This window comes from Novosphingobium sp. Sphag1I, from assembly GCF_056279125.1.
On record NZ_JBWBQS010000011.1, the window covers coordinates 1 to 115,343 of the forward strand.

The window sequence follows — 115,343 nt, forward strand, 5'->3', positions numbered from 1 at the left end:
CGCTTAAAATCTTCACTATGCTTCATCATCTCGTCGGTCTCCTGTTGCGAGCATAAAACGCTCAGGTGACCGGCACAAATCCGTTACAAGTCCAAGGGGGAAATTTGCCTCCGGCGGGCAAAGGGACTTGTCCCTTTGCAATCCCATTATGCGATGGCGTCACGCGGCCACCATGCGCCTTCCACGAAACGGTTTATAAAGCCTGCGGCGCGGCGGCCTTGCGCCCAAAGGTGATGTGGCGCGCAACCTCTACAGTATCTGGATTGTTAAGGGCCCCCGCCCTTAACCCGCCGGAGGCACCTTCAACCTTACCCCCCAAACTCAAACCCCCAATTGCCAGAGGATAAACGCAAATTCCTCCGCCGTTTCGGTCAGCGATTCAAAACGCCCCGATTTACCGCCATGCCCCGCCCCCATATTAGTTTTCAGGATCAACTCATTGCTGTCGGTTTTCAATTCCCGCAGCCGCGCAACCCATTTGGCCGGCTCCCAATAGGTCACGCGCGGATCGTTCAACCCCGCCGTCACCATCAGCGGCGGGTAATCCTGCGCCTTCACCTGATCATAGGGGCTGTACGAGTGGATCAGTTCGAACGCCGCCTTGTCCTCGATCGGGTTGCCCCATTCGGGCCATTCGCCCGGCGTCAGGGGCAGGCTTTCATCCAGCATGGTCGCCAGCACGTCGACAAAGGGAACATGCGCCACCACCGCGCCCCACAGGTCGGGGTCGGAATTGATGACCGCGCCCATCAGTTCGCCGCCCGCCGATCCGCCCGAAATGCTGATCCGCCCCGGCGCGGTATAGCCCAGATCGATCAATCCCCGCGCCACATCGACGAAATCATTGAACGTGTTGGTGCGCGCCTCGCGCTTGCCCGCTTTGTACCATGCGCGGCCCATGTCATCGCCGCCGCGTATATGGGCGATGGCATAGGCAAAACCGCGATCAACCAGCGAGAGGCGCGTGGTGGAAAAACCGGGGCTGATGGCGATGCCATAGGCGCCATAGCCATAGAGGTGGAGCGGTCCTGCTCCGGCGCGATCCTTACGATAGAGGATCGACACCGGCACCATCGTCCCGTCGCGCGCGGCAATCTCCAACCGCTTCGTTTCATAAAGCGAAGCGTCATAACCGCTGGGGATTTCCTGCACCTTGAGCAGTTCAAGGCTCTTGTTCGCCACGGTGTAGTCATAGACGCTGGCCGGGCTGACCATGCTTTCATAGGACACGCGCAGTTTTTCGACGGCCCATTCCGGATTGTCGGCCAATCCGGCCTCATAGGAATCCTCTGGGAACTCGATAGGCTCGATCCGGGCGGGGTCGTCGTAATAGCGAACCTCGATCCGGTCCAAACCGCGCACGCGCCCTTCGATCACATAGAAATCGCGGAACAGATCAAAGCCGGTGAGGTAAAACTCGTCCGTCCCGGTGATCAGCGTGGTCCAATTGCCCGGATCGGCCAGCGAGGCCGTAGCCAGCCGAAAATTCTCATGCGTGTCGTTGGCGTGGATGTACAAAATGCCATCGCGCTCATCGACATCATATTCCACGCCTTCGACCCGCGGGCGCACCAGAATGGGCGCGGCCAGCGGATCATTGGCCGGGATCAGCCGGACTTCGCTGGTCTCATGATCGCTGGTGGAAATGATCAGCCATTGCTCATTGGCCGAGAGCGACGACCCGACGCGGAATCCGTCATCATCCTCGTGATACAGCTCCACATCCTCGGACACCGGGCGGCCCAGCCAGTGCAGGCGGGCATTATCGGTGCGCCAATTGTCATTGGCCAGCGAATAGACCAGCCCCTTGTCCCCCGCGACCCAGACCAGCGAGGACAAAGTCCCCTCGATCACATCGGGCAGAACCTCGCCTGTCTCGATCACGCGGATGCGGGCGGTGAAACGCTCCGAACCATTGTCATCGACACTCCACGCCAGCAATTTGCCGTCCGCCGAGAGCGAAATCGCGCCGAGGCGGAAATATTCCTTACCCTGCGCCAGAGCCACTTCGTCGAGCAGCAATTCATCTTCGCCGCCCGCAACGGGCCTGCGCCACCACTTCTTATATTCGGCGCCTTCTTCATATTCGATCCAATAGAGGTAATCGCCGTCCTTTTGCGGCACGCTCTTGTCGGCTTCCTTGATGCGGGCGCGCATTTCGGTGAAGAGCGCGTCGATGCGGTCCTTTTGTCCGGCCATCCGGCTTTCAAACCACGCATTTTCCGCGTTCAGATGGGCCAAAATCGCCTCATCCTTTACATCGGGATAGTCCGCATCGCGCAGCCAGGCGTAATCATCGGTGACGGTGATGCCGTGGTGGGTAAAGCTATGTGCCTGTTTGGCGGCCACAGGGGGGCGGGGCTGGCTGGAAATGCTCATAGCTTGCATCTATGTTGGCAAGCCCCCCTCCGCAAGCGACAGTGGTGCGGGAATTGAAGGAAAGCGCGTCCCAATGCCGAACAATATCCATGCCACCCCGTTTTCAGGCCGCCTTTCTGCCCTGCGCGCCGAATTGGCCGCTCAGGGGCTGGACGGTTTTGTCATCCCGATTTCCGATGAACATATGAGCGAATATGTCGGCGCCTATGCCCAGCGGCTCGAATGGCTGACGGGTTTTGGCGGATCGGCGGGGACGGCGGTGGTGCTCACGCAAAGCGCGGCGATCTTTGTCGATGGGCGCTATACGCTTCAGGTGCGCGATCAGGTCGATGGCGCGCTGTATGAATATCAGAACGTGCCCGCCACCAGCCCCGCCGCATGGCTGGGCACACACGCGCCCGCCGGGGCAAAGATCGGCTATGACGCATGGCTGCATGGCCGCCCATGGGCGCGCGGGGTGGAAAAGGCGCTTGCCCCCCTTGGCGGCGAACTGGTGCCCGTGTCGCGCAACCCGGTCGATGCGGTGTGGGATGATCAGCCGGAGCGCAGTCTTGCCGTCGCTTTCCCCCATCCCACCGAATTGGCGGGCGTCCCGTCCGAGGCCAAGCGGGCGCAGGTGGCCGAATGGCTGACCGAGCGCGGCGCCGATGCGGCGGTGATTGCCGCGCTCGATTCGGTGGCATGGCTGCTCAATATGCGGGGCACGGACGTGTCGCGCACGCCGGTGGCGCTGTCCTTTGTGGTGGCCCATGCCGATGGCACGGCGGATCTGTTCATTGCGCCCGAAAAGGTGACGCCCGAACTGCGCGCCCATCTGGGCAATGCGGTGCGTATCCTGCCGCGTGAGGATTTCGTCCCCTCGCTGACCGCGCTGTCGGGCAAGAAGGTGGTGGTTGACCCCGAACGCAGCGTGGCGGCGATTTTCGAGGCGCTGTCGGGCGCGCAGATCATCGAGGAACGCGACCCCTGCGTCCTGCCCAAGGCGATCAAGAACCCGGTCGAACAGGCCGGCCACCGCGCCGCACAGGCCCGCGACGGGGCGGCGGTCACGCGTTTCCTCCACTGGCTGTCGGTCGAAGGCCCCAAGGGCACCGTCACCGAAATGAGCGCCGCCGAGGCGCTGCACCAGTTCCGCCGGGAATGCGGCGACCTGCGCGACCTGTCGTTTGACACGATCAGCGGAGCGGGGCCGAACGGGGCCATCGTCCATTACCGGGTCAGCGAGGAAACCAACCGGGCGATTGATCCCTCCAGCGTCTATCTGGTCGATTCGGGCGGGCAATATCCCGATGGCACCACCGACATCACCCGCACCGTCTGGGTCGGCCCCGATGCGCCATCGGATGAAGTGCGCGACCGTTTCACCCGCGTTTTAAAAGGCCATATAGCCATTGCCCGCGCCGTCTTTCCGGCGGGCACCAATGGATCGCAGCTTGACACGCTGGCGCGGCAACATCTGTGGGCGGCGGGTCTGGATTATGCCCATGGCACCGGGCATGGCGTGGGCAGCTTCCTGTCCGTCCATGAAGGCCCGCAACGCATCGCCAAATCCAGCGGCGGACAGGCGGGCACCGGGCAGGAATTGCTGGCGGGCATGTTCCTGTCGAACGAGCCGGGCTATTACAAGACCGGGGCCTATGGCATTCGCATCGAAAATCTTGTGCTGGTCGAGGAGCGCGATATCGAGGGCGCCGAGGGCACCTATTTCGGCTTTGAAACCTTGACCCATGTGCCGATCGAGCGGGCGCTGGTCGATGATCGCCTGCTGACCCGCGACGAGGTTTCGTGGTGGAACGCCTATCACGCCCGCGTCGAAAGCATCATTGCCCCGCAATTGTCCGGCGAGGCGCTGGACTGGCTCAAAGCCCAATGCGCCCCCTTGGGGTGAGACTTGCCAAGATTGTCGTGTTCACACATTGTTCCCATGCGCGGCGACTCGGCCGCCATGGAGAGCAGGCATGATTGGCTATGTCACACTGGGCACGCGGGATCTGGCGCGGGCGGCCGAATTCTATGACGCGATTGGCGCGGAAATGGGCGTGACGCGCATGGGGGGCGATGAACGCTATATCGCATGGGGCGTGCCGGGTGGCGGCGCGGGCATTGGCATAACGCTGCCCTTTGATGGCGAACCGGCCACGGTCGGCAATGGCGTGATGGTCGCGTTGGAGGCCAAGGACCAGCAGCAGGTCGACCGCCTCCACGCGCTGGCCCTGTCGCTGGGCGGCACGTGTGAGGGCGCGCCGGGCGAGCGTTTCCCCGGCTTTTACGCCGCCTATTTCCGCGACCGGGATGGCAACAAGCTCAACGCCTATGTCTTTGCGCCCGGTGCCGGTGAAGGCCATGGCGCATAGTCTCGCACCCCATCTGGACCTTGGCGATGAAGACGCGTGCGTGGCCCATCGCAACATTGCGTAAAACAAGAGCGACAATTGGCGACAAAAATCGCCCGTTCCGGCATAATGCCGCGACAGTCAGAGCCTAATAAGATCTACGAAAGCTGCAGTCGCCCCTGCCTCCTCCCCTCCCCCTTCACGGCAAGGGCAACGGCTGCGGCTTTCATCCCAACTCTCTTTTGCCCCCAAGAAGAGTTCACGTAAGGATCGCTAGGATGAGGAAACTTTCAATCGGGCTTTCCGCCATTGCCCTCATGGCGGTATCGGTTGCCCATGCGCAGAGCCCGGCAACGCCCCCCGCCCCGCCCATGAAGGACATGACCCGCGCCGAGGCAAAGGCCCATGCCGAAAAGATGTTCGACGCCATGGATGTCAACCATGACGGCAAACTGGACAAGGCCGATGGCGAAGCCCGCCGCGCCAAGCATTTCGACATGATGGACACCAACCATGATGGCCAGTTGAGCCGTCAGGAATTCGAAGCCGCCCATGAAAAAATGCGTGGCCCCGGAAAGGGCATGGACATGCCGCCGTCCGGTGGTCCCATGGCCGGTGGTCCCATGGCCGGTGGTCCCGATGACAAGGGGCGCCGTGGCCCCGGTATGAAAATGGGCATGCGCATGGGTATGCGTATGGGCATGATGGAACAGGCCGATCCCAACCACACCGGCACGGTGACCAAGGACGCATTTGTCGGCGCCGCGCTCAAGATGTTTGACAGCGCCGATGCCAATCACGATGGCAAGGTAACCCCGGAAGAGCGCCGCGCCGCGATGAAGGCCCATATGGGCGATCGCGGCCCGCGTTGGGGTGGCAATGGCCCGCGTGGCGGTCATCATCAGGGCCCCGGCCCCGATGGTCACGGCGGCCATGATATGCCACCGCCGCCTCCGGGAGAGTAAAAGGTAGGACGACGTGAATAGCGACAGCGACAATTCTTTGCTGCAAATCCTGCTGGTCGATGACGAGCCGGATCTGCGCGAACCTTTGGCCTCCTATCTGGAACGTCAGGGGTTCGGCGTCCGTCAGGCGGCCAGCGCCGCCGAAGCGCGCAGCATCATCGCCCATGATGTGCCCGATCTGGTTCTGCTCGACATCATGATGCCGGGCGAGGATGGGCTGTCGCTATGCCGTCATCTGACCGAGGCGCGTTCGATCCCGACGATCTTCCTGACCGCACGGGGCGAGGCGACCGATCGGATCGTGGGGCTGGAAATCGGGGCCGACGATTATGTCGTCAAACCTTTCGAGCCACGCGAACTGGTCGCCCGCATCCGTTCGGTCCTGCGCCGGGCAGCACGCGGCGCTCTGCCCGATTTGCAATCCAATGAGGATTTCCAGTTCGATGGCTGGCGGCTTGACCCGCTCAAGCGCCGCCTGATTGCCCCCGATAATGCGATTGTGGCGATCTCCTCGGTGGAATTCCGGCTGCTGATGGCCTTCCTTGAACATCCCCGGCAAGTGCTGGACCGCGACCGCCTGCTCGACATGGTTCAGGGGCGCGAGGCGCATCTGTTTGACCGCGCCGTTGATAATCAGGTCAGCCGCCTGCGCCGCAAGATCGAGGTGGACAGCCGCAATCCGCAACTGATCCAGACCGTGTGGGGCGGGGGCTATATGCTGGCCGCCGATGTTCGCCGCGTTCCGGCCTCGGATCTTTGAACGGATCATCGGTGAGCAAATTTGACCCCAAACGCCTGATCCCGCGCAGCCTGACCGGACAGGTCATGCTGGCGCTGGCGGGCGCGCTGTTGCTGGCCCAGACGATCGGCGCGATCCTGTTGTACAAGGCGCAGGCCGGTTATCGCGAACAGCAGGTGACGCAGGAACTGGCCATGCGCACGGCCATTGCGCTGCGCCATCGCGATGATGTCGATCCGTCCGATGGTCCGCTGCCCCCGCCGCCCCCGCCCATGCCGGGTGAGGGTGAGCGTCAGAAACATCACCGCGACAATCCGCCCATGATGATCGGCCGCCCCGGCCCCGACGACATGCCGCGTGGGCCGCGTCCGGTGCGGGTGAAGGACTTTCAGCCCAATCCGGGTGACGAGGCCAAGCCCGAAATCAGCCAGCGCCTCAACGAATTGCTGGGTTCGCAGGATCTCAAACCGCTGCGTTTGATGGTGGTCGAACGTGATCTGGTGGATGACCCGTTCTGGCAAAAGCGCGTCAACAAGCGTTACGCGATGATGGGCGACCATGCCCCGCCAAAGCCCAAGCATCTGTTGGTGGCCGCCGCCCAGATTCAGCCCGGCGGCGAATGGATGGTGGTGCGGTCGAGCATTCCGGCCCGCGATCCATGGCTGCTGGTGACGCTGATTGCGCAGACGTTGTTTATTTACGCCGTGCTGGTGGGCGCGATTGCGTTGATCCTGCGGCGGATTGCGCGGCCTCTGGCGGCGCTGACCAGCCGGGTCGATCAATTTGCCCGCACCCGCGAATCCACCAATCAGATCGAGCCGGAAGGCCCCGCCGACGTGCGCCATCTGATCGAGGCGCATAATGCGATGGAGCAGCGGATCACCACGCTGATCAATGAAAAGGACGTGATGCTGGGCGCAATCGGGCATGATCTGAAAACGCCTCTGGCCGCGCTGCGCGTGCGGATCGAGAGCGTCGAGGATGATGCCGAACGCGACAAGATGGCCAAGACCATCGAGGATATCACCCGCTCGCTGGACGATATCCTGTCGCTGGCCCGCGTGGGCCGTCCCAGCGATCCGGTGGAGCCGACCGAACTGGCCGCCCTTGTCGCCTCGATTGTCGAGGAATATGAGGATATGGGCGATGATGTCGAATTCGACCATGCGCCGCGCCTGGTCATGCCGGCGCGGGCGACATGGTTGCGCCGGGCCTTGCGCAATCTGATCGGCAACGCGCTGCGCTATGCCGGCAGCGCGCAGGTGACGATGATGCGCGAAGAGGCTGAGGGCAAGCCATGGGCCGTGATCCGCGTTGTGGACAGCGGTCGGGGCATTGGCGGCGACATTGAAAAGATGTTCGAACCCTTCACCCGCGGCGAGCCTTCGCGCAACACCGCCACCGGGGGCGCAGGGCTTGGCTTGACGCTGGCCCGCGCGATTGCGGACCAGCATGGCGGGCGGCTGACGCTGAACAACCGCACCGATGAGAAAGGCGTGGTTGTGGGGTTGATGGCGACGCTCTGGCTGCCGCTTCCGGCCTGAAGGGCGCGGGTTATTTCACCCGCGCCATCAAGGTCGAGACTTCCGCCCCGCGCGCATCCTTCAGCACGCCGCAACTGCGCACCCGCTCGATCACGCGGGCCAGTTCCAGTTCGCCGGTCTTGCCCGCCAGCCGCGCGCCGAAATCCTTGGCAATCGCGTCGGATTTTTCGACCGAACAGAATGTGCCGAACACCTGCGGCAGGCGCGAGGCAAGGAAGATGCCCGAGCTGCCCGAGAGCAATTCATCGGCATGGGCGCGCAGCCAGTCATAGCCCATATCGCGGGTTTTGGTGTTGACCGCCACGCCCATCACCAATTGCACACGCTCGGACAGGCGCAGGCGCTGATCCTTGGCATCGTCCAGCAGCCATTGGGCAATATCGGCCTTGCCCGTCCCCGCCAACGCGCCCAGCGCCGAGGGGCGGAACAAGGGATCTTGCGAAGCCAGCGCCTTTTCAAACAGAGACTTGGCCGCGGCCAGCCCGGTCCCGGCCTTGCCCTGCGCCTCCAGCCATGCGCCAAAGCCCACGCCGTACCACGCCGGGTCCAGCGCCGCCTTGTTCCCGCCCAGCCATGCCGAAGCGGCCTGCGTCAACGTGGCCAGCAGCGCCGGATCATGCGCCACGCCCGCCATTTTGCGCACCAGTTGCACGCGGCGCTGCGAGCTTTCCGCATCCTCGCCCGAATAGGCGCCCTGTGCCGGATTGAACCCGGCCTTGGCCAGCATCGGGGCGTAGAGGCGGGTGAAGAACGCGCGATAGGCCGCTTCGGCATCGGCATCATAGAAACCGGCCCGTTCCAGCGTCTGCAACGGCGAGGTTGCCGCCTCGCTGGCATAGGAATCGGGGTTGTTCACCATGGTCCGCGCCATTTTGACCAGCAATTCCGGCCCCGAACGCCCCGCCTGAAAACTGGCGAACAGGCTGTCGGCCAAGGCCAGACCTTCGCCGCCGGGCAGCGTGTTCGAAATGGCGATCAGGCGGTCCCATTCGGGCTTGGGCAATTCAAAACGGTAATAGCCCGTGCCGCCCGCATTGGGCATCAACGGCCCCTTGACGATGACATCGATCTTGGCCGCTTCGCCATCCAGCAATTGACACTGGCGCTCCTTGTCCACGCGGACGCAGAAGGGGATGCTCCAGCGCTCGGCCGGTTCTTTGGTGCCCAACCGGGCATAGCGGCTCTGCACCGCGTAATAATCGCCCTTGCTGCCGCTGAAGGTCAGCAAGGGGATGCCCTGCTGATCGGTAAAGCTCTGCATCGCGGGCAGGATGCGCGGATCGCCCGCCGCCTTGGCCAGCGAGGCGAAGAAGTCGGCGCTGGTCGCATTACCGTAACGATGGGCGGCCATATATTCGCGCACGCCCGCCTTGAATTTATCATCCCCCATAAAGGCCGCGATCATCGCAACAACATGGCCGCCCTTGCCATAGGTGATCGAATCGAAGGCCGCGTCGATCTGGGCGTTGGTGTCGATCTTTTGATGGATCGGCCGCCCTGCCAACAGGGCGTCGGTGCCCATCGCGGCAAAGCCTTCCTCCAGCGCGCCCGCACCGATGTTCAGGTCTGGCCGCCATTCATTGCCGATGCGATAGCCCATCCAATTGGCAAAGCTTTCATTCAGCCAGATGTCGTCCCACCACGCGGGCGTGACCAGATCGCCAAACCATTGGTGCGCCAATTCATGCGCCACCACCATGCCAAAGGCGCGCTTTTGCGCCGTGGTGGCATGATCATCCAGAATCAGCAGATTGTCCTGATACAAATCCGCCCCGGCATTTTCCATTGCACCGGGCATGATGGGCGCGGTGATCTGGTCCAGTTTCGGATAGGGGAAAGCGGTGCCGAAATAATTTTCCAGATGGGCAATGATGCTTTTGGAATTTTCCAGCGCGAAGGAGAGCTTGTCCTTGTTCTGCTGGGTCGAGATAATACGCAGCGGCAGCGGCTTTTCGCGCTGCGGCGTGGCGGGCACCTCGCCCTTGGCAACGGCAAAATTGCCCACCATCATCGCCACCAGATAGGTGGGCAGCGGCGCGGTCTGTTCAAAGCGGTGGACGGTCATCGCGCCGTCGTCGGTGGTGTCCACCTCGGGCGCGTTGGACACGGCCATCATGCCCTTGGGCGTGCGCAGGGTCACGGTGAAGGGTTGCTTATACCCCGGCTGATCAAACGAGGGGAAGGCAGCACGCGCGTCGATCGATTCAAACTGGGTCCAGCTGTACCACTGATCGCCCACCTTCACCCGGAACATGCCCTGCGGCCCGTCCTGAAACGCCGCGTCATAGTCAAAGGCAAAGGTCGCCTGTCCGGCGGGAATTTCTTCATCAAAGCTGAGCAGCGCGACGCCGGTGTCGTCCACCTGTTTCCAATGGGCGGCAAATTTGCGCCCGTTCACATTGACCGATGCCTTGGTAACATTGAGATCGCGGCCATGGAGATAGACATAGCGGCTTGATCCATGCAGCAGCGCGTCAATTTCGACATGGCCGGAAAAGCGTTCCTTGGCCGGATCGACGGTCATGTCCAGACGATAGAAAGCGGGCGTAATCGCGCCTTCCAGCCGCCCCTTGGGCGCGGGCGGCGGGGGCGGTGCGGGCGGGGCCGGGGTGGCGACAACGGGGGCGACGGGCACCTTGGGGGGCGTCTTGGGCGCAACCTTTGGCGCGGGATGGCGCGGGCGCGGCGCGGCCATGGCGCCATGCGGCAGGATCAATGCGGCGGATAGCAAAGTGCCGGCCAGCAGACGAAAACGCATGATCGCTCTCCGTATCAGGCGCCGGACGCATCGGGGCGGCACCATGTTGATCCATCGAAAACGAACCGACCCGGTTCGAAACCCCCGATATAAGAGCAACATAATGACAGTATCACAACAATTATATGACTTTCCCGGCGCTTTGCGAAGCCGGGGGCCTTTGTGCCTCAATGGGCTTTTGCAACCTTGGCGCGACATCGCTAGAAGCCGCGCACTATGGGCGAATCCATAACTTTCGATAGGGTGCGTGATGCGCCCTTTGTGCTGCTCGACGATGCGCGCGTCGGGATGGAGGGCTGTGCGAGGCTTTATACCGCCCCGCGTGAGATCGTCATCGCCCGCCGCCCGGACGAGGTCGCCCCCGCTCTGGCCCGGATCGAGGCGCTGTTGTCGCAGGGTTATGCGATGGCGGGCCATATCGGTTATGAAGCAGGGCTGGCGCTCGAACCTCGTCTCGCGCCTCTGGCCGATGCGCGCAGCGGGGCCGATGGGCCGCTGATCTGGATGGGCGCGTTCGATGGCTGGCGCGATATGAGCAGCGCGCAGGTGGCCGCATGGCTGGATGAATGCGCCAAGCCAAATCCCGCCCCCCGGATCGGCCCGATGGTGCCCGCCATTGGCGCAGGCGCCTATGCGCAAGCCTTTGACCATATTGCCGAAGCCATCCGTGCGGGCGACATCTATCAGGCCAATTTCACCTTTCCCCTGACCGGGCCATGGTCGGGTGATCCCATCAGCCTCTATGCCCAATTGCGCGCCAGCGGCGGGGGCGGCCATGGCGGCATCCTGTTCGACGGGCAATATTGGCTGCTCAGCCTGTCGCCCGAATTGTTTTTCGAGGCGCAGGGCCGCCAATTGCGCGCCAAACCCATGAAAGGCACCCGCCCGCGCGGCAGCACCCCCGAAAGCGACGCCGCATTGGCCCGCGAATTGTTTGAAAGCGTCAAGGACAGGTCGGAAAACCTGATGATCCTTGACCTGATGCGCAACGATATTGCCCGCGTATCGGATGCGGGCAGCGTGCGCGTCGATGCGCCCTTTGCCATCGAATCCTATCCCACCGTGCATCAAATGGTCTCGACCGTGAATGCGACGCTGGAGGATGGGCGCAGTCTGGTCGATGTGATCCGCGCGCTGTTTCCCTGCGGATCGGTGACGGGCGCGCCCAAGATCCGCGCGATGGAATTGATCCATGCCCATGAACGCGACCCGCGCGGGATCTATTGCGGGTCATTGGGCCATATTGACCCGGCCAATGCCACCAATTCTGCTGGAAGCGCCTCATTCAATGTGGCAATTCGTTCGCTTCGCCTTGCGCCTGATGGGAAAGCGGTGCTGGGCGTGGGGTCGGCGGTGGTGGCGGATTCGGTCGCCATCGACGAATGGCGGGAATGTCTGGTCAAAGGGGGTTTCGTGCATCAGCCAGCGCCGGACAAAATGATCGCGGGTTTCGATCTGATCGAGACCATGGCGTTTGACCCCGAACTGGGCGTGCCCATGATCGAGGCGCATCTGGAACGGATGAAGGAGAGCGCCGGGCTGCTGGGCTTTTCCTTTGACCGCCATGGCGCGCGCAATGCGATCCATGCCCTGTGTTTTGAGGTCGAAAAGCCTTCACGCCTGCGCCTTGTTCTGGGGCGCAGCGGGGCGATCAGCCTTGAGGTCGGCCCCTTGCCCGCGCCGATGGATGGGGATGCGCCGGTGCCCGTCATCGCCTTGCCGATCCCTCTGGATACGGGCGACTGGCGTTTGCGGCACAAGACCACGGACCGATGGTTTTATGACGCCGGGTTAAAGGCCGCACGGGCCGAGGGCGCGCGTGAGGCGATTTTTGTCCGCGACGATGGCTTGGTCACCGAGGGCTGCTTCACCAGCATCTTTGTCGAGCGCGACGGCATCCTGCTGACCCCGCCATTGGCGCTGGGCCTGTTGCCGGGGGTGTTGCGCCGAACCTTGATCGAGGAAGGCCGCGCGCGTGAGGCGGAACTGGAGCTGGAGGATCTGGAGGACGGATTCTTTATCGGCAATGCCCTGCGCGGCTTGATGCGGGCACGGCTTTGCGTTTAACGCGCATGCCATGACCATTTCGCCCACCTCCATTTCGCACGCTCTTGATCGCATCCAGCCCTCGCGCACCAATGCCATGACCGACCGCGCCATCGCCCTGCGCGATGAAGGGCGCGACATCATCAGCCTGTCGGTGGGCGAGCCGGATTTTCCCACCCCGCCCCATGTGGTCGATGCGATGAAGGCCGCGCTGGACGCGGGCGACACGCGCTATACGGCGGTGGCGGGCACGATGGCGCTGCGCCGCGCATCGGCGCTGCATTTCGAACGCGATCTGGGGTTAAAGGTCGATCCGGCGCGCATTCTGGTGTCGTCGGGGGGCAAACAGTCGATCTTCCTCGCGCTGATGGCCACGCTCAATCCGGGCGATGAGGTGCTGATCCCCGCGCCGTGGTGGGTGTCCTATCCCGAAATAGTGCGCTTTTCCGGGGCCAGTGTGGTGCCCGTCGCGACCTATGCCGCCGACGGGTTCCGCATGTCGGCCGATGCTCTGGCGGGGGCGATCACCAAGAACACCCGCTGGCTGCTGCTCAACAGCCCCGGCAATCCGACCGGCGCGACCTATAGCGCGGCCGACCTGCAGGCGCTGGGCGAGGTGCTGCGCAAACACCCCCATATCCTTGTGCTGAGCGATGATATCTATGCCCCGCTGCGTTACAATGGCGGGGTTCATGCGACGCTGGCGGTGGAATGCCCCGATCTGGCCGACCGGGTGCTGACCATTTCGGGCGTGTCGAAAAGCCATGCGATGACCGGCCTGCGCATTGGCGTGGCGGCGGGTCCGGCATGGCTGATCGCCGCCATGGGGCGGCTCCAGAGCCATGTGTCGGGCAATGCCTGTTCCATTTCACAGGCGGGCGCGGTGGCGGCGTTTGAAGGGCCGCAGGAATTCCTGCTCGACTGGCGCGAGAAATTCCGGGCGCGGCGCGATCTGTGCGTGGGCGCGATCAATGCCATCCCCGGCCTGTCGACGCCCATTCCCGATGGCGCGTTTTATTGCATGATCGACGCCGCCCCGTTGATGCCCCGCTTTGGCAATGACGAGGCTTTGGCCATGCACCTGCTCGAAAATGGCGTGGCGATTGTGGCCGCCAGCGCCTTTGGCGGCGAGCATTGCGGCTTTGCCGGTTTCCGCATTTCCTTTGCCGCCGATGATGCAAAGCTGACGCAGGCCTTCGCCCGGATTGCTTCGGCCCTCAAATGATCTATGGGGTGGGAATGAACATTCCCATCCTGTTTGAAGACGGCGAAGCGCTGATCGTCAACAAGCCTGCGGGCCTCCCCCTGGACCGTCCGCGCAAGGGCGGCGTGGCTCTGGAAGATTTCCTTCCCGATCTGCGCCTTGGCTTTGCGCGTGAGCCTCTGCCCGTCCACCGCCTTGATCAGGACACGTCGGGCTGCCTGCTGCTGGCGCGCAATCCCAAGGCGCATAAACGATTCTGTGCCGCGTTCGAGGCCCGCGTCGTGTCCAAACGTTACCTTGGCATCGTCAACGGGCCGGTGCGCAAGGAATCGGGCACGATCTCGCTCAACCTGCTCAAGACATCGAGCAAATATGGCGGTTGGCGCATGGTCGCCTCGCATGAGGGCAAGCCCGCCGTCACCCATTGGCGCAAGATCGCCGAGATCGACGGCATGACGCTGGTCGAATTCCGCCCCGAAACCGGGCGCACCCACCAGATCCGCGTCCATGCGCAAAAGGGTCTGGGCGCCGCGCTGGTCGGCGATCCGATCTATGGCGATGGCACGGGCGGGGCGCGCACGATGCTCCACGCCGCTGAACTGACCGTCCTGCGCGAAGGCAAGCCGCCGATCCATGCCGTCGCCCCCCTGCCCGAGGATTTCGTCGAATTGGGTTTTGAGGAAGGTATCGAAGGGCTGAATGGCCGGGTGGAGCCCGAGGTTGAAATCGAGGTTCCGGCTGAGGTTGCCATTGAAGTTGAGAAGGACGAAGGCCGGGAATGAGGATGATGCGAGGGTCTAGACCCTCGCGCTCCCGTTACTGTCCGCGTTGCGCATCGGGTTCGGCGTCTTGTGTCGAACGCGACGTTGATATTTGAAAGCCTGCGGCGCCAAATGGCGCTAGCTCACCGCGCCGCAGGCTATTAAAACCCAAAACACCCCCGCGATCCCACCCCAAAAATGGGATTGTTAAGGGCCCCCGCCCTTAACCCGCCGGAGGCAAAAACCTTTACTCCTTCCACTTCCCCCGCCCCGCCTTCACCGAGGAACGCCGCGCTTTCCCATCCATGCGCCGCGTCTGCGATGCCTTGGTGGGCTTGGTCGCCTTGCGCGCCTTGGGCACGAATGTCGCCTCGACGATCATCGCGATCAGGCGGGCGCGGACCTCTTGCCGGTTGATCAATTGCGACCGCGACCCTTCGGAACGCAGCACCAGCACGCCTTCGGATGTCATGCGCGAACCGGCAATCCGCGCCAGACGGTATTTCACCGCATCGGGCAGAGAAGGCGAGGCCGCCACATCGAATTTCAGGATCACCGCGCTGTCGGTCGTGTTGACATGCTGTCCGCCCGGCCCGGACGAACGGGTCGTGCTTTCGTCAAGTTCGCTTTCATCGATGCTGATCGATCGGGTGACGGGGATGCGCGGCATGGCGCATCAATAGGCAAGGCCGAGGTCGGCGTCCAGCGCCCGCGGGAGGCGTATCCAAAACCACGCTGCGGCAAAATATTTCGCGCATACCACATTCATGGGATGCGGCGGAAACTATGGATTACTAGCATTCCCTTTGCGACCCGATGGGCTTGTGGGTTTCCACATAACGCCATCGAACTGGCCCGGATCAAGGCATCCCCCTTGTCCGGGCCTTTTTTCCTCAAGGCTTCTTGGCGGGCGATGCGCTGGGCGTCGGGCTGATGTCGGCACCGGCGGCGGCGGCTGCGGCGGCCACATCGGCGGCGGCTTGGCCCGCGGCGGCGGCGACGCCTTCGGTGGTGGTGGGCGCGGCCGAGGCGGCCGAATCTGCGGCCGGTGCGGCCTCAACCGGGGCGAGGGCCGATTCGGCGGGCATTTCCACGTTTTCGGGCGTCACCGCATCGGCCGCCTTGTCCGAACTGCCGCATGCGGCCACGGCCAGCGAGGCGACGACAGCAAGAGCAAGGGCGCGTTGGCGTTGCGAAATCATGGGAATCCTCACGTTTTGGGGCTAAATACAGGATTTGAAACTAGGCCCGCGCGCCCAAAAGGCAAGGGGCAAAGGCAATTCCCACAGGCGGCCATCAAGCCTTCTCTAATCCTATCGTGGTAGTGGTTGTAATCATATAAAGATATCTTTATATGTGATGCCAGCCATGACAAAGAACCTGCTCATTGACCCCTTGTTGCGCGCGTTGGCCGATCCCACGCGCCTGCGCATCATGCGCCTTTTGGCGGCGATGGAGCTGGCCGTGGGCGAATTGGCGCAGGTTCTGGGCCAGAGCCAGCCGCGCGTTTCGCGCCATGTCAAAATCCTGTGCGATGCTGGCCTTGCCGAAAGACGCAAGGAGGGAAGCTGGGTCTTCCTGAAAATCGCGCCCTTTGCCCTCGACGGCCCATCGCTGCGCGCCGCCAGCGCCCGCCTTCTGGCCGCCGCCGAGGATGAGGACGCCGATTTCGCCGCGCAATGCGCCGAAGACCGCCGCCGTCTGGCCGCGATCCGTGCCGCGCGCGAAGCCGCCTCGATCCAATATTTCGCCCGTCATGCCGAGGAATGGGACCAGATCCGCTCGCTGCTCAGCCCCGATGAGCCGGTGGAGGAAGCCCTGCTGCGCCTGTTGCCCGACGCGCTGGGCCAATTGCTGGATATTGGCACCGGTACGGGCCGGATGGCGCAATGCTTTGCCCCGCGCGCCGCGCATGTCACGGCGCTGGACAAAAGCCCCGACATGCTGCGCATCGCCCGCACCCGGCTTCAGGATCTGCCATCGGGCAAGGTCGATTTGGTGCAGGGCGATTTTACCGCTCTGCCCTTTGCCGATGCTTCGTTCGACACGCTGCTGATGCATCAGGTGCTGCACTATGCTCAGGCGCCGGAGGCCGTTCTGGCCGAAGCCGCGCGTGTGGCGCGGCCCGGTGCGCATCTGGCCATCGTCGATCTGGCCGCCCATGCCCATGAAGAATTGCGCGAACGCCATGCTCACGCCCGCCTCGGCTTTTCCGACGAGCAGATGGCGCAATGGTTTGCCGCCGCAGGATTTTCCGCCGATGCGCCCATCGCGCTGCATGGCGGCCAATTGACCGTCAAAATCTGGACCGGGCGCCGCCTTGGCGCGCCCCACACTTTCCAAAAGGTATTTGCTGATGAACGCCAGCTATGAAGCGCTGAACGAGGCCCGCAAGGCGCTGGATGCACCTCTGTTTGCCGGATTGCCGGGCGATATCAGCGTATCGTTCGAATTCTTTCCGCCCAAAAGCGACGGAATGATGGCCCAGCTTTGGGAAGTGGTGAAGACGCTCGCCCCGCTTGATCCGGCCTTCGTCTCGGTCACCTATGGCGCGGGCGGCACGACGCGTGACCGCACCCATGGCACGGTGGCCCGCATCATTTCCGAAGCGCGCCTGCCCGCCGCCGCACACCTGACCTGTGTGGACGCCAGCAAGGCCGAGGTGAACGCCGTGGCCGAAGCCTACTGGGAGGCTGGGGTTCGCCATATTGTCGCTCTGCGCGGCGATATGGGCCAGCCGGGCGCGCCTTTCGTGCCGCATCCCGATGGCTATCAGAATGCCGCCGATCTGGTGGCGGGGCTGAAGCGCGTCGCCCCGTTTGAAATCTCGGTCGCCGCCTATCCCGAAAGCCACCCCGATTCGCCCAGCGTCGAGGCAGACATCGACAATCTCAAGCGCAAGATGGACGCGGGCGCCACCCGCGCGATAAGCCAGTTCTTCTTCGAGCCGGAAACCTTCTTCCGCTATCGCGACCGTCTGGCCGCGGCGGGGATTGATGCGCCGGTGCTGCCCGGCATCCTGCCGGTGTCCAATTTCGCCCAGACCCAGAAATTCGCCGCCGCATGCGGGGCGGAAATTCCGGCGTGGATGGCGGGCCTGTTCGAAGGGCTGGACACCCACCCGCCCGCACGCGCTCTGGTCGCGGCGACGATTGCGGCCGAATTCTGCCGCAAGCTTTATGCGGGCGGGGTGCGTGATTTCCACTTCTACACGCTCAACCGCGCTGAACTCTCCTATGCGATCTGTCATCTGCTGGGGGTGCGCCCCAACCCCGCGCGGATCATTGCCCAAGAAAAGGCTGCCTGAAATGTCCCTGATCCCCTCCGCCCTTGCACCTTCTGCAGCCCGCAAGGCTTTGCTTGAGCAGTCCACGCAGCGCATCCTGATCACCGATGGCGCGTTCGGCACCGAGATCCAGAATTACGGCCTGTCCGAGGCCGATTATGCCGGCAATCTGGGCCTTGGCCACGATCAGAAGGGCAATAATGACATTCTGGCGCTGACCAAGCCGGAGGTGCCCGAGGCGATCCACCGCGCCTATTTCGCCGCCGGGGCCGATCTGGCCGAGACGAACACCTTTTCCGCCAACCGTATTTCGCAGGCCGATTATGGCGCGGAACATCTGGTGCGCGACATCAACATCGAAAGCGCCAAACTGGCCCGCCGCGTGGCCGATGAGTTCACCGCCAAGGATGGGCGCCCCCGCTTTGTGGCAGGCGCCATCGGGCCGACGAACAAGACGCTTTCCCTTTCCCCCGACGTGAACGACCCCGGCTTCCGCGAGATCGACTGGGACCATCTGGTCGATGTCTATGCCGAACAGGTCGAAGCGCTGGTCGAAGGGGGCGCGGACTTTATCCTGATCGAGACGGTGTTCGACACATTGAACGCCAAGGCGGGCATCATGGCCGTGCGCCATGTCGAGCAGAAACTGGGCCGCGAAATCCCGATCATGCTCTCGATGACGCTGACCGACCTGTCGGGACGCAATCTGTCTGGCCATACGGTCGAGGCTTTCTGGTGGGCGGTGCGCCATGCGCGGCCTGTCACGATTGGCCTCAACTGTTCGTTTGGCGCAACGCAATTGCGCCCGCATGTGAAGGCCCTGTCCGAAATCGCCGATACGCTGATCATGGTCTATCCCAATGCGGGCCTGCCCAATGAATTGGGTGCCTATGACGAATTGCCCGAAACCACGGCGGGTCTGGTCAAGGAATGGGCGGATGCCGGACAGGTCAACGTGCTGGGCGGATGCTGCGGTTCAACGCCCGCGCATATTGCGGCCATGGCGCGTGCGGTTTCCGGCCTGCCCTCGCGGCAATTGCCCGGATTGACGCCGGTGACGCGCCTTGCCGGTCTTGAACCCTTTATTTTCGCCTGATCGCTGGAATTACTGATGACCACTCAAAGTTCGGCTCGTTTCGTCAATGTGGGCGAGCGCACCAATGTCACCGGATCGGCGGCGTTCAAGAAGCTCATTCTGGCCGGTGATTATGCCAAGGCCATCGAGGTTGCCCGCCAGCAGGTGGAAAATGGCGCCCAGATCATCGACGTCAACATGGACGAGGGCCTGCTCGACGCCCATGCGGCGATGACGACCTATTTGAAACTGATTGCCTCGGAACCCGACATCGCCCGCGTGCCGATCATGATCGACAGTTCCAAATGGGACGTGATCGAGGCGGGTCTGAAATGCGTGTCGGGCAAGCCGATCGTCAATTCGATCAGCATGAAGGAGGGCGAGGAGGCTTTCCTTGAACATGCCCGCAAATGCATGGATTACGGTGCGGCCGTGGTGGTCATGGCGTTCGACGAAAAGGGTCAGGCCGACACGCGCGAACGCAAGGTCGAAATCTGCTGCCGCGCCTACAAGCTTTTGACAGGCATCGGTTTCCCGCCCGAAGATATCATCTTTGACCCCAATGTCTTTGCGGTCGCCACCGGCATTGAAGAGCACGACCGTTACGCCCTCGACTTCATCGAAGCGTGCCGCGACATCAAGGCGTCCTGTCCCCATGTCCATATCAGCGGCGGCCTGTCGAACCTGTCTTTCAGCTTTCGCGGCAATGAGATCGTGCGCCGGGCGATGCACAGCGTGTTCCTCTATCACGCCATTCCGGCAGGCATGGACATGGCCATCGTCAATGCGGGGCAAATCGACATCTATGACCAGATCGACCCCGTGCTGCGCGATGCGGTCGAGGATGTGATCCTGATGCGCCCTGTAGAGGGCGAACAGACCGCCACCGAACGCCTGATCACTCTGGCCGAAAGCTATAAGGGACAGGACAAAGCCGCCGAAAAGGCCGCCGAGGAATGGCGCTCCTATGACGTGGTGAAACGCCTTGAGCATGCGCTGGTCAAGGGCATCGACGCCTATATCGTCGAGGACACCGAAGAAGCCCGCCTCCTCCACGCCCGCCCGATCGAGGTGATCGAGGGGCCGCTGATGGCAGGCATGAACCGCGTGGGCGACCTGTTCGGATCGGGCCAGATGTTCCTGCCCCAGGTGGTGAAATCGGCCCGCGTGATGAAAAAGGCCGTGGCCCATCTCATCCCCTTTATCGAGGCGGCCAAGGAAGAAGGCGCCAAGGCCAAGGGCCGGATCATCATGGCCACCGTCAAGGGCGACGTCCACGACATCGGCAAGAACATCGTGGGCGTGGTCCTGCAATGCAACGGCTATGAGGTGATCGACCTTGGCGTGATGGTGCCGTGGAGCAAGATCATCGAGACGGCGCAAAAGGAAGAGGTCGATATCATCGGCCTGTCGGGCCTGATTACGCCTTCTCTGGACGAAATGGTGACAGTGGCCGAGGAAATGCAGCGGGCCGGGATGACGATTCCCCTGCTGATCGGCGGGGCGACCACGTCCAAGGTCCACACCGCGCTGCGCATCGATCCGGCCTATGACGGGCCGGTGGTGCATGTGCTGGACGCCAGCCGCGCGGTGGGCGTGGCCAGCCAGTTGCTGTCCGACACGCAGGCCGAGGGTTTCATTGCGGCCACGGCGGATGAATATGAAGCGGTGCGGATTGCGCGCGCGGGCAAGGGCGGATCGAAATTGCTCTCCATCGCGGACGCGCGCGCCAATGCTTTCGTGATCGACCCTGCGCAAAAGGCCCCGGCGCCTGCCCGGCCCGGCCTGCATCGCTATGACGACTGGAGCCTGACGGATCTGGTCGATTATATCGACTGGACGCCTTTCTTCCGCGCATGGGAATTGGCGGGCACCTATCCGGCGATTCTGGACGACGAGATCGTGGGCGAATCGGCGCGCAGCCTCTTTGCCGATGCGCAGAAAATGCTGGCGCGGATCATCGAGGAAAAGTGGCTGACCGCGCGCGGCGTCTGCGCTTTCTGGCCCGCGCATCGCCAGGGCGATGACATCCTGCTCGACGACGGCACCCGCCTGCCCATGCTGCGCCAGCAATTCATCAAGAGCCGGGGCCGCGCCAATTTCTGCCTGTCCGACTTCATCGACACGGCCGACGACTGGCTGGGCGGTTTTGCCGTGGGCATCCATGGGATCGAGCCGCATCTGGAACGTTTCAAGGCGGACCATGACGATTACAGCGACATTCTCTTGAAGGCTTTGGCCGACCGCTTTGCCGAAGCCTTTGCGGAAGCGCTGCACGCCCATGTCCGCCGTGATCTGTGGGGCTATGCCGCGGGCGAGCAATTGACCAACGAGGCGCTGATCCGCGAGCAATATCGCGGCATCCGCCCCGCCCCCGGCTATCCGGCCTGCCCGGACCATACGTTAAAGCCGATACTGTTCGATCTGCTCAAAGCCACCGAGAATGCCGGGCTGGTGCTGACCGAATCGCAGGCCATGCTGCCGACCGCAGCGGTCAGCGGATTTTACTTCGCGCACCCGGAAAGCCAGTATTTCGGCGTCGCCACCATCGGCGAGGACCAATTGGCCGATTATGCCGAGCGGCGCGGACAGACCATCGAGGACACCCGCCGCTGGCTGCGGCCCAATCTGGATTGATGATGGGGGCGGGGCGTCAAAACCCCGCCTCTATTGTTTGGGCGCGAAATCGGCCAGGTCCGACAGGCGCACAATCGGATCACGCAGGCGCGGATCGGCCATCACCGCCAGAAAATCCGCATGCTCTGGATGCTGGGGCAGGAAAACCGCCCGCGCGGCATATTCGTTCGAACTGAACGTGCCCCAATTCGTCAGGCGCAGGAAATCCATATTGTCCGCCCCAAGCCCCCGCGCCAGATCGACGCAATCGCCCATCTCGCGGTAATTATCCACCTGCACGACAAAGCTGAGGTCGAGGCTCTTGACCTGTCCGGCCGCACGCAAACGCCCGGCAAATTCCAGATTCCGCTCCATCACATCCCATTTCGCGCCGCGCCGCAGCTTTTCATGCGTGGGGCCGGTGGCGGCATCGATGCTGATCCGCAAATGGGCGGTGCGCTCGTGCAGGGCGGGAAAGTTGTCCCATTCCCGCTCGGTCAGCAGCATGGCGTTGGTCATCACCTGAAAGCGCAGATCGGGGAATTCATCGGCCGTCATCCGCTCGATCAACTGGCGGAAATTCTTGCTGGCGAACGGGTCGCCCGATCCGGTCACAATGGCCAGACGCGCATCTTTCAGCATGGGCAGGATCTTTTCCTCCTGCATCCGGGCAAAAGTCTCGCGCTTGGCGCTGTCCGAGGCGATCTTGTGCGAGCGGCAACTCTCGCAATAAAGGTTACAGGTCTGGTCATAGGACAGGTTCACCCGCCCCGGCCCGCGCGCCATTTCGGTCAAGCGCCCTTCGACCACATCGCTCCAAAAGCTGTTCTTCGCCGCCATATCGCCGCGCGTGGGCAAGGTTCCCGATGCGATGCGCGGGCATGCGGTCTTGTTGCAATATCGGTATGAACCGTCCTGAATGCTTTCGCGAATGGCCATGGATGCGGGCGAGTTCCAAACGTCCTGCCACGGCTTTTCGGACAGGTTGCCCGAACTCTGCGTGATCCAGCTGGCGCAGCACAGATGCGTACCGCCATCCAGCACGTCGATCTGTTCAAAGGGCGTGGGGCAGAAACGGTCGGTCAGATCATATTTCGGATTCTCCGGGTCCAACCGCGATTCGATAAAAAACACCGCCCCCTGCACCAGTGCCGACAGACTGTGGCGGGTGGCCAGCCGACTGATCGCATCGCGCGCAGATGGCGGATCGTTGAACACCAAAGCCACCGCCCGCAGCACATCCAGCGCCAGCCGCCCCTTCACATTATTGGCTTGCGAATGATCGAGCCTGTGCCGAAGGCCGGGAAAATGCGTCAGGAATATCGACAGGTCTTCCCAGATTTCGGGATGGTCCAGCCCATCGCACAACCGCCCGACCATCAGATGCAGCACCTCCTCCTCGGTCAGGGGCGCGGGTTCCTGAGCCTCTTCACATTCGATCCGGGTCATGGTGGTCATGGTTGGCCTGCTTTGCTGCTGCCTGCCTGTTCTTGCGGAAATATGGTGAATTTCGGCGAAAGTCCCGGCCCCGCACTATTGCCTAATCCACTTGACCGGCGGGCGCCCCCCGGCAATCCTGCGTCCATGCCTTTATCCGCGCTCCTGCTGGCCGCCGCCATCTCCGCTTCTGGCCCCGCCTCTGGCCCCACCCCTGTGCCCGCAACCGTGGCGGTGCAATTCGACCGCCGCCAAACCCGCGTGGTTCTGGCCGAAGGGGCCGCCGATCGCGTCACGGGCCGCCCCGCAGACGCCCAATCGCCGGTGCGCATCGCCTCGATTTCCAAACTGGTGGTGGCGCTGGGGGTGATGCGGCTGGTGGATTACGGGACGCTCGATCTGGATCGGGACGTGTCGGATTATCTGGGCTGGCCCTTGCGCAATCCGGCCTTTCCCGACGTGCCGATCACGCTGCGCCTGCTGCTCTCGCACCGATCCAGCCTCACTGATGATGCCGGTTATGTCATCCCGCTGGGCGAGAGCCTGCGTGCCCGCCTTGCCGATCCGCGCGCATGGGACAAGGTGCATGGTCCGGGCAGCGATTGGTTCCATTACACCAACCTCAACTTTCCCGTCGTGGCCAGCGTGATGGAAAAGGCAACGGGCGAGCGGTTCGATCATTTGATGCACCGGCTTGTCCTTGCGCCGCTGGGGCTTTCGGCCTGCTACAACTGGTCGCCCTGTTCGGCGCAGGAGGCCGGGCAGGCGGTCGTCCTCTATCGCGCCAATGGCGATGTGGCCAAGGATGACCTGCATGGCGCCTTGCCCGCCTGTCCGGTCGAGGTGACGCCGGGGCACAATTGCGACCTGTCCGCCTATCGGCCGGGCGAGAATGGCGCGCTGTTTTCCCCGCAAGGGGGGCTGCGGATCAACATGATGGATCTGGCGCGGATCGGGCAAATGATGGCGCGGGGCGGCAAGGGTTTCATCAGCGCCCCGGCCTTTGCCGAGATGATCCGCCCGCAATGGCGCTTTGACGGCACCAACGGCCTTGGCGAAAATGGCGAGGGGGACGGGTTCTTCTGCGCCTATGGGCTGGCGGTGCAGACTTTGGCAGAAGGCGGCAAGGGGTGCCGCGATGATTTGTTTGGCGATGGGGTAAAGCGGATCGGCCATGCGGGCGATGCCTATGGGTTGAAATCGGGCCTCTGGATCGATCCGGTGCGGGGCCGGGGCATGGCCTTTTTCACCACAGCGGTCGCCGATGACGCGCCAAAGGGCCGCAGCGCCTTTACCGCGCGCGAAGAAGAAGTGGTCGCACGCGCTTCCGCTTCCCGCCCCGCTCTGCCATAGCGGGGGCGTGAACACGCAAACGCTCAATCCGCTCGACACGCTCCACCGCATTTTCGGTTTTTCCGGGTTTCGCGGGGTGCAACAGGATGTGGTCGAACGCGTTCTGGGGGGCCAATCGACACTGGCCGTGATGCCGACGGGTGCGGGCAAATCGCTGACCTATCAATTGCCTGCGGTGATGATGCCCGGCGTCTGCGTGGTGATTTCGCCGCTGATCGCGCTGATGCACGACCAATTGCGGTCGGCCAGCGCCAATGGCATCCGCGCGGCCAGCCTGACCAGCGCCGACATGGACCGGGGCGCGACGATGGCGGCGCTGCGTGATGGGGCGCTCGACCTGCTCTATGTCGCGCCCGAACGCGCCAGCCAGCCGCATTTCCGGGAATTGCTCGAACAATCGAACATCGGCCTGTTCGCCATTGATGAGGCGCATTGCGTGTCGCAATGGGGCCATGATTTCCGGCCCGATTACCGGCTGCTGCGCCCGTTGATGGATGCTTTTCCCGATGTGCCGCGACTGGCGCTGACGGCGACGGCGGATGCGCATACGCGCGGCGATATTCTGGACCAATTGGGCATTCCGGCCGATGGCCTGATCGTGTCGGGCTTTGACCGGCCCAATATTCAATACCGCATCGCCCCGCGTGACAATCCCCTCTCGCAGATCAAAACACTGATGGCCGAAGTCCCCGGCCCCGGCATCGTCTATGCCGGAACCCGCGCCGGGGTGGAAAAACTGGCCGAGCAATTGGGCGCGACCGGGCGCCGGGTATTGCCCTATCACGCGGGCCTGCCACCGGAAATGCGCGCCGCCAATCAGGCCGCCTTTGTCGCCAGCGAAGACATGGTGATGGTGGCCACCATCGCCTTTGGCATGGGCATCGACAAGCCGGACGTACGCTTTGTCGCCCATGCGGGCCTGCCCAAAAGCATCGAGGCCTATTATCAGGAAACCGGCCGTGCGGGGCGCGATGGCGACCCTTCGGTGGCGCTGATGCTGTGGGGGGCCGAGGATTTCGTCCGCGCCCGCCAGCGCATTGGCGAGGTTGAGCCCGAACGCCAGTCAGGCGAACGCACCCGTCTGGACAGCATGGCCGCCTTGGTCGAAACCGCAGGATGCCGCCGCGCCCTGCTGCGCCGCCATTTCGGCGAGGACGCGCCACCCCATTGCGGCAATTGCGACAATTGCCTGTCCCCGCCCAAGGTGATCGAGGTAACGCAACTGGCGCAAAAGCTGCTCTCGGGCGTCTATCGCACGGGGCAACGTTTCGGGCTGGGCTATGTCAGCCAGGTTCTGACCGGGGCGGACGACGATCTGATCCGCCAACGCGGCCATGATACGCTCTCGGTCCATGGCATTGTTTCGGGCGAAGATGCCGCGCTGCTGCGCCCCCTCGCCCGCGCTTTGCAGGCGCGCGGGTGCCTTGAGGCGACTGAACATGGCGGGCTGCAACTGGCCGGGGATGCGCGCGCGATGTTGCGCGGAGAGATGGCGATGGTCATGGCCCAGCCGCCTGCACGCACCAAATCCGTGCGCCGCGACCGTGGCACCACCCCCAACCCCAGCGGCGATCCCTTGTTCGAGGCCCTGCGCGCTCTACGCCGCGATCTGGCGACCGAGGCGAAGGTTCCGCCCTATGTCATCTTCAACGACGCCACCCTGCGCCAGATGGCCAGCGAGCGGCCCACATCGATGCAGGAAATGGCCCAGATTTCGGGCGTCGGCGCAAAAAAGCTGGATGCCTATGGCGACGCTTTCCTGCGGGTCGTGCGCGAATATGGATGAATTGGCATGGATGAATTAACGGGCGCGCTGCACGAGCATTTCGGCCATAATGATTTCCGCCCCACCCAACGCGCCATTATCGAGCGCATCATGGGGGGCAAGCATACTCTGGCCGTCATGCCCACCGGGGGCGGCAAATCGCTGACCTATCAATTGCCCGCGCTGCTGCTGCCCGGCACGGTCATCGTCATCAGCCCGCTGATCGCCTTGATGCAGGACCAAATGCGCGCCGCCCGCGCCCATGGCCTGCGCGCCGCCACTTTGACCAGCGCGGACGAGGATCAGGGCCGCACCATCGACCTGCTGCGCCGGGGGGCGCTCGACCTGCTCTATGTCGCGCCAGAACGCGCCGCGCGTGAGGACTTCGCCGCGCTGCTGGCCGACATACCCATCGCCCTCTTCGCCGTGGACGAGGCGCATTGCGTGTCCGAATGGGGCCATGATTTCCGCCCCGACTACCGCGCCCTGCTGCCCCTGCTTGACGCCCATCCCGCCCCGCGCCTGTGCCTGACCGCCACGGCGGATGCACATACCGCCGCCGACATTACCACCCATTTCGCCATTCCCGAGGATGGCCGGATCATCGGCGGCTATGACCGGCCCAACATCCATTATGCCGCTGTCCGTCGCAGGGCGACTCTGGGCGACACGCTGGCCCAATTGCGCAAGGTTTTGGCGCAGAACCCCGGCCCCGGCATCATCTATGCCCGCACCCGCGCCGAGGTGGAGCAGACCGCAGATGCGCTGTCGGGCACAGGCCGCCGCGTGCTGCCCTATCACGCGGGCATGCGCCCCGAACAACGCCGCGCCCATCAGCAACGCTTTTTCGACAGCCCCAGCGCGGTGATGGTGGCGACCATCGCCTTTGGCATGGGGGTGGACAAGCCCGACGTGCGCTTCATCGTCCACCTCTCGCCGCCCTTGTCGGTGGAGGCCTATTATCAGGAAACGGGCCGTGCGGGCCGCGATGGAGCGCCCGCGCTGGCCTTGCTGTTGTGGGCGGACAAGGATCTGAAAGGCGGCCTCCACCGCGCCATCGCCAGCGGGAATGAGCGCGGACAGGAAGGACGCTGGCGGGCTATGGAGCGTTTCATCCGCACATGGGGGTGCCGCCGCGCGGTGCTGCTGCGCCATTTCGGGGGGCATCCGCCCCGCACCTGTGGTCATTGCGACCGCTGCGTGCGCTGGCCTTTGCGGATGATGCGTGCCGTTGGGCGGATCTTAACGCGCAGCGCTTAAAGCAGGCGTCCATGAAGCGCCCTCTCCTCCTGCTCGCCGCGCTATGCGCTCCTGCTCTGGCTCATGCTCAGGCTGCCTATCAGCAGACCAGCCCCTATACGGTGGTGGAGACGGGCCAGAAGTTCAACCGGCTTCAGGATGCGCTTTTCGCCATTGGCGACAAGACCGGCACGATCCGCATCGATGCAGGCCGCTGGCGCGATTGCGCGGCCCAGATCGCGGGTGATGTCAAATTCGTCGCCGCCGTGCCGGGCAAGACCATCTTCGACGGACGCCTGTGCGAAGACAAGGCGGCGCTGGTGCTGCGCGGACGTTCGTCGCGCGTCGAGGGGCTGATCTTTGCCAATATGCGCCATCAGGACGGCAATGGTTCGGGCATCCGCCTTGAACATGGCAATCTGACCGTGACGCAAAGCTGGTTTCGCGACAGTGACGAGGGCATCCTTGCCAACAATGACCCGCGCGGCACGATTGCCATTGACCATTCGACCTTCACCCATCTGGGGCGGTGCGACCGGGGCCTGTCCTGCGCGCATTCGGTCTATCTGAATTTCTACGACCGTGTGACAATCACCGGATCGCGGTTCGAAATGGGCGACGGCGGCCATTACATCAAGATCCGCGCCCGCGTGGTCGATATCCGCGACAATGTCATCGACGACACCGGCGGGCGCAATTCAAACTATCTGATCGACCTGCCTGCGGGCAGCACGGGGCGGATTTCCGGCAATTGGATGGTACAGGGGCCGCGAAAGGAAAACCCCGGTACGATCATCGCCCTGTCCGCCGAGAGCCGCGACCACCCCACCGACGGGCTGGTGATCGAGGGCAATACGCTGAAAATGGCGCCCGGCGCGCCGCGTGGCCCGGCCTTTGTACGCGATTGGTCCGGCGGGCGGATTGTGATCGGGGCAAACCAGATCGATCCGGGCGTGGTCCGCTACGCCCGCCCTTAAAGCACCCGCGCCAGAATCAGCACAAAGCCCAAGCCCACCACCGAGATCGCGCTTTCCAGCATCGACCATGTGCGGAACGTGTCGCGCGTGCTGGTGCCCAGATAGGCTTTGACCAGCCAGAAGCCCGGATCATTGACGTGGGAAAAAAACACCGACCCCGCGCCAATCGCCAGAACCAGCAGGCTGGGGTCAACCTGTTGCTGGCCCATCACCCCCGCCATGATGGCCGAGGCGGTGATCGTCGCCACCGTGGCCGAACCCGTCGCCACGCGGATCGCGGCGGCCACCAGCCATGCCATCACCACCGGCCCGACGAAATTGGCCTGTGCCATACGTCCGAACATCGCGGGCAGGCCAATATCAACCAGCACCTGTTTCAGCGCCCCGCCCGCGCCAATGCCCAGCAGAATGCCACCCGCCGGCAACATCGCCTCGCGCCAGATCATATCCTGTAGCCCGCGATCGACCATGCGCGGGCCCAGCAACAGCAACAGCCCCGCCGCATTGGCGATCAACAGCGCGACGACCGGATCGGAAAGCAAGGCGACAACGGGCGAAACCTCGCCCCCGCCCATCCGCATCAAGGCCCCCGCCGCGATCAGCACCACCGGCAGCAGCAGGACGATCAGCGCCCGCCATGCCGGTGTCGCCAACCCGTCATCCGGTTCGATCAGAGGCAGGTTTTCCGTCACCACCCCGCGTGTGGTCAACCGCGCCAGCAGAGGCCCGGCGATCAGCGCCGTGGGAATAGCGGCCAACAGGCCCATCAACATCGTGCGCGCCGGATCGGCGCCAAGCTCTCGCACCGCGATCAGCGGCCCCGGATGCGGCGGCATCAGCGCATGCAGAACCGACAGGCCCGCCAAGGTCGAGAGCATGACCTTAAGCCGAAGCGACCCGCTTTGCGCCTTGTCCGCCATGCCCGCAGCAATAATCGGCAGCAGCAGCACCGTGCCGGTTTCGAAAAACAACGGCATGCCGATCAACAGCGCCGCCACCATCCCGCCCAGGCTGGCATAGCGATCCCCGGTGCGGTCCAGCACCGATTTGGCCAGCGCCCGCGCCCCGCCCGAAATCTGCAACATCGCGCCAAGGCCCAGCCCCAGCGCGACCACCATGCCGGTGCCGCGCAGGATATCGCCAAAGCCCTTTTCAATCGTCTGGGCCAATTTTTCGGGCGGCAATTGCGCGGCAAGGCCCGTGACAAAGGCCCCCGTCAACAAGCCGATAAACGGATGCAGCCCCAGCCGCGCAATCAGCAGGATCGCCAGAGCGATCCCGCCGATGCTGATCCCCAGCAGCCAGATGTCAGCCGCGAGCATCGCCGGGATTAAAGACCGGCGCCCATCTTGAACAGCGGCTTTTCGCTGTCATTGGGCACGGCCGGGTCCTGCTTTTCCACCGCCGCCATGCTGGAGGGCAGTTCGAAAGGCAGATGGCCCTTGGCCTTGGCACGGCCCAGCACGACGTCGAGGACGGCGGCATCGCTGGCGCCGAAATTGGCGAGGATCGCGTCGGCCTTGTCCACGACATTGCTCAGGATCGCGGGACGGTCGAGGAAGATCGCAAAGACCACCGGCTTGCCCGCCGCCTTGACGGATTTCAGCGCGTCATAGGCCGCATCGCCGTCGCGGAAGTCCAGACTGCCTTCCTTTTGACGCCCGCCAAAGAAATGGTTGGGATGGAGCATTTCGGACGGACTTTCGGCGCGGACCACGGCGAAATCGGCCTGCGCCGGATCGGACACCACGGTCAGGCCAGCCGCCTGCGCCGCCTTGGGTTCGACGCCGAACAGCCAGACCTTCTTGCCCGCGGGCGCCACCGGCAACAGACCCTTGTTGGTGAGCAGCACCTGCGCCTCGCGCTGGGTCTGTTCGGCAAGGGCGTGGTTGGCGGGATTGGCAATCATGCGCGCGGCGGCTGCCGGATCGACATAGGGATCGTCAAACAGGCCCTGCTTGAACTTGGCCACCAGAATGCGGCGCACCGATTCATCGAGGCGGGCGGTGGTGATCATCCCCTTCTTCAGCGCGGAGAGCAGCGGGGCCACATCCTGCGTGCCGCCGAACTGGTCAATGCCCGCCTTGATGCCCAAGGCATAGCGCTGTTCGACGGTCAGGTCATTGACGCCCCATGCGGTGGAGATGTCCTGCGGGCGCTGGGGGTTTTCGGCGGTCGGGTTGCTGCAGCGTTCATTGCAATCCACCGTGATCGCCCAGTCGGACAGGATGATGCCCTTGTAACCCAATTTGTTGCGCAGCAGATCGGTCAGCAAAACCTTGCTGTACCCCGCACCATAGGGTTCCAGATCCTTGCCCAAAGGCTTGGGTCCGGTGATGATCGGATAGGTCGGCATGATACCCGCCGAACCCGCCGCCAGCGCGCCCTTGAAGGCGGCAATATGCATGTCGAGCTGCGCGGTGGTCAGCTTGGCGATGCGGCCATAATAATTGTGGCTGTCAAACCCTTCCGGCAATGCGCCATAGCCGACCCAGTGCTTGACCACGGTCATCACACCATTACGGGCCAGACCGTTGGGGGCGCCCTGAAAGCCTTGCACATAGGCCCCGCCCAGCACGCTGGACAATTGCGGATCGGCGCCGAACGTGCCGGTGATGCGGCTCCAGCGCGGCTCGCTGGCCAGATCGACCTGCGGGCTCAAGGCTTCCTGAATGCCGACGGCGCGATATTCCATGCGGGCGATTTCGCCAAAACGCTTGACGCGGGCCACATCGCCCAGCGCGCCAAGGCCCAGCAGTTCGGGCCATTGCGTCACGCCGGTCGCGCTTTCACCCGCGCCCAGAACGTGGTGGAAATGGTTGCGCGGGTCCGCGCTGATGGTGACGGGAATGCCAAGGCGGGTGCTCTCGGCCAGCGCCTGCACCGCGTTCGATTGTTCGGCCATCGCGGCCGGGGCCAGCGGCAGGCGGGTGATGAAACTGGAAATATGCTTTTCGCGCAGCATGGGCGCGGCGGCCTCAAGGTCATAGCCCTTATCCGACCGCCCGATCGCACCGCCGAGCCCGGGCAAAGTGCCATGCAGCATCTGGCCCGCCTTTTCCTCAACGCTCATGCGGCGCAGCAAATCGGCCGCGCGCAATTCGGGGGACAGGCGCCAGTCTTCGTAAGGGGTCAGTTTGCCGTCGCCATCAAGATCGCGGAAACGCAGGCCCTTGACGGTGATGATCGCTTTGCTGCGGCTTTCAACCACAGGCTGTTTGGTGGCAGGCCCCTTGGGCGCGGCCGACAGGGCCGCCATGGGAACCGCCAGCGCAAGGAGAGATGACATCATGAGGGTTTTGCGCAGCATAAGACATTCTCTCCTTATCGTTCAGACATAAAGGTGGCCGAACCGCCATAAAGGCAGCCCGGCCACAGGTCAGGGTTAGGTTACTATCAGAACTTGAAGCCGGCGCGAACGCCGTACATCAGAGGGTCCGAAACCTGGAGCGTACCGTTCACGCCCGCGCCAACGGCGGTGACGAGCAGGTTGTTTTCCAGGTTCTTGCCATAGGCCTGAACGTAATAGGTCTTGTTCGGCGAATTATAGGTCACGTTGACTTCGGTCTGCGTATAGGACGGCTGAACGAAGCGGCTGTAGATCGAGAGCGCCAGCATGTTATAGCTGCTCGAATACTTCGAACGCACACCGGCGATGATTTCGCCGCCATTGGCCAACGGCACCGTGTGGGTATAGCCAACCGTCAGCGTGGTGGTGGGCGAACGGTCCAGACGGGTGTTGGCCAGGTTCAGCGTCGGATAGGTTGCGGCATTGGGATAGAACGTGCCGTAACGCGCATCGAGCAGCGAGAGCTGAACGTCGAGCTTGCCGTTCTTGACGATGTTATAGACAGCCTCAGCTTCGATACCATCCACCTTGGCCGAAGCGGCGTTGGTGGTCTGGGTGCACTGGGTGCCGCCGGCGCAGAACGGACCGACCTGGGTCAGCTGCAGGTTGTTGTAGTTATAGTGGAAGGCCGAGAAGTTCAGGCGCAGCTTGTTGTCGAACAGACGAGCCTTTGCACCGATTTCATAGGCGGTCAGCGTTTCGGGCTGATAGTACAGCGTGCTGGCGGGCAAGGTACAACCAACCGCCGTGCCGGCTTCGCAACCGTCGTTGAAACCACCAGCCTTGTAACCGGTCGAAACCGTACCGAACAGCATGGTGGCCGCGTTCAGGTTGTAATCCACGCCGACCTTCCAGGTGGCCTTTTCATACTGACGCTTGGCAATGTTGGGGGTGACGATGTCGCCCGTGGTGTTGCAGGCCGAGGTATAGGCGCACTGAACAGTGGCGCCGGTACGGGCCTTTTCATCCTTGGTGTAACGCGCGCCAGCCGTGATGTGCAGCTTTTCGGTGGGCGAGTAGGTCACCTGACCAAAACCGGCCACCGACGAGGACATCACATAGTGCTGGGGGAAGCCGAACACAAAGCCGGTCTGGTTGGGCGTGAAGCGCAGGCCGGTCGCACCATTGGTACGGTCATAGATGAACAGCTGAATGTCAGCGCGTTCCTTGAAGTAGTAAATACCGGCCTGAGCGCGCACCGGACCCGTGCCATTGGTCGACAGGCGCAGTTCCTGGCTGTTCTGCCAGTACCAGCCGTCGAACTTGTTGGGGGCCATGCCGCCAATGTTGACCGCATTCACCGGGCCATAATAGCTGTAATTGCCTTCGTGGCGCTTGAATTCGCGATACGAACCCAGATAGTTCAGGGTCACCGCACCAAAGTCATACTTGAAGTCCACATCAAGGCCATAGGCGGCATTGTTGCGGCGCAGGTCGTTGGCCGCGCTGACTTTGGGCAGACCATCGGCGGTCGGCGCGTTGAGCGTCAGCAGCTGGGCGTTCGACTTGCCGTTGGCGGTATAGACCGGCATGACGGTGTTGGTGGTGTAGCCCGAATAGAAGTTGCTGGTGGGCAAAGCGTTCGAGGTGATGCCGCGCATTTCATTATAGTCACCGCGAACCAGCAGTTCACCACCATCAAACTTCAACAGCGCCTGCAGGCGGCCCGAGATATTGTCCTTGAAGGGCGAGAGGTTCAGACCCGACAGGTTCGCACCAGCCTTCAGGAAGCTGTCGCGGTGGTCAAAGTTGAACGCGCCGCGCACGGCCAGGTTTTCGGTGACCGGAACGTTGATCGCGCCGCCGACCTGGGTGTTGTTATAGTTACCATAGGCAACGTCAAGGTTGCCCTTGATCTTGTCAAAGGTCGGGCGGTTGGTGATCAGGTTGACCGCGCCGGCCGTCGTATTGCGGCCATAGAGCGTGCCCTGCGGACCACGCAGAACTTCGACGCGGCTGATGTCGTAGAAGCTGGTTTCCTGGGCCTGCTGGCGGGCGATATAGACGCCATCCATCATGAAGGCGGCCGAGGGATCACCCTTTTCGGTGCCGTCCGAGCTGGTCACGCCGCGGATGGTGATCTGCAGACCGTTGTTACGGTTGATCATCACGCTGGGGACCTGGTCGCCCAGATTGGTCGGGTTGGTGATGCCCGCGGTGCGCAGCGCGTCGCCCGAAACCGCGGTCAGCGCGATCGGGGTCTTGGACGCGAGCGTTTCAAAACGCGTGGCGGTCACGATGATGTCGCCATCGGGGCTGACGCGGGTTTCCTGCGCCATGGCGGGGCTGGCAACGGCCATAGCTAGCACCGAGGCGCCCAGAATACGTGAAAACTTCATATTGCCTATCCCTCTCCTGTTTAAGCAATTTACATAGCTGCCCCGCCGCAGATCATGCGGCGCGGGGGTCAGCGGCCATCGAATGAAAACGTTATCAGATTGGCAACAGCTTACTGGGTATTGCCCCTTACCGCTCGACCGGAATCAATGCAGGCAAGGCTTGGTATCGTTTTCAAAATTTCGGGAAATAAATGCGGCAAAAAGCCGCAAACCCCTTTCAATCCTCTCCATTCATGCCGGGCCAGTTTCGGTGGCTCCACGCTTCTTGTGCATTACCGTTTAGCGGCAACATCTATTAGGTGCAAGTCAGTCCTGTGCACCCGATGAGCGACGAATGATCAACTGATGCGGCAATACAACACTTTGCTCTGTAAGGGGCTTGTTGTGCAGCATGGAATCGATCATCCGCATCGCCGTTTCACCCAGCCCGCTGGTCGGCTGACGAATAGTGGTCAAGGGCGGCGAGGCAAAAGCGCCAAAGCGCAGGTCGTCAAAACCAACGATGGCAATATCTTGCGGCACGTTCAGGCCCGCTTCGTGAATCGCCTGCTGCGCACCAATGGCCATTTCGTCATTGGCACAAAACACCGCATCGGGCCGTGATTCCAATGCCAACAGACGCAGCATGGCCGCATGACCCGATTCGATGGAAAAATCACCATCCACAATCCAGCCCGGCTCCGGACTGAACCCGGCCTCAACCATCGCGGCATGATAACCGCGCAGTCGATCCGCGCTGAGCGTATTGATCATCGGCCCGGTGATGGTGGCAATCTTCCTGCGCCCCACTTCGATCAAATGCTGCACCGCCAGATGGGCCGCCGCGACATTGTCGATCACCACATGCGGACAATTCAACCCCGCATAGCTTTCACACGCCAGCACCAGCGGCATCGGCAAAGGCTTGCCCGCCTTGACCGTGGCGCGCACCACCGAAGGCAGCAGCGAGCCGAGCAAAATCAGCCCGTCCGCCACCCGCGACGTGACCATTTCGGCATAATAATCAAGACGCTCCTGCTTGCCCTGTGTCTCGCCGATCAAGACCCGGTATCCCAGCTCATGCGCAACATTCTCGATGCTTTGCACGATTTCGGAAAAGAACGGGTTGGCGATTGCGGGCACGATCACAATGATCGCCTCGTGCCGTGGCCGACGCAATTGCTGGGCAATTGCGTTGGGCACGTATTTCATTTCCTCGATGGCCTGATTGACCGCATCGCGCTTGGCCGGACGCACTGTTTCCGGCTCTCGCAACGTGCGCGAAACCGTGGCCACCGAGACGCCTGCACGCTTGGCAATATCGCGAATGGTGACCACGCTTTGCTTTAACTCCCCCGTCAGATCGTGCCCGCTTTCAGGAATTCCGAAGCATGATAGGCCGCCCGCGCCGACATGGCCATATAGGTCAGCGAGGGGTTCTGGCAACCGCTGGAGGTCATGGCCGCGCCGTCCGTGATGAACAGGTTGGGCACGTCATGGGTCTGGTTATACTTGTTCAGCACGCTGGTCTTGGGATCATGCCCCATGCGCGCGGTGCCCATTTCGTGAATGCCAAGGCCCGGAGGGTGCAGCTTGCTGCTTTCGCGGATGATGCGACCACCCGCGGCCGTGACCATCGCCTTGGCATCTTCCAGCATGACGCGGCCCAGTTCCTTGTCATTGGCGCCATGTTCGCAATGGATGTTGAGCAGCGGCAGGCCCCATTCATCCTTCTTGGTCGCATGCAGCGTGACGCGGTTTTCCGGGTTGGGCAACATTTCGCCAAAGCCCGACAGGCCCACCATCCATTCGCCGGGATGACGGATGCGGTTCTTCAGTTCCACACCTACGCCCGGTGCGCTCATGGCGACGCCGTGCCATCCCTGACGCATCACGCGGCCCTGGAAACCATAACCGCGCAGGTAAGGCTCACTCTGGCCGTCCAGATTGCGATAGCGCGGGATGTAGATGCCGTTGGGACGGCGGCCACGGTGGAAGGTTTCCGGGCCGGACATCAAGGCCATCACCGCGGGACCGTAAACATGGTCCATCAGATTGCGGCCGACCTGATCCGAACTGTTGGCCAGACCGCGCGGGTTGGCCTCATTGCCCGATTGCAGCAGGATCTGCGCGCTGCCGATGGTCGAGGCGCACAGGAAGATGACCTTGGCTTCGTAGGTCGTCGCCTTTTTGGTGTTCTGATCGATCACGCGGACGCCCGTGGCCTTGCCGGTCTTGGGGTCGGTGATGATCGAATGCACGATGGCGTCGGTCACCAGCGTCATATTGCCGGTCCGCTGGGCCGCGGGCAACGACGAGGACAGGCTGGAATGATAGGCGCCAAACGAGCAGCCGCGTTCGCACAGCGAGCGATACTGGCAAGGGTTACGGCCCAGTTCGATGTGGTGCGGCTGGGGCTGGGTCAGGTGGGCGCAGCGGCCCATGATGACCTTGCGGCCCGCGAAATTCTTCTCAACCGCCGCCTTGAACAGCTTTTCACCATCCGTCATCGGCGTGACGGGCAGGAACTTGCCGTCGGGCAGTTGAGGCAGGCCTTCGTTTTCGCCCGAAACGCCGATGAAGGTTTCCACCTTGTCATACCACGGCGCAAGGTCGGCATAACGGATCGGCCAGTCGACGCCATGCCCGTCGCGGGCATTCTGGCTCAGGTCCATTTCCGAATAGCGATAGGTCTGACGCCCCCACATGATCGAGCGGCCACCCAGATGATAGCCGCGAATCCAGCTGAAGGGCTTGTTTTCGGGGGTTTCATAGGGGTGCTGGCTGTCCTTGACCCAATATTGCTGGGTCGCGGTGTTGACGGCATAGCACTGACGCTGGATCGGATAATCCTTGGCCAGAACTTCCTCGGGCACGCCGCCGCCATTGGGCAGATCCCACGGCTGCATCCAGTCATTGTAGGACGCGCCGTGTTCAATCTTGCGGCCACGCTCCAGAACCAGCGTTTTGAGGCCCCGTTCGCACAATTCCTTGGCGGCAATCCCGCCGCTCATACCAGAGCCGATTACAATGGCGTCGAACATCTTACTCTCCCAGAATCTCTTATCAGCCGACGTTATGCCCGGCCCATGCGCGCGTATCCTTGGTCAGCGGGATCGAAGGCTCCCACGCGCCGGGGATATGTTCATAGCGCAATTCCTGCGTCGCGCCCGGTTCGCTCATGTAATAGGCGGTGACCAGCAGGTCCTTGAGCTTGTAATAGTCGGGGTTGCCGGCAAAATTTTCCGCATCATAAGCCGACAGGAACGTCTTGCGCGCAGCAGGCGTCAGCAATGCGAAAGGCTTGCCCGTCTTGGCGCGGGCGGCGGTGTCGATGGCTTTGAGCGCAGCAAGATGCGCGGCGCGATGCGCAGGGTTGGCCCAGTCGCGCAGCAAGGCGTCAATCGTGGCGGGCACCTTGACCTGAACCGCGCCGGGCGTGTCGGTGCGCGGGATCAGCGTGTCGCAAACCGCGACCAGCAGAGCCGTGGTGGGAGCATCCAGAAGAGGAGGCTTTTTTGCTGCAGCAGCAAGAGCTTCGCCGGACAGCGCGCTCAATCCGATGAGCGCAGCAAGACCTTCAAGCATGTGGCGGCGATCGAGTTCGATCATCCTCATCTTCTCCTCTTCCCGAAATTTGATTCTTGACCGATGCCGCTTCGTTCTGGCAACGTTTACAAAAATATGGGACAGAGGACGAGGCCTTGTCAACAACCACTTCATCGCAGACCCGAAAAATAAGCCTTTTCATCATGATGGCCTTGCAATTGGCCATCTGGGGGGCTTGGGCGCCGAAATTGTTCCCTTACATGGGCATGCTCGGTTTTTCCGCAGGACAACAGGCACTTGTCGGCTCGTGCTGGGGCATTGCCTCGGTCGTGGGCATCTTCTTTTCGAATCAGTTTGCCGACCGCAACTTCTCGGCTGAACGCTTTTTGGCGGCCAGCCACCTGATCGGCGGCCTGTGCATGATGGGCGCAGCATTCTCGACCCAGTTCCTGCCCTTCTTCGCCTTTTATCTGGCCTACAGCCTGCTTTACGTCCCCACCCTGTCGGTGACCAACACGATCGCCTTTGCCAACCTGAAGGAAGGCAAGGATTTCGGCACGGTCCGCGCGGGCGGCACCGTAGGCTGGGTGATGGCGTCATGGCCCTTCGTGTTCATTCTGGGCGCGCATTCGGGGCCGGAAGAAGTGCGCTCGATCTTCATCGTTTCGGGCGTGATCTCACTGGTGCTGGCGGCCTTTTCGCTCACCCTGCCCCACACGCCGCCGAAAAAGGGCGGGGATGATGTCGATGCTCTGGCATGGCGCCGCGCCATCGGCCTGCTGAAAAAGCCGTTTGTGGCGGTGCTGTTCTTCGTCACCTTCATCGATTCGGTCGTGCATAATGGCTATTTCGTGATGGCGGACTCGTTCCTAACCAATCGCGTCGGGATTGCGGGCAACCTGTCGATGGTCGTCCTCTCACTGGGCCAGATCGCCGAAGTACTGACCATGCTGGTGCTGGGCACGGTGCTGGGCAAGCTGGGCTGGCGCAAGACGATGATCGTGGGCATTTTGGGCCATGCGGCGCGTTTCCTCGCCTTCTCTTTCCTGTCGGACAGCATTCCGGCCATTGTTGCGGTGCAATTGCTGCACGGCATCTGCTACGCCTTCTTCTTCGCCACGGTTTACATCTTCGTGGACGAAGCCTTTCCCAAAGACGTGCGTTCCAGCGCACAGGGCCTGTTCAACCTGCTGATCCTTGGCATCGGCAATATGGTGGCCAGCTATTTCTTCCCCAACCTTGTCGCCAAGCTGACGGGGGCCGATGGCGTGGTGGATTACCGCACGCTGTTCCTTGTTCCTGCCGGTCTTGCCACGCTTGGCGCGCTTGTACTGGCCTTTGCTTTTCACCCGCCCACGGCCGCACCGGTCGGAGCTTCGGAGGACGCCTGATGACCATCAATATCAATCGCCGTGGCCTGTTGGCCGCCATGGGCGCGAGTGGCCTTGCCGCTGCCGTACCCGCCTTTGGCGCACCGCGCACGCCGCTCTTCAAGCGTATCAACAAGCCGCTTGGCGTTCAGCTCTATGCTCTGGGTGAAGCCGCGCAAAAGGACATGGCGGGCACGCTCAAGCGTCTGGCGGCCATTGGCTATACCGATTTCGAACTCCCCGGCCTCTATGGCCGCAACCCCAAGGATCTGCGCGCCGACGCCGATGCGGCGGGTGTGCGCTTTGGCTGCATCCACATGGGCATGCCCCAGCGTCTTCCCCCCGGCTCGCTGACGCTGATGAGCAGCCCGCAGCAAATCGCGGACGCTCTGGGTACGCTGGGCATTCACAAGGCGGTGCTGCCCATGCCGCTGCTGCCCGATGATTTCGTGATGCCCACCAACGGCAATGTCCGCGAAGCCCTGGTCAAGGCGGTCGATGCAGGCGGTCTGGACATGTGGAAGCGTCTGGCCGGTGTGCTCAATGAACGCGCCGCCGCGCTCAAGCCCTATGGCATCGAGATGGGCTATCACAACCACAACATGGAATTCCGTCCGCAGGGCGGCACCACGGGCTGGAACGTCCTGCTGGGCGAACTGGACCCCAAGCTGGTGTTCCTCGAACTCGATCTGGGTTGGGCCGCGGCCGGCGGTCTGGACCCGGCGGCTGAAATCCGCCGGTTGAAGGGCCGGATCAAGATGGTCCACCTCAAAGACATCAAGTCCTCGACCAAGACCAATTATGCCTTGGCGCAGGATCCGGCCGAAGTGGGCCTTGGCATGCTCAACTGGCACAAGATCCTGCCGGCCTGCGTCGATTCGGGCGTTGAACATTTCTATGTCGAACAGGAAGCGCCCTTCACGCGCGACCGCTTTGAATCGATGAAGATCAGCCACGATTATCTGGCCAAATTCGTGGCGTAATGGGTTGGGCCATCGCCGGGCCTGATGGCTGGCCCGGCGATGGCTACGCTTGACAGTTTTATAAGGTCATGGATAAATCAGAACGTAAATTCTGATTTATGACAGGGCATAGCCCCTGTCTCCAAGGGAGAGTGAAATGCGCCGCTTGCGGATGGGAATGATTGGCGGTGGTCCGGGGGCATTTATCGGTCCGGTGCATCGTATTGCGGCGGAAATGGACCGCGAGATTGAACTGGTGGCGGGGGCCTTCAGTTCCAGCGCGGAAAAGTCGCGGGCGGCGGGGGAAGCGTACCGGATCGACCCGGCCCGCGCCTATGCCGACATCGCCACCATGCTGGCCGAGGAAGCCAAGCGTTCGGACCCGATTGATTTTGTGGCGATCACCACGCCCAACCACATGCACCTGCCCGCGGCCAAGGCCGCGCTGGAGGCTGGCTTTGCCGTGATCTGCGACAAGCCCGCGACAACCACGCTGGCGCAGGCGCATGAACTGGCCGAGATCGTTGAAAAGGCGGGCAAGCCCTTTGCCCTGACCTATACCTATTCGGGCTATCCTTTGGTGCGTGAAGCCCGCGCGCGCATTGCCGCCGGCGTGCTTGGCCCGATCCGCAAGGTGGTGGTCGAATATCCGCAGGGCTGGCTGGCCAAACCCGACACCGGCAAGCAGGCCGAATGGCGTGGCGATCCGGCACGGTCCGGCGTTGGTGGTTGCGTTGCCGATATTGGCGTCCATGCCTTCCATCTGGCCGAATTCGTGACGGGTTTGCAGGTGACCGAAATCCTTGCCGATCTGGGCACGGTGGTTCCGGGCCGCCGCGTCGATGACGATTGCCAGATCCTGCTGCGTTTCGCCAATGGCGCACGCGGCGCCTTGCTGGCCAGCCAGATTTCGGTGGGCGAACGCAACGGCCTTTGCCTGCGCATCTATGGCGAAAAGGCGGGCCTGCGCTGGCGTCAGGAAGATCCCAACATGCTCTGGATCTTTCACGATGACGGCCACAGCGAAGTGGTACAGGCAGGTGATCCCAGCCTCGGCCCTGATGCGCTGCGCGCCACGCGCACGCCCGGCGGCCATCCGGAAGGCTATCTCGAAGCCTTCGCCAATCTTTATCGCGATTTCGCACGCCAGATCCGCGGCGAGGAAGGCTCGCTGGTCCCCGGCATCGCCGATGGCCTGCGCGGCATGGCGCTGATCGAACAGGCCGTTGCGCTGTCCAAGGCGGGCGCGGGCTGGACCCCATTCACGGTTTAAGGAACCGACACATGAAGACCATCAAAGGCCCCGGCATCTTCCTCGCGCAATTCGCGAGCGATGCCGCGCCGTTCAACTCGCTGCCCGCGATCGCCGATTACATGGCGGGGCTGGGTTACAAGGGCATCCAGATTCCGTCATGGGACAGACGCCTGTTCGATCTGGCCAAGGCGGCGGAAAGCCAGACCTATTGCGACGATATCAAGGGGATGCTGGCCGACAAGGGGCTGGAAATCACCGAGTTGTCGACCCATCTTCAGGGGCAATTGGTTGCGGTGCATCCGGCCTATGACGCGCAATTCGACGGCTTTGCCGCGCCGCATGTGCGCGGCAATCCCGCCGCGCGTCAGGCGTGGGCGGTCGAACAATTGCATTTTGCCGCCAAGGCTTCGCAGCGTCTGGGCCTGACCACGCACGCCTCGTTCCCCGGCGCGCTGGCATGGCCCTATGTCTACCCCTGGCCCCAGCGTCCTGCAGGGCTTGTCGAGGATGCGTTCGACGAACTGGCCCGCCGGTGGAAACCGATTTTGGACGTGTTTGATGAAAACGGCGTCGATATCGGCTTTGAACTGCATCCGGGCGAAGACCTGCACGATGGCGTGACGTTTGAGATGTTCCTTGAACGCGTGGACAACCACCCGCGCGCCAACATCCTGTACGACCCGTCGCATTTCGTGCTGCAATGTCTGGATTATGTTCAGTTCATCGACATTTACCACGAACGCATCAAGTGCTTCCACGTAAAGGACGCCGAATTCCGCCCGTCGGGCCGCAGCGGCGTCTATGGCGGCTATCAGAGCTGGGTCAACCGTCCGGGCCGTTTCCGCAGCCTTGGCGATGGTCAGGTCGATTTCGGCCAGATCTTCAGCAAGATGGCCCAGTATGACTATGCCGGCTGGGCCGTGCTGGAATGGGAATGTGCGCTCAAACACCCCGAAGTGGGCGCGGCCGAAGGCGCCCCCTTCATCGCCAAGCATATCATTCCGGTCACCGAGCATGCTTTTGATGACTTCGCCGATTCGGGTTCGGATCGCGCATTGAACAAGAAGATCATGGGGTTCTGATACCCCATTCCAAGGCGGCATGCGGGAAAGGTTCCCTCACCTTTCATGAACATATTTCATAACCGTATGCCGCCCTTTCACGCTAATCTTCATAAGCCCGATGGGGTAAAAGCCCGTCATACCCCCAGCAGGAGTGACCGGCTTATGAATATCCGCCAGCTTGGCCAGAATGGCCCCAAGGTTTCCGCCATCGGCTATGGCTGTATGGGGCTGGATTTTGGCTATGCCCACACCGTCTCGCGCGCCGACGGGATCAGTTTGATCCGCGCCGCGGTTGAACGCGGCGTGACATTTTTTGACACCGCCGAAGTCTATGGCCCATGGACCAACGAGGAAACCGTGGGCGAGGCGCTCGAACCTTTTAAGGGACAGGTGGTGATCGCCACGAAATTCGGTTTCGACATTGATCCGGAAACCCGCGCCATGCGCGGCGTGTGCAGCCGCCCCGAACGCATCCGCGCCGTGGCCGAGGCCTCGCTCAAGCGCCTGCGCGTCGATGCGCTGGACGTGTTTTACCAGCACCGCGTCGATCCCAATGTGCCGATTGAGGATGTCGCGGGAACCGTGCGCGACCTGATTGCGCAGGGCAAGGTCAAGCATTTCGGCATGAGCGAACCTTCTGCGGCCACCTTGCGCCGCGCCCATGCGGTTCAACCGGTCGCGATGTTGCAGAACGAATATTCGCTCTGGACGCGGCAGGTTGAAACCAATGGCATTCTCGACGCCTGCGATGAACTGGGCATCGGCCTTGTCCCCTATTCGCCGCTGGGCAAAGGCTTTCTGACCGGCGCGATTGCCAGCACCGCCGACGTGTCGCAGGGCGATTTCCGCGCCACCCTGCCCCGTTTTCAGGCCGATGCTCTGGCGGCCAATCTGGCGCTGGTCGATGGGTTAAAGGCGATTGCTGCGCAACATGACGCCACCCCGGCCCAGATTGCTCTGGCATGGCTGCTGGCCCAACGATCCTATATGGTCCCCATCCCCGGCACGACCAAGCTGCACCGGATGGAGGAGAATCTGGGCGCGGCCAATGTAGTGCTGACGCCGGGCGACCTTGAACAGATCGCGCAATGGCTGACCCGGATCGAAGTGCAGGGCGCGCGTTACACACCGGCCGCCGAAGCCATGACGGGCCTGTGAGCGCCCCTGCCACCCAATCAGCCTCGACAGGCGCAGCGGAGTCCAATCCGCTGCGCCTGATGGCCGTTTTATGCGCGCTGATGGGCTTTGCCTCGATCTCGACCGATTTTTACCTGCCCGCGATGCCGACCATGGCCCATGCCTTTGGCGTTGGCCCCGGCACGATGGAATTGACCATCGCGGCCTATCTGGTGGGCCTGTCGGGCGGGCAATTGTTCTGGGGGCCGGTGGGTGACCGTTATGGGCGCAAGAGGCCGATCGCCATTGGGCTGGTGCTGTTCGTGATCGGATCGGCCGGTTGCGCCATGGCGGGGTCGGCCCATGCCGTCATCGCATGGCGCGTGGTTCAGGCGCTGGGCGCGTGTGCGGGTGTGGTCCTGTCGCGGGCGATGGTGCGCGACCTCTATGGCGCGGAACGGTCGGGTCAGATGCTTTCCACCCTGATCACCGTCATGGCGATTGCCCCGCTGATCGGGCCTTTGCTGGGCGGACAGATTCTGGTCTGGGCCGGGTGGCGGGCGATCTTCTGGCTGTTGGTCGGGATCGGCATAGTCACCGGCCTGGGATTGGCCACAGTGCCCGAAACCTTGCCGGTGGAGCGGCGTTCGCAGGTCGGCTTGATGGAGGCCTTTGGCCAATATCGGCGGCTGGTGATGGACCCGCGCGTGATGTCCTGCGCATTGATCGGGGGGTTCTATTACGTGGGCGTCTATGCCTATGTCGCAGGCAGCCCCTTTGCCTTTATCACCTATCACCATGTCCCGGTGCAGGCCTTTGGCGTGGTCTTTGGCATTGGCATCATCGGGATCATGGCGGCCAATATGGCCAATGTGCGCCTTCTGCCTCGGTTCGGCGGATGGGCGCTGATGCGTTGGGGCGTGATCGCAACCGCCGTGTCGGGCGTGGCCATGGCCATCGTCGTGACGACGGGATGGGGCGGGATGGTTACGCTGGCGCTGATCTGCTTTGTCTATGTCGCGGCATCGGGTTTGATCGTCGCCAATTCCATGGCCCGCGCCATGGCCGAGCATCCCCAACAGGCCGGCGCCGTTTCGGCAATGATGGGCGCGGCGCAATATGGGTCGGGCATGATCGGTTCGGCCCTTATCAGCCTTTGCGCCGATGGCACGCCGCGCCCGATGGCCTATACAATCGCCTTTGGCGGGCTGGCCGCTTACGCCAGCCTGGCCCTGACCATACGCAGCATGAGGAAGCCCCGCGCGTGAGCGTTGATCGCAGCGATCTGGCCGATCTGGCGGCCTTTCTGGTGGTGTCGGAGGAGCGCAGCTTTACCCGCGCCGCGGCCAAGCTGGACGTTTCCCAATCCGCGCTCAGCCACATGATGCGGCGGTTGGAGGCCAAGATGGGCGTGCGGCTGCTGACCCGCACCACGCGCTCGGTTTCGCCGACCGAGGCGGGGGAAAAGCTGGTCGCCACGATCGGCCCGGCGCTCGATCAGATCAACGCCGGGATCGGCGAGATAACCCAGATGCGCGAACGCCCGGCGGGCAATATCCGCATCACGGCATCCGAACATGCCGCCCGCACGCTGCTGTGGCCCGCTTTACAGCGGGTGTTGCCGCAATATCCCGACATCCATGTCGAGGTCAGCATCAACAACGGCTTTGTCGATATTGTCGAGGAACGGTTCGACGCCGGTATCCGCCTTGGCGAGGCGATTGCGCGCGACATGATCGCGGTGCGCATCGGGCCTGCGCTGTGCATGGCCTGTGTCGGATCGCCAGAATATTTCGACAAATACCCCATGCCCCAAACGCCGCAGGATCTGGCCCAGCACAATTGCGTCAACCTGCGCCTGCCCAGTTCGGGCGGCCTTTACGCATGGGAATTTGAAAAAGACGGGCGGGTGATGAATGTCCGCGTCGAAGGCCAATTGACCTTTGGCGGATCGGGCATGCTGGTTCAGGCGGCCGAGGCGGGCATGGGGTTGGTCATGACCATCGATGACGTGGTGCGTGACGGCATTGCCGCAGGCCGCCTGATCCGCGTGCTGGAGGATTGGACCCCGCCCTTTGCCGGATACCACCTCTATTACCCCAGCCGCCGCCAGGCCTCGCCAGCCTTTGCCCTGCTGGTCGAGGCCCTGCGCTATCGCGGGGATTAATCCAGAAGCGCGCGCAGCTTGGTGATCATCGCGCCGATGCGTTCGGCCGCTTCGGTAAAGGTCTTCACGTCTTCGCGGTTGTTGTTGCCGCGTGCTTCCTTGGCCGATTCCAGATAGCCTTCCATGTCCGCTTCCAGCGCGTCCACGATCATTTCGGCTTCGTCTTCGGTCAGCGACAGTTTGATGGCCTTGGTCACGCGATTGGGTCCTTGTGAATCGGCGACCATGGAATGACCGCCCGGAAGATGTATGGCCGCGCCCATAATCCCCCCGCCGCGATTGTCAAAGCGCGCATCGCGGAAATGGACAATGGCAATGGCCGCAAGGCATAGACCCTGCGGCCTTCCCCAAATCAGGCCAGCATCGCCTTTACATATTCCGGGCGCAGCGGGATGCGGCGCGCAGGCCGCCCGGTTGCGTCAAGGAACGCCCCGGCAATCGCGGGCGCGGCCAGAGCATTGGCGCTTTCCGAACCCTGACCATAGACCTCCGCCCCGGCATAGGGCGCGATCACCACCTTCAGGTCCGGCATTTCCGCCGCCGTCAGGATCGGATAGGTCGACCAGTCGAGGCTGGTGACAGCGCCGGTGTCAAAGCTGACCTCTTCGTGCAGCGCCTCGGAAATACCCATCAGGCACCCGGCCTGCGCCTGCCGCTTTAGTTGCAGCGGGTTGACCACAATGCCTGGATCGGACACCAGAACCATGCGCTCAACCTTGACCTCGCCGGTCGAGGGGGTGACCGCGACAAAGGCCGCGCAGGCCCAATAGCCATTGTCGCGCAGCATCATCGACACGCCGCGCCCACGCACAACCTTGGCGCCCCTGGCGCTGGCCCCCTTGGCGGGCGAGGAGCGATTGTCCCATGCCGATTCGGTGCGCAACCGTTCCAGAACGGCTTTTACGCGCGGGTCCTGCGTATGGTCGATGCGGAATTGCAGCGCATCCTTGCCCGCCAGCATCGCCGCCTCGCTCATCGCCACCTCGCGGGGGAAATTCTGCTGGAACTGGATCGGGGTGCGCATTGAATGGTCGCGCAGGCCGACCTTGAGCGGCGATTCGCGTTCACCGATCTGATAGGTGCCCCGCCCCGTTTCGGCGACATGGGGCACCGCATCATAGATCCAGCGATCGGCAATGGCGATCCGCGCCGTGTGAATGGGCGACGGGTTGGCGGGCGTGGGCGGCGAAATCACCGGCAACCCGGCCAGCAGCGCGCCAATCGGGCGGTCATCCTGCATCGGCGGGCCGGAATGGGTCGCCTCATAGGTCACAATGCGACCATCGGGACCAAGGCCGATCTTGATATCGGCCACCATGCACGAACTTTGCGTCGACCATCCCATGTCATCGTGGCGCATCCATTGCACCCGCACCGGCACGCCCAGCGCGCGCGACAGCAGGACGGCCTCATCCTCCGACCCCGCATTGCCGCCGTTCGAACGGCCAAAATGGCCCGGCCCCGGATAGGTGCGTACCACGACCTTATCCTCGCCCACGGCCAGCATTTTCGCGATGGCGGCGCGCAGGAATTGCGGATTTTGCGAATGGGTATGGACAGTTACCGAACCATCTCCCTTCACATCCGCCAGCGACACCGTCGGCCCGATAGGGGCATGTTTGAGATAGGGCATGAAATAAGCGCCGCTATGCTTCTTGGCCGCAGCGGTTGATATGTCGCCCCTGGTCACGCCCTTGGTGGCGGGCACCTCGCTCCAGTCCACCTTGGCGCGCAGATGTTCGGCCAGCTTTTCCGAGGTGGGCAACGCTTTCCAGTCGCTCCATTTCGTATCGGCGGCAACAGCCTGCGCCGCCATCACCGCCTGCCATTCATCGGGCGAGACGACAGCCAGCAGGTTGCCGACCTGCACCAGTTTCGCGCCGGGATATTGCGCCGCGTCCAGCCGCCCCGGCGTGATCAGCGTCGAACCCAAAGTCGCCGGATGGATCACGCGGGCGTGCAGCATGTCGGGCAATTTGACGTCACCCACCCATTGCGTTTTACCCGAAACCTTGGGCGCGATGATTGGGTTGGTGACGGGCTTGCCCACCTCGGTATAATCCGCGAGTTTTTTGAGCGGCGGATTGCCGGTGACCACCAGCCCGCGAAAATCGGTGAGCGAGCCTTCGGTGGGTATGATCAGGCGCAAGGTCTGGCCCGCAATGATTTCGCCATAGGTCGCGCTCTTGCCGCCGCCGGTGATCACGCCCTTGGCCACCGAAACCGCGCTGCGTGGCACGCCAAAGCGCTGGGCGGCCAGTTCCAGCACCGCTTCGCGCGTATAGGCGGCGGCCTTGCGCATATTGGTGCCCGCGTTGCGCAGCAGGCCGAAGGTGCCGCCGCCATCGGGGGTGCGGTCGGTATCGCCCGCCACCACCGTGGTGATCGCCTCGACGCTCATGCCCAATTCCTCGGCCACGATCTGACGATAGGCGGTGTAGATCGAGCTTTGCCCGAAATCGCATTTGCCCGTGCGCATGGTCACAGTGGAATCGGCGTGGATCTCGATCCAACTGGCCGGTTTTGCCGCATCAAGCGAATTGGTCTGCGCCGATGCCCGGCCCGCAGGCAAGCCCAGCATGACGAGCATCACGCCGCCCGCGCCCAGAAAGCCGCGCCGCGAAAGTGCCGCACCGTGAATGTCGAACTGGTCGGGGGTTTCCATCACTTGAGTCATGACTACGCCTCCCCTGCCATCAATTTGGCGGCGCGATGCGCCCCGTCCAGAATCGCCGCATAGGATGCACAGCGGCAAAGATGCGGCGACGGCCCCGATGTGGTCAGCGCCGCCTTGATGTCGGCATCCGTCGGTTTTGGGTTATGTTCGAGCAATTCGGTGACCTTGATCATCATGCCGAATTGGCAAATGCCGCATTGGGGCACCTGTTCATCGACCCATGCCTGCTGCACCGGATGCAAGCGGTCGGGGTCGGGCGTCAGGCCCTTCTGCTTGGCCCAGCGCGCGGGCAGGCCATCGACCGTGGTGACTTCCTTGCCATCGAGCGACCCGATGGGCGTGATGCAGGCGCGGATTTCTTCGCCGTCGACCAGCACCGAACAGGCGCCGCATTGCGCAAGGCCGCAGCCGAACTTGGGCGTCATCACGTCCAACTCGCCGCGCAGCACATAGAGCAAGGGCGTATCGGGTGAGGCCTTCACCTCGCGGCTTTGGCCGTTCACGGTGAGCTTGGGCATGGATGTTCTCCCGACAAATGATTGCCGGGAACCATACTCCATTCAACCGCGCAGGATAATCAGGTGAAAATGATAGAGCCTATGACGCCAATTCATCAAACCGGGATGGCGGCGTTAAAGGAAATGCCCCGAACGATCCCGTTTCGTCGCCAGATAGCGCGCATTATGCGGATTGGCGGGCAAGGCATGGGCAACGCGCTCGATAACCTTGACGCCCACCGACTTTAACGTTTCGACCTTGGCCGGATTGTTGGTCATGAGCCTAATGCCATGCACGCCCAAGAGTTCGAGCATCCGCGCCGCCACCGGAAAATCGCGCGCCTCATTCGGCAGGCCCAGACGCTGGTTGGCGTCCACCGTGTCAAAGCCCTGATCCTGAAGCTGATACGCGCGCAGCTTGTTGACCAGACCGATGCCGCGCCCTTCCTGACGCAGGTAGAGCAGCACGCCCCAGCCGCCATTATTCGCCTCGTCCGCCATCGCGGCCAATGCCGCGTCCAATTGCGGCCCGCAATCGCATTTCAGGCTGCCCAGCACATCGCCCGTCAGGCATTCGGAATGGAGCCGCACCAAGGGCACCCGGTCCGCGCTCTGCCGCCCCAGAACCAGCGCCACATGTTCGCGCAGATCATCCAGAGCACGAAATGCCACAATTTCGGCGCTTTCACACACCGACACCGGCAGGCGGGCGCGAGAGGCGATGCTCAGATGGCGCGGGTCTTTCCAGTCCTCCAGATCGGCGGCGGAAACTTCCTGCGCTTCCTCCACCCCGCTGGGGTCGACAAGAAACGCGGGCAGGACACCGGCCAGACGCGCCAGCTCCATAGCCGCCACCGCGCTGGCATGATCGTCGATCGGCTGGGCCAGAAACGGGCCTTTGAGCGGATTGGCCAAATCGAGCGCCGGATCGCCCATGGCGCGGGCCAGCGAGAGGTCAAACCCATCGGCCCCGCGAATCATCACCGGGCTTTCGGGTTCGGCGGCATCGCGCTGATTGGCCAGTTTGAGCGTGGTGGCGCGGGCGGCGGAAATCAGCATCCGGGTCGAGGCCACACCGGCCCCGAAACCCGTTTCGGCGGGCAACAGCACCCATGGGCCAACCCGCACCGCCCAGCCATGGCGCAACGCATCCAGCGCGCGCGCAACCCGCCGCGTCGCGCTCATTACAAATCAAACTCCGTGATGATCGGCACATGGTCCGAACATTTTTCCCAATTGCGCGCGTCCTCCAAAACGCTGTGTCCGCGGGCCTGCGCCGCGACGCTGGCCGAACCCCAGATGTGGTCCAGACGGCGCCCCTTGTCATTCACACGCCAGTCCTTGGCGCGGTACGACCACCATGAATAATAGCGTTCGGGCGCGCCAATCATCTGGCGGCCGATATCGACGAAATCATGCGCCGCCTGAAAACGCGCCAACGTCTCGACCTCGATCGGCGTGTGGCTGACCACCTTGAGCAGCGCCTTGTGGCTCCACACGTCGCTTTCCAGCGGGGCGATGTTAAAGTCGCCCATGATCAGCGTGGGTTCCTTCAGCCCTTCGGCCCATTGCGTCATGCGCTCAAGGAAATCGAGCTTCTGGCCAAACTTGGGGTTGATGGTGCGGTCGGGCTCATCGCCGCCCGCCGGAATATAGACGTTTTCCACCAGAACGCCGCAGCCATCCAGCCGCACGCCGACATGGCGCGCCTCGCCATTGGCCTGCCAGTCATTGCGCGACACTTCGGTAAAGGGAATGCGGGCGACCGTGGCCACGCCGTGATACCCCTTTTGCCCATGCACCGCCTGATAGGTGTAACCCAGATCGGCAAAGGCCTGCGCCGGGAACAACTCTGCTACCGTCTTGATTTCCTGAAGGCACAGCACATCGGGCGCATGTTCCGCCAGATAGCGTTCGACCAGCGGCATACGCAGCCGCACCGAGTTGATGTTCCAGGTGGCAATAGAGATCATGGCGCTGCCCTTAATGCATCGCGGGCAAAGTGGCACCGCCTTTTTCGATGACCGGATAAAGAAAACCCTCGCTTCCCGGGGGCATGGGAAGCGAGGGTTCGTGTAGCGTTCGTCACGCTGACAGACGGATCTCGTTAGAGGGGGTGGGCAACAGGGGGGAAAACCCACCAGCTCGTCCGTCTTGTCGAGAACCTCTATACGGCTGCTTGCCTTGCTCTCTTATGAACGAGATCGCCAGCATTGTCGCAGTTTGTCACAGCAATGAAATTTAAGCGTATCATTTGCCGAAACGGCCGCGAATATCGAGATATTTGAACAAATCATCACCCAAGCCCAGCCCATATTGATGTCCGGTAAGGATAATCGTCGTGCGGCGATTCTGTGCGTCCACCGTCTGCCAGCCCACCAGCTCCAGCCCGCCCGGCGCACTGGCCTTGCGGGCAAAGGTCAGCGACATCACCCCATATTCGGGATGCATACGGTCCGCGACTCGGATGTTGACGACATTGGGGTCAAGACTGGGCAGCAGCGTGCCATATTGCGCGACATCGCGCGTCGGGTTCAACAGCGCGCCCATCGGGCTTTTGCCGATCGGCCAGCGCTGGGTCTGCTTCACTTCCGAATCGACAACGGTCAGCGCCTTGCCGTCCGAAATGATCAGGACGGGATAGCCGGCCTGATATTGAAAACGAATCTTGCCCGGACGCTTCAGGCTCAGCACGCCGGTCACTTGTTGGCCGGTGGCATCGGAACGCTGGACGAAATTGGCGCGCATCGTCTCGATGCCGCGCAGCGCGGCGACGGCCTGATTGATCGTGGCGGCCGGATTCGCGGCCGGCGCGGCCAAGGCGGGGCTTGAGGCAACAAGCGAAAGGGCCGCCGGTCCCGCAACCAGCAGCCCCATGGCCAGGCGCAGCATTCTAAAACGCGGCGCCGGATGATTCGGTAAGTTCTGAGCGTTTTTCATGCCCGCGCTTATACAGACGCAGGCTTGAACCGCTCGTGAATCTTACTTGATCTTGGCTTCCTTGAATTCCACGTGCTTGCGGGCAACGGGATCATACTTGCGGAAGCTGAACTTTTCCGTGGTGTTGCGCGGGTTCTTCTTGGTCACATAGAAGAAGCCGGTGTTGGCGCTGGAAACCAGACGGATCTTGACGGTTGCGGGCTTTGCCATGACACTTTCCTAATTGTTCCAGACCCGGTCCTTGCATCGCTGAAACAGCGGCGCGCCAACCAGGGCAAAATTCACATGAGCCAAGCGGCACCTTGCGCGCCGCCCAACAAGAGGGTGGCCCCATGCTTTAGCCGGGGCGCAGAGTCAAGCGCGATTGCCTATCGGCGCTTGTAATATTTGGCATGAACGGGCCGAAGCAGCGCCGACGCGACATGAACCAGCAGCACAAGCCCGGCCGCCCCCGCCGCCGCAAAGGCCGCGTAATGACGATCCAGCCCCTGTATCAGCGCGCCAGACCCCATGGCGCCCACCACAAAGGCCCCCACCAGCCCAAAGCCGATATCGGCCAGTCTGGAAATGATGCCAACGCGCCGCAGCACCGCCCCGGTCAACAATCCGACAAGGGCACCGATCAGCAAAAGGGCAAGCAGGGTCATCGCGCGATTCCTTTCAAGCGCAGCTTACTACAAGCCGGGTGAAAGATTTATGCGTCTTTTGGGCATGAAATGCGCCATCCCGTGCCCGCCATCGGGCCAATGCGATGCCGTGACACCCATGCGCCACGGCAAAGCCCGTCAGCCGACATGGCTCAACGCATAGATCGCCACCGCGCCCGCGATGATGCGATAGATCGCAAAAGGCGTGAAACCGCGACGGCTGATATAGGTGACAAAGCCCTTGATCACGGCCAGCGCCACGACAAAGGACACGACAAAGCCCACCGCAATTTCGCTCATACCGACCGCCGACGTGCCCGCGGTCAACTCATCACGATGGCTGGCCAATTGCAGCACCGTCGCGCCCAGCATGGTGGGGATGGCCAGGAAGAAGCTGAATTCCGCCGCCGTCGAACGGTTGATGCCCATGCACAGCGCGCCCATGATCGTCGCGCCCGAACGCGACACGCCCGGCACCATGGCCAGACATTGCACAAGGCCCACGCCAAGGCATTTGGTCACCGGCAATTGGCCGATGCCGACATAATCGCCGCCCTTGGCAAAACGTTCGATGGCGATGATCGCAACGCCCCCAACCACCAGCGCCCATGCCACGACCAGCGGGCTTTCGAGCAGAATGTCGATCTTCTTTTTAAAGATCAGCCCCAGCACCACCGCCGGGATAAAGGCCACCAGCAGGTTGATGATGAACTGGATCGCGGTTTTTTCCCCGCGAATCAGGCCCAGACCCACCGCCCAGAACGTGCGCCAATAGAGCACCACCACAGCCAGAATCGCGCCCAGCTGGATCACGATATTGAACACCGACCATTGCGCATCGTCATAGCCGAACAGCTTGGCCGCAAGGATCAGGTGCCCCGTCGAGGACACCGGCAGAAATTCCGTCAGACCTTCGACAATGCCGAGCAGGATGGCGGTCACAAGCAAGGGCATGAATTGTCCTTAATTTTGGCGAGAGAGGAGAGGCTCAAGCATCGCCTGCAAAGGCCCGTTCGTCAAATTGCAAACTGGCAAGGCGGGCATAAAGGCCGCCCGCCTGGGTCAATTCATCGTGACGGCCGACCTCGACGATGCGCCCGCCTTCCATCACGACGATGCGGTCGGCCTGACGCACGGTGGCCAGACGGTGCGCGATGACCAGCGTGGTGCGCCCCTTCATCAGGCGCTCCAGCGCATCCTGCACCAGACGTTCGCTTTCCGCGTCCAGCGCGGATGTGGCTTCGTCCAGCAGCAGGATCGGCGCATCACGCAGGATCGCGCGGGCAATCGCCATGCGCTGACGCTGACCGCCCGACAGGCGCGCGCCGTTTTCGCCAAGGAAAGTGTCCAAGCCTTCAGGCAATTCGCGCAGGAAGTTTTCAGCATTGGCCGCGCGGGCCGCCTCCCAGATCGCCTCGTCCGACGCGCCCCAATTGCCATAGCGCAGATTGTCGCGGGCGCTGGCGGCAAACAGCACGCCTTCCTGCGGGACCAGAGCCATGCGCTGGCGAATTTCCGCCGGATCGGCCCCGGTCAAGGGCACGCCGTCCAGCTTGATCGCCCCGCCCTGCGGATCATAGAAACGTTCGGCCAGTTGGAAGATCGTCGATTTGCCCGCACCCGAAGGCCCGACAATCGCCACCGTCTCGCCCGGCTCGACTTTCAGGTCGAAACTGGACAGTGCCGCCACTTCGGGCCGGGTGGGATAGCGGAAGGTGACATTTTCAAAGCTGATCTGGCCGCGCGCCGGGCTGGGCAAGGCAATCGGCTTGGCCGGCGGCGCAATCGCGGGGCGTTCGTTGAGCAATTCGGACAAACGACTCGCCGCGCCAGCCGCGCGCACCAGATCGCCATACACCTCGGTCAGCGAGCCAAAGGCCCCCGCCACCAAAGCGCCGGTCAGCACGAATTGCGCGATGATGCCGCCCGAAATCTCGCCCGACGCCACGCCCTGCGCCCCGCGCCACATCAGCAGCACCAGCGAGCCGAGAACCAGCAGCGTCACCACGCTGGTCATGGTCGAGCGGATCTTGATCCGGCGCAGCGCCGTGCCAAAGCTGCGCTCGACAGCGGCGGCGAAACGGTCGCTTTCACGCGTTTCCTGATTAAACGCCTGAACAATGCGCGCCGCGCCCAGAACCTCGGTCACCATCGCGCCAATGTCGGCGATGCGGTCCTGGCTGGATCGCGATTCGCGGCGCAACCGGCGCCCGAACCACACGATCGGCCCCACCACCACCGGAATGGCGATCACCAACATGCCCGTCAATTTCGGCGCGAGGAAGAACAGGATGCCGATGCCGACAATCGCCGTGATCGCATTGCGCAGCGCCACCGAAACCGTCGTGCCCACCACCTGTTCGATCAGAGCGGTGTCTGCGGTCATGCGGCTGGAAATTTCCTTGGGGCTGTTTTCCTCAAAGAAGCTGGGCGGTTGGCGCAACAGGTTGCGCTGTACGGCCAGCCGGATGTCGGCCACCACACGCTCGCCCAACCACGATACGTTAAAGAAACGCACCGCCGTGCCAATGGCCAGCACCGCCACCATCGCCAGCAAGGTTTCAAACCAGCGGTCAATCGTGGCCGGGTCGCTGCCACGGGCAAAGCCCTTGTCCACCACTTGCCGGAAACCCCATGGTACGCTGGCCGTGGTGGCGGATGTGACGATCAGCGCCGCCCCTGCCGCCGCCAGCCGCCCCGGATAGGCCACCGCCGCGCGCCACACCATGCGCAGAGGCCCCAGATCCTTCGACGGCTTTTGGGTTGCGGCAACCTCTCCAGAAGCGCCATCGGGCACGCCAGATGCCACAGGGGCGGGGGAAACGGGGGCTTCAGCTTGGCTCGCAGACATGGGCCAGCGCCCTATAGGATTTTTACAAGGTTTGGAACCGCCGATGATGGCCATGGTTACCAACTTTAAGGCCCTTACCTGCTCTCTCTACGGACAGTTGAGCCTTCGTCGGATTGCAAGATTGAAGGAATATCGCGATATGTATGACAACAAGACCGTGGCGTATTCCCCCATCACGACGCCGCGCAGAGGATAAGTTGATGTTATACAACGCTTATGAAATGCAACGCAGCCTTCTTTCAGGTGCCAGCGCATGGGCATCGGTGATGGCCGAAACGTTGACGAATCCGGCCAATCCGATGGCCGCGCTGGGTCTGGGACAGGTTATGGCCTCGGCTCTGGATGTTTTTTCGCATGCTGCAATGCCTCGTGGTAAACCCAGTTTCGACATCGAAACGGTGACGGTCGATGGCGCATCGCACAATGTCACCGAGGCAATCGTGCTGCACCGCCCCTTCGGCAATCTGCTCCGCTTCAGCCATGATGGCCTGCCCGCCGACGCGCCCAAGCTTTTGATCGTCGCGCCGATGAGCGGGCACTACGCCACGCTGCTGCGCGGGACGGTGGCGCGGATGCTGGAACGCAGCGTCGTTTACATCACCGATTGGGCCGATGCGAAGATGGTGCCGATGGAAGCGAGCCGCTTCGATCTGGACGATTATATCGACTATCTGATCGGCTATCTCGAACATATCGGGCCGAACACGCATATGCTGGCCGTGTGCCAGCCTTCGGTGCCCGCCTATGCCGCCACGGCCATCATGGGCGCGGGCAAGCACCCCTGCCGCCCGCTGACGCTGACCTTGATGGGTGGCCCGGTGGACACGCGTGAGGCGCCCACCAGCGTCAATGACGTGGCTGTCACCCGCCCCCTCAGCTGGTTTGAACATAATGTGGTGGCCACCGTGCCGCTGCATTACCCCGGCGCGGGCCGCAAGGTTTACCCCGGCTTTCTGCAACTGGCCGGCTTCATCAGCATGAACCTGCATTCGCACATGATGAGCCATTGGCAGATGTTCAAACATCTGGTCGAAGGCGATGGCGACAGCGCGGATTCGACCAAAGGCTTCTATGAGGAATATCGCAGCGTCTGCGACATGACCGCGGATTTCTATCTTCAGACCATCGAACATGTGTTCCAGAAGCACTCGCTGCCCAAGGGCGAGTTTGTTCATCGCGGCAAGCCGATTGATCTGGGCGCGATCACCGACACCGCGCTTCTGGCGGTCGAGGGTGAGCGCGACGATATTTCCGGCATCGGCCAGACGCGCGCCGCTTTGACGCTGGCGCATAATCTGCCCGAGGAGAACAAGCGCTATCTTCTGGCCGAAAGCGTGGGCCATTATGGCATTTTCAACGGCAGCAAGTGGCGCGGCCGCATTGCCCCGGTGGTCGAAGAATGGATGGCCAAGCACCCCAGCCGTTGATTCAAAACACGAAAAAACCGCAACTATTGGACGTTTTTCTCTATTTGTCGCGAATCGGCACAAGAGAAAAACGTCATGGTTAACAAGACTCCACCAGTAGTTTTGCCCATGATAGCCACGTTACCACCGAAAGACAGGAGGGTGACGTGGCTGTTACATTGGCATGGGGCGGCGCCAATATTGCCGCAAAGGAAATAAGACCAAATCCGGGCCTTGTGCTCAAGGCGATTGCCAGCGTGCCTTGGGGCGAACGCACGTTGCTGCGCTTTTACAAGCGGGTCTATAATCGGTTTTTCCCGCGCAGCCGCGCCACCACCGTCTTTGGCGCCAGTTTCGATTGCGAAGCCCATGATCTGATCCAGGCCAGCATCCTGCATTTCGGATTGTGGGAGCCGCATATGACGGCGCTGATGAAACATCTGATCGAACCGGACACGGTGATCGTCGATATTGGCGCGAACATCGGCTATTATTCCCTGATGTTCAGTCAGTTGGCCGGACATGACGGCAAGGTGATCGCAATCGAGGCTCTGCCGCGTCTGGCCGAATATGTGCGGGAAAACAGTGCCCGCAACGGGGCCACCAACATCGATGTGCGCAGTTGCGCCGTGGCCCGCGAAGTAGGCGAATTGACCATCTATGAAGGGCCGCAGACCAATATCGGCATGACCAGCCTGCTGCCCGGCGACCATCGCACCGGCGGCGCCAAGGTCAAGGCGATGCCTCTGCACCATGTGTTGAGCGCGGCGGAATGCGCGGATTGCTCCTTCATCAAGATCGACATCGAAGGCGCAGAAGTGCCGGTCCTGCACCAGTTCCTTGACCAGCTTGACCGCTTCACCCGCCGCCCGACGTTAAGCGTCGAGGCAACGCCGGCCGATGATGGCGAATGGACCGCGTTGTTCGACCGGTTTGTTGCCTGCGGCTATGTGCCGATCCGCATGTTCAACAGCTATGACTGGCTCGATTCGCTGCATTACAAGGACAAGCCGCTGGAGATCATCCACAGCCTGCCGCGTGAACAGAGCGATCTGTTGATGGTGCATCCCGACAATGCGCGGGCCTTTGCCACGGCGATGGATCTGGTGCTGAGCAAAAAGCCCGAGTGATCAGGCCGTGACGCGATGGATGGACCGGCGCAGCAGCCATTGCTGGGCCGGTCTTTCCACCAGATAGTAAAGCGCCACCGAGGCCGCCAGCACCATCAGCAGGAACAGGCCCAATTTGCCCCAGCCGATCTGCATCGACTGATCGACAAAGACCAGTTTGAACAGCACAAATAACAGGAAATGCGAGAGATAGGTCGAGTAACTGATCTCTCCCAGCCAGTGCAGCGGGCCAGAGCGCAGCAGACGCGCGAGCAGCCGATCCTCCAGCGAGAGCGCCAGAATCAGCGCCGCCAGAGAGGCCGGGACATAGGATGCTTCGGGCAGATGCAGCACCACCCCGCCTTCGAGCAGCACAACCATCGCCGCCCATGTTGCGGTGCAGATCTGTGGCACATCGCGCCACCTCTCCCACAACAGGCGCAGCACATTGCCGGTCCAGAATTCGCACAGACAACGCATCAACCCGGTATGCGTGATGTCATGGCCCATGTAATCGGCCCCGCCCGCTATCTCGAAAATGGCCCATAGCGCGATCAGAAAGCCGCAGCCCAGTGCCACCAGCGCCCCGGTTGACCATTGCCGCCACGGGGCCATCATCACCGTAAAGGGAAAAAGCAGATAGGCCGCCCACTCGCAGGAAATCGACCATGCCGGTTCGTTCCAGTTCAGCCCGGAGGTCATGCCCCAGTTTTGCAGCAGCAGCACATGAAGCGGCAATTCACCCCAGCGATAGAAGGACGTATCGCGCCCGGTGATCGCCAGCAGCCCGACAAACCCCACAAACCCGCCCAAGATCACCAGATGCAAAGGCCAGATCCGCGCGATCCGCCGCCACCAGAAGCGCATCATCCCCCCCGCCCCGCGATAGGCCGGATTTTCCGCGCAGGAATGCCACAGCACAAAGCCCGACAGGATAAAGAACAGATCCACCGCCAGATAACCCTGGCTCAGTATCGCGGTGCCCAGAGGGCCGATCGTCTCGCGCAATGTGACGCGGACATGGAACAGCACGACAAACCATGCCGCCAATCCGCGCAGCCCCGTCAGCGCGTCAAGCTGGGGCGCCAGCGCCCGTTGTCCGGGCAGGCTGGCTGAAGCGCTTTGTGCTGTCCGATCAAAGGCTGTCGTGGCCACCCATCCCCCCCGGGCTGTGCGATCAGTTGGCGCCGGCCGGTTTTCCGGTGGCCATGGGCGCCTTGTTGCCGGGAACCTGCATCTTGCGCTGGGCCACGGTCACGGGCGTCGTCTTGCGCCGCACCTGTTGCACCAACGCGATTTGCAGCGCGATCAGCATGTAAACAAACGGCTGGAAAGCAATGCCGACAAAGCCCGCGCCCAACAGATAGACAAAGTGCCCCTGCTGTAACGCCAGCGCCAGATCGGCATAGCGCCGGTCGGAGGGCGCCTCGCTCTTGCGCAACCGGCGACGCACGCCTTCAAGCTGGATCAGCCCGCTGATCTGCAAGGTCAGCCACATGGCCAGACCGGGCCAGCCCTGTTCGCCCAGCATTTCGAAATAGGCCGAGTGATAGGCGCGGCCTTCATCGATGATCTTGGTCGAATTGCTGCCGAAACCATCGTCATTGCTGGTCACGATTTCCAGCTTGTTGCCGCGGAACGCGTCAAACCCGCCGCCAAAGGGATGTTCGGCCACATAGCCCAGCGTCCATTTCCACACCGCAAGGCGGGTGGCGGCCGACTGGTCGGATTTGTTGTTTTCAATCGTGCCCATGCGGTTGGAAAAACTGTTGGGCAGCAAGGGCTGAACCAACAGCGCAGCCAGTGCCAAAGCCCCGGCATAGAGCCAGCGATACTTGACCGCCCGCATCATCAGCACCGCCAAAAGCCCGGCGCAGACCAGACCCGTGCGCGCCTCGGTCCCGATGGGGATCAGCAAGGCGGCAAAGATCAGCGCATAGGCAAAGATGCGTGTCTTGCTGTTGGCGGGAAAGATCGTCCCGTCCTTGGCCAGCCACAGCACCAGCGGAATGATGGCAATGGCAACGCAGGAAATGGTCGAACCTTCGTATAGGCCGTTATTGTCATTGATGAACAGTTTGAGCGCGCCATAGCCGCCCCCGCCCGCCATCGTCTTGAGCCCGCCATCGATAATCAGCGCGCCCGCCGACAGCACCATCACCAGAGCCGCGGCCTCGATACGCAATTGCGTGCGCAGCGCCAGCGGCAGGAAAATGGCCCAGACCAGCGATTTCCACACCCACGACCATTTATCCGCCGCCTCGACCGGGAAATCGGCCGATTGGGTGGAGAAATAGCAATAGACCAGCAGCAGCACCATCAGCACCTGACGGCCGCTGACCCTTGCGCCCTGCTTGTTGTCAAAGAACAGCCAGCCGACCACCGCCAGCATGAACACCACCAGCGAAAGCTGAACATTGGTCAGCAGCGCATAGGAGATCTTCTGCGGCGCGACGATGTCGACATAGAGATAGGCCAGCACCCAGACAAAGGGACGCCGCAAACCCATCAACAGGATCAGTCCCACAAATCCGGTCAGGAATAGATCAAGCACGGCGGACCCTCCACTTGGCCTTCTTTTCCGCCTCGGCCTCCAACGGCACTTCCTCTTCGGGCGCGGGGTCGCGGTCCAGATCGTTGCGCGTCAACAGGCGCAGACAGGCCAGCGCCAGCAGGCCATGGGTCAAGGCGATCGCGAAATAGTCAATCATCGAAGAGGTGCCCTCTTTGCCATCCGATCACCCACCCCGAAACAGGATCGGGAATCGGCAAAGGACCAGCCACGCAACAGGCAATAGCAAGCAGCGGTTGACGGGACGTTAAGCCTTTATCGCCTAGGAAATCCGCCATGACACGCATCCTCCACCTGCTCGACCACTCGTTGCCGCTGCACAGTGGCTATACGTTCCGCACCCGCGCCATTCTTAAGGCGCAGGAAGGTCTGGGGCTGGAGGTTCGCGGGGTGACGGGGTTACGCCACTATGCCGATGGGCCGGATTGCGAGGAGGCCGAGGGCCTGACCTTTTACCGCACCCGCGGCGAGGCGAAAGGTCCGGCGGGCCTGCGCGAATGGCGCGAAATCGGCGCCTTTGCCAAATCGATCGAGGATGTGTGCCGCCAGTGGCGCCCCGATGTGCTGCACGCCCATTCGCCCGCGCTGTGCGGGATGGCGGGGCTGCGCGTCGCGCGAAAACTGGGCATTCCGCTGGTCTATGAAATCCGCGCCTTTTGGGAAGATGCCTCCGTCGGCAATGGCACCGGGCGACAGGGCGACATCAAGTATATGTTGACCCGCACCCTGGAAAACCACGTAGTGAGCGGTGCGGATGCGGTCGTCACCATCTGTCAGGGTTTGAAGGATGACCTCATCGCGCGGGGCAATGATCCGGCGCGAATCACCATCATGCCCAATGGCGTCGATCTGGCCCTGTTCGGTAACCCGACCCAGCGCGAACCGGCGCTGGCCGAGGAATTGGGGCTGGGTGACGGCCCGGTCATCGGCTTTATCGGCAGCTTTTACGATTACGAAGGCATCGACGATCTGATCGACGCCATGCCCGGCCTGATCGCGGTGCATCCCGATGCGCGATTGCTGCTGGTGGGCGGCGGACCGATGGAATCGGCGCTGCGGGAACGGGCGGCGGCTTCGAGCGCAGCCCATGCGATTCGCTTTATGGGCCGCGTGCCCCATTCCCAGGTCGAGCGTTACTATGCGCTTTGCGACATCATGGCCTATCCGCGTAAAAAGAGCCGCCTGACCGATCTGGTCACGCCGTTAAAGCCCTTGGAAGCCATGGCGCAGGGTAAATTGGTGGCGGCCAGCGACGTGGGCGGCCACCGCGAATTGATGACCGATGGGGTCACGGGCACCTTGTTTACCCCGGATAATCCCGATGCCTGTGCAAAGGCTCTTGCCGAATTGCTCTCGGATAGATCAAACTGGGGCCAACGTCTGGCGGCGGGGCGCGATCATGTCGAAAGCGCACATGATTGGGCCACCAATGCCAAGCGTTATCTCAATGTTTACCAAATGCTGGCACCCGTTAATGTAATTCTTCGGAGTAGCGAAGCGGCATGACACACCGATTCGCCCGGAAAAGCGCAGAAAACCGAGCGAGCAGGACGTAAGGGCGGGACCTTGGCAACGAAGCATTCACCTTCTGCAGGGCAAGGCTGGCAGGCCATCACCCAACATCCGTTGTTTGGCACGGTTGTTCCGGTGTGGCTGGCGGCCACTTTCGCGCTTTCGACGCTGGCCGTGCGCGGAGAACTGCTTGAACGCATCGTTCTGTCCTTACAGCTGGACCTGATCCTGCCGATGGCGACGCCCCCGCTGGGCACCACGGCGCGGTTGATGCTGGCGGTGGCCTTTGGCCTGCTGGGCGCGCTGCTGGGCTGGGTTGCGGTGCGCAAACTGGCCCCGCGCGAAACCTATGCGCAAAAGGCGTGGCAGGAAGCCCAGCGCGAAGCCAATCCCCTGCGCCGCCGCAGCGCGGACGCCCATCCCGATTTTCCCGCTCGCCAGCCGATTCAGGCCCATGCCGAATTGGGCGAGCATGGCTTTGACAACCACCCGGTTGAAAAGCCCGCCTATGAACCGGCCCCGCAGGTCAATCAGCAAAGCACCGCGCCCAGCTATTCGCCGCCCCCGCCGGTGGCCGAAACGTGGCAGGTTTTGCACGATGTGCCCGCCCCGCCCCCGCCGGCCGAAGAACCCTCTTGGGATTGGAAGCCGCAGCCGGTGGTGGTTCAGGCCCCCGTTGAGGTGGTGGCGCAGCGCCCCGTGCTGACCGAATCGGTGCTGGCGGAACTAACCCCGGCCCAATCGGCCAACGCCGAACCGATCAGCCAGCCCTTCCGCTTTTTCCAGATCGACCCGGCCCCGGCCGCACCGGTCATCCCGTCATCCAGCCTTATGCCGGAAACGGTCATCGAACCGGTGGCCGAAATTGTGCCCGAAATTGTGGCCCAGACCAAAATCGAACCCGTCATCGAACAACCCGCCCCGACGCCCAAGTCGGTGGCCGGTTTCCCTTCAATCACGCTGGATGGGCCAAGCGTTGCGGAACATGTCGCGACGGCTTCGCTCGAATCGCTCAGCCATGTCGAATTGCTCGAAAGGCTGGCCCAAGCTCTGCATCGGCATCAAAGCGCACCGCAGAGCAGCCCCAAATCCGTGGCGCCCGAACCCGCTCTGGCCCCGGCACCCGATGGCACGGGTGATGCGCTGCGCGCGGCTCTGGCCTCGCTGCGCGACGTTAAATAGTTGCCGCAAAACCCCTCTCAACGCATCAATACACTGACAAAAGGCGCGCAAACGGCAAATCCTTTCGCCTGAAACGCGCCAAATACGCCAAATTGGGCCATTGCCGGTTGCAAAAGCTGCGTTCTGACGTCATGGGGCAAGTTGCGTATTCCTCCCGCGTTCGCGCGGGCGGGGGATTCGCGTTCCAAAGACACGGGTTCAGGTTGCGCCCTGCCATAGAGACGGCAGAGGGCGCGAAATGTGGGATAGACAATCGATGGGATTTCCAGAGCCCCAGGGCCTCTATGATTCGCGTAACGAGCACGATGCGTGCGGTGTGGGTTTTGTCGCGCATATCAAAGGCGAAAAAAGCCATGCCATTATTACGCAGGCACTGGAAATTCTGAAAAACATCGACCACCGCGGCGCGGTGGGCGCCGACCCTCTGTTGGGCGACGGTGCGGGCATCCTGATCCAGATCCCCGATGCGCTGCTGCGCGACTGGGCCAAGGGCGCGGGCGTGACCCTGCCTCAGCCGGGCGATTATGCGGTGGCCATGTGCTTCCTGCCGCGTGATGAAGCCAGCCGCAATTTCGTGGTTGAATTCTTTGAAAAGTTCATCGCCAAGGAAGGTCAGACCCTGATCGGCTGGCGCGATGTGCCGGTGAACACCGATGGTCTGGGCAAGGCCGTAATGGAATCAATGCCGGTGATTCGCCAGTGCATCATCGGACGCGGTGAACATTGCGCCGACCAGAACGCCTTTGAACGCAAGCTGCTGGCCATCCGCAAGCAGACGCAGAACCCGCTGGCCGCTCTGGCCGAAAAGCATGGTCTGCCGGGCCTGACCGAACTGTATATGCCCAGCATCTCGACCCGTACCATCGTGTACAAGGGTCTGCTGCTGGCCACGCAGGTCGGCAGCTTCTATCCGGACCTGTCGAACCCGCTCTGCGTTTCGGCGCTGGGTCTGGTTCACCAGCGCTTTTCGACCAACACCTTCCCCAGCTGGAAGCTGGCGCATCCGTTCCGCTTCATCGCGCATAACGGCGAAATCAACACGGTTCGCGGCAATGTGAACTGGATCAACGCGCGCCGCCGCTCGATGCAGTCGGAACTGCTTGGTCCCGACCTCGACAAGATGTGGCCGATCATTCCGCATGGTCAGTCCGACACGGCCAGCCTCGACAATGCGCTCGAACTGCTGGTGGCGGGTGGCTATCCGCTGGTCCATGCGATGATGATGCTCATCCCCGAAGCGTGGGCGGGCAACCCGCTGATGGATGCCAAGCGCCGCGCGTTCTATGAATATCACGCCGCGCTGATGGAGCCGTGGGACGGTCCGGCCGCCGTGGCCTTTACCGATGGCCGCCAGATCGGCGCGACGCTGGACCGCAACGGTCTGCGCCCGGCCCGCTTCCTTGTGACCGACGATGACATCGTGGTGATGGCTTCGGAAAGCGGCGTTCTGCCGATTCCGGAAGAGAAGATCGTGCGAAAGTGGCGCCTGCAGCCGGGCCGCATGCTGCTGATCGACTTTGAACAGGGCCGCATCATTGAGGACGAGGAAATCAAGGCCAGCCTCGCCAATGCCGAGCCTTATGAAGAATGGCTGGAATCGGCCCAGTACAACATCAAGGATCTTGATGTCGTCGAACCCGAACTGGCCCAGCTGCCGGTGGAAACCACCACGCTGCTCGATCGTCAGCAGGCCTTTGGCTATACGCAGGAAGACATTTCCAAGTTCCTCGAACCGATGGGCCGCAATGGCGATGACCCGATCGGATCGATGGGCACCGATACGCCGATTGCCGTGCTCTCGCGCAAGTCGCGTCTGCTCTACGATTACTTCAAGCAGAACTTTGCGCAGGTGACCAACCCGCCGATCGACCCGATCCGCGAGGAACTGGTCATGTCGCTGGTGTCGATGATCGGTCCGCGCCCCAACCTGCTGGGCAAGGAAGCGGGCACGCATAAGCGTCTGGAAATCGACCAGCCGATCCTGACCAACGAAGACGTGGCCAAGATCCGCAGCGTTGAAGCCGCGCTTGACGGCGCGTTCCGCACCGCCACGGTCGACACCACCTGGGACGCCAAGGCAGGCGCAGAAGGTCTGGAACAGGCGATCAAGGAAATGTGCTGGGCGGCCACCGAAGCGGTGCTGGCCGATCACAACATCCTGATCCTGTCCGACCGTGCGCAGGGCCCCGATCGCATCCCGATGCCCGCTCTGCTGGCGACGGCCGCGATCCATCACCATCTGGTGCGTCAGGGTCTGCGTATGCAGGCGGGCCTTGTGGTGGAAACGGGCGAAGCGCGCGAAGTGCATCACTTCTGCGTTCTGGCCGGTTTCGGCGCCGAAGCGATCAACCCCTATGTGGCCTTTGAAACGCTGGAAGATATCCGCGTGAAGAAGGAGATCCCGCTCGACGCCAAGGCGGTGAAGAAGAACTACATCAAGGCGGTGGGCAAAGGCATCCTGAAGGTCATGTCCAAGATGGGCATCTCGACCTATCAGTCCTATTGCGGCGCGCAGATCTTTGACGCCATCGGTCTGTCGAGCAGCTTCATCAACGCCTATTTCACCGGCACGGCCACAACCATCGAGGGCGCTGGTCTCAAGGAGATCGCGGAAGAAACCGTACGTCGCCACGCGGCGGCCTATGGCGACAACCCGATCTACAAGAACATGCTCGATGTGGGCGGCATCTATGGCTATCGTATCCGCGGCGAAGAACACGCCTGGACGCCGGCCAACATCGCCAGCCTGCAGCATGCGGTCCGCGGCAATGTTCCTGAAAAGTACAAGGAATTTGCCGAGACGATCAACGATCAGTCGCAGCGCAACCTGACGATCCGTGGCCTGCTGGACTTCCGCAAGGCCGACAAGCCGCTGGACATCAGCGAGGTTGAACCGGCGAGCGAAATCGTCAAGCGTTTCGCCACCGGCGCGATGAGCTATGGCTCGATCAGCTGGGAAGCGCACACCACGCTGGCCATCGCCATGAACCGTATCGGCGGCAAGTCGAACACGGGCGAAGGCGGCGAGGATCCGGTTCGTTTCAAGCCGCTGCCCAATGGCGACTCGCTGCGTTCCTCGATCAAGCAGGTGGCATCGGGCCGTTTCGGCGTGACCAGCGAATATCTGGTCAATGCCGATGACATCCAGATCAAGATGGCCCAGGGCGCCAAGCCCGGCGAAGGCGGCCAGCTGCCCGGCGACAAGGTCGACAAGACCATCGGCAAGACCCGTCACTCGACCCCGGGTGTGGGCCTGATCTCGCCGCCGCCGCACCATGACATCTATTCGATCGAAGACTTGGCGCAGCTCATTCACGACCTGAAAAACGTGAACACCGGCGCGCGCATCTCGGTCAAGCTGGTGTCGGAAGTGGGCGTGGGCACGGTGGCCGCGGGCGTTTCCAAGGCGCGTGCAGACCATGTCACGATCTCGGGCTATGAAGGCGGGACGGGCGCTTCGCCGTTGACCTCGCTGACGCATGCCGGTTCGCCGTGGGAAATCGGTCTGGCCGAAACGCAGCAGACGCTGATGCTCAACAACCTGCGTTCGCGCATCTGTGTTCAGGCCGACGGCGGCCTGCGCACGGGCCGCGACGTGGCGGTGGCCGCGCTGCTGGGCGCTGACGAGTTCGGTTTCGCAACCGCGCCGCTGATCGCTGCGGGCTGCATCATGATGCGCAAGTGCCACCTCAACACCTGCCCCGTTGGCGTGGCAACGCAGGATCCCGTTCTGCGCGCCCGCTTCACGGGTCAGCCTGAGCATGTCATCAACTACTTCTTCTTTGTGGCCGAAGAACTGCGCGCCATCATGGCGGAGATGGGCTTCAAGACCATCGCCGAAATGGTCGGCCGCGTGGACCGTCTGGAACCCAAGCGCGCCATCGCGCACTGGAAGGCCGAAGGCATCGACCTCTCGCGCCTGCTGCACAAGGTTCCCGATGGCATCTCGCCCAGCCTGAACTGGAGCGAGACGCAGGACCACGGTCTGGGCGGCGCGCTGGACAATGATCTGATCGTTGCGGCCAGCGACGCTCTGATCGAGGGCAAGGCTGTGCGCATCGAGCGCAAGGTCATCAACGTCAACCGCACGGTCGGCGCGATGCTCTCGGGCGAGGTGGCGAAGCGTTATGGTCATGCGGGCCTGCCCGACAACACGATCCATATCGCCTTGACCGGCACCGCGGGTCAGTCGTTTGGCGCCTTCCTCGCGCATGGCGTGACGCTGGAGCTGACGGGCGACGGCAATGACTATGTGGGCAAGGGTCTGTCTGGCGGTCGCGTGATCGTCAAGCAGCCCGATTTCGTGAAGCGCGAGCCGACCGAAAACATCATCGTGGGCAACACGGTGCTGTATGGCGCGATCAGCGGTGAAGCCTTCTTTGCCGGTGTTGCGGGTGAACGTTTCGCGGTGCGCAATTCGGGCGCAATCGCCGTTGTCGAAGGCACCGGCGATCATGGCTGCGAATATATGACCGGCGGTGTGGTGGTCGTTCTGGGCAAGACCGGGCGCAACTTTGCGGCCGGTATGTCGGGCGGCGTGGCCTATGTCTATGACGAGGCTGGCAACTTTGCCGATCTGGTCAATCCGGCACAGGTCGACATCCTGCCGATCAGCGCGGCGCGTGATGAAGAGGACGGCGCAGGCCGTCCGCAGCAGCGCACCGTCTCGGTTCAGGATCTGGGCATGGGCGACATGCTGCGTCACGATGCCGAACGTCTGCGCATTCTGCTCGAACGTCACAAGCTCCACAGCGGCAGCAAGCGCGCCGCCGATCTGCTGGAAGATTGGGACAACGCGCTGACCAAGTTCGTCAAGGTCATGCCGCGTGATTATGCCAAGGCGCTGCGCAGCTTTGAAGCTGAGCGTCTGGCCGCCGAAACCGTGGCCGCAGAATAAGTTCGAGAAGGAAGGAATTACACATGGGCAAGGAAACCGGCTTTCTCGAGCTTGACCGTCAGGACCGCACCTATGCGGACCCGAAGGAGCGCGTGAAGCATTACAAGGAATTCGTGATCCCGCATGCCGAGCCTGCGCTGAAAAGCCAGGCCTCGCGCTGCATGAATTGCGGCATTCCCTATTGTCACAACGGCTGTCCGGTGAACAACATCATCCCGGACTGGAACCATCTGGTCTATGAAGGCGACTGGCAGAATGCGCTCGAAGTGCTGCATTCGACCAACAACTTCCCGGAATTCACGGGGCGCATCTGCCCCGCTCCGTGCGAAGCGGCCTGTACGCTGAACATCATTGACCAGCCGGTGACGATCAAGTCGATCGAATGTGCGATCGTCGACAAGGGCTGGGACAATGGCTGGATCACCGCGCAGGTGCCCGCCAAGAAGACCGGCAAGTCGGTGGCCGTGGTGGGTTCGGGCCCGGCCGGTATGGCCGCGGCCCAGCAGTTGGCGCGTGCCGGTCATTCGGTGACGGTGTTTGAAAAGAACGACCGCATCGGCGGGCTGCTGCGTTACGGCATCCCCGACTTCAAGATGGAAAAGCACCTCATCAACCGCCGCATGGTGCAGATGGAAGCCGAAGGCGTGGCATTCCGCACCTCGGTCGAGGTGGGCGTGCATGTTTCGGTGGAATCGCTGAAGGAAAACTTTGACGCCATCGTGCTGGCGGGCGGTGCGGAAGATCCGCGTCCGCTCAACATTCCGGGTTATGAACTGCCCGGCGTGCGCTTTGCGATGGAATTCCTGACGCAGCAGAACAAGCGCGTTGCGGGCGACGATGAAATCCGCGCCGCGCCGCGTGGCAGCCTGACCGCCACGGGCAAGCATGTCGTGGTGATCGGCGGGGGCGATACGGGCAGCGACTGTGTTGGCACGTCCAACCGTCAGGGCGCGCTGTCGGTGACGCAGCTGGAAATCATGCCCGAACCGCCGGTGAAGGAAAACAAGGCGATGAGCTGGCCCAACTGGCCGCTCAAGCTGCGTACGTCGAGCAGCCATGAAGAAGGTGTGGCCCGTGAATTTGCCGTGCTGACCAAGCGCTGCGTGGGCGAAAACGGGGTCGTCACCGGCCTCGAATGCGTCCGCGTCGAATGGGAAGGCGGCAAGATGGTCGAAGTGCCGGGCAGCGAATTCACGCTCAAGGCCGACCTCATCCTGCTGGCCATGGGCTTTGTCGGCCCGCGCAAGCAGGGTCTGCTCGATCAGGCCGGCGTGACGCTGGACGCGCGCGGCAATGTGAAGGCCGACACCAACACCTATCGCACCAGCGACGACAAGATCTTTGCCTGCGGCGACATGCGCCGTGGTCAGTCCTTGGTCGTGTGGGCCATCCGTGAGGGCCGTCAGGCCGCCCGCGCGGTGGACGAAGCGCTGATGGGCGTGACCGAACTGCCGCGCTGATCAAGCGCGATTAGTGCAAGAATTAAGCGCTGACGGGGCCGACCTGTCAGCGCTTTTTCTTTTGCCTGTCGCTTGGCTGGCCGGGATGTTGGCGTAGAATGGGCAAAACTCACCGGAGTCGATGCCCATGTTCCTCGACACAAGCGATCCCTGGCCGCCTCACGAACCTTGGAGCCCGGCCCCACGGCGCGAAAAACCGCAACTGAGCCGTCCGAGGGAGAAAATGGTCATTTCACTTGTCGGGCTTAATCTCTTGCTGCTTTTCGTGGCGCCCATCGCGGGTATGACATTTTTCGACATTGCCGTGGCCATCTGGCATAGGCTTTAAGAACCCGCCGCCTGCTTCATCGCTGCAGCCAGTTTGTTGTGATAGTCGAATTGCTCGTACTTGGGGCCGTTATAGGCTCTGGCAAAGGCGCGGCAGGTTTCCGCATTGGTGGACAGCGCCGCCATCTCGTCCTGCAAATTGTTGGCTTCGACGTAATAGGCCAGCAATTGGTAATGCCCGGCCTCTGATGCGACGGTTGATAGCGCCATTTCGAAGGGGGAGGCGAAGTGAAAATCGTCCCAATACTCGCCCAGAACCTGAAATTTTCCCCATGAGCAGGCCATGAAGGCAGCATCGACCTGTCCGGTCACGACAGCATCCAGCAACTTTTCCCAGCTGTTTTCATTGTAGCCGCCCGACTGCGGGTTGCTGAAGCTGCTGATCGAATATTTGCCGCCGGTGTATTTGTGGAATTTGTGGCGTTCAAACAGGATTTTAGGGCGCTTGTCTTTGTCAAAGCCGCTGCCGGCGGCCTCGACCTTGCCGACGGCGGACAATTGCTTGGCGCTGACTCCCAAGCGTTTGGCGATCAGGCTGGCCTGATCGGCACTCAACGCTGCCGTATTGCTGCTGGTGAAAGTGTGGAGCAAGGCTTTGCGAGAGAGGTTGCACCACAGGCCATCCGGGTGAACGCCAATGGCTTTTTGCAGTTCTGTGATGGTCATAAATCCCCTTTCGTTAAAAAAGGGAACCTATGTTTACCATTTTGGCAATTTAGGAAACATCATATTCACCAAAAATCATTGCGCAGCCCAATCCACCGGATCGCGCGCCACAGAAACGAGAAATTCATTCGCCTTTGAAAAATGACCGCTGCCAAACCACCCATTATAGGCCGACAGCGGGCTGGGATGGGGTGCGTTCAGCACTAGATGACGCCCGTCCAGCAAGCCCGGCACGCGCGCGGCCTTTTTCTGCGCATGGCTACCCCACAGCATGAAGACGCAGGGTTGCCGCCCCCCCGCCACCGCCGCGACGCAGGCATCGGTGATCGCCTCCCAGCCTTTTTTCTGATGCGATCCGGCCTTGCCCTGCTCAACGCTCAAGGCATTGTTGAGCAGCAGCACCCCTTGCCGCGCCCAGCCGGACAGATCCCCATGGGCGGGCGGGACAAAACCGACGTCTGCCTTCAACTCTTTGTAAATATTGGCAAGGCTGGGCGGGATCCGCACGCCACGTGGCACCGAAAAGCTCAGCCCATGGGCCTGACCGGGGCCGTGATAGGGGTCCTGCCCCAGAATCACCACCTTGACCGCATCCAGCGGGGTCAATTCCAGCGCAGCAAAACGCTGATCGCGCGGGGGATAGATCACCTTGCCCGCCGCCTCTTCGGATTGCAGGAAATCGAACAGCGATCCGGCCTGCGGCGTCGAGAGCACAGGCGCCAGCGCATCACGCCAACTTGTGGGAACTGCGTCACTGGCCGTCATAATCTGCCTTCCTGCCTTATTCAGGGCTTTTCACAAAGCTCGCTTCGTCCTAAGCATTTTGGCACAATGGCTGTCTATCTCCACGAAGAAGATCTCCCCGAAGGCGTGCTGGCTCCCGGCCCGATTGCGGTGGATACCGAAACCATGGGCCTTATCACGGCCCGCGACCGGCTGTGCGTCGTCCAGATTGCCGATGGCAAGGGCGATGAACATCTCGTCCGCTTCAAACCGGGCAGCGATTATGCCGCGCCCAATCTGAAGGCGGTGCTGGCCGATCCGGAGCGGGTCAAGATCTATCACTTTGCCCGTTTCGACATTGCCGCGATCCAGCACTATCTGGGCGTGGTGGCGGCCCCGGTGTTCTGCACCAAGATCGCCAGCAAGCTGGTACGCACCTATACCGATCGCCATGGCCTGAAGGATCTGGTCCGCGAATTGCTTGGCAAGGAATTGAGCAAGCAGCAGCAGTCGAGCGATTGGGGCGGCGCGGAACTGTCCGATGCCCAGCGCGAATATGCGGCCAGCGACGTGCGCTATCTGCACGCGGCCCATGCCATTCTGGTCACGCGTTTGGAACGTGAAGGGCGCACCGCTCTGGCGCAGGCTTGCTTTGACTTCCTGCCCGCACGGGCGGAACTCGATCTGGCCGGGTGGCCCGACCACGACATCTTCAGCCACATGTCGGCTTGAGTTAGCACCTTGACCATCGGTGCCGATCTTCTGCGCAACCGCCGCCGCGCCAAAGCCGCGCCCGGCGGAGCGCATGATCGCATGATCCGTTTCCTGTTTTCGGCATTGCCCATCGGCGTGGGCATGATCACCGCCGTCATGGTGGTCAGCCCGATCTTTCCCCATGGCGAAGTTTCGTTCCTGCTTGACCGCAACAAAGTGGCGATTGCCAAGGAGCGGCTTGCCGTCACGGCGGCCAGCTATCGCGGGACCGATGACAAGGGGCGCGCCTTTGAATTGAACGCAGGGCAGGCGGTGCAGCATTCGGCGCAGGTTCCGATTGTCGAAATGCGCCAATTGAACGCCAGCCTGGGCATGGCCGATGGCCCCGCAATCGTCGAGGCCCCATCGGCGCGCTATGATCTGAACCGCGAGGTGATGCAGGTTGCCGGTCCCGTGCGCCTTTCCGAAGGCGATGGCTATCGGATGCAAACCAGCGATGTCGCCATCAACCTCAAAAATCGTCGGGCAACCGCCACCGGCGGCGTAACGGGAACGGTGCCGGCCGGCACATTTTCCGCAGAACGCATGTCAGCCGATATTTCGGAGCGAAAGATCGTTCTGGAAGGGCGGGCAAGATTGCGCATGACGCCCAGCAAGATGAAGATTCCCCAATAAGGGATTAGCACTAATTTCCAATTTCACGAAGCCGCGGCGCAAACGTGGCTTCACCCAGGGCCAGCCTTGGGCTAAGAGCCAGGTCATGCCTAATATGTCAAAGCTTGCCCCTTACCACCGCCTCCTTGCCTTGAGCGCGCTTTGCGTTGCGCTGGGCGGACCTGCAAGCACTTCGCTCGCCCAAAGCGCGGCCCGGTACGACAGCGACAAGCCCGTTGATTATGCCGCCGACCGGATCGAGGTGCAGGATAAGGCCAAGCGCGTGCTGCTGACAGGCAATGTCGATATTACGCAGCAAGATCTGCGCATGCGCTCTGCGCGCACGACGGTGGCCTATGACAGCCAGGGTGCCGACAAAAATGATATAAAAATTCAGCGGATCGATGCCACCGGCAACGTCGAAATCACACAAGGCGACGATCGCGTTTGGGGCGATCTGGCAACCTATGATTTTTCCCGGCGCGTGATCACGGTGGTGGGCAATGTGCGGCTTCAAAATGCGCGCGGTAATGGCAAGGGTGAGAGATTGGTCATCGACCTTGATCGGCACATTTCCAATTTCGTGGGCGCGTCTTCGGGGTCGGGCGACAAGAGTAGCGGCGGCCGCGTGACGGGCAGCTTTACGGTCGCCAAACGAAACGCGACAACACCATAAGCATCCCTGTGGCACCGGGCGAACACCGATATTTTGGTTCGCAATATTTCACGCTTTTCCCAGATAGGGTCAAATTGGCGTCCGCCAAGCGCATGGCGGAACGGGCCTATCGACGCCAGATTTTGTACTGAGCCCGGAATATTGCAAAGCGCGCGCGCCAACCAAAATGGCCCTTTGCAAATAGAGATGCCATGCCTTTTTGGCTTTTCGGCAATCATTTGGACTGAGTCGTCGATGCCAACATCAACAAGCGCGGCCTGCCGAGAGATCGGAAAAAGCGGCGAAATATCAACACCAATCCATCAGGTACAATTTTGGCACAGAATAAGTATGTTTACTTAAGCAATCGCCGAAGAATGTAGCTTGCAAAAATCACGGCTCCGGTTAGATATGTTGCATCTGCGAATAAAATTGAGGCGATAGATACAATGACAAGCCCCACCCTAGAAGGCGCTTCGCACGAAGGAAAAGTTGCACTGATCACTGGTGTAACTGGCCAGGATGGAGCCTATCTGGCACGCCTCCTTTTGGAAAAGGGCTATGAAGTTCACGGCCTTAAGCGCCGATCGTCCTCTTTTAACACGGGCCGCGTAGAAGACATCTATGAAGACCCCCATGTCGAGAACGCCCGTTTCCATCTCCATTATGGCGATTTGACGGATTCCACGAACCTCATTCGCATTGTTCAGCAGGTTCAGCCGGACGAAATCTACAATCTGGCGGCACAGAGCCACGTGCAGGTCAGCTTTGACACGCCCGAATATACGGCCAATGCCGACGCCATCGGCACGCTGCGCCTGCTCGAAGCTATCCGTATTCTGGGGCTGGAAAAGAAGACGCGCTTCTACCAGGCCTCAACCTCGGAACTTTACGGCCTGGTGCAGGAAGTGCCTCAGCGCGAAACGACGCCCTTCTACCCGCGCTCGCCCTATGGCGTGGCCAAGCTTTATGGCTACTGGATCGTGGTGAACTATCGCGAGGCCTATGGCATTCATGCCAGCAACGGCATCCTGTTCAACCACGAAAGCCCGCTGCGCGGCGAAACTTTTGTCACGCGCAAGATCACCCGTGCGGCCGCGGCGATCTCGTTGGGTCGTCAGGAAAAGCTGTATCTGGGCAATCTGGACGCCAAGCGCGACTGGGGCCACGCACGCGAATATGTCGAAGGCATGTGGCGCATGTTGCAGCAGGACGAAGGCGACGATTACGTTTTGGCCACGGGCGAAACAACCGAGGTGCGCGAATTTGTGCGCTGGGCGTTTGAAGATGTGGGCATTGATCTGGAATTCACCGGCGATGGCGTCGAGGAAAAGGGCATCTGCAAGAAGACCGGCAAGGTCATCATTGAAATCGACCCGCGCTATTTCCGCCCGACCGAGGTGGACCTGCTGATCGGTGACCCGGCCAAGGCCAAGGAAAAGCTGGGCTGGACGCATAAGACCACCGTTCGCGAACTGGCGCGCGAAATGGTTCAGGCCGATCTTGAAGTCATGCGCGACGCGCCCATCGCCAAGTTCCAGTAAGGAAGCGCAATGTTTGATCTTTCGGGCAAGCGCGTTTTCGTTGCCGGCCATCGCGGCATGGTCGGCAGCGCCGTGGTGCGGCGGCTTGCCGGCGAAAATTGCGAAGTCATCACCGCAGGACGCGCCGATCTGGACCTGATGGATCAGGCCGCCGTGCGTGGCTGGATGGCGAAGGAAAAGCCCGATGTGGTCGTGGTTGCCGCCGCCAAGGTGGGCGGCATTATGGCCAACAACACCTATCCGGCTGACTTCCTTTATAATAACCTGATGATCGAGGCGAACCTGATCGAGGCATCGCATCGGGTTGATGTGGGCAAACTGCTGTTTCTTGGCTCTTCCTGCATTTACCCCAAATTTGCGACCCAGCCGATTACCGAGGATGCGCTGCTGACCGGCCCGTTGGAACCGACCAACGAGTGGTATGCGATCGCCAAAATTGCCGGGATCAAGCTGTGCGAATCCTATCGGGTCCAGCACGGCGCCGATTATATCAGCGGCATGCCCACCAACCTGTACGGTCCGGGCGACAATTACAACCTTGAAACCAGCCATGTGATGCCGGCCTTGATCCGCAAGGTTCACAATGCCAAGCAAAGCGGCGGTACGGTCGAGGTATGGGGCACCGGCACGCCGCGGCGTGAATTCCTGCATGCCGATGATTGCGCCGATGCCTGCATCCATCTGCTCAAGAATTATTCGGCGCAGGAACACGTCAACATTGGCTTCGGCTCGGATGTTTCGATCCTCGAACTGACGCAACTGGTGATGGAAGTCATCGGTTATGAAGGCGAGATTGTCCATGATCTGTCCAAGCCTGACGGCACACCGCGCAAGCTGATGGATTCCACCCGTCTGCACGATTTGGGCTGGAAGCCCAAGATCGGGCTGAAAGAGGGTATTGCGGACGCCTATAGCCACTTTCTGCAAGAGATTGCCTGATGGCTGAGGCGCTTCGGCTCGCCATCGTCGGGCTGAATTATGCGCCCGAGGAAATTGGCATCGCCCGTTACACCGCCGACATGGCCCGTGCGTTGACCGCGCGCGGACATTCGGTTTCGGTAATTTCGGGCAAGCCCTATTATCCGGCATGGCATGTTCCGCAGGAATGGCGCGGAGGCTGGCGCAAGTCGGTCGAGGACGGGGTGTCGATCACCCGTTGCCCCCTCTATGTCCCGGCCCAACCCACCGGACTGAAGCGTATCATCCATCTGGCCAGCTACGCTTTGAGCGCGCTTGGCCCTGCCATCCGTCTGGCCCGCAAGAATCGCCCTCAGGTGGTGTTCTGCATCGCCCCTGCCCTTCTCAGCGTGCCGGTGGCTTGGATCGCGGCCCGTATGTCGGGGGCGAAATTGTGGGTGCATATTCAGGATTTCGAGGTCGAGGCTGCCTTTGCCACCGGTTTGGTGCAGGAAAAGAGCGGCTTGGCCAAATGGGGCGCCAAGGCCGAAGCCTTGCTGCTGGGGCTGGCCGATATTGTATCCTCGATCAGCCCACAGATGGTTGCCAAACTTCATGAAAAAGGCATCCCTGCTGCGCGCACCATCGAAATCCGCAACTGGGCCGACAGCACGATCCAGCCCGATCCCAGCCATGGCGGCGCCTATCGCGCCGAGTGGGGGCTGGAGGGTAAAAAAGTCTGCCTCTATTCGGGCAATATCGCCAACAAACAGGGCATCGACATCCTGATCGAGGCCAGCCGCAAGTTGCAGGACCGCGATGACATTGCCTTTGTCATCTGTGGCGACGGGCCCAACCGCGCAAGATTGCAGGAATTGGCCCAAGGCTTGCGCAATATCCAGTTTCACGGGCTGCAACCCTCGGCGCGCATGGGGGAATTGCTGGGTCTGGCCACCATTCATCTCCTGCCCCAAATTCCGGGCGCGGCGGATCTGGTTTTGCCATCAAAGCTGACCAATATGCTGGCGTCCGGGCGCCCGGTTGTCGCCACGACCGAACAGGGCACAGGTCTGTATGACGAAGTGGATGGTTGCGGACTTTGCACCAAGCCCGGCGATGCCGCCGCCTTGGCACAGGCCATCGTCACTTTGGCCGATGATCCGGAAACCTGCGCCGCCATGGCTGCCGTCGGCCGCGAACGGTCGGTGGAGCGATGGTCGATGCAATCCATCATCGGCCGCCTAGAAGCACGCGCCACCCAATTGGTGGGCGGAGGCCAAAGGTGACAACCCCCGCCATGCCCTCTGGCGAGGCATCAAGCGTTTCACCACATGGCGCGGCGCCAAAACCGGGAAAGTTGCGCAAGGCGCTGTTTTCACGGCTGGGGCGCGGCACATTGGCCGGCATTTACGCCCAATTCATCCAATTGGCCATCCAACTGATTTCCGTGCCGGTTTTGACCAGCCATTGGGGGCTGGCCGGATATGGCGCATGGGTGCTGCTGTTCACGGTTCCGCAAATGCTGGCCATGGCTGACCTGGGCCTGACGGCGGCAGGCGCCAATGCCATGACGTCGGCAACGGCGCAGGGCCATTTCGAAAAAGCTGCTCGCATTCACACCAGCCTGCGCTGGACATCCTTGTTGATGGCGCTGACGGTGGGGTCGATTATCGGCATCTATGTGCTGGGTTTGCGCCCGCAGACGCTCGACTTTGCCCAGCCATTTACCCATGGCCGCGCCTGGGTGACGGTATTGGCTATGCTGGCTTATACCGTTCTGGCGATGCAAAATGCCGTGACCGCCGCCGGATTTCGCGCCGCAGACGCTTTTGCCACCTGGCAGACGGTCTATGACACCTGCCTTTTGACCGAAACGCTTGCCGCTCTGACGGTGGCGGCGATTGGATATGGGCCTGAAGAAGTGGCCTTGACCTATTTGGCCTGCCGCGCGCTTTTTTCTGGCTTGCTGGGCCTGTTCCTTCGCAGAATCGCGCCCTGGAGCGCATTGGCCGGCTGGCGCTTTGACAGCGAAGAAATCAGGCGTTTGATCAAACCTGCCGTGGCCGCTTTCATGTTGCCCGCGGCCCAAGGCGTAACCTTGCAAGGGTCGGTCATGGTCATTGGCGCCATGGCCGGTCCGGCGGCTGTTCCCGCCTTTTCGACATTGCGCACCATCAGCCGCACAGCGTTGCAATTCACCTATCGCTTCAACTTTGCGTCTATGCCGCGCTACACGGTGCATCACGCAACCGGCAATGAAGCGGGCAAAACGATGCTGGTGCTGGCCAATCTGGCCGTTGCAGCCTTGTTGCTGTTGCCCGCGGCGCCTGTGCTGTTCCTTTTGGGAAAACCGATCATCGCGATCTGGACCCATGGCGTTGTCCATCCCTCGACCGCGCTGCTGGGGTTGATGCTTGCGGCCATGGTTCTGAACGGATTATGGGTGCCCATGTCCAATCTGATCTGTGCGATCAATGAACATGCGCGGTTCACCTATTTCTATCTGTTTTGCAGCCTTGTGTCGGTGGCCCTGGGCGCTTTGGCCGTTCGCCATAATGGCGTAGAAGGCATGGGCATGGCCATGGTCGCGCAGGAAATCGTGATGGCGGCGTGGGTGTGGCGCATGGCCATCAGACGCGGCATGATCCGGTGGGACATGGTCAAACCCGCCGTCCGTAATGCAACTGAACGCCTGCATGGCAAGGGAAAGAAGTGAGCGTGAGCGACGGGCTCAAAATTGGGGGGCCTTTGGCCGGGCGGCGCATCGGGTTGATGATCGTATCGGCATCGCGCAATGCAGGCGGCGTGTTTGAAGCCGTCGTGGCCCATGCCGAAATGATCCGCGCGCTGGGCGGAGAGGCGGTGGTCTTTGCCATTGCCGATGAACATACCGAGCAGGACAGCGCTCGCTTTGGCCCGACAAAGGTCATCGCCTGTACGGGCAAAGGTCCGCGTCAGATTGGCTATGCGCCCGAACTGGTCAAGGCGCTTTTGGCCGAAAACCTTGATTGCCTGCACCTGCACGGCATATGGATGTATCCATCGCGCGCCGGGGCCGTTTGGGCGGCGATCACCCAAAAGCCCTATTTCGTTTCCCCCCATGGCATGCTGGACCCATGGATCTTTCAACGCAGCCCCTGGAAAAAGCGATTGGCCCGTTGGGCATGGGAAAAGGACAGTTGGCAACGCGCCAGCGCGATCCACGCTTTGACCGCGCGTGAGGCACGCGACATCGCCAACCGCACAGGTCGCAGCGACAGTCTGATTATTCCCAACCCCGGCCCGGATCCAGTGTCGGCCATTTCCCCAACCGCGCGCGCGCCGGTCATGCTGTATATCGGTCGAATCCATACCAAGAAAAACCTGCTTCCCTTGGTGCAGGCATGGCACGGAATGGAACATCCCCAAGGCGCGGTGCTGAAAATCGCAGGATGGGGCGATGATCAGGATGTGGCCGCGCTGCAATCCGCCATTGCCGCGGGTGGCGGCCGAGTCGAGTTCCTTGGCCCGGTGTTTGGCCCCGATAAACAGGCCTTGCTCGACGAGGCTCGCTTTATGGTGCTGCCCTCATTATCCGAAGGGCTGCCCATGGCGATATTGGAGGCCTGGGCCGCGGGCATGCCGACGATTATGACCCGTGAATGTAATCTGGACATGGGCTTTTCATCGGGGGCAGCGCTGGAATGCGGCTTTGACGCGCCTTCTATTGCCGCATCCTTGGCACAAGCATGGTCGATGGACCATGACGATTGGCATTCGCGCGCCGACGCAGGGCGACAGCTGGCGGCATCGGTGTTTTCAGCCACGGCTGTTACCGCGCAATGGGGGCAGGCCTATGAGGCCGCCATCGCCAAGACGGAGGGACATCGATGAGCGCGTCCGTCACAACGATCATCCTCACCTTTAACGAGGAAATCCATATTGCCCGCTCAATCGCCAGCGCCAAGGCGTTTAGCAGCGATATTCTGGTGGTGGATTCCTTTTCAACCGACCGGACCGTGGAAATCGCCAAGGCCGCCGGCGCGCGCGTAATGCAGAACAAGTTCGTCAATCAGGCCCGACAGTTCAATTGGGCGCTGGACCATGGCGAAGTGGCAACCGACTGGATCTTGCGGTTGGACGCCGACGAAATCATTGGTGCCGATCTGGCCAAACGCATCAACGGTGATCTGGCGGGCTTGCCGGGCGATGTGACCGGCGTCACATTTGACCGGCGCCACATTTTTATGGGGCGGTGGGTCCGCCATGGAGGTCGTTACCCGCTGCGCCTGTTGCGCCTGTGGCGCAACGGCAAGGGCGCGGTCGAGGACCGTTGGATGGACGAACATGTGGTCATCCACGAAGGCCGGATCATCCATATGCCCGGACAATTCGATGATGCTTCGTTGATGGATCTGACATTTTTTACCGCCAAGCATAATGCCTATGCCACGCGAGAGGCGATTGAGGTTCTCAACGCCCGCTATGGCCTGTTTGCCGATGCTGCGCATGATACGGCCCATAACATGGGGCGCCAGGCACGCGTCAAACGCTTCGTCAAAGAGCGCATCTTTAACAATATGCCCTTTGGCACCGGGCCGCTGGCCTATTTCCTGTACCGCTATGTCATCCAATTGGGCTTTTTGGACGGAAAGACGGGCCTGATCTATCATTTCCTGCAAGGTTTCTGGTATCGCTTTCTGGTCAACGCCAAGATTGTGGAGCTGGAACGAGTCATGCAGGATGCCCATTCCCGCGAAGATCGCATCGCAGCCTTGGCTGCGGCTACGGGATTGCGGCTATGAGGGATCATTCTCCGCATGTTCTGCAAGCGGGTGAAAGCGGATCGCGCCAGGGGGGCGCCAGCTTTTCCTTGCGCATCCGGCTGGAGCGTTTGGCCTTTATGGTCGGATGGTTGCTGCTGGCCCGCTGGACACCACCACAGATGCGGGCGTGGCGGCGGGTAGTCCTGCGTATGTTTGGCGCCAAAATCGCTCCCGGCGCCAATATCTATTCCAGCGCGCGCATCTGGTATCCCCCTTTTCTTGAAATGGGTGAAGGCGCAACATTGGGGCCGCGCGTGCGTTGCTATAATCAAGCGCCCATTCGCATCGGGGCCTACAGCATCATCTCGCAGGACGCATCGCTTTGCGCAGGATCGCATTTGTATGACGATCCCGATTTTCAGTTGGTGACGCGGCCCATTTCCATCGGAGAGCATGTCTGGATCGCTGCGGAAGCCTTTGTCGGCCCGGGCGTCAAGATTGCGGATTATGCGGTTCTGGGCGCGCGTGGTGTGGCGATGCGTGAATTAACCCGTGGCGGCGTCTATTCCGGCAACCCTGCGGTTAGGCTGAAACAGCGCAAGATGGCCGGTTAGGCAGATAGAGAGAAGCTGAATGCTGATAATAGCCGTTCTGATCCAGCTGCTGGTTCTGGCCGAGATGCGGTACAGGATGCGCGGATTCACGCCCCAAGAAGCGTTCGGATGGTTTTTGTGGCTTTCGCAGGTTGTGTATTTGAACGGCGACTGGATCTATGGGCCGCAATATAACCCCAGCGGCTGGGAAACCTATAGCTATCTGCACCATCCAGAAGGCCAGATTATCTATTATGGATCGATCATACTGATCCTTTGGATTTCGACGATCGGGGTTGGCCGCCTGACCGGCACGACGGCCGGAATCAGCGATTCCCTGAACGCATTGCGCAATCAGGCGCGGAAATATGATACGATTTTCAAAGTACTGGTCGGCTCTATTATTGGCGCACAATGGATATTTCTTAATTGGTCCATTGCCTGGCACAATAACCAATATCTGGCGATGACGGGGCAAGACAGCATGTGGATCGAAGGCCCTGCCGTTGTTGCCATTCAAAGTCTTGCCGGGATGACAGGGTTTATCTCCGCCTTCTATTTGGCGAACAATCTTTCGCAAAGCGGTGGTCCAAAACCATTCGTGTGGACGATCCTGTTTGCGTGGAATATCTGCTTTTCCTTGGCCGCCTGCTCTCGTGCATCCTTTGCCATCTTGATGGTCTTCACGCTGCTTATGCATCTGATCAGCGACAAAAAGAGCAATGTTCGCACGCTCATTCTGACTGCCACGGCCATCTATCTGCTCTTCTGCGCGCTTGCCGGACGAGGGATTGGTGAATTCGGCCTCGGGTCCATCCCAACCATTTTGAGCGCGCCATTCGAAGGCGAGAGCAACGGCGCGGTTGAAGTGGTAGGCAGCATTTTTCAGGGCGTTTTCATTACCGGAGACGGCAATGAATTCCGCGCGGATTTCCCCGCGATTTACAAGATCCTCTCATTTTCGCCCTTCCCCAGCGCGATCGACAATTTCCAAACTTATAGAGAACAATATGCGATGCCGCTTTCGGCTTTCGTTCCAATGAGTGGCTATACAGAAGTTATTGCGTTTGGCCCTGCATACTTCATATTTCTATGGGGCTTTGTGGCAATTTTGATGCGCAAGATATTATTGAGCCAAAAGAAAATTGGACTTTTGTATTTTATACTGAGCGCTACCGTACTTTTCTTTCTTATACAAGGCGGAACATACCCATTAAGAAACTTCTTTAGACCGCTTTTATTTTCCTATATAATTGCATTGTATTTATCAAACCGCAAGAAAACTTCTACATTAAAAAACATCTAGTCCATTTTATGCTGTCTCCCCCATGATCGCCTGCAAAAAGCCTGTTCAAGCCAATCAATACTTGAATTTTACGCGCCTTGTTAAATCGTGATCGTCGTGTGTGGCCATATCAGTATGTCATTTTACATCGATTACAGCCAGGTTTCTCATTCCGCAGCCGCAACCGCCGCTTATGCATCATCCGCATTGGACAATCCGGTCGTCATGGCCGCCGCCCGCGCCAAGTCTGAAGGCACATGGTACACCGTTCTGGCACTTGGCCTTGCGGCCACCTTTGCCATTTTCGCTTTTGGCGAGGACCAAAACAAGCCTTCTTGGGCGCTGGACAAATTATCGTACGCTTCGGAATGCACCTACTCGCTCTATGCAATCCACATGCCCATCGTCGTAATTTTGACAGCGATGCTCGTCCCGAGCCACCTTGGCAGATTCGAGTTAATGTCTTGGAATGCCGTGATATTGGCAGGGATAGTCGCCATACTTTACGCCATTGCGTGGATATTTGCGCGATTGACGGAACAGAACACAAATCAAGTTCGGCGCTGGCTTTCAAACGAATTTCTTCCGAAATGATTGACCAATTTCGATACTGGATAAGCGCGTAATAGGTGTTGTCCCTAGGGCCTGAATAGAATACTTCTCGCAGTCGCGGAATGCATGCGTTCCGCCCGCCTGACATCAAATTTAAGGACCGTGATCGGCTTATGCGTACCGCTTTGGTTGGCTTTACCGGCTTTGTAGGTAGCACCCTGACCCGTGCGCGCGAATTTGATGACATGTACAATTCGCGCAACATCGGCGATATCGCGGGAAAATCCTATGACACGGTGGTTTGCGCGGCTGCGCCCGCCACAATGTGGGCCGCTAACCAGAACCCCGCCGCCGACAAGGCCAATCTTGATGGTTTGTTTGCCGCATTGCGTCAGGCCAAAACGGAACATTTCGTTCTGATCTCGACCATTGCCGTACTCGACAATGCCGCTGCCGGTTATACCGAAACCAATGCCGCCTTCGAAGCTGAAAAAGCCTATGGCCTCCACCGGCGCGAGCTGGAAGAGCGGGTCGCAGGCCATTTCGCCAACAGCCATATCATGCGCCTTCCCGCGCTGTTCGGTCCGGGCATCAAAAAGAACTTTGTGTTCGACCTGATGAACCCCGCCCCGTCCTTCATCAAGCCGGACGTCTGGGAAAAGACGCTTGCGGGCCTTGCCGGCGCCGAGGCTGCCCTGCTCTCGCGCTATTATGCGCTGGATGAGAAGCTGGGGATGTGGGGGCTGGACCGTGCCACGCTCAACGTTTCGCAAGATCGTGAGAATGTGAATGCGATTTTCCACCAGATCAATTTCGTCGCTCGCAATTTCACCAACAGTGAAACGCGTTTCCAATATTACAATATGGAGCGCCTGGCCGACAATATTGATACCGTGATTGCCACCGGTATCGATACGCTGAACGTTTGCTCCGAACCGCTTTCGGCAGCCGAGGTTTGTCAGGAATTGACAGGCGATACATTCGTCAATTCCGCGCCCCCGCTTTGGATCGAGGACATGCGCAGCATTCACGCAGACAAATTTGGCGGCACCGGCCCTTATCTGTTTGATCGAGCCAGCGTGCTTGCCGATCTCAAGGCGTTTTTCGCCACGGAATCCGGCCGATGAAGCTTGCAATCTCGAACATTGCATGGGCGCCTCAGGATGCGCGCAGCGTCTATGCCATGATGCAGGCTCATGGTTTTACCGGACTGGAAATCGCCCCCGGCCTCGCCTTTGCCGGCCAAGAGGACGCCTTTGTCCCATCGGCCGGCGCAGAGGCGGCATTCCGGGCGGATCTGGCCGAATTTGGCCTTTCCTGCGTGTCCATGCAATCTTTGCTGTTCGGTGTTGTGGGCGCAAAACTCTTCGGCTCGGCTGAGGAACTTGCAGCCCTTGAGCGCGGATTGGAACGCGCGATTACACTGGCGGGTCGTCTGGGTATTGGCAATCTGGTCTTCGGGTCACCCGGCAATCGGGTTATCCCCGAAACCATGGCCCATGCTGATGCACAGGCCCATGCCGTGGATGTTTTCCGCCGCCTTGGCGACAAAGCGCAGGCCGCAGGCACGCTTTTGGCGCTTGAGCCAAATCCGGCGGCCTATGGCACCAATTTCATGACCACCGTGGCCGCAGCGGCCGATTTCACGCTGTTGGTCGATCATCCTGCCGTCACGCTCAATTACGACATGGGCGCGCTGTACATGAATGAAGAACAGAACCAGGCAGGCGCGCTTTATCGCCGCGCCGCCGGCAAGGTCAGCCATGTGCATATCAGCGAACCGCAATTGGCCCCCGCGCCTGCCGATACGGCCAGTTTGCAGGCCATTGCCACCGACCTGATCGGGCAAGGCTATGACAAGTGGTTCTCAATCGAAATGCGTGCGCCGGGCGAGAACGGACTGGCCATTATCGATCAATGCCTGGCCGCCACAGCCGGTGCGATTTCTTCGGCAAGGATTGCAGCCCATGCGCAGTGATATGCTGGTTTCCGTCGCGGTCGTCGATGAAGAGGGGCCGCACATCACCATCCCGCGCCTTGCCGCTGTGGCGCGTGCGCTGGAACAGAATTTTCGCTATTTCGAACTGATCTATCTGCTGCGCGAAAGCCAGCGGCCGCAACTCGATCGTTTCGCGGCGGAAATTGCCGGATTGGCCAATTTGCGCATCATTCTGACCGGAGAGGGCACGCGCTTCTATCGCCAGCGCCTCATTGCGACGATGGAAGCGATCGGCGATGTGGTGGCCCTGTATGATCCCGATGATATGCCGATTGAGGATCTGGTCACCCAAATCGGTCATGCCAAGGATCGGGACGAAATCCTGATTGGCTGGCGCCCATCGCGTCCGCCCAGCGGGTGGAGCTATCGTCTGCTCTCTTTGGCGTCGAACAACGTGATTTCGGCGCGGGCCGCGCGCACAATCATCTTGCCGCGCGAACCGCTCAACGCGATTGCCGCGCGTAAAAGCGCATCCATCGATCTGCGTTTCGAAGCCCGCAACGCACCGACACATTACAACCGTTTCGACATCACCACCCCCGTCCGCGCCAAGGCCGGCTTTAGTCAGCGCTATGAATTGCTGATGGAAATTCTGCTGGCAGGGGCGCCGCGCTTTCTAAAGCTTTATGCTGCTTTGGGCTTTCTGGTGGTGGCGGGCTCCACGCTTTACAGCTTCTATGCCATTGCCGTCATCCTGCTGCGCGATCATGTTCAGGAAGGCTGGTTTTCCACCGCCATCATCCAGTCCGGCTCTACCGCGTTCATCGCGGGGGGCATGTCGATTTTGGCGATTGCGCTGGTGGCTGTGCTTGAAGTGTTGAGCGGCGGCAGCGCAAGGATGATCGTGGACGAAATCTCGAACACCAATTTCTTCGACAAGGTGGAAGACCTGAACGTCGAAATGTCGGGCGATACGCCCCCCCTCGGACAAAACGGCATCGGAGAACAACATGTCGCCTGAAGCCTATGCCCAAACCGTTGCCGAGCGTGGCTGGCAAGTGCCAGCATTCCGCGCCGAGCCATTGTTTGAAAAGCGTTCGCGCCACGTCATCATCATCCCCGTCATCAACGAAGGCGAGCGTATCCAGCGCCAGCTTCGCGACATGGCCCAACTGGGCATCACCGCGAAAATTGATACGGTGGTGGTTGACGGCGGCTCGACCGATGGCTCGCTGGAACCGGATTTTCTGAACAGCGTTGGCGTGCGCGCTTTGGTGACCAAGACCGGCAAGGGCAAGTTGTCGGCGCAATTGCGCTGCGGCTATGCTTGGGCGCTGATTGAGGGCTATGACGGCATCATCACCATCGATGGCAATGGCAAGGATGGCGTCGACACGCTGCCCCTGTTCAGTCAGGCGCTGGACGAAGGCTTTGGCTATGTTCAGGCCTCACGCTTTATCAAGGGCGGCCATGCGGAAAACACGCCGCTTTCGCGCTGGCTGGCAATCCGGCTGATCCATTCCCCGGTGCTGAGCATGGCAGCGGGCTATTGGTTCACCGACACCACGCAGGGCTATCGCGCCTATTCCAGCGCCTATCTGCTGGACGAACGGACCCAGCCCTTCCGCGATATTTTCACGCGTTATGAACTGCTCGCTTATCTGACTGTGCGCGCCAGCCAGATCGGATACAAGGTCAAGGAAATCGCGACCAGCCGCATCTATCCGGCCAATGAAGCGATCCCGACCAAGATTTCCGGCATGTCGGCCTTGTGGGATTTGCTGATGGTGCTCAAAGCGACGCTGTTGGGCGAATATCACCCCAAGGCAAAGGTTTAAGCCATGAATGCCAAGCCACAGCCCGATTTTGATGTCGTCATTATTGGCGGCGGTTTTTTCGGCTGCGCGCTGGCGCTGTTTCTGCGCACGATCTTTGATCGCATTCTGGTGCTCGAAGAACGCGATGCGCTGCTCACCCGCGCCTCGCGCGTCAATCAGGCGCGGGTGCATACCGGCTTTCATTATCCACGCAGCTTTGTCACCGCCCTGCGTTCGCGTGAATTGAGCCACCGCTTTTCACGTGATTTCAGCAAGGCCGTGGTCGATGATTTCCAGATGCTTTATGCGATCGCCAGCCGCCGCAGCAAAGTGTCCAAGGCGCGTTTTCTGCGCATGTTCGAAGATATGGGCGCCCCTATCGCCCCGGCCAGCGTGTCGGACGCCGCTCTGTTCGATCCCGAATTGATCGAGGGCGTGTTTGCCTGCACCGAATTTGCCTTTGACTGGTCTGTTCTGCGCGACCATCTGGCCGAGCGTATGGAAAGGCACGGTATCACGCTGCGCCATGGCCAAACCGCCGAAAAAGTGGAATTCCGCGAGGATGCCTGTCTGGTCCATCTCGCATCTGGCGAAGTGGTGAGCGCGCCGCATGTGTTCAACGTCACCTATGGCGGGTTGAACCGTGTGCTGATGAACAGCGGGATTGAGCCGCTGCCGCTGAAATATGAATGGGCCGAATTGGCGCTGGTGGCCCCGCCGCCAGAGATGAAGGGCAAAGCCGTGACCGTGATGGACGGTCCATTCTTTTCAATGATGCCTTATCCGTCGGAAAATCTCTATTCGCTTACCCATGTGCGCTACACGCCGCATATGAGCTGGGTGGACCGCCAGGGAGGACGCTCGGCCTATGCGGTCGGCGATGGGCTGTCCACCAACACGCGCTGGCGTCACATGATGATGGACACCCGCCGCTATATGCCCTGCGCGGGCGATCTGGAGTATGTGAAGTCGGTGTTCGACGTGAAGACGGTGCTGACCCGCAACGAACGCGATGATGGCCGCCCGATCCTTTTGCACCGCCACCATCGGGGGCCGAATTTCTACTCGGTGATGGGCGGCAAGATCGACAACATCTACGACCTTTTTGACGTTATGCCCGCGCTCGATCCCGCCTTTGCCAAGGCCGACATGCGCTATCTTCTGGGCGAGGCATGAGCATTTCCGCACCCGCCGACCAGAGACGCGAAGCCTTGATGGAGCTTGTGCGTTATACCGCCGTGGCTGTGCTGGGGCTGGGGGTCGATGTTGGCATCGGCTATGCCTCACGCCGCCTGCTGGGGGTCCCGCTTGTCGCTGGGGCCGCGCTGGGTTTTCTGGTGGGTGTTGCGTTCAATTATGTCCTGTTTGAATTCTGGGTGTTTCGCCATGGCCGCCTCACATGGCTGCGGCTGGGCAAGGCCTATGCCGCATCGCAAGGCGCCATTATCGTCCGCTTGGGCTGTGTATGGCTGCTGGGACGCCTTCTGGCGGGTATGGCGCAGGCGGATCTGATCGTGCTGGTGGGCGCGGCGGGTATTTCCTTTGTCGTCAATTTCTTGCTGACACGTTTGTTTCTCCGACAAAAATCAACCTAAAAGGGGCCGTGGCGTGACAAAGGCTCATTCTGTTTCTGACCGTATGGCGCCTGTCCTTGTGGCCATGCTGGGCTTTGCTGTCCTGCTGCTGCTTTATGCGCGTTTCACCGCGGTTGACGCGGTGGTAGCGCCCTTTTTGCAAAAGGCCGCTGATCCCTCACTTTATGGGCTGGACGATTACGTCACCCATTCCATGGTTTCGGGATCGACACCATTGCTGGCGCTGCTGGGATGGTTGCATCTTGATGTTACCCAACCGGGGATTTTGGTCACAATCTATCTGGCTACGGGCGCCTTGGCAGGGACGGCGATCTGGCGCGTGCTGGGCAACAGTTTTGGCGTCACCGATCCGTTAATGCGCCTGACCTTGTTGGTGGCTTTGGCGTTTATCGATTTCAAACTGATCCAGTTCAACAAGGCCTCTTGGCTTCAAGAACATAATTTCTCCTTCACCTTCATCGCGCTGGCGCTTCGGGCTTGGTTTGTCTGTTTTCTGATCGAGCGGCGGGTGGTGGCCATGACCGCCCTGCTCATCCCGATCAATCTGCTTTCGCTCAAGGTCGGCTGGCCGCTGGTCGGCTTTGCCGGACTGGCCCTGTTGGCGATGCGCTCGACATCTCCGGCCGCATGGGGGCTGTTATTGCTGTCCATGGCCGGTCCCGGGTGGAGCGCGTTGCACAATATCCAGCCGATGACGCCGGATGAAAAGATGATGATGACGCGGGTGTTGCTTCAGGCTTACCCGCTGGAAGACAATCCTTTTGCCGGCCCCATTTTGCAAACCGCGCTGTTTTTGGGCGCCATGCTTTTCTCCTTTTTGGAATGGCGCAAACTGTCCCCGGCGTTGAAGGCTCCCATTGGCGCCATCCTTCTGGGCAGCATGCTGATCTGGCTGGCGGGCGGCCTCTATCTGACCTGGGGCTGGAAAATCGCGCCCATCCCGGTCGCCGTCCTGCTCAGCCCTGCCCGGGGGCTGGAAACGGCAAGTTTGATTTTCTTCGTTCTGGCGCTCATCCGCCTGAAGGACACACAATGGCTCAATGGACTGGAACGCGCGATGCTGCTGGTCGCGCTGATCGTCCTGAAAGTCACCAGTGATGGCAAGTGGATCAAGCTGGCTCTGGTGATTGCGGTGGCCATGCTTGTGCTGCGCGCCCTGCGCTCCTTGGCGCAAAGGCGCGGGGTCAAGATTTTTGCTCTGGGCGACTTTTTAAGCCTGCCGCTTGCCATGTCCGGTCTGGGTGTGGGGCTGGGCCTGTTTCTGGCGGCCAACCTGTCGGGCGACCGCACGGTCTATCGGCTCGACAGCAAATTGGGCTTTGTCGATCAATCCATTCCTGCCGATGCGTTGGGGCTGCTCTCGACAATTCGCGGCGACCGGGTGGATCGCAGGTTGTTGATCGTGTCGCCCAAAATGAATTGGGTCTTGGCGCCGTGGAATACGATCGCACGCAAAAGCGGCCTTGATGGCAATGTCTATTACCTGTCCTCGCCCGATGCCATCCGCCGTCAGCAGGAGCGGAATGCGACAATAGGCAATGTTCTGAATGGTTTGCGGCATGGTCTGATTGACGCAGACACACAGGCAAAGCTGGCGGCCTGGCATGTCAACCTGATGCTGCCGCGCGAGGCGGCTATGGCCTTGCCCGGATGGCGCATACAGCAGGCCAACGGAAGCTGGGTCGAGTTGAGCGCGCCAACAGATATGGTGCAAAGCAATGGCTGATATTGGAATTATCAGGCGCGTGATGGATGCGCGATGGGCGTTCGGACTGTTCCTGTGCCTGACCTTGCCGATCGTTTTGTCGGGCAATGCCGGACATGATGGGTTGGCCTATGATGCTGTCACATTCCATCTGCCCCAGATCAACTATTTCCTGAACCACCCCGGCGATCTGCTGACCTATCCTGCAACGGCAACCACATTGCCTTTGTACCACGCGCTTATGGGCGTGATCGGACATCTTGCGGGGCTGGCCACGGTGGACAATTCCTCCCTTGTGGTACGGCTGGCCCATTTCATCATCAGCGCTGCGGGTCCGCTTTTGCTGATCCGTCATTTGCGCCGTCATGCCGACCCCGCCATGGCTCTGCTGCTGGCGTTGCCTTTGACGGCCTGTTGGTATGTCATTTCCGGGGCGGTCTATTTCGGGACTGATGGTCCGGCACTGACGCTGGTGCTCATCGCCTTGTTGGGGTGGGAAAGGTCGGGGTTGATCGCCCAAGCGGCGCAACTCCTGCTGATTGCGGGCACGCGGCACCTTTTATTACCGTTTGTCGGACTGTTATATGGCATTCGGGCCTTGGCCACACGTTCTGTGACCAAGATTCTCGCCGTCGGTATCGCGGCGCTGCCCGCCGTGCTGATGCTGGCGGTTTACATCCGGCAATGGGGTGGACTGACGCCGCCGGGCATGGTGGCGGCTTTAAACCCAAAAGGGTTGTTCCCTTATGCCCTGCTCGGTCATCTGGGCGTTGCGGGCATGTGGGGCGTTGGATTTGGTGCGTTACGCTTTCAACAATGGATCACCCTCGGCCGCGAGCGCAGGAATCAAGTCCTGTTCATCGCACTCAATCTCTTGGTTTTGGCCCTGTGGTCGGTCGTACCAACCGACCCGATCCCAGAGGCCGGGCGGTTTGGCTCGATCACATGGAGCCTCGCGCGCATCGGCCTGGTCGGACATCATTCCGTGGCAGTGTTGATCATGGCCATGGCTGGGGCGACGACTCTGCTGCTGATGGCACTGGATTTGAAAGCTGCGGGCCAATTGCCGTCCGAAATCTTGGCCTTGGCGGGCTTTCTTTGCGCACTCATGCTGACGTATGCCGCCTATCAACGCTATAGCGAGCCCATGATATTGGCCGCATTCACGATCGCAGCCAGCAAGACATGTGGCCGCAGCAACATCTCATTGGCGCATGCCTTGCCCTTGCTGGGCCTGTGTCTGATGTCGATTGCGGTGACATTGCACCATCTTCTGCCGATGAAGGGCTGAATCAGGTCTATTACCCAATTGTTGGGAAATCGTTGGAAGGCAATGGCTCTGTGGCTTCAGCCTAAGCGCGCAAAGCGTTGCACCTGTTCAGCGCTGTCGACATGATTGATTGTGTCCACGAGGGGATTGTGGGCAGTGAGGTGCTATGCCCAAGACGCCAGGATGGCGATCGACGACAATCTTCTCGAACGCGACATCAGGATCTTTGCAACAGCCAGGAAATCCTGGCTCTTCCGCGATATTCCGGACGGAGCATCAGCCCGCGCGCATTCGAAGCCAAGGTGGCATAGTGAGATAAGTGACCGGCACAGTCGGAAGTCCCGCCTCACACTCCTTGATCATCCCGATAATCCGCGCCTCGGTGAAACGGCTCTTCCTCATGCGTCTGCTCCTTACAGTGGCAGACTCTACGTCAGATTGAGGGAACTTTCGGGGGGCAAGTCAGAAGCACAATAAAAAAGCCCCTCCTGAAAATAGGAGGGGCTTTCTAAGCTGTAGGCTTAAAGCAACAAATCAGCGCGAAGAAATCACGACTGTCGTATTGCCGTTATTGTCATTGATCACTTCGGTTACGATGAACGAACCAGCCATCGCACCAACCATCGGCAAGGCGAAATTGGACATTGCGTTCCAAGCGCCCAGACTGATGGCCTGAGTGGCCTGAGCTTCGACGCAACGCGTCGCTGCATTCTTACCAGCAACCCGCTTTGCCGAGACAAGGCACGATGCACCCAGGTTACGCTTGGGAGCAGCGTTAACCAACTGGCTCTTTGCAGCAGCCGGAATGGCAGCCGACGAGCGAACCTGCGTGTTTTGAGAGGGCGTGCCGGCCACCAAACCGGCAGCGGCGAGTACCACAAGCATGTTAGTAGCCATCTGAGCTTTCTCCTAGTTAGGTGTAAACCAGTAGCACACTGTGGAGGGCAGAGTCGAGGTTTGATTTCGCACTGCAACAAAACTCTATGCAAAATATATATTTTTGTGCGGGGAAAGTTTGAAAAGTCGATCCAGAGATTTGAATGAAATGGAATTTTTCTATATTTCGGCGCCGATGGCCCATGAACGAATTGGACGCTCAATGCCAAACGCAGGCGTATTTGGACAAAAATTAAGGTGAACTTTCTCCATTACCCCTGCTTGTCGAAATAGGCGTCAGAATACCAAATATAGCCGCTCTTATAGACAACCCGCACGACATACTTATTTTGCTCGCCAGATCGGGTGCCATTATCGTTGGAATTGCGACCGAATGAGAGCCTGCGATTAACCGACAAGACAGGGTTTCCCGTCGGCAGTTTAACCTGATCGATCAAATTACCGTTCATCAAAAGATCTGCGGAAAGAACATTTAATAAATTCAAACCTTTGATCGTGAAGACGCCCGCGCGCCCGTCAATAGAAAGTGGAGTATCGCCCGGTGAAAATTCGCGACTGCTCACACTATAGTAATTGATGGGGGAGCGATCCGCAGCACGCGGACCGTTGTGAAACAGAACCGGGGCGGATAGAATTTGTGCACCTGCGCCACGTACTTCCATGCGATAGGAGCTTGCAGATCCAGATGGACGCATAACGGGTATTTTGAGTGCGCTGAAATTCGAGGCCAATGCACGAAATATACCAGTTTTCAGCACGTTGCCCTCCCCATCCATTAACCGATAGGTCAGATTGAGAGGCTGCGTCGAAGGGTTGATCGCGGCGATTTCAATCGAGCTTTTATCATCGGGATAGATAATTTGCGGTGATGTCAGATAAAATGCTGGTCGCAATGGATATGTTCGTCCCAGGAATTTACTGGAAAACCACAGGTTGATATCGGAACGAGTGTAGCCCCACGTGCTGTCCGGCATGAGGTTTGTGTGTTCAACAAAATCATTAGCGGTTGTAAAATAGACCCAAGGGGATCCCGATTTTATGATTTCGTTCCAATAATCGGTTAGCCTTTGAGTGCCCAGCGCATCCACGCCAAAACCGATATATTGTCCATTTCGCGCACTTCCCCGAAAGTATCCAGGCATCACACTATTGATCCAGAACCTTCCGCTTTTCTGAATGTTCAGTGAGAAATTCCGGTTGGAGTCAGCCGCGCTTCCCGTGCCTGCGCTTGAGAAATTATAGGCAGCATCCCAATTGGGCGCTAAGCGCGAGGCAATGGCCATCTTTTGTCCCGGCGCTTCATTGGCCACCCCGATATCGCCGGCCAAAAACACCTTGTAACCTGCCTTGGCCAAGCGTTGCCGCAGCGTGGACCAAAAATCTGCTGACAATTCGCGCGAGCCATAAAAGAAGACGATCAGGCGACCGTCCCTTTGAATTGCCGGATTTGAATATTTACGGGCGATATCATAGGCGCCGGTGATAATATTGAACATGTCATTTTCAATGCCGGGGTAATATCCTGCATCAATGCAAGGTGCGACAGCGATGGATGACTTTTCTAGAAACGCTACCATTTTTTCATAAGCAGACAGGCCGGGCGCCTTACCATTTATTTGCGGATTTATCTCGTAGCTCAACCCATTAACGCCGGTATTTTTGAGCATTGCAACAAATCTATTTTGAAAGTCAGCACCTGACTTGTCATCCGGCATCATCAGCGTGATGGGATAGGTCGCACCATATTGCATATGCGTATCATTGGGCATGACTGGATAATAATGGGCCCACACGAACTTGGGCATGGGCGCTTGCGCTTCGCCTATATGCGGAAGTGAGGCACACATCAGCATCCCCAGTGTGAACAATGCCTTTTTCATAGGGTGAGTCCCTTCTTTCCTGCGCCCGGTGCAGGGTGATGGCCCTAAGCACTAAATGGGTTTGGGTGAGTGCTGACTGAACGATTTGAACCTTGGCTCGAAATCCTCGCCTGTCACTCGGTTCCCAATCCGCAGCAACACCCGAGATTGGATTTTTGCATTTCCTACATGTACCGATATGGTTAGCACTCCTTTCAGTTAGACTCGAAAGGACGAGCTATGTTGACCCCTATCAAAATCCCATCCGGCTATATCACGCCCACGGCCATGACGTTTTCGGCGCCCGATAATTCCGCGAATTTTGTATCGAGCACCAGTCCTCTTCCTGTGACCACGACGGGCGGACCTGCAACGGCCCTCTCCGGTCAGGCCAGTTCGAGCATCAGCGTTGGCCCCTATCTGCCCGTCATCGGGCGCAGTGTAATCCTGGCTCTTTCGGGCACATGGGAGGGGAATGTTTCCATCGAACGTTCAACCGATGGAGGCATCACATCTTTGCCCATTACCATCGGCGGCGCGCCTTCGGGCGTTTTTTCGACCAATTGCTGCGAGGCGATCTGGGATGAGAGCGAAGTGGGAGCGCAGCTGTATTTGCGCATGACCATCATTTCGGGAACCATTAACTACCGGGTGGCGCAATGATTGATTTGGTTTCACGCCGATTGGCGACGCAGGCCGCCAGCAACGCCGCCGCTGCCTTACGCGCCGCGCAGACCCGCTCGATTGTCCCCACCCAAATCGGTGCCGTGGGGGACGGATTGTCCGGAACCGCAGACCAAGGCGGTTTTGATGCCGCATTGTTGAACATGATTTCATCGCGTTCGGCCGCCCCCACGGGCGTGCTCGGGCCGTTGGAATATCAAAATGGCATCGTGATCGAACCGGGGATCTATGATGCGGGTGATCTGACGCTGACTGACGGTTCGTTGCGTCTTGTCGCGCGCATTCCCTGGACGGTTGTGATTCGAATCCCGGATGGCAAATATTTCTGCCAGCAGACCGGCCAACCCTTTTCGATTGTTTGCGACGGCATCATCTTTGTCGGCGGCAAGGGCGCGTACAAATCGACGCGCACGGCCGTCAACGTCATCAACCTTTGCCAATTCACCCGCTGCCTGTTCTACAACTATACCGAATGCGCGATCAGCAACAATTCCTCGGACAGCCCTTACCTCAAGGTAAAGGACTGTTTTTTCGCGGGAAAGCCGGGCAACTCGACCGTCGGGATTGCGTGGGGGGGCTACGTCGATCAAATGGTGATCGAGGATAACAGCTTTGGCCCGAACGAATATCATATCGCCGTTGGCCCCTATCTTTCGGGCAGCTTTCACATTCGGCGCAATGACTTCATCGGCCAGGCCAGTTTGCCGACCAAAGCGGATATTTGGCTAAAGCCCAACGTGTCCGACAGTGGCGACACGAATGGCGGCCATGGCTCGATGATCGAGGCCAATAAGTTCGGCGCCGAGGGTCAGGTTGCGGGGCAATGCGGCCCGCGCGTCCTGATCGCGACCGAGGACACGTCCTCCGGCACCGATCGCGCCACCTATCGCCCCAGCACGACCGACACCGGCTATCTCTCCGGCTTGCGCATTCAGAATAATCGAGTGGCCTCAATTACGTCGCCCAATGTTCCTTTTATGCGCTCCTACATTTCCAATTTGCGCGGCATGCGTATGGGCGGCGACATCTATGTCGGCGGCCAATATACCCATGTTATTGAATGGCCAAACGGACGATCGCCTAATTATTCAAACACCAACAGCGATTTTGAGTTTGACGATGCCAGCGGGACGGTTCCCTTGGCATTTTCCAGCCATCTGTGCGGCCGCTTGCGCGACTGGGCCTGCTATTGGCCGGGTGATGTCAACCGGGTCGAACTCTATCCGGTCAGCGACAACCCGAAGAACGTCTGCCTGCTCAACGGGGTAAGCCAGATCATGCGCACCCCGATGAGCGGGGTAACCAGAGTTCGTACTGGCGATACAAGCGGCGGTCAGGATTGGGATCTGGTCACGGTGGGTGCGGCCGGGGGCGGCATGGTTTCCGGGTTCACCGCCGCCAGTTTGCCCAACGGGGAAGGCACTATTTTCCTGGAATTGGCATTGCAAAGAGCCCCGATCCGAAGCGTGTCGCAGGTTACCGTCGAAGTCTTCAATTATGCCAACAACCTGCTCGCCTTTCAACGAACGGTTCCTTTGCCGGAAACGGCCGGGCGCCTCATTCAGCCCGTAAGCCTGCCTGCCCATGCCTCGCCATCGACATGGCAGGTCCGGGTAAAAGCGCCTGTGATTACCGCGGGCAGCGCTGATCAGTTCATTACCGGTGATTGGATTGTAAATACGGGCGCGGCTCGAATCGGTAGAGAAAGGGCGCTGGCCCAATATCCGCTTTTGCCTCGCAATCGGACGATGGTCGGCGGCGGCATCAACACCTGGCCGACGGGTTGGTCGGGCACATCGTCGGGTGGGTTGGCCGGCCTGACAATCACTGTGAATGCAGTGGGTGCCGACAGTAACGGCAGCTTTATCGAGTTGCAATTCGCCGGCACAACCACAAGCGCTGGCAAATTTACTGTCTATTGCGAATCGACCAAATCCGTTCCCGCCATCAGCGGCCAGACATGGATGTATTACATGCCGATCGCTTTGACGGCAGGGTCTTTGACGGGATTGACCACCCTGTCGGGCTTTGACGGCACCAACGGGGCCATGGCGCTCAGTCTGCCTAATTACAATTCCTCAAACGCGCTTTTGACCGACATCCTGACGGCGTTCACGCCCACGGCTACGGTGGCAAGTTTTGGGAATGGGGCAATCACGCTAACAAACGGGGCCACGGCCTATATCATGCCAAGCCTTGTATTCGCGTTCCCAAGCGGGGCGGCTAACAACTTTACCGTCCGCATGTACACGCCAAGTTTGCGTCGTGTGAACTGATAATCGACAGAGACTCTGCGTGGCGGAACCAACGCTACGCAGAGTCTCTACTGATATTCAGCGACTTGTTATATCCGTGATGCCTTGCATCGCCTCATCAACGATATTGTCAGCATAGCGGTCGGACAAGGGGCGGACAAGGCAAGGCATCAAATCCCCGATTCGACCAGGAAGCCTTAGAGCGTCGCTCCCATTTCCTGCATAAACCGCGCAACACGCTCTTTAGCCTCAGATGAATCTGGAAAGAGCATAACCTCGACCGCGTCGGCGAATCGCTCCGAATCCCCCATCCAACGGCGTTTGAGCGATTCTTCTTTCATGCAGTTCCAGGATTCTTCGTCATGAGACAGCAGGGCCATCGCGCGACCGACGCCTTCTGGTGAATCCGGCTCGACGATATAACCATTTACAAGATTTCGCGTCAGCGCATCATTGGAACCGACCGGCGATGAGGTCAGCATCGGCGCGCCAAAGGCCAAAGCCTCGTTGACGACCAAGCCCCATTGCTCCTCGGTGCTGACCAAAACGAGCGCCAGGCTCTTTGCCAACACACCGGCCACCTCAGGGGCGGTAAGAAAGCCCGAAAATTCCACGAGATCATCGATGCCTGCCGCGGCGATTTGTTCACGCAACGCACCTTCAAGCGGTCCGGAACCCACCATAACCAATTTGTGGGCGTTTTCAGCGCCTACGCTTTGTACATAGCGGGAAAAGCCATCTATCAACACTTCCAAATTCTTTTTCGGCACGAAACGTCCGACATAGACAAAAGGCCGATCACGGAACGACACGCCCTCAACCGGCAAATATTTCTCGCCCTGCTGACGGACGCGGTCCAGTCCGACGGCGTTGTAACCCGTCAGGATCGGCCTTTTTCGAAACCCCAGAAACCGCAAATATTCCATCTGTCGGCGGCCACCGACGATGGCGCCCTGATAGACCGAAAGTAACGCGCCCTTGACCAATTCAATCCATGCCGACCTTGGATAATCGTCATATTTGGTGGCGCTCATCATGATGACGCGAACGCCTGACAGTCGCAGCAAAAGCACCATCGGCAGGATTTCAGGCTCGCTGTATGCAACGCCGATGAAGACAGTTTTGCATTTGCGCAGGACATTGTATTGTTTACGAAATCGCGCCCAAGGCGTCGTAGCCTCATAAAGCGTGTCCGGAAACAGCGTAACCGTCGTCGCGCCTTCGACGTCCTTGAACGGTTCCCAAACATAGAGATTGGATTTGGTGCAAACCTGCACCGCATAGACCTGCGCTTTACCGGCGAGGCGACTGGCCGCGGCAACGCAACGGTCGACATGATAGGCTGAAAACTGGGCCCAAAGGAAGCCGACTGCTTGCACAGAATTCCCTCTTCTACTCGGCCACAGTGGCCAATTATTTATTTCAATCCCGCAAGCTGCATCACGGAATTTGCAAAGAAGCCGACATCCGCCATTTGTTCAAACGTCGATGAAGCCTTCGCCATAGCGCGCCATTGATCCTCGGACTGGACCATTTTCAACATGGCCGCAGAAATTGCTTCGGCGGAACGTGCCTCAACAACAAAGCCATTAACGAGATTACGAACCAACAGATCAGTTGACCCACAACTGGCCGACGCGATGACGGGAATCCCTAAAGCGACAGCCTCGTTTACGACCAACCCCCATTGCTCTTCATCGCTTACCAAAAGCAAAGCCAAGGATTTGGATATGGCTGTGGCTACCTCATTAATAGGTAGAAATCCAGTCATTATTACTTTTTCAGTTAACCCGAGATCTCTAATCCGCCCCATGATCTCGGCGCGCTGCGGCCCATCTCCCATCAATATCAACCGCCGGGAACTGCTCGCTGCTTGCTCACAATACCTGTGAAAGGCGTCAAGCATATTGAGAATATTCTTCTTGGCCACGAAGCGACCCACAAAAAGAAAATCGCGTTCATGCCATGAAACCACATGATGATCGCCAACAGCAATTTTCTTCATCCGGTCGATGCTGACGCAATCGTAGCCGAGCAGTACCGGCCTATTTTGAAATCCAAGGAATTGGACATATTCACGATGTCTTCTTCCCGCGACCAGCGCCCCGGAATAGGCTGAGAGGCCAACAGACTTCAAAAATTCGAACCAGTTCTTTCTTGGTGAATCATCATATTTGGAATCAATCATCAAATATGTCTTCACGCCAAAAAGGCGCAATATCCAAACCAAAGGGATAATTTCCGGTTCATGATAACCGATGCCCATAAACACATGATCACATTGCACCAACTGGGAAAAGAGTTTGGCAAATCGGCGCAAAGAGGACACTTCTTCAAATTTATTATCTTGAAAAAGCGTAATTTTTTTGGCCCCGGCAACAGATCCTGACGGCGCCCAAGCATAGAGTTTGGATGAGGTCGCTACCTCTATCGCATAAATTTCTGCCATCTCCGCCGCCAATGCGGCTAATGCTTCGCAACGATCAACATGATATGCGGCAAACTGGCTCCAAACCAACGCCAACCGCTTTGGCCGCAATTTACCCATAATTTACCCTACCCCTAAGGTAGTAAGAGTTTAGCCCAGTTCCAATTTCGTTGGAAGGTTAATCGCCATAAACCCATAAAAACGTCGTTCTGTACAAAATATTTGTAAGCTGTTCACCATTTGCATTGCCAATGACCGAATTCCAGCGCCGATACCGAAGGGCATAAATCGCCCCTGAAATTTATTAATTGGCACTTTTGATCAACGACACCGAACCAAATACAATCGGACGCGGCGTTGGCTGAAGCGTAAATTGCAATGTCCATGCTTTGCACGTTTGCCCGATCCGCAAATCCGCCTGCCAACGCCCTCCCGGCAAAGCCGTGCTCTTGGTCGGCAGAATTTCACTGGCATCCGAACACCACAATTGAGGGGTCAGCGCGTTGCTGGTGTTGCCATCTTCATCCTTGGCCATCCACGTAATCCGGTAAATGCCGGACTCAACCATCGCAATCTGACTGGCCGCAACCATGGGCATTGGCGATACATTGCGCATCGTCAGGAATTTTCCGCCCGCCTTTTGACGCTGACCTTCAACGTTCAAATCGCCCGATGCCGGCACGCGCCAACGGAACGGCACGGTTTCCTCATAATCAGGACTATAGGCGTCAAAATTGCCATCCATGATGGCTCCGGCCGGCTTATCGTCGCAATGGTCGCGCCACAGGTTAAAGGCGTCATTGATCAGGCCACTGCGCGCCAAAGGTTCCACAACCTGAGCGATCTGCGCACAACCGACCTTCATTCCACTATCGGCAAGTCGGTGCAGCAGCCCCAGCCGATTGGCCAGACGCTGCCCCTCGAGCAATCTGGTACTGGCCACATAATCGCGCACCCATTCAGGCTGCGCCTTTATGCGCGCAATTAATGCATCGCCAAATTGCGGGTTGGCCTCAAAGGGTGCCGTCAGTTCCGCGTTCGACGCAAAACTGGGCCAGGTCCGCAACATCCCATCCAGACGCAAAGCCGCAATTGGGCCATCGTTCAGCGCCATCGCAGTTTGCATCCAGAAATATTGCGTGATCGGATCGCGCCAGCCCATTTTTCCGGCGGTCAGAAATACCTGATAGGCCTGTTCCCCCTGCCCCTTGCGGCTCAGTGCGGTGGCATAAAGTCCAAGGCGCCTTGGATCCAGCGGCACATTCCGTATCGCTTCACGCCCGTATTCAACGGCCGATGCATTATCATTTCGACCTAAAGCAGAACGCAGATCAGCAAGCTGCGCATTCACTCGCAGCGCAGAGGGTATCGCGGCAGGCAAAACCTTGCCGGCCGTTTCCCCCCTGTCGGCGCCGACAACCAGCGCCAACAGCGCATAAGCGCCAGCCAAAGTGGCCGCAGCCCATCGAACAGGTCTTGTTAACAAGGAACCATTCCCATCGTGCTCTGCGGTCGCCCCACTCTCATGGATCAACGCTGGCCGTAGCTGTACTGATACTGATAATATTCATAGCCATAGTAGGACGAATAGCGGCTGCCGCTCTTGAGCGGATCGAACTTCGTCAGCACGCCGCCCAAAATATTGGGACGCACCGCGCGCAGACGACGCAAGGACGTTTTCAACGCGCCATGCCGGCTGCGGTCGGATTCGACAATGAACACAACACCTTCAACGATTGCGGCAATCATCGGCGCGTCCGCGAGCCCCAGAACCGGCGGCGAGTCAATGATGATCACATCATAGACGGCTTTGGCTTCCTCCAACGCCTCACGCATACGCAGGCTCGACAAAAGTTCGGTCGGGCTGGGAGGGATGGGGCCGGAAGTCAGGAGCCACAAGGTCGATTGGGGCGCCTGCTGCGCCAGATCCGCCATGGTTGCGCGCGAAGTCAACACATCGGACAAGCCCTTTTGATTGTCATAATCGATATGTCGATGCTGTGACGGGCGACGCAAGTCAGCGTCAACCAGCAGAACCTTTTTGTCCATTCGCGCCAAAGTTCGCGCCATGGCATAGCTGCTGGTGGACTTACCTTCGGCTGGCTGCGCGCTGGTCACCATCATCAGCTGCGGCAAGCCCTTGGGTGTCGCAAAGAGCAGAGAGCCACGCAGCGAGTTATAGGCTTCGGATATCTGGGATTTGGGATCATCAAGATCCATGACCGGATTATCACCGCTGGACACCGGAACCACGCCCAGAAGCGGGATTGAAAGCTTACTCTCAATATCCTCGGGAATGCGCACTGAATCGTCAAACTGCTCCTTGATCAGCAGAATGGTGGTGGTCAGCACGATGCTGGCCGCCAAGCCGTACAGGAGGTTGCGCAAAATATCAGGCGAGCTGGGCCGCGAGGGAATCTGGGCAATATCGATCACCGAGATATTCGACGTGCTGATCCCTGCCGAAGCGTTCAGCTCTTTGTAGCGCTGGAGCAGGCCGTCGTAGAGTTGGCGGTTCGTTTCGACTTCATGCTGAAGCAAGTTATATTGAACAGAGCGATCCTGCTCATTGAGCGTATCGGCCTTGAGCCGATCAACCTGCGAATTGAGCTCGACCTCAGACTTGAGCGCAGCTTCATATTCCATCCGAACCGCGTTGCGCACGTTATTGGCCAGGGTCTGAATCTGGCTGTTGAGAGCCTGGACCTGGGCCTGTTTGGCCGCAACGGTGGGATAGCCATCAAGGTGACGCGCGCGCTCTTCTTCCAAAGCGGCCAATGCCGTCGCGCGCTGGGTCAGCAACGAAGAAACCGCGGCATTGGTCACGACTTCCGATGCGTTGAGCAGGGGGCCGGCGTTGATCGCGCGCCAACGCGATTCAGCGGCGATGCGACGGGCCTTTGCGTCATTGGCCGACTGGTTGAACTGATTAAGGCTGGCACCGATGACCGACGTGCTCTGCATGCCGGGCTGGCCGTTGGCCCCCGGCGTGGAGTTGCCCGAGTGAATCAACCCGGCCGAGCGCGCATAATCGTTGAGCGTACGTTCGGATTGTTCGAACTTGTCCTTCACCTGCACCAATTGCCGGGCGAGAAATTCGCGTGCATACCCCGAACTTTCAAACTTGCGCTGAAGGTTCGACTGAATAAATTCAGAAGCATAGGCATTGGCAATCTTTGCCGACAGCACAGGATCGGCCGATTCAATCGAAATCGTCGCAATTCGGCTGTCACGCGGAATCGTCACGTCGAGCGACTTCATCACGAGGCTGGCAGCCCCCAACGATGCCTGCGTACGTGTAGATCCCGCACGTGGCGGCTTTCCGCGCATGGCGGTATAGAATGCAGGGTTGTCCACCAATTTAAGCGCATCAACCACACGCAAGGCCAGAGATCGGCTTTTGAGAATGTCGACCTGCGTTTTCAGATAGCGGTCCGCATCCTGCATCGCGGCAGCATCTTCACCCTGACTTTCGTCATTATCCTTGGACAGCACGCGATTGGCGCCGCTGTTGATCTGGATCGTGCCGCGCGCGGTATAGATCGGCGTCTGCAACAAGGTTGCGGCTACTGATATAAGTATCGACCCGAAAAACAGCGACCCGACCAAGGTGAGATTGGCCCGCAACATCGCATAAATATAGCGAAAGTTCAGCCCCCCTCCCGTTTGGCCAAAGGGGTTTTCCTGTTCCGGATTTTCGGGTGCAGCAGCTGTAGACAAGGTCAAATTTCCTGATGCTTGTGCCTGATCCGACAACGGTTCAACGCGCTACGTTGTAATAGATATTGGCAAAGGGCGCCGCGGCGAGAACCTCATGCCAGGTTCCCTTCAGGGCGGAACGGCCCACCACAACCACATCTCCGGGCAGGATTTGCGGATCGGGATTTCGGCCATTGCGAATGTCTGACAGGTTAAAGCGAGCGCCTATACGCTTCTCGCCTCTTTCCCGGAAAAGGTAGATTTCGTTAAGCTTGGCATCCTTGGTCGGGCTGCCGGCCAAGGCGATGGCACCCAACAGCGTCATGCCCGGCGATGCTTCGAAACGGCCCGCTTTTTGCACCTCACCTTCAACGGTAAGGCCATATTTGGCGTGTTCCACAATGCTGATGGAAACCAGCGGGTTGCGAATATAGGAAACAGCCAAACGCTTTTCGATTTCCTCACGCACGGATTGGGTATTGCGCCCAACCACCGCAAATTCGCCCACCAGCGGCATCTGAACCCGGCCCGCGCCATCGACCCAATACTGCTCATTGCTCAGATCAGGTTCGCCCACGACACGGATCGCAAGCCTGTCTCCCGGCTGAATAGCGCCAGGATCAAAGCCATTCTCTGTGGCAGGGATCAACTGATACGCCGCATTGCCGGACGGGATGGCCGCATTCGGCCTCACCGTACCGCAACCAGCCAAAGAGAGCGCCAAAACGATCCCAATTGCGCGCCGTTCCACCATCTTCATACCTATATTTCCAATTCGGAACGAGTTGTCTTTTGTCGCGCACCACAAAGGATGATCGCAACCATCACCGCAAATATAGCTTCAACAGACATAGAGCGTAATGGATAATCGAACACTGAATGTGCTCCAATCAGGAACAGGCCCCAAAGCGCACACCAAATCTGCCATTTGCCGGGCCCAGAGGATTGGCGCAGACCCTTGACGGCCGCCCCGACCACGATCGCGACAATAACAGCCAAAATGACCAAGGCGGGAATACCACCCTCGAGATAGAGTTCCAGAAAGTCGCAATGCGCGCGATTGATGATGCGATAGCCAAGCCAATCAAGCCGTTCATCAAGTTGAAAAACAGGCTCAAACGTGCCCATCCCGGTGCCCCACGGAGAGTATTTATCAATCAGATAGAGCGTGTCTTTCCAGATTTCGGGCCGCAATTCGGTGGTGGTGGTAAAGCGGCTCAAGGCCAAACTGACCTTGGGAATGCTGCCGATCAGCGCCACCCCACCCGCGATGATCAACGCAAGCAACCCGGCGCCGACCGCCATGGCCCGGCGTGACATGCCCAGCGCGGGTCGCAAAAAGGCCAATTGAAGCAAAAGCGCGAAAGGCACCATCATCATGCCAAAGCGCGAACGCGTCAGCACCACAGCAAGCGCAAAGAGCAAGCCGATGGTTCCATTAAGGAGCAGAAAGCGCCAGCGACGGTTCGCTATCGCCGCCTTGGGATACAGTTCGCGAGTGATGCCGCCGACGCAGACGATCGCAATCAGAAAGATATCAGCCTGCCCGCTCCGATTGGATTGAAAACCGGAAAGAATGGCCGAATTCGGATTGTAGAACCGCAATGGATTGCCATCAGCACCCGATACCTGGACCGCACCAACCGCCAACGCCAGCAGAGACACCAGAACCAGAAGGATCAAAAGCAGCACCCGTCCCGATGAACGAAGCGAGGACGCCAGCAAAAGCATGATCGCGGCTGGCACAAGCGTCATCAGAACAGCCAAAGTTTCAAAAGGAAACAGGCTCAACGGACGCCAACTATTCGCAGCAGCCACCAATGTCAGGGACTCGCGCATCAATTCGCGCCCCGGCAAGGCCTGCCAAACCGCAGAAGGCAGCGGCACCAGTTGGAGAACCGGAACCGCAATGGCCAGAGCCGCGATCGCGTAAGCCGTCAGCGGCGGTGTTCCTTCATCGCGGGGCATGGCCATAAGCCAGACCATCGCGATTATAGCAACAATGGCCTGCACAACGCCCGCCAAAGCAGGGGCTGCGTCCCCGCCGCCCCCCGCCAGCAACAACACGAGGAAGCAGGCCGCCGCCAGAAATCCCGTTCGACCTTGATTAACGAGGAGGTTACGCACTGGCTACTCCCCGGTATCTGCACATGTCGGCGCGAAACACCCATTCGTCACAAAAGCCAACCGATATGGCAAACAGATTGCGCCAAAAAATCGCTGCACTTTGATACGATTAGCCATGAAAGGCGTCATAAATATTGCCACCTTCCACCGACGAAGGAATACCCGCAAAAGCACTTAGTGAATACACATATCGAGAAAACAAGTCCAGCATGACAGTGCCGTTCGCGCTGTCATAGTCATCGCATGCAACCCAATTTCCCGCTTAGCATTTGCCATTTTCGCCACCTTGGCACCCATGCAAATACGTATCCGACGCAGATCCGCCCTGTATCGCTCAAAAAGCCCGTGAATGGACAACCACCCGAATGGTCATCAACATGATCCAAATATCACGCCAGAGCGACCAGCCATGCAAATACTCAAGATCGGCATAGAGCCGCTGGGTCAGGTCGGTTTCGCAATCGGTCGCACCGCGATAGCCACGAACCTGAGCCAGCCCGGTCAATCCAGGCTTAAGCGCGTGTCGCTCCCAATAACGCGGGTCAACTTCCCAGAACAATTTCTTCCCCGCCAATGAACCTGTGGCATGTGGACGCGGGCCAACAAGGCTCATATCCCCACGCAAAACATTCAATAGCTGCGGTAATTCATCGATGCTGGTCGAACGGATGATCTTGCCCACCCGCGTAATACGCTTGTCATCCTTTGATGCCGATTGCGTACCATCACGCCCAACCCTGTTCACGCTCATGCTGCGAAATTTGAAAATCGGAAAAAAGCGGTTACCACGCCCAACGCGACGCTGAACAAAAAATACCGGACCGCCGTCTTCCAATTTGATGGCCAATGCGACCAACAGCAGAATGGGCGAAAGCAAAAGCAGCGCCGAACCAGCGACAAAGGCATCCAGCATCCGCTTCTGCAACCGATCGCGCAGCCCCATCGGACCTACTGAAACCAGCAGCAACCCGTGGCCATTGGCAATTCTTGCGCCTTGTGCCGAAAGTTCAAGCACAGTGTCATCCACCACTTCACCAGCGACATTGGCCCCCTTCAGGATGATCGACCAACAGGCGCGCCGCTCCGGTACCGAGCTGATCACAACACGGTCCGCATTGCGAATAATCATTCCGATACGATCAAGCGCGTTGGGGTCATCCAACGCGGGCGTCAGTGCAAAGCTCTGGGCCGATACGTGAAATGCGCCGGGCAGGGTAATATTGGGGCCGCCATCGTCGATAACCAACTGGTTGATCACCGAAACACCGCAACGCCAGCGCACCACACGCCGCATCAGCACGCGATTGACCAGTACAAAAAGAGCCGACAGCACAACGCCAATGGTGAACAAGCTGCGCGAATACTCCGCCGCAGAGCGGGCGTAGAACGTGATGAAGGTTACCGCAGCAACGGACACACCCAGCGCCAAAAGCGCCCGCGTCACACTATGGCTCGTGCTGCTCAAAGAATTGAGGGAATAGGCGTCATTGTACAGAGCAATGGACAGATAGACCGGCAAAACCAATTGCGGCAAAATAGTTGCCGATTCGGTTAAAGCGTCCTGGCGAAGATAACCGGCGCAAACAAACCCCGCAAAAATTGCCAGAATGTCACCCAGCATGAAGATGAGGTGGCATTGCAAGCGTCGTTGCTGCAACGAAGGCATCAACGGCATACGCAATGCTTTGGCTCTTGCCTTGGCTCGTTTCCGCAACGAACCGGAAACACGTGCTACTGGCGCGTTCATGCTTGCTCCACCCTGCTAATTTTGCCGCATCAACGTCGGTTCGAAAAAGGCGCAAGTCCTGTTAACTTCCGATCTGGCCACCCTTAGGTAAAAACCCTAACACGCCGCTGCATTGCAGCAAAATAAAAATTTGCTCAAACCTTGTTCAGATATCTAACGTCTCTGTAAATTGGTTCGGCAAACCGGCGTTTAGAAACGAGTTTTTGCGTAGCGAACTATTTCCGCCAATTCCTGGGCAAGCAGCAATTCAGCACTATGGTTATTCGCCATCAGGCTGCGATGAAGAACCATCAGTCGTTGGGCGAGTCGGGCCAAAGCCCGCCCCCGCCATATGCGCAATTGACGCGTAAGGTCCGGAACATCCTTGAAAAACACCCGACGCGATGCTTTTTCCGCCTCCATAAAGGCCGAAATATCCGCGTTGGTTCCCATGCGACTCGCCAACTGTGCCAATTGGGCAACGCGGCGCTCGAATGCCAGCAGCAGGCCGACCGGGTTCAACTCAAGCTCTGCCATTCGGCGAAGCTCCGCATTCAACTTGGCCGCATCCCCGCCCAGGACAACATTTACCAAAGTGGTAAAACCATCCTCTTCGGTCCGTGCGCCCACTGCCTCATAGGCTTCACGCGTGGCGGCACGCGGACGTTCCTGCGTCGCGTCCAGATAGAGCGCCAGTTTGGTAACTTCAGACGCCGCCAACCTTGTATCCAACCCTACCGCAGCTGCGATACGCTGGGCCAATTCGCGGTCCATTGGCACGCCGGCGGCATCGGCCAATTGGCGCACCGTGCCCGTTACCGACCCCAGATCGGGCGGATAGAACATCGCCACCAACGCATCCTCGCGCTTTTCCAGCAGCTTGGCCGTGCGCGACTTGTCGCTGGCATTGGCGGCCTGAATAATGACCGGACATGGCGCGACATCGCTGGATAGCAAGTTCTCAACCGCGTCATGCGCCTCGTCCCCGGAACAGCGCACCCAGATATGGCGCGTATCGCCAAACAGCGACGTCGATCGCGCCTCATCCCCCAACCGCACCGGATCGCGCTTCAATTCGGCGCCGGAAAATTCCACGCGTTCACCCGCATCGGGCAAGAGCGAGGCAATGCGAAAGGCCGCATCCTGAACGCTGGCATCATCGGTGCCGCAAAGAAAGAATATCCGCATGCTCTGCGCCGCTCTGGGCGCCATGGATGCGAAATCGCGCTGGGTGGCCTTCATCGCCTCGCGCGCAGCTTGACGGCCAGATTGGTGACGATGCGCCCGGCCACCACCTTGGTCAGGTTCTCCAGAGCGGTCTGTTCGGCCGCAACCGTGGCATATTCGGACGAGACCACGTCCAACCCCGCGTCCGATCCCGCCGTCGCGTCCAGCAGGATATCGCCGCTGGCCGCATCAACTAACTGATAGCGCGCGCGCAGAATGCGGCGTTCACGCCCCACCGTGTTGTTCGACAACAGGCCAAGGCCCAGCAGCTTGTCATCCAGCTTTACATCCAGACGATAGCGCGCCTCACCCGAGGCCGGTTCCGCCCCCAGCCGGTCGACCAGCGCATTATGCATCAGCCACCCGGCCTTGCCCTGAATGGGCGAGACCGAGATGGAGCCCAGCCCCTGCGCCACAGACGCCTGGCTCCCGCCCGCATAGAGCGGCTGCAAGGCGCAGCCCTGCAAGGCGGGAAGCAGGACAAGAGCACAAAGGGGCAGGAAGCGACGCATCATCAAAATACCAGATTCACGAGACGATCAGGCACCACGATCACTTTTTTGACCTCGGCGCCTTCAAGGATACGCTGCACATTGGCCGAAGCCAAGGCCAGCGCTTCCAATTCATCCTTGGGCAGGCCCTTGGCCACGGTGATCGTGTCGCGCAGCTTGCCCTTGACCTGGATCGCGATGGTCACCTCATCATCGACCAACAGCGCCGGATCGACCGCGGGCCATGCGGCGTCGGCAATCAGATCATCACCGATGCTTGCCCACGCTTCTTCGGCCAGATGCGGCATCATCGGCGCGATCAGCAGCAGGATCGCCTTGATCGCGGCGCTGCGGCTGGCGCTGGGCGCGGCCTTTTCGACCACACCCGTCAGTTCGTAGATGCGCGCCACGGCCTTGTTGAAGCTCAAAGCCTCAATGTCGGCGGCAATCGCATGGACGGCCTGATGGGTCTTGCGATCCACGGCCTTGTCCTCGCCGGTTGCGGCGGCGTCATATTGCGCGAACAGGCGCCACAAGCGCTGCACAAAACGCGCACAACCTTCGATCCCGGCTTCGCTCCACGGTAGATCGCGTTCCGGCGGGCTGTCGGACAGCATGAACCAGCGGATCGCGTCGGCGCCATAGGTGGCGACAATTTCGTCGGGGTCCACCACGTTCTTCTTGGACTTCGACATCTTGATGACGCGGCCGATTTCGACCGGGCCTCCATCGGCCTTCAAAGTCGCGCCTTCGCCGGTGCGGGTGATGTCGCTGGGCGCATACCAGATCGGCTGGCCGTTCGACGGATCGACACGGCTATAGGTCTCATGCGTCACCATCCCCTGCGTAAACAGGCTGGCAAACGGCTCCTTCACATCGATCTTGCCGATGCGGGCCAGAGCGCGGGTCCAGAAACGGGCATAGAGCAGGTGGAGGATCGCATGTTCGATCCCGCCGATATATTGCCCCACCGGCAGCCAGCGGGCAATTTCCGCCGGATCGAACGGCGCATCATCGGGCTGGCTGGCAAAGCGCAGGAAGTACCACGAGCTGTCGACGAATGTGTCGAGCGTGTCCGTCTCGCGCCGCGCGGCATGGCCGCATTGCGGGCAATCGACATGCTTCCACGTGGGATGGCGATCCAGCGGGTTGCCGGGAACGTCAAAGGTCACATCCTCGGGCAGGGTGACGGGCAGGTGCTTCTTGGGCACCGGCACCACGCCGCAAACCTCGCAATGGATGAAGGGGATCGGCGTGCCCCAATAGCGCTGGCGCGAAACGCCCCAGTCGCGCAGGCGCCAAACGGTCTTGCCCTCGCCCCAGCCTTCGGCCTCGGCCTTGGCGATGACGGCGGCCTTGGCGGCTTCGACTTCCATGCCATCGAGGAAGCGCGAATTCACCAGAGTGCCCGCGCCCGTATAGGCTTCATTGCCCTCGAAAACGGGCGCGGTGTTGTCGCCATCGGCCACCACGCGCGTCACGGGCAGGCCATATTTGCGGGCAAAATCAATATCGCGCTGATCATGCGCGGGGCAGCCGAAGACCGCGCCCGTACCATAATCCATCAGCACGAAATTGGCGATATAGACCGGCAGCGTCCAACCATCATCAAGCGGATGCAACACTTCAAACCCGGTGTCGAAGCCCAGCTTCTCAGCGGTTTCAAGTTCAGCAGCGGTGGTGCCACCCTGCTTGCATTTGTCGATGAACCCAGCCACCTCGGGCGATTGCTTGGCAAGAGCCTGTGCAACCGGGTGATCCGCCGCGATCGCTACAAAACTCGCACCGAACAACGTATCCGGGCGGGTCGAGTAGACCTCAATATCGTCCGTGAACGGAGGCATCGGCTTGAACCGGAACTGTAAGCCCTGCGACTTGCCGATCCAGTTTTCCTGCATCAGCTTCACCTTTTCCGGCCAATGCTCAAGGCTCGAAAGCCCCTCCAGCAATTCGTCGGCAAAGTCAGTGATCTTCAAAAACCACTGGTTCAACTTGCGCTTTTCCACCAGCGCGCCCGAGCGCCAGCCGCGCCCGTCGATCACCTGTTCATTGGCCAGCACGGTGTTGTCGACCGGGTCCCAGTTGACCGTCGATTCCTTGCGGTAAACCAGTCCGGCGGCGTACAGGTCGAGGAACAGCGACTGCTCCTGCCCATAATATTCCGGCTCACAGGTGGCGATCTCGCGGCTCCAGTCGAGCGCAAAGCCAAGGCGCTTCAACTGCGCCTTCATGTTGGCGATATTGTCGCGGGTCCATCCGCCGGGGTGAACGCCCTTTTCCATCGCGGCATTTTCAGCCGGCATGCCGAACGCGTCCCAGCCCATCGGATGCAGCACTTCAAAGCCCTGCATCTTTTTATAGCGGGCCAGAACGTCGCCCATCGTGTAATTGCGCACGTGGCCGATATGGATGCGCCCCGATGGATAGGGGAACATTTCCAAGACGTAAGAACGCGGCTTGGCGCTCTTGTCATCGGCCCGGAAGCTCTGCTTCTCGTCCCACACGCGCTGCCACTTGCCATCGGCAACACTGGAATCGAAACGCTCACTCATTGCAAATACCCTTTATGCCTGCTGGCCCTTTATACCAGAAAGCCTCCCGGCTTGCCGATATGGGGGCAAGGCAGGAGGCAAACGGTCAGAATTGAAGTTTACTTGATCAGCGTGGCCTGACGCAGGTCGCGCGCCTTGGTCAGAATAACGTCTTCAAGCCGCTGTACCGTGGCGGCCGCCACCGGCGCATCGGCCCAGAAACCATCCTTGGAAACCTGACGCGAAGCCGTCACGCGCAACGCGTCCGAACGCAGATCCTTGTCCAGAATCGCGATGGTCAGCTTCATACGCTCACCCGGATTCGACGGATTCGAATACCAGTCAGTCACGATCACGCCGCTGTTCGCATCGCTTTGCAGCAGAGGCATAAAGGACACCGATTCCAGCGCCGCACGCCACAGATAGGCATTCACGCCAATCGTCGTCAAATTCGAAGGCGGCAGCATAACCGTGCTGCGGGTCACGCGGTGATGTTTGATATGGATCGGATTATGCACGCGCATACCGCCGATCTTGCACCCGCCCAGCGCCAACAGGGCCAGAGCGACCGCGCCCCCACGCAGCATCGGGCTGATAAACTTACGGGCAGGAGCCTTGCTGGCCATCATCGGTTCTGCACTTTCCGTCTCAAAAACCCAAAATGCTTGGGCCCCAAAAAAACTGGTCATCGCCGCCCGGTCCGCTCATTACGCGCGCAACGAATGGCAAGTCTCTATAACCGCCAAAAAGCGCGCGACAAGGGGCGATGGGCAATGTCTTTTCATGGCCGGTGACGGGGTGAACCTTGGCTGAACATTCAAACGCCGTGCAGCCAAGGTTCAGCATGGCGCGATTATGATTCAACGCCTATAAGGTTTCGGTCGGAATCAAGTCCGGCCCGTGATTCAAGAATCGACCATGCAGGCAACGCTTCCTTTGGCACCGCGCAACTCAATGCCCTCTCTGGTCATGGCCGGGGCTGTGGCCCTGCTTGCCTTGCCCAGCGCGGTTCTGGCCTTTTCGACGCGGTTTGACACGGTGATCGAAAACGCCAGTGCAGATTCCAATCAGGGCGATTTTTCCCCCAGCGAAATGGACCCCAGAGCCGCCCGCGCCATGGCTGCGCGGCAACAGGCGCAATTCATGCGCGGCAAGGAGGAGCTGTTCCATTTCACCCCCGCCGGATTGGCGGCAAGGCCGGACCGGTCGGTGACGGTGGCGGTGCGGGTTGATGCGGAAACCGCGCGGGCAATTGTCGTGCGCGGCCCATCCATCAATGCGCCGCGCATCCAGAACCCCGGCCCGAACCAGCGCGTGGCGCCCAATGCCTATAATCTGGGCCTGTCGCGCGGGTATCAGGGTTTTTCGACGCTGACCTCGACCTATTCGCTGCCGGGCAATGACCGGACCAAGCATGACCTGCCCGATCTATCCGCCTTTCCACGGATCGAAACGAGCGGCGATTCGCGGCTGGCGCCGCATATTCAACTGGTCGATCGTGAACGCGCAGGCCGCGCGCCGCGCACGCTGGAAAGCAATGGCGAACAGACGGTTGACGTTGGCGGGTCCTATCGCGTTACGCGCAATTTCGACGTGACGGCGGGCGTGCGCTATTCTCAGGACCGCGACAGGTTGAAACCAACCAGTGACGCCAAATCGGACAGTCAGGCGGTTTTTGTCGGGACTCAATTTCGGTTCTGACGGGTTTGGTCAAAAGCTGAACTGTAATTTGACAGACAATTGCCGCATTATAATGGTATTTACGGAGCAATATTGCATGTGTGCCATACATTGCTGCAATTGCGTAAACCGATAATTAACTTCGCAATCGCAGCATTTTTCGTAACTTCCCTCCACAATAGCGCCAAATTACGCAATTTTTACGCTCACGGGCCGCGCAACTTACTTGCCTCTGTCGCATTGCGCCGATAGCACTCTGCATACCGACATCTTTTGGAGGAATTGCATGACGCGGGTGGCAATCGTTACAGGTGGTACGCGGGGCATTGGCGAGGCGATCAGCCTCGCACTGAAGGATCTGGGATACACGGTTGCCGCAAATTACGCGGGCAATGAAGAAAAGGCCAAGGCCTTTACCGAAGCCACCGGCATCGCGGCCTATAAGTGGGACGTGGGCGATCACGAAGCAACGCTGGCCGGCGTGGCGCAGGTCGAGGCCGATCTGGGCCCGGTCGATGTCGTGGTCAACAATGCCGGCATCACGCGCGACGGCGTGCTGCACCGCATGACCTTCGACAACTGGAACGAAGTGATCCGCGTCAACCTTGGCGGCTGCTTCAATATGGCCAAGGCCACGTTCCCCGGCATGCGCGAACGCGGTTGGGGCCGCATCGTCAACATCGGCTCGATCAACGGTCAGGCCGGTCAGTATGGCCAGGTCAACTATGCCGCCGCCAAATCGGGCATCCATGGCTTTACCAAGGCTCTGGCCCAGGAAGGCGCCAAGTTCGGCGTGACCGTCAATGCCATCGCGCCGGGCTATATCGACACCGAAATGGTGGCCGCCGTTCCTGCCCCCGTGCTGGAAAAGATCGTCGCCAAGATCCCGGTGGGCCGCCTTGGCCATGCCGAGGAAATCGCGCGCGGCGTGGCCTTCCTCTGCTCCGAAGAGGCCGGTTTCGTCACCGGTTCGACGCTGAGCATCAATGGCGGTCAGCACATGTATTGATCGATCTCGATCATACTGATGGCAAAAGGGCGTGGGTCGAAAGGCTCGCGCTTTTTTGTTTGGGAAAAAGGGAAAGGGAAGGATGCGAGGGTTATTACCCTCGCGCTCCCTTTACTGTCTTCGTTGCGTCATGGGTTCGGCACTTTGTGTCGGACGCGACGTTGACAATTGAAAGCCTGCGGCGCGGATAGGGCGAGTTCATTGCGCCGCAGGCTTTAAATTGCATCAAACTACCCCGCCATCCATGCGCCCCCCCTTAACGGGATTGCAAAGGGCCCCCGCCCTTTGCCCGCCGGAGGCCCCTATCCCTAACCCCTCATCTCCCGTAAAACCGTCAGCATGCCCATCCCCTATCACCCCCCTGTCAAACGCTCGGTCGAAATCGCCGGACACAAGACGTCGATCAGCCTTGAGCCGCTGTTCTGGGACATGCTGCGCGATGCCGCGGCGAAGGAAGGGGTTTCGGTCAACGCATTGGTGGCGCGAATCGATGCGGACCGGATTGCCTGCGACACACCTCCGGGGCTGGCGGGAGCGGTCAGAATATGGCTGGTCTGTCAACCATTCGTCGCAGTTGATACACGCTCCGGCTTAGAGTAAATCCCCCTAATTGGCCGTCAATGACGTTTCGAAAGCATCCGCTTTTCGAAACTTCGGTGTGGGCCGTCATTGGAGGGGGAAATTTCCATGCGTAAAATCGGAAACATGTCGGGCCTTGGACTTGGCCTCATCGCCCTTGCCCTTTGCGCCCAGCCCGGCCTGTCGGCCACGGTCAAGAAAAAGAGCACCAAGCCCAAGGCCGTCGCTGCGGCCAAGCCCGCGCCTGTGCCAAGTCCCGCGCCTGTCATGCAAAAGACCAAGGTTTGCGACCATACCGGCGCCACAACCGGCGCCGTGGCCGGAGCCGCCGTCGGGGCCGTTTTGGGCAACAAGGTCGTCGACAACGGCATTCTGGGCACGGCGGGCGGCGCGGTGGCCGGGGCCTTCGCCGGACAGGCGCTGGAACGCACCATCACCGCCAAGCAGCGCTGCCGCGAAGTGGAGACGCCGGTCCGTCCATGATCGGCTTCATTCAACACGATGGAACACTTGGTCGCAAAAGTTGTTCATCTTGAGTTGAACTGCGTTGGTGCTTGATAGGCGCCACGCTGATCAAAACAGGAGATTCCATATGCGAAACTATTTGAAGCTGATCGCCATGTCGTCGGCTCTGGCCGTCGTGGCCGCGCCCATTGCGGCCGAAGCGCGCCCTGCCAAGCGCGTGGTCAAGGTATGCCGCAAGTCGAGCGGTACGGCCGGCCTGATCGCGGGCGGCGCGGGCGGCGCTTTGCTGGGCCATGCGGCGCTGGGCGGGCCGGTGGGCATGGTCGCGGGCGCGGTGGGCGGCGCCTTTGCGGGTCGCGCCATTGACCGCACGATCACGGCCAAGAAGCGCTGCCGCTATGTCGAGGCGCGTCGCTAATCAACGAACCTGACCCGGCGGCGAATCCAGCCGCCGGGTCATGGCCCGATCAAGGGCGTCAGTCGCTGCCGACGCGCTCAATATCCGCGCCCAGCAGCGCGAATTTTTCTTCCAACCGCTCATAACCGCGATCGAGGTGATAGAGGCGGTGGACCGTCGTCTCCCCCTCTGCCGCCAGCCCGGCAATCACCAGGCTCATCGATGCGCGAA

General features: G+C 60.4%; 97 protein-coding genes and 1 pseudogene (1 of these 98 running past the window's edge). 58 read left to right on the forward strand and 40 right to left on the reverse strand.

Annotated features, from left to right (window positions below; translation table 11 throughout):
- Window positions 1-321: 321 nt before the first annotated feature.
- Window positions 322-2,379, reverse strand: a complete 2,058-nt coding sequence (locus ACZ9HU_RS13690) for a S9 family peptidase (RefSeq protein ID WP_476105732.1) — start codon at window positions 2,377-2,379, stop codon at window positions 322-324.
- Between the two features lie 73 nt (window positions 2,380-2,452).
- On the opposite strand from ACZ9HU_RS13690, the gene ACZ9HU_RS13695 reads away from it, so the two are divergent.
- From ACZ9HU_RS13695 to ACZ9HU_RS13715, 5 genes are all read left to right on the forward strand, one after another.
- Window positions 2,453-4,267 carry an aminopeptidase P family protein gene (locus tag ACZ9HU_RS13695; protein WP_476105734.1) on the forward strand — a complete coding sequence of 605 codons (1,815 nt, stop codon included), beginning with the start codon at window positions 2,453-2,455 and terminating at the stop codon, window positions 4,265-4,267.
- 70 nt (window positions 4,268-4,337) lie between these two features.
- Complete coding sequence (locus tag ACZ9HU_RS13700; protein ID WP_476105736.1) at window positions 4,338-4,733, forward strand: VOC family protein; 396 nt, start codon at window positions 4,338-4,340, stop codon at window positions 4,731-4,733.
- A gap of 257 nt (window positions 4,734-4,990) precedes the next feature.
- Complete coding sequence (locus tag ACZ9HU_RS13705; RefSeq protein WP_476105739.1) at window positions 4,991-5,677, forward strand: EF-hand domain-containing protein; 687 nt, start codon at window positions 4,991-4,993, stop codon at window positions 5,675-5,677.
- Between the two features lie 13 nt (window positions 5,678-5,690).
- Window positions 5,691-6,437, forward strand: a complete 747-nt coding sequence (locus ACZ9HU_RS13710; RefSeq protein ID WP_476105741.1) for a response regulator — start codon at window positions 5,691-5,693, stop codon at window positions 6,435-6,437.
- An 11-nt stretch (window positions 6,438-6,448) separates the two neighbouring features.
- Window positions 6,449-7,960, forward strand: a complete 1,512-nt coding sequence (locus ACZ9HU_RS13715) for a sensor histidine kinase (protein ID WP_476105743.1) — start codon at window positions 6,449-6,451, stop codon at window positions 7,958-7,960.
- A 10-nt stretch (window positions 7,961-7,970) separates the two neighbouring features.
- Here ACZ9HU_RS13715 and ACZ9HU_RS13720 read toward each other — a convergent pair whose 3' ends face one another.
- The gene (locus tag ACZ9HU_RS13720) at window positions 7,971-10,718 is read right to left on the reverse strand and encodes a M1 family metallopeptidase (RefSeq protein ID WP_476105745.1); all 2,748 of its coding nucleotides are present in this window, start codon (window positions 10,716-10,718) and stop codon (window positions 7,971-7,973) included.
- 216 nt (window positions 10,719-10,934) lie between these two features.
- On the opposite strand from ACZ9HU_RS13720, the gene pabB reads away from it, so the two are divergent.
- The 3 genes from pabB to ACZ9HU_RS13735 are packed head-to-tail and all read left to right on the forward strand — an operon-like array spanning window position 10,935 to window position 14,750.
- Window positions 10,935-12,785: an aminodeoxychorismate synthase component I gene (gene pabB, locus ACZ9HU_RS13725; protein WP_476105747.1), complete on the forward strand. Its 1,851-nt coding sequence runs from the start codon at window positions 10,935-10,937 to the stop codon at window positions 12,783-12,785.
- Window positions 12,786-12,795: 10 nt separating this feature from the next.
- Window positions 12,796-13,989 (forward strand): pyridoxal phosphate-dependent aminotransferase, encoded by a 1,194-nt coding sequence (locus tag ACZ9HU_RS13730; protein WP_476105749.1) that lies wholly within the window; start codon window positions 12,796-12,798, stop codon window positions 13,987-13,989.
- A 14-nt stretch (window positions 13,990-14,003) separates the two neighbouring features.
- Window positions 14,004-14,750, forward strand: a complete 747-nt coding sequence (locus ACZ9HU_RS13735) for an RluA family pseudouridine synthase (RefSeq protein WP_476105751.1) — start codon at window positions 14,004-14,006, stop codon at window positions 14,748-14,750.
- Between the two features lie 226 nt (window positions 14,751-14,976).
- Here ACZ9HU_RS13735 and arfB read toward each other — a convergent pair whose 3' ends face one another.
- Both arfB and ACZ9HU_RS13745 read right to left on the reverse strand, forming a co-directional pair.
- The gene (gene arfB, locus ACZ9HU_RS13740) at window positions 14,977-15,399 is read right to left on the reverse strand and encodes an alternative ribosome rescue aminoacyl-tRNA hydrolase ArfB (RefSeq protein WP_476105753.1); all 423 of its coding nucleotides are present in this window, start codon (window positions 15,397-15,399) and stop codon (window positions 14,977-14,979) included.
- A gap of 223 nt (window positions 15,400-15,622) precedes the next feature.
- A complete protein-coding gene (locus ACZ9HU_RS13745) occupies window positions 15,623-15,931 on the reverse strand; it encodes a hypothetical protein (RefSeq protein WP_476105755.1) in 309 nt (102 codons plus the stop codon).
- A 166-nt stretch (window positions 15,932-16,097) separates the two neighbouring features.
- On the opposite strand from ACZ9HU_RS13745, the gene ACZ9HU_RS13750 reads away from it, so the two are divergent.
- Genes ACZ9HU_RS13750 through metH form a run of 4 tightly spaced genes read left to right on the forward strand, consistent with a single transcriptional unit; the run spans window position 16,098 to window position 21,727 of the window.
- Window positions 16,098-17,102 carry an ArsR/SmtB family transcription factor gene (locus ACZ9HU_RS13750; RefSeq protein ID WP_476105757.1) on the forward strand — a complete coding sequence of 335 codons (1,005 nt, stop codon included), beginning with the start codon at window positions 16,098-16,100 and terminating at the stop codon, window positions 17,100-17,102.
- Entirely contained in the window at window positions 17,086-18,036 is a 951-nt protein-coding gene (metF, locus tag ACZ9HU_RS13755) for a methylenetetrahydrofolate reductase [NAD(P)H] (RefSeq protein ID WP_476105759.1), read from the forward strand. The genes ACZ9HU_RS13750 and metF overlap by 17 nt, the downstream gene beginning before the upstream one ends.
- 1 nt (window position 18,037) lies before the next feature.
- On the forward strand, window positions 18,038-19,111 hold the full coding sequence (locus ACZ9HU_RS13760; protein ID WP_476105761.1) for a homocysteine S-methyltransferase family protein: 1,074 nt from the start codon (window positions 18,038-18,040) through the stop codon (window positions 19,109-19,111).
- 15 nt (window positions 19,112-19,126) lie between these two features.
- Entirely contained in the window at window positions 19,127-21,727 is a 2,601-nt protein-coding gene (gene metH, locus ACZ9HU_RS13765; RefSeq protein WP_476105763.1) for a methionine synthase, read from the forward strand.
- A 30-nt stretch (window positions 21,728-21,757) separates the two neighbouring features.
- On the opposite strand, the gene ACZ9HU_RS13770 is transcribed toward metH, so the two are convergent.
- Window positions 21,758-23,164: a radical SAM/SPASM domain-containing protein gene (locus tag ACZ9HU_RS13770; RefSeq protein ID WP_476105765.1), complete on the reverse strand. Its 1,407-nt coding sequence runs from the start codon at window positions 23,162-23,164 to the stop codon at window positions 21,758-21,760.
- A 126-nt stretch (window positions 23,165-23,290) separates the two neighbouring features.
- Here ACZ9HU_RS13770 and ACZ9HU_RS13775 point away from each other — a divergent pair, with 126 nt between their 5' ends.
- The 4 genes from ACZ9HU_RS13775 to ACZ9HU_RS13790 are packed head-to-tail and all read left to right on the forward strand — an operon-like array spanning window position 23,291 to window position 28,477.
- Window positions 23,291-24,496 carry a serine hydrolase domain-containing protein gene (locus ACZ9HU_RS13775; RefSeq protein ID WP_476105768.1) on the forward strand — a complete coding sequence of 402 codons (1,206 nt, stop codon included), beginning with the start codon at window positions 23,291-23,293 and terminating at the stop codon, window positions 24,494-24,496.
- Window positions 24,408-26,282: a DNA helicase RecQ gene (gene recQ, locus ACZ9HU_RS13780; RefSeq protein ID WP_476105769.1), complete on the forward strand. Its 1,875-nt coding sequence runs from the start codon at window positions 24,408-24,410 to the stop codon at window positions 26,280-26,282. Before ACZ9HU_RS13775 ends, recQ begins: the two co-directional genes overlap by 89 nt.
- A gap of 6 nt (window positions 26,283-26,288) precedes the next feature.
- The gene (locus ACZ9HU_RS13785) at window positions 26,289-27,521 is read left to right on the forward strand and encodes a RecQ family ATP-dependent DNA helicase (protein WP_476105771.1); all 1,233 of its coding nucleotides are present in this window, start codon (window positions 26,289-26,291) and stop codon (window positions 27,519-27,521) included.
- 11 nt (window positions 27,522-27,532) lie between these two features.
- Window positions 27,533-28,477, forward strand: a complete 945-nt coding sequence (locus tag ACZ9HU_RS13790) for a right-handed parallel beta-helix repeat-containing protein (RefSeq protein ID WP_476105774.1) — start codon at window positions 27,533-27,535, stop codon at window positions 28,475-28,477.
- Here ACZ9HU_RS13790 and ACZ9HU_RS13795 read toward each other — a convergent pair.
- The 6 genes from ACZ9HU_RS13795 to ACZ9HU_RS13820 all read right to left on the reverse strand — a co-directional run bounded on the left by ACZ9HU_RS13795 (window position 28,474) and on the right by ACZ9HU_RS13820 (window position 37,756).
- Window positions 28,474-29,799 (reverse strand): GntP family permease, encoded by a 1,326-nt coding sequence (locus tag ACZ9HU_RS13795; protein WP_476105776.1) that lies wholly within the window; start codon window positions 29,797-29,799, stop codon window positions 28,474-28,476. The genes ACZ9HU_RS13790 and ACZ9HU_RS13795 overlap by 4 nt on opposite strands.
- A gap of 8 nt (window positions 29,800-29,807) precedes the next feature.
- Window positions 29,808-31,787: a glycoside hydrolase family 3 protein gene (locus ACZ9HU_RS13800; RefSeq protein WP_476105778.1), complete on the reverse strand. Its 1,980-nt coding sequence runs from the start codon at window positions 31,785-31,787 to the stop codon at window positions 29,808-29,810.
- Between the two features lie 86 nt (window positions 31,788-31,873).
- Window positions 31,874-34,165, reverse strand: a complete 2,292-nt coding sequence (locus ACZ9HU_RS13805; RefSeq protein WP_476105781.1) for a TonB-dependent receptor — start codon at window positions 34,163-34,165, stop codon at window positions 31,874-31,876.
- Window positions 34,166-34,471: 306 nt separating this feature from the next.
- Entirely contained in the window at window positions 34,472-35,482 is a 1,011-nt protein-coding gene (locus tag ACZ9HU_RS13810) for a LacI family DNA-binding transcriptional regulator (RefSeq protein WP_476105783.1), read from the reverse strand.
- A gap of 20 nt (window positions 35,483-35,502) precedes the next feature.
- Entirely contained in the window at window positions 35,503-37,188 is a 1,686-nt protein-coding gene (locus ACZ9HU_RS13815; RefSeq protein ID WP_476105785.1) for a GMC family oxidoreductase, read from the reverse strand.
- A 22-nt stretch (window positions 37,189-37,210) separates the two neighbouring features.
- Window positions 37,211-37,756 carry a gluconate 2-dehydrogenase subunit 3 family protein gene (locus ACZ9HU_RS13820; RefSeq protein ID WP_476105787.1) on the reverse strand — a complete coding sequence of 182 codons (546 nt, stop codon included), beginning with the start codon at window positions 37,754-37,756 and terminating at the stop codon, window positions 37,211-37,213.
- Window positions 37,757-37,848: 92 nt separating this feature from the next.
- Here ACZ9HU_RS13820 and ACZ9HU_RS13825 point away from each other — a divergent pair, with 92 nt between their 5' ends.
- The 7 genes from ACZ9HU_RS13825 to ACZ9HU_RS13855 all read left to right on the forward strand — a co-directional run bounded on the left by ACZ9HU_RS13825 (window position 37,849) and on the right by ACZ9HU_RS13855 (window position 45,627).
- A complete protein-coding gene (locus ACZ9HU_RS13825; protein WP_476105790.1) occupies window positions 37,849-39,084 on the forward strand; it encodes an MFS transporter in 1,236 nt (411 codons plus the stop codon).
- A complete protein-coding gene (locus tag ACZ9HU_RS13830; RefSeq protein WP_476105792.1) occupies window positions 39,084-40,046 on the forward strand; it encodes a sugar phosphate isomerase/epimerase family protein in 963 nt (320 codons plus the stop codon). The genes ACZ9HU_RS13825 and ACZ9HU_RS13830 overlap by 1 nt, the downstream gene beginning before the upstream one ends.
- Window positions 40,047-40,182: 136 nt before the next feature.
- Window positions 40,183-41,298, forward strand: coding sequence for a Gfo/Idh/MocA family protein (locus tag ACZ9HU_RS13835; RefSeq protein WP_476105794.1), 1,116 nt, complete (start codon window positions 40,183-40,185; stop codon window positions 41,296-41,298).
- 11 nt (window positions 41,299-41,309) lie between these two features.
- The gene (locus ACZ9HU_RS13840) at window positions 41,310-42,362 is read left to right on the forward strand and encodes a sugar phosphate isomerase/epimerase family protein (protein ID WP_476105796.1); all 1,053 of its coding nucleotides are present in this window, start codon (window positions 41,310-41,312) and stop codon (window positions 42,360-42,362) included.
- 144 nt (window positions 42,363-42,506) lie between these two features.
- Window positions 42,507-43,502: an aldo/keto reductase gene (locus ACZ9HU_RS13845; protein ID WP_476105798.1), complete on the forward strand. Its 996-nt coding sequence runs from the start codon at window positions 42,507-42,509 to the stop codon at window positions 43,500-43,502.
- A 59-nt stretch (window positions 43,503-43,561) separates the two neighbouring features.
- Window positions 43,562-44,728: a multidrug effflux MFS transporter gene (locus ACZ9HU_RS13850; RefSeq protein ID WP_476105800.1), complete on the forward strand. Its 1,167-nt coding sequence runs from the start codon at window positions 43,562-43,564 to the stop codon at window positions 44,726-44,728.
- Window positions 44,725-45,627: a LysR family transcriptional regulator gene (locus tag ACZ9HU_RS13855; RefSeq protein WP_476105802.1), complete on the forward strand. Its 903-nt coding sequence runs from the start codon at window positions 44,725-44,727 to the stop codon at window positions 45,625-45,627. The genes ACZ9HU_RS13850 and ACZ9HU_RS13855 overlap by 4 nt, the downstream gene beginning before the upstream one ends.
- Here ACZ9HU_RS13855 and ACZ9HU_RS13860 read toward each other — a convergent pair.
- From ACZ9HU_RS13860 to ACZ9HU_RS13905, 10 genes are all read right to left on the reverse strand, one after another.
- Window positions 45,624-45,824 carry a hypothetical protein gene (locus ACZ9HU_RS13860; protein ID WP_476105804.1) on the reverse strand — a complete coding sequence of 67 codons (201 nt, stop codon included), beginning with the start codon at window positions 45,822-45,824 and terminating at the stop codon, window positions 45,624-45,626. The genes ACZ9HU_RS13855 and ACZ9HU_RS13860 overlap by 4 nt on opposite strands.
- Before the next feature lie 155 nt (window positions 45,825-45,979).
- Window positions 45,980-48,304, reverse strand: coding sequence for a molybdopterin cofactor-binding domain-containing protein (locus ACZ9HU_RS13865; protein ID WP_476105807.1), 2,325 nt, complete (start codon window positions 48,302-48,304; stop codon window positions 45,980-45,982).
- A gap of 2 nt (window positions 48,305-48,306) precedes the next feature.
- Window positions 48,307-48,822: a (2Fe-2S)-binding protein gene (locus ACZ9HU_RS13870; protein ID WP_476105810.1), complete on the reverse strand. Its 516-nt coding sequence runs from the start codon at window positions 48,820-48,822 to the stop codon at window positions 48,307-48,309.
- A gap of 114 nt (window positions 48,823-48,936) precedes the next feature.
- Complete coding sequence (gene ribA, locus ACZ9HU_RS13875) at window positions 48,937-49,986, reverse strand: GTP cyclohydrolase II (RefSeq protein WP_476105812.1); 1,050 nt, start codon at window positions 49,984-49,986, stop codon at window positions 48,937-48,939.
- On the reverse strand, window positions 49,986-50,774 hold the full coding sequence (locus ACZ9HU_RS13880; protein ID WP_476105814.1) for an exodeoxyribonuclease III: 789 nt from the start codon (window positions 50,772-50,774) through the stop codon (window positions 49,986-49,988). The genes ribA and ACZ9HU_RS13880 overlap by 1 nt, the downstream gene beginning before the upstream one ends.
- A 277-nt stretch (window positions 50,775-51,051) precedes the next feature.
- Window positions 51,052-51,693 carry a LolA family protein gene (locus tag ACZ9HU_RS13885; RefSeq protein WP_476105816.1) on the reverse strand — a complete coding sequence of 214 codons (642 nt, stop codon included), beginning with the start codon at window positions 51,691-51,693 and terminating at the stop codon, window positions 51,052-51,054.
- Between the two features lie 90 nt (window positions 51,694-51,783).
- A complete protein-coding gene (rpmG, locus tag ACZ9HU_RS13890; protein WP_168603399.1) occupies window positions 51,784-51,951 on the reverse strand; it encodes a 50S ribosomal protein L33 in 168 nt (55 codons plus the stop codon).
- Window positions 51,952-52,109: 158 nt separating this feature from the next.
- On the reverse strand, window positions 52,110-52,388 hold the full coding sequence (locus tag ACZ9HU_RS13895) for a hypothetical protein (RefSeq protein WP_476105818.1): 279 nt from the start codon (window positions 52,386-52,388) through the stop codon (window positions 52,110-52,112).
- 138 nt (window positions 52,389-52,526) lie between these two features.
- Window positions 52,527-53,342 carry an undecaprenyl-diphosphate phosphatase gene (locus tag ACZ9HU_RS13900; RefSeq protein ID WP_476105820.1) on the reverse strand — a complete coding sequence of 272 codons (816 nt, stop codon included), beginning with the start codon at window positions 53,340-53,342 and terminating at the stop codon, window positions 52,527-52,529.
- A 34-nt stretch (window positions 53,343-53,376) separates the two neighbouring features.
- Window positions 53,377-55,239, reverse strand: a complete 1,863-nt coding sequence (locus ACZ9HU_RS13905) for an ABC transporter transmembrane domain-containing protein (protein WP_476105823.1) — start codon at window positions 55,237-55,239, stop codon at window positions 53,377-53,379.
- A 200-nt stretch (window positions 55,240-55,439) separates the two neighbouring features.
- On the opposite strand from ACZ9HU_RS13905, the gene ACZ9HU_RS13910 reads away from it, so the two are divergent.
- Together ACZ9HU_RS13910 and ACZ9HU_RS13915 are read left to right on the forward strand one after the other, a co-directional pair.
- Window positions 55,440-56,666, forward strand: a complete 1,227-nt coding sequence (locus tag ACZ9HU_RS13910) for a polyhydroxyalkanoate depolymerase (protein WP_476105825.1) — start codon at window positions 55,440-55,442, stop codon at window positions 56,664-56,666.
- 146 nt (window positions 56,667-56,812) lie between these two features.
- Window positions 56,813-57,775, forward strand: a complete 963-nt coding sequence (locus ACZ9HU_RS13915) for an FkbM family methyltransferase (protein ID WP_476105826.1) — start codon at window positions 56,813-56,815, stop codon at window positions 57,773-57,775.
- Here the strand turns inward: ACZ9HU_RS13915 and ACZ9HU_RS13920 are convergent, their stop codons facing one another.
- Genes ACZ9HU_RS13920 through ACZ9HU_RS13930 form a run of 3 tightly spaced genes read right to left on the reverse strand, consistent with a single transcriptional unit; the run spans window position 57,776 to window position 60,465 of the window.
- Window positions 57,776-58,909 (reverse strand): acyltransferase family protein, encoded by a 1,134-nt coding sequence (locus ACZ9HU_RS13920; RefSeq protein ID WP_476105827.1) that lies wholly within the window; start codon window positions 58,907-58,909, stop codon window positions 57,776-57,778.
- 22 nt (window positions 58,910-58,931) lie between these two features.
- Window positions 58,932-60,308 (reverse strand): DUF5935 domain-containing protein, encoded by a 1,377-nt coding sequence (locus ACZ9HU_RS13925; protein ID WP_476105828.1) that lies wholly within the window; start codon window positions 60,306-60,308, stop codon window positions 58,932-58,934.
- Window positions 60,301-60,465: a hypothetical protein gene (locus tag ACZ9HU_RS13930; protein ID WP_476105829.1), complete on the reverse strand. Its 165-nt coding sequence runs from the start codon at window positions 60,463-60,465 to the stop codon at window positions 60,301-60,303. Before ACZ9HU_RS13930 ends, ACZ9HU_RS13925 begins: the two co-directional genes overlap by 8 nt.
- A gap of 137 nt (window positions 60,466-60,602) precedes the next feature.
- Between ACZ9HU_RS13930 and ACZ9HU_RS13935 the strand changes: the two genes are divergently transcribed.
- From ACZ9HU_RS13935 to ACZ9HU_RS13950, 4 genes are all read left to right on the forward strand, one after another.
- On the forward strand, window positions 60,603-61,832 hold the full coding sequence (locus ACZ9HU_RS13935) for a TIGR04063 family PEP-CTERM/XrtA system glycosyltransferase (protein ID WP_476105830.1): 1,230 nt from the start codon (window positions 60,603-60,605) through the stop codon (window positions 61,830-61,832).
- Between the two features lie 60 nt (window positions 61,833-61,892).
- Window positions 61,893-63,020, forward strand: a complete 1,128-nt coding sequence (locus tag ACZ9HU_RS13940) for a hypothetical protein (RefSeq protein WP_476105831.1) — start codon at window positions 61,893-61,895, stop codon at window positions 63,018-63,020.
- 256 nt (window positions 63,021-63,276) lie between these two features.
- On the forward strand, window positions 63,277-67,917 hold the full coding sequence (gltB, locus tag ACZ9HU_RS13945) for a glutamate synthase large subunit (RefSeq protein WP_476105832.1): 4,641 nt from the start codon (window positions 63,277-63,279) through the stop codon (window positions 67,915-67,917).
- Window positions 67,918-67,940: 23 nt separating this feature from the next.
- Complete coding sequence (locus ACZ9HU_RS13950) at window positions 67,941-69,377, forward strand: glutamate synthase subunit beta (protein WP_476105833.1); 1,437 nt, start codon at window positions 67,941-67,943, stop codon at window positions 69,375-69,377.
- 324 nt (window positions 69,378-69,701) lie between these two features.
- On the opposite strand, the gene ACZ9HU_RS13955 is transcribed toward ACZ9HU_RS13950, so the two are convergent.
- A complete protein-coding gene (locus ACZ9HU_RS13955) occupies window positions 69,702-70,370 on the reverse strand; it encodes an N-acetylmuramidase domain-containing protein (RefSeq protein WP_476105834.1) in 669 nt (222 codons plus the stop codon).
- A 75-nt stretch (window positions 70,371-70,445) separates the two neighbouring features.
- Window positions 70,446-71,135 carry a uracil-DNA glycosylase gene (ung, locus tag ACZ9HU_RS13960; protein ID WP_476105835.1) on the reverse strand — a complete coding sequence of 230 codons (690 nt, stop codon included), beginning with the start codon at window positions 71,133-71,135 and terminating at the stop codon, window positions 70,446-70,448.
- Between the two features lie 66 nt (window positions 71,136-71,201).
- Between ung and ACZ9HU_RS13965 the strand changes: the two genes are divergently transcribed.
- The 21 genes and pseudogenes from ACZ9HU_RS13965 to ACZ9HU_RS14065 all read left to right on the forward strand — a co-directional run.
- Entirely contained in the window at window positions 71,202-71,825 is a 624-nt protein-coding gene (locus tag ACZ9HU_RS13965; RefSeq protein WP_476105836.1) for a ribonuclease D, read from the forward strand.
- A gap of 9 nt (window positions 71,826-71,834) precedes the next feature.
- Complete coding sequence (gene lptC / locus ACZ9HU_RS13970) at window positions 71,835-72,482, forward strand: LPS export ABC transporter periplasmic protein LptC (RefSeq protein WP_476105837.1); 648 nt, start codon at window positions 71,835-71,837, stop codon at window positions 72,480-72,482.
- 94 nt (window positions 72,483-72,576) lie between these two features.
- Window positions 72,577-73,137, forward strand: a complete 561-nt coding sequence (locus tag ACZ9HU_RS13975; protein WP_476105838.1) for an LptA/OstA family protein — start codon at window positions 72,577-72,579, stop codon at window positions 73,135-73,137.
- 428 nt (window positions 73,138-73,565) lie between these two features.
- Window positions 73,566-74,660, forward strand: coding sequence for a GDP-mannose 4,6-dehydratase (gene gmd, locus ACZ9HU_RS13980; protein ID WP_476105839.1), 1,095 nt, complete (start codon window positions 73,566-73,568; stop codon window positions 74,658-74,660).
- A 9-nt stretch (window positions 74,661-74,669) separates the two neighbouring features.
- Window positions 74,670-75,599, forward strand: coding sequence for a GDP-L-fucose synthase (gene fcl, locus ACZ9HU_RS13985; RefSeq protein ID WP_476105840.1), 930 nt, complete (start codon window positions 74,670-74,672; stop codon window positions 75,597-75,599).
- Window positions 75,599-76,843 carry a WcaI family glycosyltransferase gene (locus tag ACZ9HU_RS13990; RefSeq protein WP_476105841.1) on the forward strand — a complete coding sequence of 415 codons (1,245 nt, stop codon included), beginning with the start codon at window positions 75,599-75,601 and terminating at the stop codon, window positions 76,841-76,843. Before fcl ends, ACZ9HU_RS13990 begins: the two co-directional genes overlap by 1 nt.
- Complete coding sequence (locus ACZ9HU_RS13995) at window positions 76,840-78,273, forward strand: lipopolysaccharide biosynthesis protein (protein ID WP_476105842.1); 1,434 nt, start codon at window positions 76,840-76,842, stop codon at window positions 78,271-78,273. The genes ACZ9HU_RS13990 and ACZ9HU_RS13995 overlap by 4 nt, the downstream gene beginning before the upstream one ends.
- Window positions 78,274-78,275: 2 nt before the next feature.
- On the forward strand, window positions 78,276-79,430 hold the full coding sequence (locus tag ACZ9HU_RS14000) for a glycosyltransferase (RefSeq protein WP_476105843.1): 1,155 nt from the start codon (window positions 78,276-78,278) through the stop codon (window positions 79,428-79,430).
- Window positions 79,427-80,341, forward strand: coding sequence for a glycosyltransferase family 2 protein (locus ACZ9HU_RS14005; protein WP_476105844.1), 915 nt, complete (start codon window positions 79,427-79,429; stop codon window positions 80,339-80,341). The genes ACZ9HU_RS14000 and ACZ9HU_RS14005 overlap by 4 nt, the downstream gene beginning before the upstream one ends.
- Complete coding sequence (locus ACZ9HU_RS14010) at window positions 80,338-80,916, forward strand: LbetaH domain-containing protein (protein WP_476105845.1); 579 nt, start codon at window positions 80,338-80,340, stop codon at window positions 80,914-80,916. The genes ACZ9HU_RS14005 and ACZ9HU_RS14010 overlap by 4 nt, the downstream gene beginning before the upstream one ends.
- A 19-nt stretch (window positions 80,917-80,935) precedes the next feature.
- A complete protein-coding gene (locus ACZ9HU_RS14015) occupies window positions 80,936-82,201 on the forward strand; it encodes a hypothetical protein (RefSeq protein WP_476105846.1) in 1,266 nt (421 codons plus the stop codon).
- Window positions 82,202-82,315: 114 nt separating this feature from the next.
- Entirely contained in the window at window positions 82,316-82,774 is a 459-nt protein-coding gene (locus ACZ9HU_RS14020; protein ID WP_476105847.1) for an acyltransferase family protein, read from the forward strand.
- A 131-nt stretch (window positions 82,775-82,905) separates the two neighbouring features.
- Window positions 82,906-83,859, forward strand: coding sequence for a hypothetical protein (locus ACZ9HU_RS14025; protein WP_476105848.1), 954 nt, complete (start codon window positions 82,906-82,908; stop codon window positions 83,857-83,859).
- On the forward strand, window positions 83,856-84,710 hold the full coding sequence (locus ACZ9HU_RS14030; protein ID WP_476105849.1) for a sugar phosphate isomerase/epimerase family protein: 855 nt from the start codon (window positions 83,856-83,858) through the stop codon (window positions 84,708-84,710). The genes ACZ9HU_RS14025 and ACZ9HU_RS14030 overlap by 4 nt, the downstream gene beginning before the upstream one ends.
- Window positions 84,700-85,692: a glycosyltransferase family protein gene (locus tag ACZ9HU_RS14035; RefSeq protein WP_476105850.1), complete on the forward strand. Its 993-nt coding sequence runs from the start codon at window positions 84,700-84,702 to the stop codon at window positions 85,690-85,692. Before ACZ9HU_RS14030 ends, ACZ9HU_RS14035 begins: the two co-directional genes overlap by 11 nt.
- Window positions 85,682-86,509 carry a glycosyltransferase family 2 protein gene (locus ACZ9HU_RS14040; RefSeq protein WP_476105851.1) on the forward strand — a complete coding sequence of 276 codons (828 nt, stop codon included), beginning with the start codon at window positions 85,682-85,684 and terminating at the stop codon, window positions 86,507-86,509. Before ACZ9HU_RS14035 ends, ACZ9HU_RS14040 begins: the two co-directional genes overlap by 11 nt.
- Before the next feature lie 3 nt (window positions 86,510-86,512).
- The gene (locus tag ACZ9HU_RS14045) at window positions 86,513-87,664 is read left to right on the forward strand and encodes an FAD-dependent oxidoreductase (protein WP_476105852.1); all 1,152 of its coding nucleotides are present in this window, start codon (window positions 86,513-86,515) and stop codon (window positions 87,662-87,664) included.
- Window positions 87,661-88,083 (forward strand): GtrA family protein, encoded by a 423-nt coding sequence (locus ACZ9HU_RS14050; protein ID WP_476105853.1) that lies wholly within the window; start codon window positions 87,661-87,663, stop codon window positions 88,081-88,083. The genes ACZ9HU_RS14045 and ACZ9HU_RS14050 overlap by 4 nt, the downstream gene beginning before the upstream one ends.
- Before the next feature lie 13 nt (window positions 88,084-88,096).
- The gene (locus tag ACZ9HU_RS14055; protein WP_476105854.1) at window positions 88,097-89,809 is read left to right on the forward strand and encodes a hypothetical protein; all 1,713 of its coding nucleotides are present in this window, start codon (window positions 88,097-88,099) and stop codon (window positions 89,807-89,809) included.
- Window positions 89,802-91,079, forward strand: a complete 1,278-nt coding sequence (locus ACZ9HU_RS14060; protein ID WP_476105855.1) for a hypothetical protein — start codon at window positions 89,802-89,804, stop codon at window positions 91,077-91,079. Before ACZ9HU_RS14055 ends, ACZ9HU_RS14060 begins: the two co-directional genes overlap by 8 nt.
- Before the next feature lie 144 nt (window positions 91,080-91,223).
- Window positions 91,224-91,346, forward strand: a pseudogene (locus ACZ9HU_RS14065) (IS66 family transposase); the annotation flags it as partial.
- 246 nt (window positions 91,347-91,592) lie between these two features.
- On the opposite strand, the gene ACZ9HU_RS14070 reads toward ACZ9HU_RS14065, so the two are convergent.
- Together ACZ9HU_RS14070 and ACZ9HU_RS14075 are read right to left on the reverse strand one after the other, a co-directional pair.
- On the reverse strand, window positions 91,593-91,955 hold the full coding sequence (locus ACZ9HU_RS14070) for a hypothetical protein (RefSeq protein ID WP_476105856.1): 363 nt from the start codon (window positions 91,953-91,955) through the stop codon (window positions 91,593-91,595).
- Window positions 91,956-92,206: 251 nt separating this feature from the next.
- Complete coding sequence (locus ACZ9HU_RS14075; RefSeq protein WP_476105857.1) at window positions 92,207-93,835, reverse strand: glycoside hydrolase family 71/99 protein; 1,629 nt, start codon at window positions 93,833-93,835, stop codon at window positions 92,207-92,209.
- A 219-nt stretch (window positions 93,836-94,054) separates the two neighbouring features.
- Between ACZ9HU_RS14075 and ACZ9HU_RS14080 the strand changes: the two genes are divergently transcribed.
- Complete coding sequence (locus ACZ9HU_RS14080; RefSeq protein WP_476105858.1) at window positions 94,055-94,477, forward strand: hypothetical protein; 423 nt, start codon at window positions 94,055-94,057, stop codon at window positions 94,475-94,477.
- Window positions 94,474-96,774: a hypothetical protein gene (locus ACZ9HU_RS14085; RefSeq protein ID WP_476105859.1), complete on the forward strand. Its 2,301-nt coding sequence runs from the start codon at window positions 94,474-94,476 to the stop codon at window positions 96,772-96,774. Before ACZ9HU_RS14080 ends, ACZ9HU_RS14085 begins: the two co-directional genes overlap by 4 nt.
- 176 nt (window positions 96,775-96,950) lie before the next feature.
- On the opposite strand, the gene ACZ9HU_RS14090 is transcribed toward ACZ9HU_RS14085, so the two are convergent.
- The 11 genes from ACZ9HU_RS14090 to ACZ9HU_RS14140 all read right to left on the reverse strand — a co-directional run bounded on the left by ACZ9HU_RS14090 (window position 96,951) and on the right by ACZ9HU_RS14140 (window position 111,611).
- Window positions 96,951-98,132: a glycosyltransferase gene (locus ACZ9HU_RS14090; protein ID WP_476105860.1), complete on the reverse strand. Its 1,182-nt coding sequence runs from the start codon at window positions 98,130-98,132 to the stop codon at window positions 96,951-96,953.
- Between the two features lie 38 nt (window positions 98,133-98,170).
- The gene (locus tag ACZ9HU_RS14095; RefSeq protein ID WP_476105861.1) at window positions 98,171-99,301 is read right to left on the reverse strand and encodes a glycosyltransferase; all 1,131 of its coding nucleotides are present in this window, start codon (window positions 99,299-99,301) and stop codon (window positions 98,171-98,173) included.
- Window positions 99,302-99,485: 184 nt separating this feature from the next.
- Window positions 99,486-100,442, reverse strand: coding sequence for a hypothetical protein (locus tag ACZ9HU_RS14100; protein ID WP_476105862.1), 957 nt, complete (start codon window positions 100,440-100,442; stop codon window positions 99,486-99,488).
- 269 nt (window positions 100,443-100,711) lie between these two features.
- The gene (locus ACZ9HU_RS14105) at window positions 100,712-102,901 is read right to left on the reverse strand and encodes a GumC family protein (protein ID WP_476105863.1); all 2,190 of its coding nucleotides are present in this window, start codon (window positions 102,899-102,901) and stop codon (window positions 100,712-100,714) included.
- A 40-nt stretch (window positions 102,902-102,941) separates the two neighbouring features.
- On the reverse strand, window positions 102,942-103,640 hold the full coding sequence (locus ACZ9HU_RS14110; protein WP_476105864.1) for a polysaccharide biosynthesis/export family protein: 699 nt from the start codon (window positions 103,638-103,640) through the stop codon (window positions 102,942-102,944).
- 2 nt (window positions 103,641-103,642) lie between these two features.
- Complete coding sequence (locus ACZ9HU_RS14115; RefSeq protein WP_476105865.1) at window positions 103,643-104,719, reverse strand: O-antigen ligase family protein; 1,077 nt, start codon at window positions 104,717-104,719, stop codon at window positions 103,643-103,645.
- A gap of 622 nt (window positions 104,720-105,341) precedes the next feature.
- Window positions 105,342-106,628 carry a sugar transferase gene (locus tag ACZ9HU_RS14120; protein ID WP_476105866.1) on the reverse strand — a complete coding sequence of 429 codons (1,287 nt, stop codon included), beginning with the start codon at window positions 106,626-106,628 and terminating at the stop codon, window positions 105,342-105,344.
- Window positions 106,629-106,943: 315 nt separating this feature from the next.
- Window positions 106,944-107,975, reverse strand: coding sequence for a DNA polymerase III subunit delta (gene holA, locus ACZ9HU_RS14125; protein ID WP_476105867.1), 1,032 nt, complete (start codon window positions 107,973-107,975; stop codon window positions 106,944-106,946).
- Window positions 107,972-108,472 carry an LPS assembly lipoprotein LptE gene (gene lptE, locus ACZ9HU_RS14130; RefSeq protein ID WP_476105954.1) on the reverse strand — a complete coding sequence of 167 codons (501 nt, stop codon included), beginning with the start codon at window positions 108,470-108,472 and terminating at the stop codon, window positions 107,972-107,974. Before lptE ends, holA begins: the two co-directional genes overlap by 4 nt.
- A 2-nt stretch (window positions 108,473-108,474) precedes the next feature.
- The gene (gene leuS / locus ACZ9HU_RS14135; RefSeq protein ID WP_476105868.1) at window positions 108,475-111,003 is read right to left on the reverse strand and encodes a leucine--tRNA ligase; all 2,529 of its coding nucleotides are present in this window, start codon (window positions 111,001-111,003) and stop codon (window positions 108,475-108,477) included.
- Window positions 111,004-111,101: 98 nt separating this feature from the next.
- Window positions 111,102-111,611, reverse strand: coding sequence for a DUF3576 domain-containing protein (locus ACZ9HU_RS14140; RefSeq protein ID WP_476105869.1), 510 nt, complete (start codon window positions 111,609-111,611; stop codon window positions 111,102-111,104).
- Here ACZ9HU_RS14140 and ACZ9HU_RS14145 point away from each other — a divergent pair.
- The 6 genes from ACZ9HU_RS14145 to ACZ9HU_RS14170 all read left to right on the forward strand — a co-directional run bounded on the left by ACZ9HU_RS14145 (window position 111,598) and on the right by ACZ9HU_RS14170 (window position 115,133).
- Window positions 111,598-111,795, forward strand: coding sequence for a hypothetical protein (locus ACZ9HU_RS14145; protein ID WP_476105870.1), 198 nt, complete (start codon window positions 111,598-111,600; stop codon window positions 111,793-111,795). The genes ACZ9HU_RS14140 and ACZ9HU_RS14145 overlap by 14 nt on opposite strands.
- A 105-nt stretch (window positions 111,796-111,900) precedes the next feature.
- Window positions 111,901-112,683 carry a hypothetical protein gene (locus ACZ9HU_RS14150; RefSeq protein ID WP_476105871.1) on the forward strand — a complete coding sequence of 261 codons (783 nt, stop codon included), beginning with the start codon at window positions 111,901-111,903 and terminating at the stop codon, window positions 112,681-112,683.
- 265 nt (window positions 112,684-112,948) lie between these two features.
- Window positions 112,949-113,671, forward strand: coding sequence for an acetoacetyl-CoA reductase (gene phbB, locus ACZ9HU_RS14155; RefSeq protein ID WP_476105872.1), 723 nt, complete (start codon window positions 112,949-112,951; stop codon window positions 113,669-113,671).
- Between the two features lie 339 nt (window positions 113,672-114,010).
- Window positions 114,011-114,271 (forward strand): ribbon-helix-helix domain-containing protein, encoded by a 261-nt coding sequence (locus tag ACZ9HU_RS14160; protein WP_476105873.1) that lies wholly within the window; start codon window positions 114,011-114,013, stop codon window positions 114,269-114,271.
- 87 nt (window positions 114,272-114,358) lie between these two features.
- The gene (locus tag ACZ9HU_RS14165) at window positions 114,359-114,733 is read left to right on the forward strand and encodes a glycine zipper 2TM domain-containing protein (protein WP_476105874.1); all 375 of its coding nucleotides are present in this window, start codon (window positions 114,359-114,361) and stop codon (window positions 114,731-114,733) included.
- 109 nt (window positions 114,734-114,842) lie between these two features.
- On the forward strand, window positions 114,843-115,133 hold the full coding sequence (locus ACZ9HU_RS14170; protein WP_476105875.1) for a hypothetical protein: 291 nt from the start codon (window positions 114,843-114,845) through the stop codon (window positions 115,131-115,133).
- Between the two features lie 58 nt (window positions 115,134-115,191).
- On the opposite strand, the gene murA is transcribed toward ACZ9HU_RS14170, so the two are convergent.
- A protein-coding gene (gene murA / locus ACZ9HU_RS14175; RefSeq protein WP_476105876.1) for a UDP-N-acetylglucosamine 1-carboxyvinyltransferase crosses the window boundary here: on the reverse strand, window positions 115,192-115,343 show its final stretch. Its footprint extends 1,132 nt past the window's final position; the window shows 152 of its 1,284 coding nt (coding positions 1,133-1,284); the start codon falls outside the window, past its right edge; its stop codon occupies window positions 115,192-115,194.

Bases quoted from the DNA above. Each gene is read 5' to 3' on its own strand.
- ACZ9HU_RS13950 (WP_476105833.1), top strand. From the start codon at position 67,941: ATGGGCAAGGAAACCGGCTTTCTCGAGCTTGACCGTCAGGACCGCACC.
- ACZ9HU_RS13935 (WP_476105830.1), top strand. From the start codon at position 60,603: ATGACACGCATCCTCCACCTGCTCGACCACTCGTTGCCGCTGCACAGT.
- ACZ9HU_RS13905 (WP_476105823.1), bottom strand. From the start codon at position 55,239: ATGTCTGCGAGCCAAGCTGAAGCCCCCGTTTCCCCCGCCCCTGTGGCA.
- ACZ9HU_RS14005 (WP_476105844.1), top strand. From the start codon at position 79,427: ATGAGCGCGTCCGTCACAACGATCATCCTCACCTTTAACGAGGAAATC.
- ACZ9HU_RS13745 (WP_476105755.1), bottom strand. From the start codon at position 15,931: ATGATTTCGCAACGCCAACGCGCCCTTGCTCTTGCTGTCGTCGCCTCG.
- recQ (WP_476105769.1), top strand. From the start codon at position 24,408: ATGACGCGCCAAAGGGCCGCAGCGCCTTTACCGCGCGCGAAGAAGAAG.
- holA (WP_476105867.1), bottom strand. From the start codon at position 107,975: ATGAAGGCCACCCAGCGCGATTTCGCATCCATGGCGCCCAGAGCGGCG.
- ACZ9HU_RS14085 (WP_476105859.1), top strand. From the start codon at position 94,474: ATGATTGATTTGGTTTCACGCCGATTGGCGACGCAGGCCGCCAGCAAC.
- ACZ9HU_RS13800 (WP_476105778.1), bottom strand. From the start codon at position 31,787: ATGCTGCGCAAAACCCTCATGATGTCATCTCTCCTTGCGCTGGCGGTT.
- ACZ9HU_RS13735 (WP_476105751.1), top strand. From the start codon at position 14,004: ATGAACATTCCCATCCTGTTTGAAGACGGCGAAGCGCTGATCGTCAAC.
- gmd (WP_476105839.1), top strand. From the start codon at position 73,566: ATGACAAGCCCCACCCTAGAAGGCGCTTCGCACGAAGGAAAAGTTGCA.
- ACZ9HU_RS14110 (WP_476105864.1), bottom strand. From the start codon at position 103,640: ATGAAGATGGTGGAACGGCGCGCAATTGGGATCGTTTTGGCGCTCTCT.
- ACZ9HU_RS14080 (WP_476105858.1), top strand. From the start codon at position 94,055: ATGTTGACCCCTATCAAAATCCCATCCGGCTATATCACGCCCACGGCC.
- ACZ9HU_RS14160 (WP_476105873.1), top strand. From the start codon at position 114,011: ATGCCCATCCCCTATCACCCCCCTGTCAAACGCTCGGTCGAAATCGCC.
- ACZ9HU_RS13750 (WP_476105757.1), top strand. From the start codon at position 16,098: ATGACAAAGAACCTGCTCATTGACCCCTTGTTGCGCGCGTTGGCCGAT.
- fcl (WP_476105840.1), top strand. From the start codon at position 74,670: ATGTTTGATCTTTCGGGCAAGCGCGTTTTCGTTGCCGGCCATCGCGGC.
- ACZ9HU_RS14010 (WP_476105845.1), top strand. From the start codon at position 80,338: ATGAGGGATCATTCTCCGCATGTTCTGCAAGCGGGTGAAAGCGGATCG.
- ACZ9HU_RS13690 (WP_476105732.1), bottom strand. From the start codon at position 2,379: ATGAGCATTTCCAGCCAGCCCCGCCCCCCTGTGGCCGCCAAACAGGCA.
- ACZ9HU_RS14115 (WP_476105865.1), bottom strand. From the start codon at position 104,719: ATGCGCGAGTCCCTGACATTGGTGGCTGCTGCGAATAGTTGGCGTCCG.
- ACZ9HU_RS13815 (WP_476105785.1), bottom strand. From the start codon at position 37,188: ATGTTCGACGCCATTGTAATCGGCTCTGGTATGAGCGGCGGGATTGCC.
- ACZ9HU_RS14140 (WP_476105869.1), bottom strand. From the start codon at position 111,611: ATGATGGCCAGCAAGGCTCCTGCCCGTAAGTTTATCAGCCCGATGCTG.
- ACZ9HU_RS13730 (WP_476105749.1), top strand. From the start codon at position 12,796: ATGACCATTTCGCCCACCTCCATTTCGCACGCTCTTGATCGCATCCAG.
- ACZ9HU_RS13770 (WP_476105765.1), bottom strand. From the start codon at position 23,164: ATGACCACCATGACCCGGATCGAATGTGAAGAGGCTCAGGAACCCGCG.
- ACZ9HU_RS13705 (WP_476105739.1), top strand. From the start codon at position 4,991: ATGAGGAAACTTTCAATCGGGCTTTCCGCCATTGCCCTCATGGCGGTA.
- ACZ9HU_RS13790 (WP_476105774.1), top strand. From the start codon at position 27,533: ATGAAGCGCCCTCTCCTCCTGCTCGCCGCGCTATGCGCTCCTGCTCTG.
- ACZ9HU_RS13695 (WP_476105734.1), top strand. From the start codon at position 2,453: ATGCCGAACAATATCCATGCCACCCCGTTTTCAGGCCGCCTTTCTGCC.
- ribA (WP_476105812.1), bottom strand. From the start codon at position 49,986: ATGAGCGCGACGCGGCGGGTTGCGCGCGCGCTGGATGCGTTGCGCCAT.
- ACZ9HU_RS14150 (WP_476105871.1), top strand. From the start codon at position 111,901: ATGCAGGCAACGCTTCCTTTGGCACCGCGCAACTCAATGCCCTCTCTG.
- pabB (WP_476105747.1), top strand. From the start codon at position 10,935: ATGGGCGAATCCATAACTTTCGATAGGGTGCGTGATGCGCCCTTTGTG.
- ACZ9HU_RS14015 (WP_476105846.1), top strand. From the start codon at position 80,936: ATGCTGATAATAGCCGTTCTGATCCAGCTGCTGGTTCTGGCCGAGATG.
- ACZ9HU_RS13775 (WP_476105768.1), top strand. From the start codon at position 23,291: ATGCCTTTATCCGCGCTCCTGCTGGCCGCCGCCATCTCCGCTTCTGGC.
- ACZ9HU_RS13785 (WP_476105771.1), top strand. From the start codon at position 26,289: ATGGATGAATTAACGGGCGCGCTGCACGAGCATTTCGGCCATAATGAT.
- ACZ9HU_RS13845 (WP_476105798.1), top strand. From the start codon at position 42,507: ATGAATATCCGCCAGCTTGGCCAGAATGGCCCCAAGGTTTCCGCCATC.
- ACZ9HU_RS14030 (WP_476105849.1), top strand. From the start codon at position 83,856: ATGAAGCTTGCAATCTCGAACATTGCATGGGCGCCTCAGGATGCGCGC.
- ACZ9HU_RS14070 (WP_476105856.1), bottom strand. From the start codon at position 91,955: ATGGCTACTAACATGCTTGTGGTACTCGCCGCTGCCGGTTTGGTGGCC.
- ACZ9HU_RS14035 (WP_476105850.1), top strand. From the start codon at position 84,700: ATGCGCAGTGATATGCTGGTTTCCGTCGCGGTCGTCGATGAAGAGGGG.
- leuS (WP_476105868.1), bottom strand. From the start codon at position 111,003: ATGAGTGAGCGTTTCGATTCCAGTGTTGCCGATGGCAAGTGGCAGCGC.
- arfB (WP_476105753.1), bottom strand. From the start codon at position 15,399: ATGCCGCGCATCCCCGTCACCCGATCGATCAGCATCGATGAAAGCGAA.
- ACZ9HU_RS13865 (WP_476105807.1), bottom strand. From the start codon at position 48,304: ATGACTCAAGTGATGGAAACCCCCGACCAGTTCGACATTCACGGTGCG.
- ACZ9HU_RS14075 (WP_476105857.1), bottom strand. From the start codon at position 93,835: ATGAAAAAGGCATTGTTCACACTGGGGATGCTGATGTGTGCCTCACTT.
- ung (WP_476105835.1), bottom strand. From the start codon at position 71,135: ATGACGGCCAGTGACGCAGTTCCCACAAGTTGGCGTGATGCGCTGGCG.
- ACZ9HU_RS14095 (WP_476105861.1), bottom strand. From the start codon at position 99,301: ATGGGTAAATTGCGGCCAAAGCGGTTGGCGTTGGTTTGGAGCCAGTTT.
- ACZ9HU_RS13900 (WP_476105820.1), bottom strand. From the start codon at position 53,342: ATGCCCTTGCTTGTGACCGCCATCCTGCTCGGCATTGTCGAAGGTCTG.
- ACZ9HU_RS13885 (WP_476105816.1), bottom strand. From the start codon at position 51,693: ATGCTGCGCCTGGCCATGGGGCTGCTGGTTGCGGGACCGGCGGCCCTT.
- ACZ9HU_RS13850 (WP_476105800.1), top strand. From the start codon at position 43,562: ATGGCCGTTTTATGCGCGCTGATGGGCTTTGCCTCGATCTCGACCGAT.
- ACZ9HU_RS14120 (WP_476105866.1), bottom strand. From the start codon at position 106,628: ATGCTGGGTGACATTCTGGCAATTTTTGCGGGGTTTGTTTGCGCCGGT.
- rpmG (WP_168603399.1), bottom strand. From the start codon at position 51,951: ATGGCAAAGCCCGCAACCGTCAAGATCCGTCTGGTTTCCAGCGCCAAC.
- ACZ9HU_RS13870 (WP_476105810.1), bottom strand. From the start codon at position 48,822: ATGCCCAAGCTCACCGTGAACGGCCAAAGCCGCGAGGTGAAGGCCTCA.
- ACZ9HU_RS13835 (WP_476105794.1), top strand. From the start codon at position 40,183: ATGCGCCGCTTGCGGATGGGAATGATTGGCGGTGGTCCGGGGGCATTT.
- phbB (WP_476105872.1), top strand. From the start codon at position 112,949: ATGACGCGGGTGGCAATCGTTACAGGTGGTACGCGGGGCATTGGCGAG.
- ACZ9HU_RS13795 (WP_476105776.1), bottom strand. From the start codon at position 29,799: ATGCTCGCGGCTGACATCTGGCTGCTGGGGATCAGCATCGGCGGGATC.
- ACZ9HU_RS13760 (WP_476105761.1), top strand. From the start codon at position 18,038: ATGTCCCTGATCCCCTCCGCCCTTGCACCTTCTGCAGCCCGCAAGGCT.
- ACZ9HU_RS13700 (WP_476105736.1), top strand. From the start codon at position 4,338: ATGATTGGCTATGTCACACTGGGCACGCGGGATCTGGCGCGGGCGGCC.
- ACZ9HU_RS14050 (WP_476105853.1), top strand. From the start codon at position 87,661: ATGAGCATTTCCGCACCCGCCGACCAGAGACGCGAAGCCTTGATGGAG.
- ACZ9HU_RS14165 (WP_476105874.1), top strand. From the start codon at position 114,359: ATGCGTAAAATCGGAAACATGTCGGGCCTTGGACTTGGCCTCATCGCC.
- ACZ9HU_RS14020 (WP_476105847.1), top strand. From the start codon at position 82,316: ATGTCATTTTACATCGATTACAGCCAGGTTTCTCATTCCGCAGCCGCA.
- ACZ9HU_RS14045 (WP_476105852.1), top strand. From the start codon at position 86,513: ATGAATGCCAAGCCACAGCCCGATTTTGATGTCGTCATTATTGGCGGC.
- ACZ9HU_RS13975 (WP_476105838.1), top strand. From the start codon at position 72,577: ATGTCAAAGCTTGCCCCTTACCACCGCCTCCTTGCCTTGAGCGCGCTT.
- ACZ9HU_RS13910 (WP_476105825.1), top strand. From the start codon at position 55,440: ATGTTATACAACGCTTATGAAATGCAACGCAGCCTTCTTTCAGGTGCC.
- ACZ9HU_RS14170 (WP_476105875.1), top strand. From the start codon at position 114,843: ATGCGAAACTATTTGAAGCTGATCGCCATGTCGTCGGCTCTGGCCGTC.
- metF (WP_476105759.1), top strand. From the start codon at position 17,086: ATGAACGCCAGCTATGAAGCGCTGAACGAGGCCCGCAAGGCGCTGGAT.
- metH (WP_476105763.1), top strand. From the start codon at position 19,127: ATGACCACTCAAAGTTCGGCTCGTTTCGTCAATGTGGGCGAGCGCACC.
- lptE (WP_476105954.1), bottom strand. From the start codon at position 108,472: ATGCGTCGCTTCCTGCCCCTTTGTGCTCTTGTCCTGCTTCCCGCCTTG.
- ACZ9HU_RS13840 (WP_476105796.1), top strand. From the start codon at position 41,310: ATGAAGACCATCAAAGGCCCCGGCATCTTCCTCGCGCAATTCGCGAGC.
- ACZ9HU_RS14025 (WP_476105848.1), top strand. From the start codon at position 82,906: ATGCGTACCGCTTTGGTTGGCTTTACCGGCTTTGTAGGTAGCACCCTG.
- ACZ9HU_RS13965 (WP_476105836.1), top strand. From the start codon at position 71,202: ATGGCTGTCTATCTCCACGAAGAAGATCTCCCCGAAGGCGTGCTGGCT.
- gltB (WP_476105832.1), top strand. From the start codon at position 63,277: ATGGGATTTCCAGAGCCCCAGGGCCTCTATGATTCGCGTAACGAGCAC.
- ACZ9HU_RS13930 (WP_476105829.1), bottom strand. From the start codon at position 60,465: ATGATTGACTATTTCGCGATCGCCTTGACCCATGGCCTGCTGGCGCTG.
- ACZ9HU_RS13880 (WP_476105814.1), bottom strand. From the start codon at position 50,774: ATGATCTCTATTGCCACCTGGAACATCAACTCGGTGCGGCTGCGTATG.
- ACZ9HU_RS13830 (WP_476105792.1), top strand. From the start codon at position 39,084: ATGACCATCAATATCAATCGCCGTGGCCTGTTGGCCGCCATGGGCGCG.
- ACZ9HU_RS13990 (WP_476105841.1), top strand. From the start codon at position 75,599: ATGGCTGAGGCGCTTCGGCTCGCCATCGTCGGGCTGAATTATGCGCCC.
- ACZ9HU_RS13820 (WP_476105787.1), bottom strand. From the start codon at position 37,756: ATGATCGAACTCGATCGCCGCCACATGCTTGAAGGTCTTGCTGCGCTC.
- ACZ9HU_RS14060 (WP_476105855.1), top strand. From the start codon at position 89,802: ATGGCTGATATTGGAATTATCAGGCGCGTGATGGATGCGCGATGGGCG.
- ACZ9HU_RS13720 (WP_476105745.1), bottom strand. From the start codon at position 10,718: ATGCGTTTTCGTCTGCTGGCCGGCACTTTGCTATCCGCCGCATTGATC.
- ACZ9HU_RS14040 (WP_476105851.1), top strand. From the start codon at position 85,682: ATGTCGCCTGAAGCCTATGCCCAAACCGTTGCCGAGCGTGGCTGGCAA.
- ACZ9HU_RS13805 (WP_476105781.1), bottom strand. From the start codon at position 34,165: ATGAAGTTTTCACGTATTCTGGGCGCCTCGGTGCTAGCTATGGCCGTT.
- ACZ9HU_RS13955 (WP_476105834.1), bottom strand. From the start codon at position 70,370: ATGACCATCACAGAACTGCAAAAAGCCATTGGCGTTCACCCGGATGGC.
- ACZ9HU_RS13895 (WP_476105818.1), bottom strand. From the start codon at position 52,388: ATGACCCTGCTTGCCCTTTTGCTGATCGGTGCCCTTGTCGGATTGTTG.